Consider the following 112,925-nt stretch of genomic DNA (forward strand, 5'->3'; position numbering starts at 1 on the left):
TGGCCCATGGGATTTTTTTGAGCTGAACATTGTTGGAGACGCCAGGGCCCGGAGGCCGGCAAGGCCGCCTAGGGTCCTTTCGTATTTTCCGGAAATCATGGCTCCGACAAAGTAACCATTGGAAGGTGAAGGGCTTCATGCCGACGATCAACCAGCTGGTCCGCAAGGGCCGCGAACCGCAGAAGGCCAAGTCAAAGGTCCCTGCGATGGACCAGAACCCGCAGAAGCGCGGTGTCTGCACTCGCGTCTATACCACGACCCCGAAAAAGCCGAACTCGGCTCTGCGCAAGGTGGCCAAGGTTCGCCTGACCAACCAGCGCGAAGTCATCAGCTACATTCCGGGCGAAGGCCACAACCTGCAGGAGCACTCGGTGGTGCTCATCCGCGGCGGCCGTGTGCGCGACCTTCCGGGCGTGCGCTACCACGTGCTGCGCGGCGTGCTCGACACGCAGGGCGTGAAGGACCGCAAGCAGTCCCGTTCGAAGTACGGCGCCAAGCGTCCGAAGTAATTCAGCCAGAGTAGGCCCCGGACGGGTTCCGGATCGGCCGAAGTTCTAGAAGGAAATCTAAGATGGCTCGTCGTCGTCGTCCCGAAAAGCGGGAAATTCTGCCGGATCCCAAGTTCGGGGATGTGGTGCTGTCCAAGTTCATGAACAGCGTGATGCTGGACGGCAAGAAGTCCGTCGCTGAAAGCATCGTCTATGGTGCGCTGGAAACCGTCGAGACGCGTGCAAAGCGCGATCCGCTGGGCGTGTTCCACGATGCGCTGAACAACATCAAGCCGGGCATCGAAGTCCGCAGCCGCCGCGTCGGCGGTGCGACCTATCAGGTGCCGGTGGAAGTGCGTCCGGAGCGTGCCCAGGCGCTGGCGATCCGCTGGCTGATCACCTCGGCCCGCAACCGCAGTGAGAACACCATGGCCGCCCGCCTGTCGGGTGAGCTGATGGACGCCGCCAACAATCGCGGCAACGCGGTGAAGAAGCGGGAAGACACGCACCGGATGGCGGAAGCCAACCGCGCGTTCAGCCACTACCGCTGGTAACAGCGGGGCAGCGAAGCCTTTCGCTGGTAACAAACTGTCCTATATATTGGGGAGCCGGGCGGTCCGGCTCCCCACATCCTTAAGGAACCACGACCATGGCCCGCAGCCATCCGCTCGAGCGCTATCGCAACATCGGCATCATGGCGCACATCGATGCCGGCAAGACGACGACGACCGAGCGTATCCTTTATTACACCGGCAAGTCGTACAAGATCGGCGAAGTGCACGAAGGCACGGCCACCATGGACTGGATGGAGCAGGAGCAGGAGCGCGGGATCACGATCACGTCTGCTGCCACCACCTGTTTCTGGAAGGCGCAGGACGGTCAGGGCGAAGAGCACCGGATCAACATCATCGACACCCCCGGCCACGTCGACTTCACCATTGAAGTCGAGCGTTCGCTGCGCGTGCTCGACGGCGCGGTCGCCTGTTTCGACGGCGTTGCCGGCGTTGAGCCGCAGTCGGAAACCGTGTGGCGTCAGGCGGACAAGTACGGCGTGCCGCGCATGTGCTTCGTCAACAAGCTCGACCGGACCGGTGCCGACTTCTATTACTGCGTGAACTCGATCATCGAGCGACTGGGTGCGCGTCCGGCGGTCCTGTATCTGCCGATCGGCATCGAAGGCGGCTTCAAGGGCCTGGTCGATCTGGTTGAGAACCGCGCGATCATCTGGCTCGAAGAATCGCTGGGTGCGAAGTTCGAATATCAGGCGATCCCCGACGACATGGCCGAAAAGGCTGCGAAGTATCGCAGCGAGCTGATCGAAATGGCCGTCGAGCAGGACGACGAGCTGATGGAGGCCTATCTCGAAGGCAACGAGCCTTCGGTGGCCGACCTCAAGAAGCTGATCCGCAAGGGCACGCTCGAAATGGCGTTCGTGCCGATCGTCTGCGGCTCGGCATTCAAGAACAAGGGCGTTCAGCCCCTGCTCGACGCGGTCGTCGACTATCTGCCCAGCCCGCTGGACATTCCGCCGGTCGAAGGCGTCAAGATGGACGGCGAGACCAAGGATAGCCGCAAGGCCGATGACAGCGAGCCGTTCTCGGCGCTGGCGTTCAAGATCATGAACGACCCGTTCGTCGGTTCGCTGACCTTTGCCCGCATCTACTCCGGCAAGCTGGAGAAGGGCACCGTTCAGAACACGGTGAAGGACAAGAAGGAAAAGATCGGCCGCATGCTGCTGATGCATGCGAACAATCGTGAGGACATCGACGTCGCCTATGCCGGTGACATCGTCGCCATCGCGGGCCTGAAGGAAACGACGACGGGCGACACGCTGTGCGCGCCGACCGCGCCGATCATTCTGGAGCGGATGGAGTTCCCCGATCCCGTGATCGAACTGTCGGTGGAACCGAAGACCAAGGCCGACCAGGAAAAGATGGGCATCGCGCTCAACCGCCTGGCTGCCGAGGATCCCTCGTTCCGCGTGTCGACCGACCATGAGTCGGGTCAGACGATCATCAAGGGCATGGGTGAACTCCACCTGGAAATCCTGGTCGATCGCATGCGCCGCGAATTCAAGGTCGAGGCGAATGTCGGTGCGCCGCAGGTGGCCTATCGCGAATATCTGGCGAAGCCGGTCGAGCTGACCTACACCCATAAGAAGCAGTCGGGTGGTTCGGGCCAGTTCGGCGAAGTGAAGGTCAAGCTCGTCCCCGGCGAGCGCGGCTCGGGCTTCGTGTTCCATGACGAGATCAAGGGCGGCAACATCCCGCGCGAATATATCCCGTCTGTGGAAAAGGGCTTCCGCGAAACGGCCGAGACGGGCTCGCTGATCGGCTTCCCGATCATCGATTTCGCCGTCCACCTGATCGACGGCAAGTATCACGACGTCGACTCCTCGGCGCTGGCGTTCGAAATCTGCGCCCGCGGCGCGATGCGTGAAGCGGCTCAGAAGTCGGGCATCAAGCTCCTCGAACCGATCATGAAGGTCGAGGTGGTGACGCCGGAGGATTATCTGGGTGACGTCATCGGTGACATGAACTCGCGTCGTGGCCAGATCCAGGGCACCGACAGCCGGGGCAATGCCCAGGTGGTCGAGGCGATGGTGCCGCTGGCCAACATGTTCGGCTATGTGAACCAGCTGCGTTCGTTCACCCAGGGCCGGGCGCAATATTCGATGCAGTTCAGCCATTACGACGAAGTGCCGCAGAATGTGGCGGATGAAGTGAAGGCGAAGCTCGCCTAACCGTCAGGTTGGTGCTGGCATAAACGTTAATCAGCCGCTATGGGGCCGCGTTCCGGCGATTCCCCTTGGCGGCGCGGGATATGATCAGAAGGTAGGAAACAATGGCAAAGGCAAAGTTTGAGCGGAACAAACCGCACCTCAACATCGGCACCATCGGTCACGTCGACCATGGCAAGACGTCGCTGACGGCCGCGATCACCAAGGTTCTGGCTGAAAACGTCGCCGGCAACGCTGCCGTCGATTTCGCCAACATCGACAAGGCGCCGGAAGAGCGTGAGCGCGGCATCACCATCTCGACCGCGCACGTCGAGTATGAAACCAACACGCGTCACTATGCGCACGTCGACTGCCCCGGCCACGCCGACTATGTGAAGAACATGATCACTGGCGCGGCGCAGATGGACGGCGCCATCCTGGTGGTTGCCGCCACCGACGGCCCGATGCCGCAGACCAAGGAGCACATCCTGCTCGCCCGTCAGGTCGGCGTGCCCACCATGGTCGTGTTCCTGAACAAGGTTGACCTGGTCGACGACGAGGAAATCCTCGAGCTGGTCGAAATGGAAATCCGTGAAGAACTCTCCAAGCGCGAGTTCGACGGCGACAACATTCCGATCATCCGCGGTTCGGCCACTGCCGCCCTGTCGGGTTCCGACGACAAGCTGGGCAAGGACGCGATCCTGGCCCTGATGGCTGCCGTCGACGAATCGATCCCGCAGCCGGAGCGTCCGCTGGACAAGCCGTTCATGATGCCGATCGAAGACGTGTTCTCGATCTCGGGTCGCGGCACCGTGGTGACCGGCCGTGTCGAAACCGGCATCGTGAAGGTTGGCGACGAAGTCGAAATCATCGGCATCCAGGAAGCGGTCCGTAAGACCGTCGTGACCGGCGTCGAAATGTTCCGCAAGCTGCTCGATCAGGGCCAGGCCGGCGACAACATCGGTGCGCTGATCCGCGGCGTCGGCCGTGAAGAAGTCGAGCGTGGTCAGGTTCTGGCCAAGCCGGGTTCGATCAAGCCGCACACCGAATTCCAGTCGGAAGTGTACGTGCTGTCGAAGGACGAAGGTGGCCGTCACACGCCGTTCTTCGCCAACTATCGTCCGCAGTTCTACTTCCGCACCACGGACGTCACCGGCACGGTGGTTCTGCCCGAGGGTACGGAAATGGTCATGCCCGGCGACAACGTCGCGCTTGGCGTCAAGCTGATCGCCCCGATCGCCATGGACATCGGCCAGCGCTTCACGATCCGTGAAGGCGGCCGCACCGTCGGCGCCGGCGTGGTTGCGTCGATCGACAAGTGATCTGACGCCCTTTCGGGGGCTTCGGAACGGAATTGGCCCGGCTTCCCTTGGGGGAGGCCGGGCTTTTTCTATGCCGCAGCGGGGGACGGGCGGGCACCGGATTGGCGCCCGTCAGCGGCCAGGCACAACCGTCAGCGGCGGCTCATCCGCCCGGATCGACCGGTACATAGTGCGGGACAGGGCATCTTTCGATAAAGGCCGCAGAATCCTGGCCGCACCCCCTTGCCAATCCCGGCTCGCCCCTGTAATGGCCCGCCTCCAGTTTAACGCAACAGCATGAACCCCGATCACGGGGTCCGCTCTTTCGCATCGGTAGGGACATGGAAGCTCAGAATATCCGTATTCGCCTGAAGGCGTTCGACCATCGCGTGCTCGATCAGGCAGCTGGCGACATCGCCGATACTGCCCGTCGCACCGGCGCTCTGATCCGTGGTCCCATCCCGCTGCCCACGCACATCGACAAGTTCACCGTCAACCGCGGCCCTCACATCGACAAGAAGTCGCGCGAGCAGTTCGAGACGCGCACCTACAAGCGCCTGCTGGACATCGTTCAGCCGACGCCGCAGACGGTCGACGCGCTGATGAAGCTCGATCTGGCCGCTGGCGTTGACGTGGAGATCAAGCTGGCGTAATGCGCCGCTTCCATTAAGAGATTCGCGCTCCCGCTGGTCGGTGAGCGGTTCATCCTCGGATCGGTCCAGTACCGCGGCAAGGATGGCACGGAGGGTCCGCCCTCTCACGAATTAGGGATACCGCCGGGACGGCCTCGCAAGAGAATGGCCCGGGACTGCGTCCCCCGTCTTGTCCCGCATTCGTGCGGGGCAGCCCAGCCCGGACGGGGGCTCGCATCGCATTTTGGGTTGGACGTCACGCCCGTGATGGCATCTCGCCATTGCGGGCCTCTGTATAGGAGCATGGGTCATGCGCACTGGCGTGATCGCGAAGAAATTGGGGATGACCCGCCTGTTCCAGGATGACGGCCGTCACGTGCCCGTTACTGTCCTGGCGCTGGAGGGGGTTCAGGTGGTTGCACAGCGCACCGCCGATCGGGATGGCTACACCGCCATCCAGCTGGGCGCGGGCAGCGCCAAGGCCAAGAATGTCGCCAAGCCGCAGCGCGGCCATTTCGGCAAGGCCGAAGTGGAGCCGAAGGCGGTGCTGTGCGAATTCCGCGTGGACGAGGACGGTCTGGTCGATGTGGGCGCGGAAATCTCCGCCGACCACTTCGTCGCCGGTCAGTATGTCGACGTGTCGGGCCGCACCCAGGGTAAGGGTTTCGCCGGCGCCATGAAGCGTTGGGGCTTCGGCGGTCTGCGCGCCACGCACGGCGTGTCGGTCAGCCACCGTTCGCACGGTTCGACCGGTAACCGTCAGGATCCGGGCCGCGTCTTCAAGAACAAGAAGATGGCCGGTCACATGGGCGACCGCAATCGCACGCAGCAGAACCTGGAAATCGTTTCGACCGATGTCGAGCGTGGCCTGATCTTCGTGAAGGGCTCCGTGCCCGGTCACAAGGGTGCGTGGCTGGTCGTCAAGGATGCGGTGAAGCTGCCGCGCCATGCCGATGCGCCGTTCCCTGCCGCGATCAAGAGCGCCAGCAACAACAATGATGCCCCCGCTGACACGCCCGCCACGGACGTTGCTGCGGTCGAGGCGACCGAAGGCCAGGAGGGCTAAACCATGAAGGTCAAGGTTCAGACCCTCGACGCTGCTGCGGCAGGCGATATCGAGCTGAAGGACGAAGTGTTCGGCGTCGAACCGCGTGCCGATATCCTGCACCGCGTCGTCACCTGGCAGCTGGAAAAGCGTCGCGGCACCGCTCGCGGCACGCGGGAGCGCAGCGATGTGGCCCGTTCCGGCAAGAAGCTGGGCCGGCAAAAGGGCGGCGGCGTCGCCCGCCACGGCGATCGCCGGGCTCCGGTGTTCGTCGGCGGTGGTAAGGCGCACGGTGCCCGTGTTCGCGACTTCGATCCGTCGCTGAACAAGAAGATCCGCGCGCTGGGCCTCAAGATGGCGCTGTCGAGCCATGCCAAGGCGGGTTCGCTGGTCATCGTCGAAACGCTGGGCGGTGCGGAAAAGACCAAGGAGCTGAAGGGCAAGTTTGCCAAGCTCGGCTTTGGCAAGACCGCGCTGGTCATCGATGGCGAGCAGGTCGAATACGGCTTCGCTCTGGCCAGCCGCAACCTGCCGGGCGTCAACGTCCTGCCCGCCGTCGGCGCGAATGTGTACGACATCCTGAAGCATGACACGCTGGTGCTGACCCGCGCGGCTGTCGAAAAGCTGGAGGCCCGCTTCCATGGCTAAGAAGCCGACCAAGGCGGCGGTCGACACCCGCCATTACGATGTGATCGTGGCTCCCCACATCACGGAAAAGTCGACGCTCGTGTCCGAGCATAACGCAGTGGTCTTCAAGGTGGCGGGCGATGCGTCCAAGCCGGAGATCAAGGCTGCGGTCGAGGCGCTGTTCAACGTGACCGTCACGGGCGTGAACACGCTGGTGCAGAAGGGCAAGACCAAGCGGTGGAAGGGTGCTCCCTATCGCCGTTCGGACGTGAAGAAGGCGATCGTGACGCTGAAGGACGGCGATTCCATCGACGTCACGACGGGGATCTGAGGCACATGGCACTCAAGCATTACAATCCGACCTCGCCGGCCCGCCGCGGGCTGATCCTGGTCGACCGTTCGGGCCTGCACAAGGGCGCGCCGATCAAGGCGCTGACCGAGGGCAAGCGCAAGACCGGCGGTCGCAACAACAAGGGCCATGTGACGTCGCGCGGGATCGCCGGCGGTCACAAGCAGCGCTATCGCATCATCGATTTCAAGCGCCGCCTGTGGGACGTCGAAGGGACCGTGGAACGGATCGAATATGATCCCAACCGCACCGCCTTCATCGCGCTGGTCAATTATGGCGCGGACGAAGCTGGCAAGGATCGTCTGGCCTATATCATCGCGCCGCAGCGTCTTGGCGTTGGCGACAAGGTGGTTGCCGGCAAGAAGACCGACGTGAAGCCGGGCAATGCCATGGAGCTGGGCCAGATGCCGGTCGGCACCATCGTCCACAATGTGGAGATGAAGCCGGGCAAGGGCGGTCAGATCGCCCGTTCGGCCGGCACCTATGTGCAGGTCGTCGGCCGTGACAAGGGCATGGTGATTGTCCGCCTGAATTCGGGCGAACAGCGCTATATCCACGCGAACTGCATGGCGACGGTCGGTGCGGTGTCCAATCCGGACAACGCCAACACCAACCTTGCCAAGGCTGGCCGCAACCGCTGGCTGGGCAAGCGCCCGCTGACCCGCGGCGTTGCCAAGAACCCGGTCGATCACCCCCATGGCGGTGGTGAAGGCCGCACCTCGGGCGGCCGTCATCCGGTCACCCCGTGGGGCAAGCCGACCAAGGGTGCGCGCACCCGCCACAACAAGGCGACGGACAAGATGATCATCCGTTCGCGCCACGCGAAGAAGAAGGGCTAATCGACATGGCTCGTTCGGTTTGGAAGGGTCCGTTCGTCGACCTTCATCTGCTGAAAAAGGCGGAAACCGCCCAGGAACAGGGTAATCGCGCCGGTCCGATCAAGACCTGGTCGCGTCGCTCGACGATCCTGCCGCAGTTCGTCGGTCTGACGTTCAACGTTTATAACGGCCGCAAGTTCGTGCCTGTCTCGGTCAACGAGGACATGGTCGGCATGAAGCTGGGTGAATTCGCGCCGACCCGGTATTTCCCGGGTCACGCCGCCGACAAGAAGGGTAAGCGCTGATGAGCAAGCAAGCAGCCCCCCGCCGGGTCGCCGCCAATGAGGCGCTGGCCGTCGGCACCACCATCCGCGGTTCGGCGCAGAAGCTGAACCTGGTTGCTGGCCTGATCCGTGGCCGCAAGGTTGGCGATGCGATGAACATCCTTGCGTTCAGCAAGAAGGCGATGGCCGTCGATGCGCGCAAGGTGCTGGCTTCGGCGATCGCCAATGCGGAAAACAACCACAATCTCGACGTCGACGCGCTCGTCGTCGCCGAGGCGTCGGTTGGCAAGTCGATCACCATGAAGCGGTTCGCCACGCGCGGCCGCGGCAAGTCCACCCGCATCCTGAAGCCGTTTTCGCGGCTTCGCATTGTCGTGCGCGAGCAGGAAGAAGCATAATGGGTCAGAAATCGAACCCCATCGGTCTGCGCCTGCAGATCAACCGCACCTGGGACAGCCGCTGGTTCGCGGAAGGCCATGACTATGGCCGGCTGCTGCTGGAGGATCTGAAGATCCGCAAGTACATCATGGAAACGCTGCCCCAGGCCGCGATTTCCAAGGTGGTGATCGAGCGTCCGGCCAAGCTGTGCCGCGTGTCCATCTATGCTGCGCGCCCCGGCGTGATCATCGGCAAGAAGGGCGCGGACATCGAAAAGCTGCGCAAGAAGCTGGGCAGCTTCACGTCCAGCGACGTCAGCCTGAACATCGTCGAAATCCGCAAGCCGGAAATCGACGCCAAGCTGGTGGCGCAGGGTATCGCCGATCAGCTGGAGCGCCGCATCGCGTTCCGCCGCGCCATGAAGCGCGCCGTTCAGTCGGCGATGCGTCTGGGCGCAGAGGGCATCCGCATCAACTGCGGCGGCCGTCTGGGCGGCGCTGAAATCGCCCGCACCGAATGGTATCGCGAGGGCCGGGTGCCGCTGCACACGCTGCGCGCGAACGTCGATTATGCCGAAGCGCAGGCGCACACCGCTTATGGTGTCTGCGGCGTGAAGGTGTGGATCTTCAAGGGCGAGATCCTGGGCCATGATCCTATGGCGCAGGACCGTCTGATGCTGGAATCGCAGACCTCGGGCGTCCGCCCGGCGCGCGAAGACCGGCGCTAAGGGGCTTAGAGGACAATGCTGCAACCAAAGCGCACCAAGTTCCGCAAGGCGTTCAAGGGCCGCATCCATGGCGATGCCAAGGGTGGCACCACGCTGAACTTCGGTTCCTATGGCCTGAAGGCGATGGAGCCGGAGCGGATCACCGCCCGCCAGATCGAAGCGGCGCGCCGCGCGATCACGCGTCACATCAAGCGTCAGGGCCGTCTCTGGATCCGCATCTTCCCTGATGTGCCGGTGTCGTCCAAGCCCGCCGAAGTCCGCATGGGCTCGGGCAAGGGTTCGCCGGAATATTGGGTCGCCCGCGTCAAGCCGGGCCGTATCCTGTTCGAGCTGGACGGCGTTGCTGGCCCGCTGGCGGCAGAAGCGTTCGAGCGTGCGGCGATGAAGCTGCCGATCAAGGTCAAGGTCGTGGCGCGTCTCGGCGACACGTCGCACCTGGAGGGTTGAGGACAATGACCAAGCCTGCAGATATCCGCACGCAGAGCGACGACCAGCTGGTCGAGACGCTGGGCCAGCTGAAGCGGGAGGCCTTCAACCTTCGCTTCCAGGCAGCCACTGCGCAGCTTGAAAAGGCGAGCCGCGTGCGCGAAGTGCGCCGCGACATTGCCCGCATCAAGACCATTCAGAACGAGCGTTCGCGCTCGGCTGCGAAGTAAGAGGAAGAACCATGCCGAAGCGCGTGCTGACCGGGAACGTGGTTTCCGACAAGGGCGACAAGACCGTGGTCGTGCTGGTGGAGCGCAAGGTGAAGCACCCGCTCTACGGCAAGATCATCCGTCGTTCGAAGAAGTATCATGCCCATGACGAGGGCAATGAGTATCGCGAGGGCGAGACCGTGCGCATCGAAGAGACTGCGCCGATCTCGAAGCTCAAGACGTGGAAGGTCGTTGGGCGCGTCGGTGCCGATACGCCCGCCGCTTGATATCGAAGGCGGGGCAGGGTCGGAATCCTGCCCTATAGTGAGAAGGAACCGGATCAATGATCCAGATGCAGTCGAATCTCGACGTCGCTGACAACAGCGGCGCGAAGCGGGTGCAGTGCATCAAGGTGCTGGGCGGATCGAAGCGTCGCTTCGCGTCCGTGGGCGACATCATCGTGGTCAGCATCAAGGAAGCACAGCCCCGTGGCAAGGTTAAGAAGGGCGACGTTCACCGCGCGGTGATCGTCCGCACGGCCAAAGACGTGCGCCGCGCCGATGGCTCGGTGATCCGTTTCGACGGCAACGCCGCCGTGCTGATCAACAAGAACGAGGAGCCGATCGGCACCCGTATCTTTGGCCCGGTCGTCCGCGAACTGCGCTCGCGCGGGTTCATGAAGATCATCTCGCTCGCGCCGGAGGTGCTGTAATGGCTGCCGCTCGCATCAAGAAGGGTGACCAGGTCATCGTCCTGTCCGGCAAGGACAAGGGCAAGACCGGTGAGGTCGTCAAGTCGTTGCCGAAGGACGGCAAGGTTGTCGTGTCGGGCGTCAATGTCGCCACGCGCCACCGCAAGCCGACCCAGGCAAACCCGCAGGGTGGCCTTGAGCGCACCGAAGCCCCGCTGCACGTCTCGAAGGTGGCGCATGTGACCGCCGACGGCAAGCCGACCCGCGTCCGCTTCGAGGAGCGCGATGGCAAGAAGGTCCGCGTGGCGGTCAAGACCGGAGACGTGATCAATGGCTGACAAGTACACTCCCCGCCTGCGCAAGCTGTATGACGACAAGATCGTCAAGGCGATGACCGAGAAGTTCGGCTACAAGAACGCGCTTGAAGTTCCGCGGATCGAAAAGATCGTGCTGAACATGGGCGTTGGCGAGGCGACCCAGGACAAGAAGCGCGTCGAACAGGCCGCTCAGGAAATGGAACTGATCGCCGGCCAGAAGCCCGTTGTGACCATGGCCAAGAAGTCGATCGCGCAGTTCAAGCTGCGTGAGGGCATGGCGATCGGTTGCAAGGTGACGCTGCGTCGCGAGCGGATGTACGAGTTTCTCGACCGCTTCGTCACGATCGCGCTGCCCCGCGTGCGCGACTTCCGTGGCCTGAACCCGAAGTCGTTTGACGGCCGTGGCAACTATGCCTGCGGCATCAAGGAACAGCTGGTGTTCCCCGAAATCAACTATGACCGGATCGACAAGGTCCGCGGCATGGACGTGATCGTGACCACCACCGCAAAGACCGATGAGGAAGCGCGCGAGCTGCTTCGTCTGTTCGGCTTCCCTTTCATCGGCATGACCGGTGAAGAGAAGCAGGCTGCATAAGAGTTAGGAAAGAGAGCTTAAGTCCATGGCGAAACTGAGTTCGATCAACAAGAACGAGCGTCGCAAGCAGCTGGTGAAGAAGTATGCCGGCAAGTATGCGAAGCTGAAGGCGACGGCCAATGATCAGTCGCTCGATGAAACCGAGCGTCTGATCGCGCGGCTCAAGATGGCCGAGATCCCCCGCAACGGGAACCCGACCCGCATCCGCAACCGCTGCGAACTGACGGGTCGTCCGCGCGGCTATTATCGCAAGTTCCGTCTCGCCCGCGTCATGCTGCGTGAATTGGCCAATAAGGGCATGATTCCCGGCGTCACCAAGTCGAGCTGGTAAGGATCACTGGTATGGCATTGACCGATCCCCTGGGTGATATGCTCACCCGTATCCGCAACGGCCAGCGCGCGCGCAAGGACAGTGTCCTGACGCCGGCGTCGAAGCTCCGCGTCCGTGTGCTCGACGTGCTGCAGCGTGAAGGATACATCCGTGGCTACAGCGAAGAGCAGATGGGCCCCGCGGCCGGCATCCGCATCGAGCTGAAGTATTTCGAAGGCCAGCCGGCGATCAAGCATGTCGCCCGCGTGTCCAAGCCCGGCCGCCGGATCTATTCCGGTGCGCAGGAGCTGCCGCGCGTGCGCAACGGCCTTGGCATCACCATCGTCTCGACGCCCAAGGGCGTTCTGTCCGACGCCGAAGCGCGCGAACAGAATGTTGGCGGCGAAGTGCTGGCGGAGGTATTCTGATGAGCCGCATTGGCAAGAAGCCGGTTTCCGTACCGGCCAACGTCACCGCCAGCATCGACGGGCGCATCCTGTCGGTCAAGGGTCCGAAGGGCACCCTGACGCTGCCGCTGCGCGACGAAATCAGCTACTCGGTCGAGGATGGCGGCATTGTCGTCCAGCCCGCGAACGGGACCAAGCAGGCCCGCGCCTTCTGGGGCATGCAGCGCACGATGGTTCAGAACCTCGTCACCGGCGTGACGGAAGGCTTTACCAAGAAGCTGCTGATCACCGGCGTCGGTTATCGCGCCGCGTCGCAGGGCAAGGTGCTGAAGCTGCAGCTTGGCTATTCGCACGATGTGAATTTCGACATCCCGGAAGGGATCGAAATCAAGACCCCGGATCAGACCACGGTCGAAATCTCGGGCATCGACAAGCAGAAGGTCGGCCAGGTGGCCGCGGAGATCCGTCGTTGGCGCAAGCCGGAGCCCTATAAGGGCAAGGGCATCAAGTATGACGGCGAGTTCATCTTCCGCAAGGAAGGGAAGAAGAAGTAATGACCAAGGGTCTCTCTCTGTTCGAAAAGCGGCGCCGCCGGAACCGCACTGCGCTGCGCGCACGTGCCGGTGGCCGTCCGCGTCTGTCGGTGCATCGTTCCGGCAAGCACATCTATGCCCAGGTGATTGACGACGCCGCCGGCCGCACGCTGGCCGCCGCTTCGTCGCTGGACAAGGATCTGCGCGGTCAGACCGGCGCAACCACCTCTGCTGCGGCAGAAGTCGGCAAGCGCCTGGCCGAAGCGGCGAAGGCTGCTGGCGTCACCCAGGTGGTGTTCGATCGTGGCGGCTTCCTGTTCCACGGTCGGGTAAAGGCGCTGGCGGAAGCTGCGCGCGAAGGCGGATTGGAGTTCTAACATGGCTGACGAGATCATTCAGGGCGCGCCCGCCGAGGGCGAGAACGCCGGTGGCGCTCGTCGCGGCCGTGGTGGCCGGGGCGGCGGCGGCGGTGACCGCGGCGGTCGTGGCCGCGAGGGCGGCCGGGGTCGTCGCGACGAACGCGGTGGCCGTGGTGCGGAGGACGGTGGCGAAGAGCTGATCGAAAAGCTCGTTCACATCAACCGCGTGTCCAAGACGGTGAAGGGCGGCAAGCGCTTCGGCTTTGCGGCGCTGGTCGTCGTGGGCGACGGCAAGGGCCGGGTCGGCTTCGGTCATGGCAAGGCGCGCGAAGTGCCGGAAGCCATTTCGAAGGCGACGGCTTCTGCAAAGAAGAAGATGGTCCGCGTTCCGCTGAAGGAAGGCCGGACGCTGCACCATGACGGTGCGGGTCACTTCGGCGCGGGCCGCGTGTATGTCCGTTCGGCGCCTGCCGGTACCGGCATCATCGCCGGCGGTCCGATGCGCGCCGTGTTCGAATCGCTGGGTGTCGCCGACGTCGTCACCAAGTCGATCGGCACGTCCAACCCCTACAACATGATCCGTGCGACCTTTGAGGCGCTGGTCGAACAGACCAGCCCCAAGTCGGTGGCGCAGCGTCGCGGCAAGAAGGTCGCTGACCTGCTCGGCCGTGGCGGCGCGGACAAGGCCGAGGCGGAAGCCGACGCCGCTGCGATCGCGGAGTAATCATCATGGCGAAGATCAAAGTTCAGCAGATCGGTTCGCCGATCCGCCGCACCAAGGATCAGCGCGCGACGCTGATCGGCCTGGGCCTCAACAAGATGCACCGGGTCAGCGAGCTTGAAGATACCCCCGAAGTCCGGGGCATGATCGCCAAGCTGCCGCACATGGTGAAGGTGCTGGAGGGCTAAGGCCCTTCGCACGGCCCGATCCCGGATTTCCGGGGTGACAAATACCGGACGGGGGGCTAATGGCCCCCCTTCCATTTTTCCAACGCGCGACAAAAGCGAAAGCGAGTGCAGATCATGAAGCTGAACGAACTCACCGACAACCAGGGCGCCCGTCACCGCAAGATGCGGGTCGGCCGCGGCATCGGTTCCGGCAAGGGCAAGACCGCCGGACGTGGCCAGAAGGGTCAGAAGAGCCGCGAGGGCGTTTCCATCAACGGCTTCGAGGGCGGTCAGATGCCGCTCCACATGCGGTTGCCGAAGCGTGGCTTCAACAACATCTTCGCCAAGGATTATGCCGAGGTGAACCTGGGCGCGATCCAGAAGGCGGTTGATGCCGGCAAGCTGGAAGCGGGCGCATCGCTCGACCACGCCGCGCTGAAGGCCGCGAACCTGGCCCGTGGCGGCAAGGACGGCGTCCGTCTGCTCGGCAAGGGCGAACTGACCGCGAAGCTCAGCTTCGTCGTCGCCGGTGCCTCCAAGTCGGCGATCGAGGCGGTCGAAAAAGCGGGCGGTTCGGTTCAGGTGATCGAAGTCGTCCCGGCCAACGAAAAGGCTGCTGCCAAGAAGGGCAAGACCCGCGAGGCGCGCCTGGCTGCCAAGGCCGAGAAGAAGAAGGGCTGATTTGCGGGCGGCGGGGGATCCTTCGGGGTTCCCCGCGCTCCATTCGGGGGACCGGGCCTGCCAGCGCCCGTCGCATCCCCGTTAGACATCCCCGCATCACCACCTATATGGACGGCGGGAGGGCGGCAGGACATCCGCCGCACGTGTTTCCGGGACGAACATTCATATGGCATCCGCAGCCGATCAACTGGCCACCAATCTGAGCCTGTCAAAATTTTCGAAGGCGACCGACCTTAAGAAGCGCCTCTGGTTCACCATCGGCGCGCTGATCGTCTTCCGGCTGCTCAGCTATGTGCCGCTGCCCGGCATCGACCCGGTCGGGCTGCAGGGACTGGCCGATCGCGCGTCGGGCGGCGTGCTTGAGTTCTTCAACAATTTTTCCGGCGGTGCGCTTGAACGGGCCAGCCTGATCGCGCTGGGCGTCATGCCCTATATCACCGCCTCGATCGTCGTTCAGCTGGCCAGCTCGCTGGCGCCGCAGCTCGCCGCGCTCAAGAAAGAGGGCGAAAGCGGGCGCAAGAAGCTCAATCAGTATACCCGCTACGGCACCGTCGGCCTGACGATCGTGCAGGGCTGGTTCATCGCCACCGGGCTTGAGGCGGGCGGCGCGGTTGTCGATCCCGGCATGCTGTTCCGTGTCGGCGCGGTCATCAGCCTGGTTGGCGGCACGATGTTCCTGATGTGGCTGGGCGAACAGATTACCAGCCGCGGCATCGGCAACGGCATTTCGTTGATCATCATGGCGGGCATCGTCGCCAACCTGCCGGTCACGCTGGCGCAGCTGTTCGAAGGGGGCCGGACCGGCTCCACGACGCCGCTGGTCATTCTGTCGACCGTGGCTGCCGTCGTCCTGCTCGTCCTGTTCATCTGCTTCATGGAACGGGCGCAGCGCCGCATCCTCATTCAGTACCCCAAGCGCCAGACCGCGCGGGGGATGCAGGCGGAACGCAGCCATCTGCCGCTCAAGATCAATACCGCCGGCGTCATTCCGCCGATCTTCGCCTCGTCGCTGCTGCTGATGCCGCTGACGATCAGCCAGTTTGCCGGCGCCTCGGCGACCAGCGATACTTGGTGGGGCAACGCCATCGTCACGCTGAACCAGTATCTGACGCATGGCAGCCCGGTGTACATGGCGCTTTACGGCCTGGGCATCATCTTCTTCTGCTTCTTCTACACCGCGATCGTGTTCAATCCGGAGGAGACGGCGGAAAACCTCAAGCGGTATGGCGGGTTCATTCCCGGCATCCGTCCGGGCAAGAATACCGAGAACTATTTCGATTACGTGCTGACGCGCATCACGGTGATCGGTGCGGCCTATCTGACCGTGCTCTGCCTGGTGCCGGAATATCTGATCGCCAGCCTTGGCATCCCCTTCTATCTGGGCGGGACTAGCCTTCTGATCGTGGTCAACGTAACCATGGACACGGTAACGCAGATCCAGTCGCACCTGCTGGCGCACCAGTATGGCGACCTGATCAAGAAAGCGAAGCTGAAAGGGGGCCGTCTGCGCTGACCGGCGACAGCCGGGCGCAGAGGGCGGCAAGAGGGGATTGCAAGGCGTGAACATCATCCTGCTGGGGCCTCCTGGGGCGGGCAAGGGCACTCAGGCGGCACGCCTGGTCGCCGAACGCGGCATGGTTCAGCTGTCGACCGGCGACATGCTGCGCGCCGCGGTCAAGGCCGGCACCCCGACCGGGCTGAAGGCAAAGGCAGTGATGGAATCCGGCGCGCTGGTTTCCGACGAGATCGTGTCTGGCATCATCGGAGAGGCGTTGGACGCGCTGTCGGCGGGGCAGGGGGTCATCTTCGATGGCTATCCCCGCACTGCGGCCCAGGCCGAATCCCTCGAAACCCTGTTGTCCGACCGCGCCCGCAAGCTCGACCATGTGATCGAACTGGTGGTGGACGAGGATGCGCTGGTCGAGCGCATCGTCGGCCGCTTCACCTGCGCGACCTGCGGCGCGGGCTATCACGACACGTTCAACCGGCCCGCTGTGGACGGCGTGTGCGACAGCTGCGGTGGCACCGAATTCAAGCGCCGCGCCGACGACAATGAGGAAACCGTGCGCACCCGCATGGCCGAATATCGCGCCAAGACCGCACCGATCCTGCCCATCTATGACGCGCGCGGCATTGTTCAGCGCGTCGATGGCATGGCCCCGATCGCTGAGGTCACCGATGCGATCGAGGCAATTCTGGACGGCAAGTCCGCCTGATCCCGCCTGATCTGCACCGCCGGGCGGGTCCGGCAGTGTCCTGTCCTGCCTTCATTTGCTGCCCCATGGCCGATGCCATGGCGCCGGGAATGCCGTGGCGGGACAGGAGGATCGGCCGCCGGGGCGTGCCCCCTGCAAAGTGGCTTGACAGGCGATGCGTCGCTTGACAGCCGGGCGGTCGCGCTCTAGTTGAGCGCACTTCCGGTTCAGCGGCAGTGCCGACGGCGCGTAGTTTGCGTGTCCGTCCATGTCGTGCGTTCCGGAAAGCAATGCTGAGAGATAGGGCATCCGTCTAGCCATGCGATGCCCTGTGGAGCTGGGAGAAACAGATTCATGGCACGTATTGCGGGTGTTAACATCCCGACCAACAAGCGCGTGGTTATCGCGCTGCAGTATATTCACGGCATCGGCCCGGCAAAGGCCAAGCAGATCACGGACAAGCTGGGCATCGCTGCCGAGCGCCGCGTCCAGGATCTGACCGATCAGGAAGTACTGCAGATCCGCGAAACCATCGACGCCGATCACACGGTTGAAGGCGATCTGCGCCGTGAAACCGCGATGAACATCAAGCGCCTGATGGACCTGGCCTGCTATCGCGGCCTGCGTCATCGCAAGGGCCTGCCGGTCCGTGGCCAGCGCACGCACACCAATGCGCGCACCCGCAAGGGCAAGGCCAAGCCGATCGCCGGCAAGAAGAAGTAAATCGCGCAGGGGCGCGACCGTCGCCCCTTGATCGAACGGATTAGGGTCAGGACATACCATGGCACGTGAACCGCAGCGCATTCGCCGTCGCGAGCGCAAGAACATCACCTCTGGCGTCGCGCATGTGAACGCCAGCTTCAACAACACCATGATCACCATCACCGATGCTCAGGGCAATGCGATCAGCTGGTCGTCCGCCGGCATGATGGGGTTCAAGGGCTCGCGCAAGTCGACGCCCTATGCCGCGCAGGTCGCGGCCGAAGACGCTGGCAAAAAGGCGGCCGAACACGGCGTGCGCACGCTGGAAGTGGAAGTAAAGGGTCCGGGTTCGGGCCGCGAATCGGCGCTTCGCGCGCTGCAGGCGGTCGGTTTCCAGATCACGTCGATCCGCGACGTGACCCCGATCCCGCACAATGGCGTTCGCCCGTCCAAGCGCCGCCGCGTCTGATTGCATGATTGCCGTCGGATCGGTCGGCGCGGATTGGCCCGCGCGACCGGTCCGTTTCGGATTATTGGCGGGAGCCGCCCAATCCCGCCCAACCTAGGGGAAGCCCGTGTCTGTCAACGCTAAGAACTGGCAGGAACTGAAAAAGCCCAACGGCCTTGAAAAAAAGGCCGGTGGCGATCCCAAGCGCAAGTCCACTTTCGTCGCGGAGCCGCTTGAGCGCGGGTTCGGTCTGACGCTGGGCAATGCGCTGCGTCGCGTCCTTCTGTCGTCGCTGCAGGGCGCGGCCGTCACCTCGATCAAGATCGAGAACGTGCTGCACGAATTCTCGTCGCTGGCCGGCGTTCGTGAAGACGTGACCGACATCGTGCTGAACGTGAAGCAGATCGCGCTCAAGATGCAGGGCGAAGGGGCCAAGCGGCTCCAGCTGTCCGCCACCGGTCCTGCCGAAGTGAAGGCGGGCGACATTGCGGTGACCGGCGATATCGAGGTGATGAACCCCGATCTGGTCATCTGCAATCTCGACGATGGCGCCACGCTGAACATGGAACTGACCGCCGACACGGGCAAGGGCTATGTCCCCGCCGCGTCGAACCGTCCGGCCGATGCGCCGATCGGTCTGATCCCCGTCGATGCGCTGTATTCGCCGGTCCGTCAGGTCAGCTACAAGGTGGAAAACACCCGCGTTGGCCAGGAACTGGACTATGACAAGCTGACGCTGACCATCGAAACCGATGGCACCGTCACGCCGGAAGATGCGCTCGCCTATGCCGCGCGGATCCTTCAGGACCAGCTGGCGCTGTTCGTCCACTTCGACGATTCGGCGATGACCCGCGCTGCAGCCCCGGTAACGGGCATGGCGGCTGCCGCTCCGGAAGCCGCTGGCGATACCGCGACGATCAACCGCTATCTGCTCAAGAAGGTGGACGAGCTGGAACTGTCGGTTCGCAGCGCCAACTGCCTCAAGAACGACAACATCATCTATATCGGCGATCTGGTTCAGAAGACCGAGGCGGAGATGCTGCGTACGCCGAATTTCGGCCGCAAGTCGCTCAACGAGATCAAGGAAGTGCTGTCCAGCATGGGCCTGCGTCTCGGCATGGAAATCCCCGGCTGGCCGCCCGAGAATATCGAGGAAATGGCCAAGAAGCTGGAACAGGAGATTCTGGGTTAAGCTGACGCTTAACCCAGCCTTGTCACCCCGGGCTTGACCCGGGGTCCCGCTTTTCCAGGCGGGTCAAGGCATCTAGACCTCGGGTCAGTCCCGGGGTGACGGCAATCTGGGTGAGCCAACCGTCCTCACCAGGCTTGGGGTCCCGTAAGACGGCCCCCTGACGAACGAAAAGGAATTACCCATGCGTCATCGTGTCGGCGGCCGTAAGCTGCAGCGTACTTCGGCCCATCGCGCCGCCCTGTTCCGCAACATGGCGGCCGCGCTCATCAAGCATGAGCAGATCACCACCACGGTCGCCAAGGCCAAGGAACTGCGCCCCTATGTCGAGCGTCTGGTGACGCTGGCCAAGCGCGGTGGCCTGTCCAACCGTCGTCTGGCCCATGCGCGCCTGCTCGACGATGCGCAGCTGGTCAAGCTGTTCGACGTGCTGGCCCCGCGCTATGCGGACCGCGCCGGCGGCTATACCCGCATCATCAAGGCGGGCATCCGCGCCTCGGACGCCAGCCCGATCGCGATCATCGAATTCGTCGACCGCGACGTGTCGGCCAAGGGTCAGGATTCCGGCCCGGTGATGACCGACGAGGGTCTGGACGAAGCCGCCTGATCGGCGTCTGATCCGCGATAAAAAGGGGCGGTTGCAGCAATGCAGCCGCCCTTTTTCGTTTCAATGTTGGAATTGATCTGCTCCGCTGGCCGGATGCTGCCCGACGCCTGTTTCCCGTCCTGCCATCGCCATCCGCGCCGCTGGCCCCGTCGGACGGCTACCTGTCACCCGCCGCAAAACCCGTCCAATCTGTCAAAACTGTCAGCCGCTCCCGCGCTCCGCTTGACGCTCGTTTCGATGCCAATAGGGTGTCGCTATCCCGAAACCGGAGTTTCCCATGCGCCGTTCGTCGATCCTCGCCCTGCCGCTGCTGTTCGCTGCCCCGCTTGCGGCCGCCGCTGACCCGTCCAAGGAACCTGCCCCGACCATGACCGCCCCGATCGCCTATCCCGAAACCCGCACCACGGATGTTGTCGATGAGGCGTTCGGACAAAAGGTCGCCGATCCCTATCGCTGGCTGGAAAACGACGTTCGCACGGACAAGGACGTCGCCGCCTGGGTCGCGGCCCAGAACAAGGTGACGGACGCCTATCTCGCCACGCTGCCCGGCCGCGACATCTTCGCTGGCCGGCTCAAGGCGTTGTTCGACTATGAGCGCTTTGGCCTGCCGGAGAAAAAGGGCGGCCGCTATTTCTATTCCCGCAATTCCGGGCTGCAGAACCAGTCGGTGCTCTATGTCCGCGACAGCCTGGACGGGCAGGGCCGGGTGCTGATCGACCCCAATGGCTGGTCGTCCGATGGCGCAACCGCGCTGGCCGAATGGCTGCCGTCAGAGGATGGCAGGCTGCTCGCCTATTCCATCCAGGATGGCGGCAGCGACTGGCGCACGGTCAAGGTGCTGGATGTCGCCACCGGCAAGGCGCTGGACGACGAGGTGAAATGGGCCAAGTTCACCATGGGCGCCTCCTGGGCCAAGGATGGCAGCGGCTTTTTCTATTCCCGCTATCCCGAACCGCCCGCGGACGCCCAGTTCCAGGCGCTGAACGAAAACCACAAGGTCTATTTCCACAAGCTCGGCACGCCGCAAAGCGCCGACCGGCTGGTCTATTCGACCCCCGATGCGCCAAAGCTCAGCCATTATTCCGGCATCACCGATGATGGCCGCTATCTGGTGATCAGCACGACCGAGGGTACCGACAACAAGAACATGGTGCACATCGTCGATCTTCAGGCCAGCGACTGGACGGCCAGGCCGATCGTCGCCGAGCTGAAGAACGATTGGTCCGCCATCGGCAATGTCGGCACCACCTTCTATTTCTCCACCGATTTCGGTGCCCCGCGCAGCCGGATCATGGCGATCGACATCGCCTCTGCCGATCTGAAGCCGCGCGAAGTGGTGGGTCAGCAGGAAGCGACGCTGGGCGGTGCCAGCATCGTCGGCCAGCGGCTGATGCTCAGCTATCTGGTGGATGCCAAGACAGAGGTTCGGCGGTATCTGCTGGATGGAAAGCCGGATGGCACCGTCGCGCTGCCGGGCATTGGCACCGCCTCCGGCTTTGGCGGTGATCCAAAGGATGGGGAGACGTTCTTCGCCTTTACCAGCTTCAACTATCCGACCACCGTCTTCCGCTATGACGTGACGACGGGCAAGGCGACCCCCTGGGCCCAGCCAAAGGTCGAGTTCGATCCCGGGCAATATTCGGTCGAACAGCGTTTCTATGCGTCGAAGGACGGGACCAAGGTGCCCATGTTCGTCGTCCGGAAAAAGGATGTGGCCGGCCCCGCGCCGACGTTGCTCTATGCCTATGGCGGGTTCAACGTGCCGGTACTGCCCAGCTTCTCCTCGGCCCGCATCGCGTGGCTGGAACAGGGCGGGGTGCTGGCGGTCGCCAACATCCGCGGCGGCGGCGAATATGGCAAGGCGTGGCACGATGGCGGACGGCTCGCCAACAAGCAGAACGTCTTCGACGATTTCATCGCAGCGGGCGAATATCTGAAGGCGGAGGGGATCACCGGCAAGGATGGTCTGGTCATTCAGGGCGGATCGAATGGCGGCCTGCTGGTCGGTGCCGTCACCAATCAGCGGCCGGACCTGTTCGCCGCCGCGCTGCCTGCGGTGGGCGTGATGGACATGCTGCGCTTCGACCGGTTCACCGCTGGGCGCTACTGGGTCGATGACTATGGCTATCCGTCGAAGGAAGCGGACTGGAAGGTGCTGCGCGCCTATTCGCCCTATCACAACATTGTCGCGGGCAAGGACTATCCCGCGATCCTGGTGACCACCGCCGATACCGACGACCGCGTGGTGCCGGGTCACAGCTTCAAATATGCCGCAGCGTTGCAGGCGGCGGAGATCGGCGCAAAACCGCACCTCATCCGCATCGAAACCCGCGCCGGCCACGGTTCGGGCAAGCCGACGGACAAGGTGATCGAGGAATATGCCGACCTCTGGGCCTTTGCCGCGAAATGGACGGGGCTGGAAGTGAAGGCGCCATAACGCCGCCGTTCAGCCCTGCGACAGCACGCATCGTCCATTCCGCCATCGCAACAAGCCCGGTCGTTCATGGCGGGGCGGGACAAGGACGATGGCGATGGCGAACGGCATGATGCGGTTTGGCGGCGGGATGGCGGCGGCGCTGGCGGTGGCCAGCATGGCCGCCCCGGCCGAGGCGCGCGACTGGCGCGGGCGGGGCGGCTGGGGCCATGACCGCCACCGTGGCGACCGGATCGATGGTGGCGACGTCCTGCTGGGCGCGCTGCTGGCGGGCGGCGTCATCGCCATCGCATCGGCCGCTTCGCGCAACAATCGCGAGCGCGACGTCTATCGCGACGCTCCCCCGCCGCCGCCCCGGCCGCAGGCGGACTTTGACGATGTCGGCTACACTGACGACGGCTATGCCGATGTTCCGCACGGACCCTATGGCCGACCGGCATCCGGCGGGATCGCCAGCGGCGCGGCCGATGCCGCAACCGATGCCTGCGCCACTGCGGCAGAGGCAGAGGGCAGGGGCTTTGCCCGCGTGGCACAGGTCCAGTCGATCGACGCGGTCGACCCCGACGATCGCGGCGGCTGGTACGTTGCCGGGACGCTGGGCCTGCGCGACGGCTATCAGGGCGGATCGACGCGCAGCTATCGCTTCCGTTGCATGATGCCGGGCGATGGTCAGCCCAATGTGCGGATCGACGGGATTTGATATAGGTTCACTGGCTGGACAGGTTGGAACGGGGTGATTATCGCCCCGCCATGAGCCAGCCCAGCCAGACCATCCTAATCGTCGATTTCGGCAGCCAGGTAACCCAGCTGATCGCACGCCGCGTGCGGGAAGCCGGGGTCTATTCCGAAATCGCTCCGTTCAGCAGCGCCGCAGAGGCTTTTGAGCGGATGAAGCCGGCCGGCGTCATTCTCTCCGGCTCACCGGCTTCGGTGCTGGACACGGGCAGCCCGCGCGCGCCCGATGCGATCTTTGCCAGCGGCGTGCCGGTGCTCGGCATCTGCTATGGCCAGCAGACGATGATGCACCAGCTGGGCGGCCAGGTGGTGCTGGGCGACAGCGGCGAGTTTGGTCGGGCGTTCATCGAAATCCACGACGATTGCGCGCTGTTCGACGGCCTTTGGGCCCCCGGCGAAACGCATCAGGTGTGGATGAGCCATGGCGACAAGGTGACGGCGCTGGCCGATGGTTTCCGCGTGGTCGCCACCTCGCCCGGCGCGCCTTACGCCGTGATCGCCAATGACGATCGGCGCTATTACGCGATGCAGTTCCACCCGGAGGTGGTGCACACCCCGGATGGTGCAAAGCTGCTCGCCAATTTCGTTCGCCATGTCTGCGGCTGTTCGGGCGACTGGTCGATGGCGGAGTTTCGCGCGACCAAGATTGCCGAAATCCGCGCGCAAGTGGGCAACGGCCGGGTGATCTGCGGCCTGTCCGGCGGGGTCGATTCGGCCGTCGCGGCGGTGCTGATCCATGAGGCGATCGGCGAACAGCTGACGTGCGTGTTCGTCGATCATGGCCTGATGCGGGCGGGTGAGGCGGATCAGGTCGTCTCGCTGTTCCGCGGCGCGTACAATATCCCGCTGGTCCATGTGAACGCAGAAACGCTGTTCCTGTCGGGCCTTGCCGGGGTCACTGACCCGGAGGCCAAGCGCAAGTTCATCGGCAAGACGTTCATCGACGTGTTCGAGGACGAGGCGCGCAAGATCGGCGGTGCGGACTTTCTGGCTCAGGGCACGCTGTACCCCGACGTCATCGAAAGCGTCAGCTTCACCGGCGGGCCGAGCGTCACGATCAAAAGCCACCACAATGTCGGCGGCCTGCCCGAACGTATGAACATGCAGCTGGTCGAGCCCTTACGCGAACTGTTCAAGGACGAGGTCCGCGCGCTGGGCCGCGAGCTTCGCCTGCCGGACATCTTTGTCGGCCGCCATCCGTTCCCCGGACCGGGCCTGGCCATCCGCATCCCCGGTGAGGTGACCAAGGAACGCTGCGATATCCTGCGCAAGGCGGATGCGATCTATCTTGACGAAATCCGCAATGCGGGCCTGTACGACACCATCTGGCAGGCATTTGCCGTGTTGCTGCCGGTCCGCTCTGTCGGCGTGATGGGGGATGGCCGCACCTATGACAATGTGCTCGCGCTGCGGGCGGTTACCAGCACGGACGGCATGACCGCCGAAGCGTTCAGCTTCCCCGGCGATTTCCTGCCCCGCGTCGCCACCCGCATCATCAACGAAGTGCGCGGCATCAACCGCGTCACCTATGACTATACCAGCAAGCCGCCCGGCACGATCGAGTGGGAATGACCGGCTCCGACGGCCGGTGATCCGGCCGAACATCGGAATCCGGCCTTACGGCCCCTTCGCCTGCAGCGTCACGACCCCTGGCTTCAGCCCGTCGGCACGGACGCGGACGGTGAACCGGCCATTGCCTGCCCCGCGCACCAGCGCCGTCGCATAGCCGTTGCGCGGCTGGCGCTCCGGTGCGGCAAAGGGGCGATGCTCGGTCACCGATCCGTTGTCCGTAGCGATCAGCTTACCTGCTCCTTCGATGGAAAAGCGCATCAGCTGGTTGGCACCGGGCACCACCACGCCCTTTGCATCGACGATTTCGGCGCGGACATAGGTCATGCTGTCAAAATCCGATCCGACCGTCGGCGAATCCGCGGTCAGACGGATCGCGGCCGGGGCACCTGCGGTACGCAGCCGGTCGGATATCCCCTTGGCCTCCGGGTCCAGGCACACGGCCCGCACCTCGCCCGGTGCATAGGTGACTGCCCAGCGGCGCGGCGAGGCATCGGCATTGATCGACAGGCTGCCCAGCGACCGGCCGTTCAGGAACGCCTCAACCTGGCGGCAGTTGCTGTACACCTCGATCATTTCCGGGTGCGGGCTCGCATCGGCCGGGGTCCAGTCATCGAACAGGGCGACCGGCGTCGGCGGTGTCGCCACGGCGATCATCGTTGGCAGCACCGGCTGGTTCGGCCCGCCTGCGCCGTCGGTCGCCGGCCCGGCGGCGTTCGGAATGGCGTTGCGCACGACATGGATCACGGGCTTTTCGGACCACCAGCTCGCCCGTTCGAACGCGCGGACATGCGGTGCGCCCGTCCGGTCGAGCAGGCCGTTATGCCGGCTGATATAGGGCCAGCCGACGCGGTTGGATTCGCCCAGATAATCGACCCCGGTCCACAGGAACATGCCAGCATAGGCCGGGTTGTCGCGCACCGGCACCCAGTTCACCCGGTTATGGCCGTTTTCCGTGCCGACGATCCTGCGCGCCGGATTTTGCCGGTGCGCCGCCGCCAGTTCGTTCTCGCGGTAATTCTGGCCCACGACATCAAGCATGTCGGCAAAGCCGTTATCGTAATCGCCGGTCACATTCGGCCGGAACAGGCCCATCGTCACCGGGCGGTCGGGATCGTTGGCATGGGCAACATCCAGCACCGATCGCAGCGCCGCCTTCGCCTGAACCGGATAGGCGGTGTCGTGAATCTCGTTGCCCGCGCTCCACAGGATGATGCTGGGATGATTGCGGTCGCGCCGGATCATGTCCGCCGTGTCGCGCTTGTGCCAGTCGCTGAAGAACAGGTGATAATCGTTCGGCGTCTTGGCGACGTTCCACTGATCGAACAATTCGTCCATCACCAGAAGGCCAAGCTCATCGGTCAGGTCGAGCAATTCGGGGCTCGGTACGTTATGCGCGGTGCGGATGGCGTTGACCCCCAGCGCCTTCAGCGCGGTCAGCCGCTGCCGCCAGATGGCGGCGGGCACGGCCGCGCCCACGGCCCCGCCGTCATGATGCAGCGCCACGCCCTTCAGCTTAATCTTGCGACCGTTAAGCCAGAAGCCGGTATCCGCGCGGAACTCCGCCGTGCGCACGCCAAAGGACACGGTTTCGGTGTCCATCGTCTGGCCGCGGTCATCCAGGACGCGGATCGACGCGCGGTACAGCGCGGGATTGTCGATGTCCCACCGGCGCGGCGATGCGATGCGGATTTCGCTGGTCACCAATTGGGTCCGGTCGGCGCTAACCTGCGTCATCGGCGTGCGGGCGCGCCCGGCCTGCCGCCCGTCGGGGTCGGTGATGATCAGTTCCACCATCGCCCCGCGCGCTGCCTCGCCCGCATTGTGGATTTCGACCGATGCCGACAGGGTCGCGGCATCCGCGCTGATCGCCGTCGTGCGTACAAATGCCCCGCCCTGCGGCACGTGCAGGTCGCCGGTTTCGATCAACCGGACATGGCGATAAATGCCGGATCCATTGTACCAGCGCGAGGATGGCGCCGCCGACGTATCGGCCCGCACCGCGATGACATTCGGCCCATCGGTCCGCAGATGCCGGGTGATGTCATAGCGCAGCGAGACATAGCCCATCGGGCGGTAACCGACATGATGCCCGTTCACCCAGACGCCGCTGCGTTCCATGATGCCATCGAACTCGACGAAATAGCGGCGGCCCGGTGCGGGCCGGATATCGAGATTGCGGCGATACCAGCCGACGCCCGTGGGGAAGAACCCGTTTTCGCCGCCTGCCCGGGCGTCGGGCGTGACCGGGCCGGCGATTGCCCAGTCATCGGGTACGGAAACGGTGCGCCATTCCGTGGTGGGTGTATCTGCCCGCTCGGCGCCTTCCGGATCGCTCTCGATGAACCGCCAGTCCTCGGTCAGCGGCGTCACCTTGCGTTCCCCGGCCACTGCGGCACTGGACGATGCCAGGATGGCGAAGATCACCGCCGCATGACTGAACCCTTGGCTCATCCCACTCCCTTCCCTTGCCTTTCACCACACCCGGCTGTTCCGGAATGGACCATCTTATGAAACCAAGGCTCACATAGTGGATGGGGTCAATCAAGCCCTTTCAGCGTGCAGCGCGAAATGCTTCGGCGGTCGCGCGGCACGTGACTTGGCGATCGATTGTGATGCGGATAACCGTTTCGGGGTCGGCCTCGACATATTGCGGCGTCGATGACGGGGAACTGCAATGTCCGGTGCATCCGCCACGGTCCGCTATGCCGGGATCGCCATTCTGCTGCACTGGGCGCTCGCGATCCTGATGTTGGGGCAGCTCGGCTTTGGCTGGGCGCTGGACGGCCTTCCGCCCGCGTCGCGGTTCGCCGCCTATCAGTTGCACAAGTCCATCGGGATCCTGATTCTTGTGCTGACGCTTGCCCGGATCATTGCCCGGGTCACGCTGCCCCGGCCGGGTCCGGCCACCGAAAGCAAGCCCGCCCACGCCCTGGCCACGCTGGTCCATGCGGGACTGTATGGCGTGATGCTTGCCGGTCCGCTCACCGGCTGGGCGCTGGTTTCCACCGCGAAGATGAAGCTCCCTACGCTGCTGTTCGGCATCATCCCCCTGCCGCATTTGCCATTGGGTCCGGCATGGCATGAACCGGCCGAATGGCTGCACGGGATGCTTGCCTGGCTGCTCGCGGGCCTGGTTGCGCTGCACGTCGCCGGGGCGCTTCATCACCATCTGAGGCGGGATGACATCGTGGCGCGGATGCTGCCGGCGGCGCTTGCGCGGCACGCAGTGCTGACCCCGGCGCTGGTCGCGATGCTGCTTGCCGGTGGCCTTGCCTTTGCGGCCGGGCGTTGGGGACCGGCAGCCACCCCGGTGGAAAGCGCCGCCGCGCCCACTGCGGCAACGCCAATCCAGGCCACGAAACCAGCCCCCGCACCAGTCCCCGCACCCGCGCCGGAAACCGCCGCAAGGCCGACCCCGACTCCTGACGCTGACGCGCCCGACAGTGAACAGCCGGTGCGGCGCTGGCAGGTTCAGCCGGGCGGTACCATCGGCTTTGCCACCGAATATTCCGGAGAAGCGATCAAGGGCCGCTTTTCCCGATGGACCGCGGATATCCGGTTCAGCCCCGATGATCTGGCCGGATCGTCGATCAGCGTCACCATCGACCTGGCATCCGTTTCGACTGGCGACGATCAGCGCGACGGCACCCTGACCGGCGATGATTTCTTCGCGGTTGCCGCTCGCCCGACCGCGACGTGGCGCGCCACCCGCATCCGCCGGTCCGGCGATGGCTATGTCGCGGACGGCACGCTGACCCTGAACGGTGTGTCCCGTCCGGTGCCACTTCGCTTCAGTTTGATGATTGACGGCGACCGGGCAAAAACGTCCGGCAGCGCCAGCGTGCTGCGGCTGGCGCATGGCGTGGGGCAGGGGCAGTGGTCCGATCCTGCCACGATCCCGGATGCGGTGGCCGTCACCTTTCGGTTCGAAGCGCGCGCCGACGCCCGTTGAGCGGGTCACCCGATCTGGCAACCGCTTGTGCCGCAATTTCACATGGGATATCCGGCTTCACCAATGATAGCAGCCTTTTGGTGAAACCGGCCGATGATTGACGCGCATATGCATTTCTGGCGGCTGGACCGTGGCGATTATCCATGGCCGACGGCTGAACTGCCCGCGCTGTTTCGCGACTTTCTGCCGCCGGATGCTGCGGCGATGGTGTCGGGATCCGGCGTCACGGGGGTCATCGCCGTTCAGGCGGCAGAGACCGAGGCGGAGACGGAGTTCCTGTGCCAGCTGGCGCGTCAGCACAGCTGGGTGCGCGGTGTCGTCGGATGGACCGATCTGGCCGCGCCGGATGCTGCCGATCGGGTTGCCGCCCTTTCCGGACGGTGCGGCAATGCGTTGCTTGGCCTGCGCCCGATGCTGCAGGACATGGCGGACCGCGACTGGATCGCCGGGGCCGCAATCGACGCGGGCATCGACGCGATGATCGCCAGCGACCTTGCGCTCGACGCGCTGGTACGGGTCGATCAGTTCGCGCCGCTGGCCCGCCGGGCCGAACGCTCGCCGGATCTGCGCATCGTCATCGATCATGCCGGAAAGCCCGATATTGCAGGCGATGGCCATGCCGCCTGGGCCAGCGCCATCGCGCCGCTTGCCGCCATGCCGCACGTCCATTGCAAGCTGTCCGGCCTGCTGACCGAAGCGGGCGGACGGCCCGCCGAAATGCTGGAGCCCTATATCGCCACCCTGATCGACCTGTTCGGGCCGGACCGGCTGATCTGGGGCAGCGATTATCCCGTGCTGCTGCTGGCCGGGGATTATGGCAGCTGGCTGGATCAGGCGCGGCGGCTGGCCCCTTATCCCCAGATTTTCGGGGCCAATGCCGCGCGCTTCTATCGCCTGGACATGCGGGAGCGGCTGTTGCTGCTCAGCGCTGACGATAATGTCGCGGTTGCGCTGGCCGATCTGGCGGCGGGGGAGCCTGTGCCCGGCGGTGCGGCGCTGATCGAACCTGCGCCTTTCGGGTTCAAGGTTGCGGTTCGCGCCATCCCGGCGGGGGCAAAGGTGATGAAATACGGAACGCCGATCGGGTCGGCCACGCGCGATATCGCCGCCGGCGAAACCGTGCACCTGCACAATATGCAGAGCGACTATACCCGCTCGCACACCCGCGAAATGGAGCAAGAAGCGTGAGAGGCTGGCTGCGCGCCGATGGGCGCAAGGGGATCCGCAACGTCGTTGCCGTCGCCTATCTGGTGGAATGTGCCCATCATGTAGCGCGCGAAATCGTGTGGCCGATGCGCGAACAGGACGTGCATCTGATCGGCTTTCCGGGGTGTTTCCCGAACCCCTATGCCGCGACGGTGATGGAACGCATCGGCACGCATCCCAATGTCGGGGCAGTGCTGCTGATCTCGCTTGGTTGCGAGAGTTTCAACCGCGACCGGCTGGAGGCGGCGGTGCGCGCCAGCGGTCGGCCCTGCCAGACGCTGGTCATTCAGAAATCGGGCGGCACGCGCGCGACGATCGAACGCGGCTGGGCCATGGTCGCCGAAATGCGCGCCGAACTGGACCGGCAACAGCCGGTGCCGATGGCGCTGGACGAACTGGTGGTGGCGACCATCTGCGGCGGGTCCGATGCGACCAGCGGCCTGACTGCCAACCCGGCGATGGGCCGCGCGTTCGACCATCTGGTCGCGGCGGGTGCGACCTGCATCTTCGAGGAAACGGGCGAACTCATCGGCTGCGAAGTCGCCATGGCGGAGCGCGCAGCGACGCCCGAACTCGGCCGTGCGATCGAGGAAAGCGTGGCCAAGGCCGCGCGCTATTATGCGACCCTCGGCTATGGCAGCTTTGCGCCCGGCAACGCCGATGGCGGGCTGACAACGATCGAGGAAAAATCGATGGGCGCCTATGCCAAATCCGGCGCTTCACCCATTGTCGGCCTGATCAAGCCGGGCGACGTCCCGCCGACCGGCGGCCTCTATCTGCTCGATGTCGTGCCCGATGGCGACGTCCGGTTCGGCTTTCCCAATATCTCGGACAATGCAGAGATTGTCGAACTGATCTCCTGCGGCGCGCACGTGACCCTGTTTTCCACCGGCCGGGGTTCCGTGGTCGGATCGGCCATCGCGCCGGTGATCAAGGTGTGCGCCAATCCCGAAACCTATCGCCGCCTGCCCGACGACATGGACGTCGATGCCGGCCGCATCCTGGAAGGGCGCGGCACGCTGGACACCGTGGGGCAGGAGGTATTCGACCTCATCCAGCGCGTCGCCGCGGGGGAAAAGACCAAGTCCGAAGCCATGGGTCATCAGGAGTTTATCTTGACCTACAAACAGTTCGAACCGATCGGCCCGGCCTGTCTGCCGGCGAGGGCGGCATGACCGGTCGCCTGTCGGGTAAGCGTTGCCTGCTGACGGCGGCTGGCAACGGCATCGGCCGCGAAACCGCCCTCGCCTTTGCTCGCGAAGGGGCTGAGGTGGTTGCCACCGATGTCGCCGCCGATGCGCTGGCGCAGCTCAGGGCCGATGCACCGGGGATCGAAACGCGCACGCTGGACGTGACCGACCCGGCGGCGGTTGCTGCGCTGGCGGACGAAGCGCCCTATGACGTGCTGTTCAACTGCGCGGGCTATGTCGCGGCGGGGACCATCCTCGATTGCGAACCCGATGACTGGTCACGCTCGTTCCGCATCAATGTCGATGGCGCCTATCACCTGATCCGCGCGCTGCTGCCCGGGATGCTGGATCGGGGGCAGGGGTCAATCGTCAATGTCGCCTCGGTTTCGTCCAGCATCACCGGCGTGCCCAACCGCTTCGCCTATGGCGCCAGCAAGGCGGCGGTCATCGGCCTGACCAAGCATGTCGCCATCGATTTCGTGGCACGGGGCATCCGCTGCAACGCCATTTGTCCGGGTACGGTGATGACGCCGTCGCTGCGGCAGCGGATCGGCAGCCTGCCCGGCGGGTTCGATGCCAATATCGATGCCTTTGTCGCGCGTCAGCCGATGGGCCGGCTGGGCGATCCGGCGGAAATCGCCGCGCTGGCCGTCTATCTGGCATCCGACGAATCCCGCTTCACCACGGGGCAGGCCTTTGCCATCGACGGGGGCTGGACGATCTGAAGGCCGGGCTGCCCGGCCCCGGGTGCAGCGTTGCTGCGACGGTCAGCTGCTTGCGCCGAGCAACATGCTCAGCTGGCTGGCAGCCTGGCCCAGAATGATCCGCGCCGCATCCTCGTCCACGGCCTGGCTCCCGTCGATCAGGCGAAGATAGGGCACCGTCAGCGCACAGATGACCTCGTTGTTGAAATCGCGCACCGGGTAACTGATGTCGCGCACCCCCTGTGTCCGGATGCTCGCGCGATGCTCATATCCCTGCGCCGCGACATGGGCCATGCGTTCGCGCAGATGATCGGGAATGACCTGTCCCTGCAGCAACCGCTGACGGCGTTCCTCGCTGCTCAGCGCCAGCAGGACCAGGCCCGATGCGCTTTGCAGATAATCCAGAACCGACCCCAGCCGGACCGAAAAATTGGTCGGCGTCGGGCCATCCTGTTGCGCGATGACCAATGCCTTGCCGGGCGCCGCCAGCACCAGGTGACAGCTTTGCCGGATCGTCTGCGACAGCGTCAGCATGACCGGCCCCGCCGCATAAACGATGTTCTGGGCCGGCGTCGCCCGGAACCCGACTTCCAGCAGCCGGGACGTCGCCCGGTATTGGTCCGTCCAGGGGTTCTTGGACAGATAGCCGCGCCGCTCCAGCACCTGAAGAATGCGGAAAATCTCGCCCAGCGACCGGTCGATGGCGGCGGCCAGCTCGGTCGCGGTCAGGCCGTCCGGCCGGTCGGCCAGCGCCTCGATGATGTCCAGCCCCTTTTCCAGCGCCGGTGCGCGATACCGTTCGACCGGAACGTCATCGCCGGCATCGTCCTGTCCCAATCCCATGGACGTTCATTACCGGTCATGCCGTGATTGTACCAGTCCGATCGACTGCCCGGCCCAGCTGTCACCTGTGGAATTGACTTGCGCATATGATATTCGGCCTCCTATGCTCGGCGTACAGAACAGATCGGCGTTGCGGGGAGGACAGGGGTATGCGGCGTTTCGGTGCGGTTGCAGGGATCGCGGCCATCGCGGCTGCCGCAGGGCCGATTGCAGCACGGCAGACCCCGTCAGGTTCCGTTGCACCTGCTTTTGTGCAGTCCGCGCCAGTCACGCCGCCGCGCAAGACGATCGCCATTCCTGACGGCCGGGCCCCGGACGCGCCCGGCCCGGTCAAGCCGACCTGGGAATCGATCCGCGAGCACTACCGCCTGCCCGAATGGCTGGTGGACGCCAAGTTCGGCATCTTCATCCACTGGGGGGTCTATTCCGTTCCGGCGGCGCAGAGCGAGTGGTATCCGCGCCATATGTATCGCACCCAGTCGGTGATCGATCAGCACCGCAAGCGGTTCGGCCCGCAGGACCGGTTCGGGTACAAGGATTTCATTCCCATGTTCCGGGCCGAGCGTTTCGATCCCGATGCCTGGGCCGACCTGTTTGTTGCATCCGGTGCCCGCTATGTGATGCCGGTGGCAGAGCATCATGACGGCTTTGCCATGTATGACAGCAAGCTGACCCGCTGGGACGCCAAGGACATGGGGCCAAGGCGCGACATCGTCGGCGACCTGATGGTCGCGGTGCGCAAACGGGGCTTGAAGTTCGGCGTGTCCAACCACCGTATCGAACATTGGGGCTTCATGTTTCCCGCGGCGGGTCTGAAGACCGACCTGTTCGACCCGCGCTATGCCGATTTCTACGGCCCGCCCCAGGTGGAACGACACGAAGGCGCAGCCAATGCCAACAACGAGATGATGGAAGGCAGCGCCGCGCCGCAGAGTCAGGCGTTCCTTGAGGAATGGCTCCTGCGAACTCAGGAGCAAATCGACCGGTTCCGGCCGGACCTGCTGTGGTTCGACAACGGGATCAATGCGCGCGGGCTTGATCCGGTCAAGCTGCGGCTGGCTGCCTATTACTATAATCGCGCGCGCGAATGGGGCACGGAAGTGTCGCTCACGACCAAGCGCGATGCGTTCCTGGCCGGCAGCGTGCGCGATTACGAGCGTCAGTGGCAGGCGCCGACCACGATCCAGTCGACGCTATATCAAGTGGATGACGCGCTGGGCGACAAATGGGGCTATGTCGAGGGCATGGGTCATCTGTCGACGGCCGCTGTGCTGAACCGGCTGATCGACAATGTATCGCAGGGCGGCAATCTGCTGCTCAACATCTCCCCCAGATCCGACGGGACCATCCCCGAGGGGCAGGAACGGGTGCTGCGAGAGATTGGCGCATGGCTGAAGATCAATGGAGAGGCGATCTATAGCACCCGGCCATGGCGCTTTGCCCATGACGGCACCGTCCGTTATGCGCGAAAGGGCGATACGCTGTACGCCATCATGCTGGGCTGGCCCCAAGGGCCGCTGTCGATGGATCGCCTGCCACAGAATATCGGGCGGGTGCGGGCGGTGACGCTGATCGGCTCTACTGATCCGGTGACCTTCAAACAGAATGATGCCGGCCTGACGGTCACACTGCCCGCGACCCGCCCGGCGGGGGTACAGCACGCCTATGTCCTGCGGATCGACGGCCTCCGCTGGCAGGAGGGTACCAACCCGTGACCGCCCGGCGTTTCGTCAACATCCTGGACCTTGCCGACGATCCCGATCTGATCGCCGCCTATGTCGGCTGGCATCGGCCGGGCGGTCCGCCAGCGGCGGTGACGGCGGCGATCCGGCGATCCGGGATTCTTCAGATGGAGATATTCCTTTCCGGCAACCGGCTCGTCATGATCATCGATGCCGGGCCGGATTTCGATCCGGCCGCCCGCTCCGCTGCGGATGCCGGCAATCCCGATGTGCTGGCATGGGAACGGCTGATGGACGGTTTCCAGCGTCCGGTGCCATGGGCGGCGGATGGCGAAAAATGGGTGGCGGCGCACAGCATTTTCCGGCTGACCGATCAACCAGACGGTAAACAAGGGGTCGATTGAACCAATGGATTTGCAACTGCGCGACAAGGTGGTGATCGTCACCGGGGGCGGGGCCGGGATCGGCGGCGCGATATCGACCGTCCTTGCCGAGGAAGGGGCAATTCCGGTCATCTTTGCCCGCAGTCCGCTGGACCCGGAGTATGAATCCGGCCTGCGCGCGCTTCAGCCGTCTGTGATGGTCGTCCGCGCCGAACTGACCGATCATGAGGCGTGCCGGGCGGGCGTTCAGGACGTGATCGCCCGGTTCGGCCGCATCGACGGCCTGGTCAACAATGCCGGGGTCAATGACGGCGTGTCGCTGGAGGCGGGCCTTGCCGCGTTCGAGAAATCGCTGACCCTCAATCTCGGCCATTATTACGGCATGGCGCATCTGTGCCTGAATGCTCTGCGCCAGAGCAAGGGCGCGATCGTCAACATCTCGTCCAAGACCGCGCTGACTGGTCAGGGCGGCACCAGCGGCTATGTCGCGGCAAAGGCGGCACAGCTTGGCCTGACGCGGGAATGGGCGGCATCGCTGCTTGGCGATGGCATCCGCGTCAACGCCGTCCTTCCGGCAGAGGTGATGACGCCGCTCTACAGCAAGTGGCTCGACCGGACGGACGATCCGGAGGGTCAGCTTGCCGAAATCGTCCGCCGGATCCCGTTGGGTCAGCGGATGACGACCGACCGCGAAATTGCCGACAGCGTGGTGTTCCTGCTGTCGCCGCGCTCGTCGCACACCACGGGCCAATGGATCATCCCCGATGGCGGCTACACCCATCTCGACAGGGCACTGACATGAGCACGACCGCACCCGGCAAGGCATCGCGCGGCGCATCCGCGGCGCTGGTTCCCGTTATCCTGATCACCAGCCTGTTCTTTCTGTGGGGCATGGCGAACAACCTGAACGACGTGCTGATCCAGCAGTTCAAAAAGGCGTTCACGCTGACCGATCTGGAAACCGGGTTCGTTCAATCGGCCTTTTACATGGGCTATTTCGTGCTCGCCATTCCCGCTGGCCTGTTCATGCGGAAACAGGGGTACAAGACGGCGGTGGTCGTCGGCCTCTGCCTCTATGGCATCGGTGCGCTGCTTTTTTATCCTGCGGCACAGGTGCAGACCTATTCGCTGTTCCTGCTGGCCCTTTTCGTCATCGCGGCGGGCCTTGCCTTTCTGGAAACGTCCGCCAACCCACTGATCACCGTGCTGGGCGATCCGGCGGACAGCGAACGGCGGCTCAATCTGGCTCAGGCGTTCAATCCGGCCGGTTCGATCACCGGCCTGTTGATCGGCAAATATCTGATCCTGTCGGGCATCGAACATTCCGAAGCCACGCTGGCGGCAATGTCTGCGGCGGAACGCACCGCCTTTTACGCGCGGGAGACTCAGGCGGTGCAGGCGCCCTATATCGGCATCGGCATCTTTGTCCTTGTCTGGGCGGCGCTGGTCGCGCTCACCCGCTTCCCGGCCGTGGCTGAAAAGCCGGTGGAGGCCGCTAGCGACACCCCTGCAATCGGCTGGACGCAGGCGATTGCCGGCCTGTTCCGCAAACCCTTTTTCATGTCCGGCGTCGCTGCGCAGTTCTTCTATGTCGGCGCGCAGGTCGGGATCTGGAGCTACACGATCCGCTATGCCCAGGTGACGGCGGGCCTTGGCGAGCGGGCGGCAACCGACTGGGTGATCGCGGCAATCATCCTGTTCCTGATCGGCCGCTTTGCCGGCGTCGCGCTGATGGCGCGGATCAATCCCGGCCGGTTGATGGCGCTGTATGCCGCGGCCTCCATCGCCCTGCTGCTCGTCGCGATCTTTGTCGGCGGCACGGCCGGGCTGATCGCGCTGACGGCGGTCAGCTTCTTCATGTCGATCATGTTCCCGACCATCTTTGCCATGTCGGTCAAGGATCTGGGGGAATATACCCAGACGGGGTCGTCGCTGATCGTGATGGCGATCATCGGCGGCGCGATCCTGACCCCGGTGATGGGCGCCATTTCCACCGCCGCGAACATCCAGCTCGCCATGCTGGTCCCGCTGGTCTGCTTCATCGTCGTCGGCCTGTTCGGCCGCGCAGGGGCGGCACGCAATCCTGCGGGGGTTTCCGTCGGCGTTGGAGGGCATTGAGATGCAGATGGACGTCGTTGTCTGCGCCGAACCCGGCGTGCTGCTTCACGAACGGCGCGATCGGCCCGCCCGCGCGCCAGGAGAAGTGCTGATCCGCGTTCGACGGGTTGGCATCTGCGGCACGGACATGCACATTCTGGCCGGAAAGCAGCCCTTCCTCGCCTATCCGCGCGTCATGGGCCATGAAATGTCCGGTGTGGTCGAGGAAGCCGACGCCGATAGCGGGTTCAGCCCCGGCGATCCGGTCTGCGTCATGCCCTATCAGTCGTGCGGGCATTGCGTTGCCTGTCGCAAGGGACGGCCCAATTGCTGCGTGAACATCCGCGTGCTGGGCGTTCATTGCGATGGCGCGCTGGCCGAATATGTCAGCGTGAAGTCGCAGTTCGTCCTGCCGCTGGACGGGCTCGATCTGGATTCAGCCGCGATGGTGGAATTTCTGTCGATCGGCGCTCATGCGGTTCGCCGCGCGCGCATTCAGGCGGGCGACCGGGTGCTGGTCGTCGGTGCGGGGCCGATCGGCATTGCTGCCGCCATCTTTGCGCAGGACGCAGGCGGCAGCGTCACCGCGCTTGACGGGCGCGACGACCGGCTGGCCTTTTGCCGCGACCAGCTTGGCGTGCCGCATACGGTTTCGCTCGGTGAAGACGCCGACGCCCGGCTGGCAGAGATTACCGGCGGCGAGATGTTCGATGTCATCTTTGACGCGACCGGCAATCGCGCCGCCATGGAGGCGGGTTTCCTGCGGCTGGCCCATGCCGGCACCTATGTGCTGATCTCGGTCATCACCCAGGACATCACTTTTCCCGATCCCGAGTTTCACAAGCGCGAGACGACCCTGCTGGCCAGCCGCAATGCAACGATCGAGGATTTCCAGCAGGTGATTGCCGCGATGAAGGCGGGCCGCATCCCGCTAAAGGCGCTGGCAACCCACCGTGCGGCGCTGCTTGATCTGCCAGACCTGCTGGCACGATGGTCCCTGCCCGATGCGGGTGTAATCAAGGCCATCGTCGAAGTTTAAGCGGACGGCGGTCCCGTCAGAAGGCGGCGATGCCCGTGATCGCCCGGCCCAGGATCAGCGTGTGGTGCTGTAGGCGCGCTATTCCAGCCTGTCGGTCGCTGAAATCGGCTATCCCCTCGGCTTTGCGGACCCCGCGCATTTTTCTCGGTTTTTCAAACGGATGGCCGGTATGGCTCCGTTTCGCGCGCTGCAACCGGCCGGGCTGATCCGTCCCGTCCCGTCCAGCGTTCACGGCGGCCTTGACGAACCGTCGCCAAGCCATTGAGATGCGGTACGCCGTCTGGCGCAGCGCGGGCGGAAAGATGCGAACGGCGGTCCCGGCGCATATGGGGGGTGACATGGCCGAGAATTCGGTGAACCGGCTTTCCAGCCGCCGCCAGACCTTTGTTGACCTGTGCGAGGAAACCACCGGTTTCGGAGAGATCGAGTTCCGCACGTTCCGCGACCTGCTGATCCGGCCACGCGTCGCGCTGGAACACTATCTGATCCACGGTCCCACCGGCGGCCAGCGCTATGCGCGGCCCTTCGGCTTTTACATGGGGCTGTGCGGGATATTGATGTTCTACCTCTTTCTGGTCGGCGGCATGAAGGGCGTGATCGAGGTTCAGCCCGCCAGCATGATCGATCCATGGCTGGTCCAGTCCGGAAAGAGCCGAGAGGCGTTCATCGACGATGCCGAAAGCTGGATGTCGCTGGTCGTGACGCCGGTCATCGCCGTTCTCAATGCCTTGCTCGCCGCGCCGCTGCTCAAATGGTGGAGCGGGCTGGACTGGCGGCGCAGCTTTCGGTCGGCCAATGTGCTCATGTGTGCCTGGACCGTGCCGATCCTGTTCATCGGCCCCGCGCCGCAGATCGAGGGGCTGCAGGTGTACGCGCTGCTGGTGATGTGGGCCGCCCTGTTCGTCGCGTTCTTCCGCCTGGGCAAGGGGCTCTGGTTCACAGCGTGGTGGGAAGGGGCGCTGAAAAGCCTGCTGCTCGTCATCATCCTTATGATTGCATCCTGGATCGGCATGGTCCCCAGCCTGTATATCGGCCTGATCGGCGGGGCGTGGGGCGCCTGAAGCGGCGTCGACCTCCTGCACCCGCGTTCCTCCGCCGCCCGCTGGACAATCCCCCCGCGCCCTTGCTAAGGCATGCAATGTTATACCATTACCTAAATGTCCGGGTGCTGCATGACCATGAACGATCATCGCCTGTCCGGGATGGCAAGCGTCATCGACCGCGCAGACGCCGTTGCGGCCGCAACCCGCTCGCTCGAGGATCTGGCTGCGGTCCGGCATCCCGATATCGCGCTGGCCATTCATCCGCGTTCCTTGCCGCCCGGTCTGGCCGATGCGGTGGACGCGCTCGACCTTGAAGGGATCGACGATACCGATCTGATCGTCGATCTGCCGATCAGCGGAGAGGCCTTTGCAGTGGCCCTGGCGGTCAGCGGCTTTCCCGCTTCGGCCGCGCGCATGATCGGCGACGACATGGCGCGGCTGGCGCAGGTGCTGGCCGATGTTGCGGACTGCACCCGGCTGGCGATCCGGCTGCACGTCGTCGAAACCGATGCCTGCCGAAAATTTCATGCCGACTATGTCACGCTGCGCCTGCTGACCACCTATCGCGGCCGCGCGACCGAATGGCACCGCGCCGAAACGCCCGACCGGATCGATCGGCTTCGGCCCGGTGATGTCGCGATCTTCAAGGGCCGGGTGCTGATCGACCCGCCAGCCGTGCTGCATCGCTCGCCGCCCATCGCGGGAACCGGCGAGCTTCGGTTGCTGCTGGTCATCGATCCTGCGCCGTTGCCCGGCGGCTGAACCATCCGGCAACGCCGGCATCCGGTGATTGCCCTGTCCCTTCGGCATGGTAGAGAAACCCATGCTGACCGACATCGAAATCTCGCGCGCCGCCGCCATCCGCCCGGTTCTGGAAATCGCGGAGCGCGCCGGGATCCCCGCCGACGCCGTCGAACCCTATGGGCATCACAAGGCAAAGGTGGACGTCCATCGCCTGCCTGCGGAGGATGCGCCGGGCAAGCTGATCCTGGTCACCGCGATCAACCCGACCCCGGCGGGAGAGGGCAAGACGACGACGTCGGTCGGCCTGGCGGATGCGCTGAACCGGATCGGCAAACGGACGATGCTGTGCCTGCGCGAACCCTCGCTCGGCCCCTGTTTTGGGACAAAGGGCGGGGCGGCCGGGGGCGGCTATGCGCAGGTCATCCCGATGGAAGACATCAACCTGCATTTCACCGGCGATTTCCACGCGATCACCAGCGCGCACAACCTGCTCGCCGCGATGATCGATAATCACATCTATTGGGGCAATGCGCTGGGCATCGACACGCGCCGGGTGGTCTGGCGCCGCGTCGTCGACATGAACGACCGGGCGCTGCGCGACATCGTTCAGTCGCTTGGCGGCGCAGTGAACGGGTATCCTCGCGAATCCGGGTTCGACATCACGGTCGCGTCCGAAGTCATGGCGATCCTGTGCCTGGCCGACGGCCTTGCCGATCTGGAGGCGCGGGTCAGCCGGATCGTCATCGGTTATACCCGCGACCGGCGACCCGTCACCGCGCGTGACCTCAACGCCGATGGCGCCATGGCGGTGCTGCTGGCACAGGCGATCAAGCCCAATCTGGTCCAGACGCTGGAGGGCAATCCAGCGCTGGTCCATGGCGGCCCGTTCGCCAATATCGCCCATGGCTGCAATTCGGTCATTGCCACGCGGACCGGCCTTGGCCTTGCCGATTATGTCGTGACCGAAGCGGGGTTCGGGGCAGATCTGGGCGCGGAAAAATTCTTTGACATCAAATGCCGTCAATCGGGCCTGCGCCCCGATGCCGTGGTCATCGTCGCGACCGTCCGCGCGCTCAAGATGAATGGCGGCGTTGCCAAGGGCGATCTGGCCCGGCCGGATGTCGATGCGGTCCGGCGCGGCGCGGTCAACCTGGTGCGCCATATCGAAAATGTCCGGCAGTTCGGCGTGCCAGCCGTCGTCGCGATCAACCGGTTCCATACCGATGGCGATGACGAACTCGCCGCCATCGCATCGATCGTCGCGGCGCACGGGTCACAGGCAATCATCTGCACCCACTGGGCCGACGGCGGGGCGGGTGCAGAGGATCTGGCCCGGCGGGTGGTCGAGCTTGCCGACGCGCCGTCGCAATTCGCCCCGCTCTATGACGATGATCTGCCGCTGTTCGACAAGATCAACACCGTTGCTACCCGCATTTACCGGGCGGAGGGCGCCGTCGCCTCGCCCGAGGTGCGTGCTCAGCTCGCCCGGTGGCAGGATGCGGGCTATGGCCACCTGCCTGTCTGCATAGCCAAGACGCAGTACAGCTTTTCCACCGATCCCGACGCGCTTGGCGCGCCGACCGGGCATATCGTTTCGGTACGCGACGTGCGGCTGGCGGCGGGGGCGGGCTTTGTCGTCGCGATCTGCGGCGAAATCCGCACCATGCCCGGCCTGCCCCGCGTGCCTGCGGCGGAATCCATTCGCGTCGATGCCGACGGGCTGATCCAAGGCCTGTTCTAGGGCACCGGTTCCGCCGTTCGGGCGGGGTGCCCGCTTCGCTGTTGACACCGGTTACCCGATCCGCATCATGCCGCCGAACAGAATAATGTCGGGGGACGGATGACAGGGCGGCAAGGCATTTACGTGACCAGTCGTCGGCATATGCTTGGCATCGCCGCGACGCTGGCGATCGGCATCGCGCCGGTCGCCCTGGCCGCGCCCGACCCCGTCGCCCGCCTGCGGGTCAGCCTGTCGGTGCCGGGGGCGCATCGGACAGTAGCCGCCGCCATCGCCGCCTTGCCGCCACAGGGCGGGGTCATCCGGATCGATCGCGGTGTCTGGCGGGAAAAGCTCGCCATCACGGCCGCCAATGTCACGCTGGTCGGGCTGGGCGATCGCCCGGATGACACGGTCATCACCTGGGACGATTCCTCGCAAAAGGCGGGCGGTACGGTCAGGTCGGCGACGCTGACCGTTTCGGGCGACGGGTTCCGCATGGGCAATCTGACGGTCCGCAACGACTGGGCCTTGAGCCCCGATGCCTATCCGACCCAGGCGGTTGCGCTGGCGTTGACTGGCGACCGGGCAGTGCTGGATCATGTCCGGCTGGACGGGCATCAGGATACGCTGTTCGCGGGCAAGGGGCCGGGCGGGCGATTGTCGCGGCACTATTTCGGGAACAGCCGGATTTCCGGTCATGTCGATTTCATCTTCGGCAACGCCAATGCCTATTTCAGCCGCTGCGCCTTGCACGGCAATGCCGGATCGACGGTGATGATCACCGCGCACAGCCGGATTTCCGAAGAAGACCCCAGCGCCTATGTCTTCGATCGCTGCACGATCACTGCCGATGCGGATGCGGGGGCAATCTGGCTGGGCCGGTCGTGGCGCGACTATGCGCGCGTCATCTTTCTGGACACGCGGATGGATGCGCCCGTTGCGCATGGCGGCTGGCGGGAATGGACGCCGGGCACGACCGATCGGCTGAAAACCAGCTATTATGCCGAATATCGCTCCACGGGCCGGGGTGCACCGCCCCCGCCGCGCGTGGCGACCGCGCATCAGCTCAGCCGGGAACAAGCCGCGCAGTGGCGGCTGGACCGGTTTTTCGGCGGCGATACCGGCTGGATAGACGAGGGGCTGATGGCCCTGGCACAGGAGAGGAAGGTCCGATGAACCGCACGTCCATCATGCTTGCTGCGGCGCTGCTGACGCTGCCCGTCGCTGCCCGCGCCCAGACCGCAGCGGCACCGGTACCGCGGGAATTTCCGCGGGAGATCGCGCCATCGAAAATCATCCTGGTCGGCGATTCCACCACGGCGGTGGTCGGGGGCTGGGGGCCCAGCTTCTGCGCCTATCACGTCACCTCGTTCATGGCGTGCGTCAATCTGGCGCGGGGCGGCCGCAGTTCGCGCACCTATATGCAGGAACGGTCGTGGGAACTGGCGCTGAACGAGGCGCGCGTGCCGGGCTATCAACGCACCTGGGTGCTGATCCAGTTCGGTCATAACGATCAACCGGGAAAAACGCGTTCGACCGAACTGGCGCAGGAATTTCCCGGCTATATCCGGCGCTATGTCGACGATGCGCGCAGGGCAGGGGCGATCCCCGTGCTGCTGACCCCGCTGACCCGGCGGACGTTCCGGGACGGCCGGCTGGACAATGATCTGGAACCCTGGGCCGCCGCCATCCGCAAGGTAGCGCAGGAGGCGGACGTGCCGCTCATCGATCTCAACGCCGCCAGCGCCGCTGCGGTGCAGGCGATGGGCGAACGGGCGGCAGAACGGTTCGCCCAGCTGCCGCCCGGCGCGGTTCCGCCTGCCGCCCCGGCCCCGACCGCGACCCCATCCGCGCCCCCGGCCGCGACAGAGGTGAACGTCACCCCCACCGCGCTGCCAAAACTGGCCTTTGATCGCACGCATCTGGGCGTGGAGGGCGCGGATTACTTCGCGGAAATGGTCGCCGAACTGCTGGCCGATGCGGTGCCGGACATGCGCCCGCTGCTGTTCGTCGATCGCCTGGACAAACGGGCCGGCCCCGCCCCGTCAGGCCGCTGACCGGTCAGCCGCCATTGGCCTTTTTCCAGCGCGCATATTCGGCCTGTGCCGACAGGCCGTTCTTGTTGAACCAGGCATAGCCGCCGCGCCGCTCCGCGCTGATGTCCATCACATCGTCGTACAGGCTGCGGTCCCGGTCGCCAAAGATGGGCAGGTTGTCGCTCGCCCGGTAAAACCGGGACCACAGGACCGCGCCCTTTTGCTGAACGATCCGGGGATTGCCGCCTTCCTTGGTCCAGGCAACGTCGCGGATCACGCTGCGGTCCACCCACGCCATCCCGTCGGCGATGGCCCGCCGGACGGCCGGGGACGGGTTGGGCAGCGACATCAGCAGCGACAACAGCCGGACGCTTTCCGCACTGGTCAGCTCGGCCGGTTCATAGGCGCGCGCCGTCACGGGTTTCAGCGTGATCGGGTCATGCTGCTGCGCCCATCCGGTCCGCGCGCCGTTCACGACGATCTGGGTGCGCAGGATGCAATCGATCCCCGCCTGCACCGCCCGGTCGGCCCGCGCACGCTGATCCGCCGACAGGGTGGCATAACCACCCTTGCCCGCGCTGGCATCGATCAGCAGCCGGATGACCCGCGCCATGGCATCGTCATTATAGGTGATGGCATTGTGATAACCGCCCGCCAGCGGCCAGACCTGCGGCCATCCGCCCGTCGGATATTGCGCGGCCAGCAGGTAATCGACCCCCCGCCGCAATGCCGCGCCATACCGCGCCTCGCCCTCTTTGCCCGTCGCGGCGATGACGCGTTCCAGATACGCGATCTCGCTGGTCGTCGCACTGTTGTCGATAGTGCCGACGAACGCCCAGTCCCTTGCTCCGCCGCTGCCCGGGGTTTCCTCGTGGATATAATGCTGGCCGGGCCGACGCGGCGGGATGTTGCGCGGGGTGTTCTTGCCCCATCCGCCGGCCGGCGTCTGGAAACTGACGATGGTATCGGCAATCGCCCGCGCCCCGGCCGACCGGAAATAATCCGTGTCGCCGCCGGGCAACTCGCCGCCGCCGCCCGGCGGGGATGGCGGCGGCGTGGCACCGGGGGGCAGTTCCGCCGCCAGCGCCGCCTTGTCCGCCCGCATCTGCTCGGCGGACCGCGTGAAATAGGCCGTCCATGCCGCCCGCTCCGCCTGGGGCAGGCTGGCGATCCGTTCGGCGGACAGGGGCGGGGACGGCTCGATCGTCCCGATCTTTCTGGCAATGCCCGGCGTCGCGGTGGTCAGGGCGGACAGCGCCAGAAATGCCGTCAACAGCCGCGCCCGGCCAGGTCCATGACGTCCCATCTTCATTCCCCTTACAATGCCCGGAACCGGAAATCGGTGAACCGCGCGGTGCCGCTGCCCGCCGAATACAGGCCGGGGCGCAGCATCAGGAAACCGCCGCGCACATTGTGGTGATACCCCGACACCTCCATGCCGCGGTCGAACCGTTTCCACGTTGCCCCGTCATCGGTGCTGGTGTGAAAAGCGATGATATGGCGGTTGTTGGTCACCCGCATCCGCACCTTCTGCCCATGGCCATGGGCGGGCCGTCCCCGCTCGATGCCATATTGGTGCGTGACGAACCGCTGCCAGTCGAACCCCAGCCCGCAATACAGCTTGTCGTCGTAAAACAGGACCAGTCCGGCAACGCCGTCCGGCTCGATCTCGATTGTGCATTCGAACTGATAGGCGGTGTCGCCTGCAATCAGCAGCAGGGGCGAACTGTCCGACGGCGCCTTGCCCCGCGCGGCCAGATGCAGCGTGTTGTTCGCCACCTTGACCCGGCTGCGTTCGTCCGGTGCGGGGCGAAAGAAGTTCCATTTGGTGCCCAGCGCCAGCGTCGAAAAATCGTCCGACAGCGGCGCGCCATGCGGCTGCGCCTTGCCCCCCCGGGGCTTGGCAATCGGCCGGGACAGATCGCCGCCCGTCATCCGGAACCAGCCGTCGGCGGTCCATTCAACGGGGTCCAGCAGCGTCTGTCGCCCCAGCGTCCAGAACCCGTTTTCAAACCCGTGATAGACCGACCACCAGCTGCCGTCCGGCCCCTCGACCAGCGTGGCGTGCCCCCGCGACCACCATTGTTCGTCCAGCGATGTGGTGCGGACGATCGGGTTGCCGGGATGATGCTCCCATGGCCCGTGGATGGATTTTGACCGGGCGGCGATGACCATGTGGCCGGTCGGTGGACCCGCGGTGCCGCCCACGGCCGTGATCAGGTAGAAATAATCGCCGCGGCGCATCACCTTTGGCCCTTCCGGGCTGAACCCCTCGACCGCCCAGTCGTCGGGATAGCGCCAGGGGTCATAGACATGCTCGACCGGGCCGACTGTGGACAGCCCGTCCTCGGCTAGCCGGATGCGGTCGCCGCCCGACAGGAACAGCCACCGGCTGCCATCCTCGCCCACCGCATGGCCGGGATCGATATGGCTGCGCAGGCCAAGATCGATGGGGTCGCTCCACGGCCCCTCGATCCGGTCGGCATGAATGACCCAGTTGGTCGTCGGGTTCTTGGTCGGGATGTACAGGTAATATCGGCCCTTGTGCTTGGTCAGCTCGGGCGCCCACACCGCACCGATATTGCGCGTCAGCGCCGCAGTGATCGGCCGCCAGTTGATCAGGTCCTGCGAATGCCAGATCACCAGGCCCGGATAGGAATCGAACGTCGAAAACGTCATGTAATAATCCCGCCCGTCCTTCAGGATGGTGGGATCGGGATGATCGCCCGCGATCAGGGGGTTCAGGAACGTGCCGTCGCCCAGATCGGCGACCCGCTGATTGTCATGGCCCCGGCGATGGGGCGGCGCGGTGGTCTGCCCCCCGGCGGTCTGTGCCTGCGCGCCCGGCGCGCCCGACATTGCGGCCATTCCGGCCCATCCGGCCAGCAGACTGTCACGACGCGATAGCTTCATCGGATACTCTCACGGACACGGACAAAAAGCGGCCCCGCATTTCGTGCCGGAAATGCGGGGCAGGAGGGAGATCAGAAGCGCAGGCGGGCACCCACGCGATAGATCGGGCCGGGGCTGCCATATTGGGTGATGGCCTCCTGCCCCTGATAGGCATAACGCTCGTTCGGCTGGTTAGTGATGTTCAGCGCCTCGGCCGTCACCGACAGCCAATCCGTGAACTGGTAACTGGTGGATGCGTCCACATTGGTCGTCGACCGGCTATACTGGAAATCGTTGATCAGCGGCGCATCGCACGGCGTGCCGGCAACCGACGGATTGGCCGGATTGTTCTGCAACCCCGGCGCACAGGTGCCGCCGGCGATCGGATAGTTGGTCGAATATCCCTTGCGGTTCGCCACCGAAACGCGCGCCCGGAACCGGCTGGTTTCATAGGACAGCGTGGCGTTCAGTGCCTCCGGCGACACGCCCAGGAACGGGGCGGCGCCCGTGGTCTGCGCCACCGTCGCCGAACCGGGGTCCAGGATGTAATTCAGTTCCGACTGGATGTAGGTATAGTTCACCTGCACGCCCAGATTCTTGAAAATCCACGGCAGGAACTCAAGCTCCTGCTGGAAGCTCACCTCGATGCCGCGGATATAGCCGCCCGGCGCGTCGCGGAACTGGCGCGCGGTGAACACATTGTCGCCGTCGATATAGGCAAGCTGGTTGGCGTTGGTGAACCCCTGGCGGATGGCATCGACATTCTCCGCCCCGACCAGCTGGCTGAGCGGCGCGGAAAAGTTGATCGTCTGCGGAAAGCTCAGGATGTCCTTGTTGAACGCCGCGATGGACAACAGGCCGCCGCGCGAGAAATACCATTCCACGCTGGCATCCATGTTCGTCGACCGGAACGGCTTCAGTTGCGGGTTGCCGATGGTCAGCGTCGCGCCCACCGTCTCGCCGGTGTTCGGCACCGAAATCGCGGTGATCGACGGCGACAGATTGCCCAGCAGCGGACGTGCCATCACCTTCGAAATGCCGAACCGGACCAGCACATCGTCCAGCGGCTCATAAACGATGTTCAGCGAAGGCAGGAAATCGGTGTAATTGTTGGTTCCCTGGATCGCGCGGCCGCCCGGCGTGGTGCCGTCCGACGTCACGTCCGTCTTGGCCATGCGCATGCCCGCATTGCCGCGGAACGGCCGCCCGAACAGCAACGAATCCCAGTCCATCTGGAAATAGATGCCGGTCAGCTTTTCGCGCACCGAAAAATTCTCGCGCCCGCCATTGCGCAGGTTGGTGATGCGCCAGTCACCGAACTTGTTGATGCAGTTGCAGGTGAAATCGAACAGGGAATCGAACGCATCAATGCTCGGCACATAAAAGCTGCTGATCGTCCCTTCCGGCACGGTCAGGCCTTGGCCAAACTCGATCATGCGGCCGACGGTCGATGCGTTGGTCCCGGCTTCTGCCAGGGTCGGGTTCAGGATGTCGACATTGCGTTCGAACTGGACGGTGCGGAACGCATATTCGCGGTAATTGCCGCCAAAGCTCAGCTTCAGCTCGTCATTCAGATCCAGGTCGAAATCGATCTTGCCCTGGCGATAGGTGTTGACGGTCGAACGTTGGAAATGACGGATGCCGGAAAAGCCCTTGACCGTGTTCCAGTTGGCGGGGTTGGCCACGTCGAAGCCGAAATCCATGAACGGCATGGTGTCGGTATCGCGCTCGTCGAACACGTAGAGGCCGGGGGAATCCATCCGGTTGAATTCGACCAGCAGGCCCTGCTGGTTCAGCCGCGATTCCGATGCGCCGCCGACGAACGTCATGCGGAACGTGTCGGTGAACTCATGATCCAGCTGGGCCGATGCCTGCTTGAACGTGGTGGTGTATTCGGACTGGTCGGCGGCGGACCGGAAATCGACATTGGTCGCCGTCATGTAATTGACGATGCCGTTTTCGACATTCACGTCCTGCAACCGGACCGCAGGCCGCCCGATCAGCGCGCCGCGAAACGCCAGCCGGTTGGTCGACGGGATGTACCCGACCGAATTGGGGTTGTTGTAATAGTCATAGGGATCAAGGTTGAACGGGTTGACGCTGAAGATGTTGGACGCGGTCGGATTGGCCGTGGCCAGCGCCCCCGGCACGACCGCGCTCGGCGCCAGCACCGATGTCACCCGCTGGCCCTGCGCGTTCAGGGCCGTGCCGAACGCCGGCGTGGTGCCGTACAGCTGATTGCCGCAATCCTGGGGCGGGGTGAATGCGTTGCCTGCACTCGGCACGCACAGGCCGGGATACAGCGCGCGCGCAGCCTGCGGCGTCAACGTATTGCCGGCGGTGTTCAGCGTGGCATTGGTGTTGTTGCGGTTGAGGCCCACCGGCGAAAGCTGGTTGATCGTCGACTTGTTCTTGAACCGGGAATACAGGCCGTCGATCGACAGCCGCGTCCGGCCCGTGATCTGCCACTGATAGGAGGTGGTCAGGCCCAGCCGCTCATAGGTGACGTCCTGCTGCTCGATCGATGGCAGGGCGGGAAAGCGGACAGTGGAATTGTCGAACCGGCCCGGCGTGTTGAACGGCGAACCGGGATACAGCTTGGCATAGGCTTCGGGATTGGATCCCGACAACAGGTTGACGATCTCCGGATTGGTGATCGCCGTGCCGAACGCGGTTCCGGCCGGCGCGGCAAACCCCGCGCGCTGCGGGTTCTCGTTCCCGGCCCAGGTGCTGCCGCGATAGACATAGTCGGACTGCCCGGCCTGACGGCGATACTGGTCGATCTCGTTTTCCGATTTCGCCCAGGCGGCGGAAAACAGGATGCCGATATCGCCGAACCGCCGCGATACCAGGCCGGCGACGCGCGGCTGCCACTTGCCGCTGTTCGCCTGATAGCTGCCCTCGGACGACAGGCCGAACGCGCCCTTCTTGTAATCGAACGGCCGCGCGGTCTGCAGGTCGATGGTCGCGCCCAGCGACCCTTCGTCGGTTTCCGCAGACGGCGTCTTCTGCACCTTCAGCGAGTTGAACAGCTCGGACGCAAAGGTGTTGTAGTCAAAGGAACGGCTTCGGTTGGGGCTGGTGCCGGCATCGTTCGCACCGGCGGTCGACAGCGCCTCCAGTCCGTTCAGGCGGGTCCGGTTGAAATCGCCGCCCAGGCCGCGGACCGTGATCGACCGGCCTTCGCCATTGTCGCGGTCGACCGACACGCCGGGCAGGCGCTGCAGCGATTCGGCCAGGTTGTTGTCCGGGAAATCGGCAATATCCTCGGCCGTGATCGCGTCGATCTGAACGGTGGACGTGCGCTTCAGGTCAATCGCGTTGCGCAGCGACGCGCGATAGCCGGTAACGACGATGTCGCTGCCCGGCTGGCCATCCAGGGCGGCGCCCTGCGTTGCCTCGGCATCCGTATCGGCTGCAGCAACTCCGGCATCCTGGGCTGCGGCGCTGGCGGTGGCAGTCACTGCCTGCTGCATCGCGCTGGCCGGTTCGATCGCGCACAGGGCGATAAGGGAACCGCCCATGCACAGCAGAATCCTGTTGTTCATTATCCTCTCCCCACTTTTTCTTTCCGCTACGCTATTGTTACCGGTGTCATAAGGCAACCGTGTTTTTTGGGACCGTTCGATTTTCGCACCGCCAGCAGGACCGGACCGGCGGCCGCGCCGGTGAAATCCGGGCTTGAGATCCGACAAAATCGCCCGATTCATGCTTAACGGGGCATCGTTACCCGCACCGGCATTTCCCGATGCCCGATCTCCGCGCTGGCACCCCCTCAAAATGGCTTGCCCATTTACGGAACCAGAAACCGGTGTCATATCAATGCGCAAAGGTCCGCAGGATCGATAGAGAGGATGGGTGGTGATGAAGGGTTTCGGCATTGCATTCCTGTTGGCTGTTTCTCCGCTTGCCGGTGCCTTCGCGCTTGCGCCGGGCCAGGAAGCGGGACCGGCCGCGCAATCGGCCTTTCCCGGCGCTCAGGGGTGGGCGGCGCAGACGCCGGGCGGGCGCGGGGGGCGCATCATCCGGGTCACCACGCTGAACGCCGACGGGCCGGGCAGCTTCAAGGAAGCGGTGGAGGCAAAGGGGCCGCGCATCGTGGTGTTCGAGGTCGGCGGCGTGATCGACATGGGCCGCACCACGCTCACCATCCGCGAACCGTTCCTGACCATCGCCGGGCAGACCGCGCCGTCGCCCGGCATTACCTTCATCAAGGGCGGGATCGACATCCGCACCCATGACGTGATCGTCCGCCATATCCGCATCCGCCCCGGTGCCGACGGCGCAGCCAAGCGTTCCGGCTGGGAAGTGGATGCCATGTCCACCATCGCCGCGCGCAACGTCATGGTCGATCATTGCACCATGACCTGGGCGGCGGACGAGAATCTGTCCGCCTCCGGCCCGCGCTTCACCGGCGATACGGTCGAGGAATGGCGCCGCAACACCAGCCACAACATCACTTTCAGCTACAATCTGCTGGCCGAGGGGCTGGCCAATGCCAGCCATCCAAAGGGCGAGCACAGCAAGGGCTCGCTGATCCACGACAACGCCACCGGCATCCTCATCTGGCGCAACATCTATGCCCATAATGTCGAACGCTCGCCGCTGCTTAAGGGCGGGGTTCATGCCGCGGTGGTCAACAACCTGATCTACGATCCCGGCAAGCGCGCGGTGCATTACAATCTGATGGCGCTGGAATGGGCGGGCTATCCCTATCAGACGGGCGAATTGTCCGCTGTCGGCAATGTCCTGCGCGGTGGTCCGTCGACCGATGCCGGGCTGCCCTTCATGATGCTCGGCGGCGACGGCGACCTTCGCTATCACGCCCGCGACAATATGGCGGTGGACAAGTTCGGCAATCCGCTGCCCATGTTCGGCCGCTATGGCATCACCAGGGCGCGCCTGATCGAGGCAAAGCAGCCCCTTGTCTGGCCGACCGGCCTGCCGGTCATGCCCGCGGCCCAGCTTGAAACCCACATCCTTGCCAATGCCGGCGCCCGCCCGTGGGACCGGGATGCCGACGATATCCGCGTCCTGTTCTTCATTGCCGAGGGGCGCGGCGACATCATCGACGATGAAAAGGAAGTGGGCGGCTATCCCGTGCAAAAGCCGACCCGCGCGCCCTTTGTCGATGCGGAATGGAACCTCGATACGATGGAGCCGCGCTCCGGCCGCTATCCGGGGCAGCAGGGGCCGGTGCAGGAAACGCAAAGCGCGCGCGACCGGGCGATGCGGCAATGATCGCGCGCGCCTGATCCGCCGCGCCGCGGGTCAGGTGCCCGGCTGGATATAGGGAAAGCGCGCGAACAGCTCGCGTTCCCATCCGCGCGGATCGTTCTCGATCCGGCACGTGCGGTCAAACATCATCGTCGCCCGCCGGTCCAGCATATGGCGGGGCCAGCGCGGCATCCCGGCATGGGCCGGATCGCCGCGCCGTGCCAGGCTGGCAAAGGCGCGCATCATCGTGCCCGACAGCGCCCGCGCAGCCGCATCCGTCCCGCTCGTCGATCCCGGCGCGTCCAGCGTCCCGAACACCATCGGAATGTCGTCGGTATGCGCCGCCCGGCGCAGCGGCTGAACGGGGGATGGGTAATCGAACTGATAGACCCAGGCCGGCACGCCCGCCCGTGCCCGCTCTTCCGCTTCGATCACCTGTCCGCGCCAGCTTCGGCCCGCAGTGGTCGCGGCATAGAACAGGTCGGCGGGGCTCATGTTCGGAAACCGCGCGCGATACTGCGCTACCACCCATTCGGGATGCGCATCGATGCGCAGGTCCGGTGCGATCCGCTCGGCCAGATTGTCCCAGTTCAGCGTCGTCACCTTCTCGCTGGCGGGATCGGTAAAGGCCCGCGTCTCGTCCCGCGTATTGCCCAGGATCATCGGAATCCCGCGCCCCAGCGGATGCGCGTCGGGCCAGAAGGGGTGGCGGGTCATCGACCGCATATCCAGCACCGGCCCCATATAGACCCCGCCGCCCAGGATCGGGTCCTCCGCCGACAACCCCTCGATCAGCCGCTCGACCGGCATCGTCGTCAGCGCCTCGGGCGTGGCGTTCAGCCTGTCCAGCACCGCGCGCGCCCGCCGCGTGGCGTTCAGCGGGCCGGAAGCCGTCACCTGCTGCCCGCTCATCGTGGCGGCGGCGTGGAACAGGCCGCTTGCCGCCGGCATCGCCATCAGCGTGGCGATCTTCGCCCCGCCGCCGGACTGGCCGAACAGCATGACGCGCCCCGGATCGCCGCCAAAGCCCGCGATATTGTCCCGCACCCAGCGCAGGGCGAGGACCAGGTCGAGCTGCCCGCAATTGCCGCTGTCGGGAAAGCGCGGGTCGATGCGGGCCAGATAGAGATAGCCAAGCGCGTTCAGCCGGTGGTTCACCGTGACGACGACGACATCCTCGCTCGCCGCCAGCCGCGCGCCTTCGACCAGCGGATCGGCCACGGTGCCCCCCGAATAGGCACCGCCGTGGAAATAGACCATGACCGGACGCCTTGCGCCGCTGCGCGCCTCGGGGGTCCAGATGTTGAGGAACAGGCAATCCTCACGCTGCCCGCCGCTGCGCCCGCGTTGCGGACAGCTTGGGCTGATGACCGTCGCCGGCTGGATATCTGCACGGACGGCGGCGGCAACCGGCGGCTGGAACCGCCGGCGGCTCATATCCTCGCCATAGCGGATGCCCAGAAACGCCTGAACGCCCCGGTCGCGGATGCCGCGCCATCGGCCGCCGGGGCCAGCCGCGACCGGGTCGTCCGCTGCCCATGCAGGGGTAGCCATCGTCGATGCGGCCCCGGCGATCAGCAGCGTCCGGCGATCGATCATCGGCGTTGCATCACCTCGCCAGCCATCCGCCATCGACGGCGAGGATATGGCCCTGGATGTAGCGTGCGGCGGGGGAGGCGAGGAACACGGCGCCGCCGCCGAGGTCGGAGGGATCGCCCCACCGCCCGGCGGGGATGCGTTCCAGGATCTGGCGGTTGCGGGTTTCGTCGGCCTGCAGCGCGGCGGTGTTGTTGGTGGCGATGTACCCGGGCGCGATGGCGTTGACCGTGATGCCTTTCGATGCCCATTCGCAGGCGAGCAGCTTGGTGAGGCCGCCAATGCCGGATTTGGACGCGGTGTAGCTTGGCACGCGGATGCCGCCCTGAAACGTCAGCATCGAGGCGATGTTGATGATGCTGCCGCCGCCATTGGGGATCATGTGCCGGGCGGCTGCCTGGCACAGGAAGAACACGGATTTGAGGTTGGTGTCGATCACCGCATCCCAGTCCGCCTCGGTAAAATCGATGCTGTCGGCGCGGCGGATGATCCCGGCATTGTTGACCAGGATGTGAAGCCCGCCGAGCTTCTCCACGGTCTCGTCCACAACCCTGCCCACAGGCTCGATGCTGGACAGGTCGGCGCTGATGATCGCGGCATGGCGGCCAAGCGCGGTCACCTGTTCGGCGGTCTCGGTCGCGGGCGTGCGGCCGATCAGCGCGACATCGGCACCGGCACCGGCCAGCGCCAGCGCAATGCCCTGGCCGATGCCGGTATTGGCGCCCGTGATCGCCGCGACGCGGCCGGTAAGGTCGAAGGGATGGGTCATGACAGGGGCAAAGGCTCCGTTCCCGGCCGGGACGCGCGCCCGCGCCCCGCCGGGGGTAGGGATCAGGACGCGGGAATCAGGACAACCGGATCACGACAGGGCAGGCTCTGCGGCCAGCACCTGCTTGAGGTAATCGCTGATCGCGGCATCGGTGGCGTTGGCGAAGAAATACTCCTGGAACCGCTCGCCCGCGATGGTGGCGCGCAGCAGGTCCTGATCGACGTTCTTGAGCACGGTCAGCATGTCAGTGCAGGTCACCGCCTTCAGATCCTTCAGGATGCCGCGGTTCCGGCGCATGATCTCGGCCCGCTCGCGCGGATAGCCAAGGCCGCGCTCGCCGTCGAACAGCTTGGCATAGACATCGCGCAGGTTCAGCTCGGCCGCCCAGCCGAACCCCTTGGAATAGGGCATCGAGATCGCGTTGCCGTCATTGATCTGGCCGAACAGGAACGCATCGGTCGGGTCGATCACCAGGCCGCAGAACACCCCCGGCATCGCATTGGCCGCCAGCATCGATCCCATGCCCGTGCCGCATCCGGTCACCACGAAATCCGCCGCACCGCTGTTCAGCAGGATGCCCGCCAGCAACCCGTTCATCACATAGGTCAGCGACGCCTTATCCTCCGGCGCGTACATGCCATAGTGAAACACCTCATGCCCGAAACCGCCCGCAACCTCGCTCAGCGCCTCATATACCACACCGCTCTTCGCCGCCTGGCTGTTCTCAATGATCAATGCGATCTTCATGTCCGATGGTCCCTTATGTGATCCGCGCGATTGGGTTGCCCGCGGCGCGCCGTCCATTGGCTGCTATCAGCTTCCGGCCTTACCGCCCAGCTGGTAACCGGTGTCAGGTTTCAGCGCAAGATCATGGGCAATGCTGAGCGGCGGATCGGCCCGGATCCCGCCGATATGCCACGATCATTCCGCCGGCGCGGCCACCGATGCGCGCCGGATCAGCGTCGACACGAACAGCGAATCGCCCTTGTCCGCCGGCGCCTCTCCATCGCTGATCAGTTTCAGCGCCGCGGCCCGCGCCATGGTCGCGATCGGCCAGCGCACCGTCGTCAGCGGCGGCCACAGATAGGACGCGATGGTCGTATCGTCGAACCCGACGATGGACAGGTCGCGCGGCACCTCCAGCCCCCGTTGCCGCGCGGTGTGCAGCACGCCCGCCGCCATGGCGTCGTTGGAACAGAATACCGCGGTCGGGCGGGGCGACAGGTCAAGCAGCCGCTCGGCCGCGCGCATCCCGGATTCGAACGTGTAATCGCCCTGCGCCATATAGGTCCGCTGGACGCCGATGCCCGCGGCCTCCATCGCGCTCAGATACCCCTCGGCCCGTTCGGATGCCGACCGGAACCCGATCGGCCCATGGACGAACCCGATCCGGCGATGCCCCGCATCGATCAGGTAATCGACCGCCCCGCGCACCGCTTCGCGGTCGTTCGATGCCACCATGTGCTGGGCATCGTCGAACGCTGCCGACCCCATCCGTACATAGCGCGTGCCGATCCCCGCACACAGCGCGGCCAGCGAATCATGCTCCGAAATCGGCGGCAACAGCATGACGCCATAGGGGCGCTGCCGTTCCAGAAACCGGTGGATGTCATCCAGCATCGTCGGCGATCCGCGATCCACCGGATGGACGATCAGTTCGAATTCCGTATCGCGCAGCACCTCCAGCAGCCCCTGCTGCACGTTCAGCACCATGTGCGGATTGGGGTTGTCGTGGATCAGCCCGATCAGGAAATTGCGCCGCAGGGCCAGCGCCCGTGCCTGGGGATTGGGGATATAGCCCAGCCGCGCGATCACTGCCTCCACCCGCTCGCGCGTTTCGGCGTTCAGCAGGGGGGACTGGTTGATGACGCGGCTGACTGTCTTTTTCGACACCCCGGCTTCGCGGGCGACATCGTTGATCGTCGATTGACTGGTTTTCTTCATTTCACTGCCGACCATAACGCCGCCTGTCGCAAAGGCCAATGCGCCCTACTTGTCATTGACACCGGTGTCTGCATATACCCCTCTTGTAACGCCAGATGAAAATGAGGAGGGGGCGTCTGATGCACATGGGTGAAGCCATTGCGCGCGCATTTGTCGCTGCACGCCGTGAGCGCCGCGCGCTGGCCGAATATCCCGGCGCACTGCCGGCCAGCCTGGCCGACGCGCACGCGATTCAGGATTTTGCCCTGTCGCTGGTCGATACCCCGGTCGCCGGCTGGAAAGTGGGCAAGATTCCGCCGCCGATGGACCAGGTGCTGGGCCGCGACCGGCTGGAAGGGCCGATCTTCGCCGGCACGGTGGTCGAGGGGGACGGGTGCGCCATGCCCGTCTTTGAACACGGGTTTGCCGCAGCAGAGGCGGAATATCTGCTGCGCATCGCTGCCGCGCCCGAACCGGGCAAGACCGATTTCACGCATGAAGAGGCCGCCGCCTTGCTGGATGCGGTGCATATCGGCATCGAAATCGCCAGCTCGCCCTTTCCGGGCATCAATGCGCTCGGCCCGCTGGTCACCATCTCCGATTTTGGCAATAACCACGGCATGGTGATTGGCGCACCCGTACCCGACTGGCGCGATGGCGGCTTTTTTGACTGGCCGGTCGAACTGCGCATCGATGGCGAAGTGGCGGGCAGCGCAAGCGCGCGCACGATGCTGGACGGGCCGATCGGCGCGGCTGCATTCCTGTTCGGCACGCTCGCCCGGCGCGGGATCGCTGTCCACCCGGGACAATGGATTTCGTCGGGGGCCGTGACCGGCGTTCATCCCGTCCGCCCGGGCCAGCATGTGACGGCAGCCTTTGCCGACATGACGGTCGATTGCACGATCGTCGCGGCATGACCGCCGGCGTTGCCCCGATCGAAGCGGGCGCGCCGCCCGTCCGCCGCAGCGGCCGTGTCCGCTGGTCGATCATCGCGCTGCTGTTCTGCGCCACCACGGTCAATTACATTGACCGCACCATGCTGGGCCTGCTGGCCCCGATGCTGGGCGACGAGCTTGGCTGGAACGAAAATGACTATGGCAACATCGTCACCGCGTTTCAGGCGGCCTATGCCCTGGGCTTTCTGCTCATGGGCTGGCTGGTCGACCGGTTCGGGCCAAAGATCGGCTATGCCATCGCCATCGGTGTGTGGACCATCGGCCATGTCGCCCATGGCTTTGCCTCATCCGTCGGTGCGTTCATGGCCGCCCGCGTCGTGCTGGGCGTGGGGGAGGCGGGGCATTTCCCCTCGGTCGTCCGCGCCAGCAGCGAATGGTTCCCGCAAAAGGAACGCGCCTATGCCATTGGCTGGGTCAATTCCGCGACGACGATCGGCGTTATCCTGACCGCGCCGACGCTGTGGCTGTTCATGACCTTCCTGGGCTTTGGCTGGCGCGAGACGTTTTTCTATACCGGCATCTTCGGCGCGGTGCTGATGATGCTGTGGCTGTGGTGGTACAGCAATCCGCGCGAAAAGGCGGGACAGGTCAGCGAGGCGGAACTCGCCTGGATCGAACATGATCCGCCGGAATGCATCGAAAAGCTGGGCTGGGGTCAGGTCGTCCGCACGCGGGAGGCATGGGCCTTTGCCAGCGCAAAGTTCCTGACCGATCCGGTCTGGTTCCTGATGCTGTTCTGGCTGCCGAAATATTTCAGCAGCACCTACAACGTCGATCTCAAGGTCGTGCTGCTGCCGATGATCGTGATGTATCTGCTGTCCGATGTGGGCAGCATCGCGGGCGGCTGGCTGTCGTCCCGCCTGATCCAGTCGGGCCGCACCCCCAATGTCGCGCGAAAGACGACGATGATCCTGGCTGGCCTGTGCGTCCTGCCGCTGCTGTTCGTGTCGGGACTGGAAAACATGTGGCTGGCGGTCGGCCTGATCGGCCTGGCGCTGGCGGGGCATCAGGCGTTTTCGTCGAACCTGCTCGCCGTCCCGCCGGACATGTTTCCGAAACGGGCGGTGGGATCGGTGATCGGCCTTGGCGGTTTTGCCGGCGGCGTGGGCGGCATGATTATGGCCAAATCCACCGGCCTTGTCCTTGATGCCACGGGCGGCAATTACACGGTGATCTTTGCCTGCTGCACCGTCGTCTATTTCCTGGCCGTCGGGATGATCCACCTGCTTTCCCCGCGACTTGCGCCGGTACGGATCGGCTGACCGCTTCGCGCGCCCGCGCCATTCATGCTAGGGGATGGCGCGGGAGGCGCTGATGTTCCAACTGTCCGATTACGAAACCGGGGCCGAATTCGACGGGGAATATGCGGCGGCGCTGAAGGCGCTGCAGGACCGGCTGGAACGCATTCAGGTCGCGCACATCCTGCACAAGCGAAAGGCGATCGTCGCGATCGAGGGGTGGGACGCCGCCGGCAAGGGCGGGATCATCAAGGCGATGACCGCCAATCTCGACCCGCGCTGGTTCGAAGTGCACCCCATCGCCGCCCCCACCCCGTTGGAACAGGGCCGGCATTTCCTCTATCGCTTCTGGACGCGGGTGCCGGGCCCCGGTCACATCCATGTCTTCGACCGCACCTGGTACGGCCGCGTGCTGGTGGAACGCGTCGAACGCTATGCGACGGAGGCCGAATGGCAGCGCGGCTATGACGAAATCAACGAGTTCGAGGCGCAGCAGACCGATTGCGGCACCACGCTGGTCAAGCTGTTCGTCCACATCACCCAGGCAAAACAGGACAAGGAATTTGCCGAGCGGCTGGACGATCCGTGGAAACGCTGGAAAACCGGCCCGGATGATTATCGCAACCGCGCCCGCCGCCCCGAATATCTGGACGCGATCCACGACATGTTCGCCCGCACGCACAGCCGCTGGGCACCCTGGACGGTGATCGATGGCAACAACCGCAAGGCAGGCCGCATCGCCGCGCTGACCGCGATCGCGGACCGGCTGGAGGCAAATGTGCCGATGGACCCGCCGCCCGTCGATCCGGGGTTCGATGCGATGGCCCGTGCGGCGCTGACTGGAAAGGCTGCATGACGATGCAGGATATCGTGCGCGATTTCGTGATGGTCGATGTGTTCGCCAACGGGCCGTTCACCGGCAACCCGCTGCCCGTCCTGCGGCTGGAACGCGATGCCGACACCGCGACGCTTCAGGACATTACCCGCTGGTTCAACCTGTCCGAAACCGCGTTCCTGCTGCCGCCCGATGATCCGGCGGCGGATTACCGGGTGCGCATCTTCACGCTGGACCGCGAATTGCCCTTTGCCGGGCATCCGACGCTGGGGGCCTGTCATGCCTGGACAGCAATGGGCGGCGTGCCAAAGGGGGCCGGGCGCATCGTCCAGCAATGCGGCATCGGCCTGGTTGAGCTGGCGCAGTTCGGCGATACCATCGGCTTTGCCGCGCCGCCGCTAATCCGGTCCGGCCCGGTCGATGGCGACGTGCTGGCCCGCGCGCTGGCGATCCTGCGCCTTGATGCCGAACAGGTGGAGGCAGTGGCATGGGCTGACAATGGTCCCGGCTGGCTGGGCCTGATCCTGCGCGATGCCGATGCCGTGCTGGCGGTCGATCCGGTGCGGGCGCTGGGCACGCGGGCAGAATTCGGTCTGATCGGGCGGCACGCGCCCGGTGGCCCGGCGGATTGGGAAATCCGCACCCTGTTCACCGATGCGGCCGGTATGCTGATCGAGGATCCGGTCACGGGCAGCTTCAACGCCGCGGCCGCCTTGTGGCTGAAACAGGCGGGCTATGTGTCGGGCGATTATGTCGCGCGGCAGGGGACGGTCATTGGCCGCGATGGGCGGGTCTTCGTCCGCTATGCCGGGGATGTCACCTGGATCTGCGGCCGCGCCGTGACCTGTTTCGAGGGTCATCGGACGACCGCTATACAGGCTGGCCAGTGACACCCCGGCCCCGCTCGTGCTGAGCCTGTCGAAGCACGCTGCCTTTTACGACGGACAGGGCATCGTCTCGCAACCTGCTCGGCTTGTGCGAGGGTAGGGGGACGGGCAAGCCGCCCCCCCTTGTCATTATGCCAGCGCGGGCGAAGTCTTCAGCTGGGATACGAACTCGCCATCCTCGCCCATCGTCCACAATTCGCCGTCGGTGATCGCGAAATAGGCGCCGTGCAGCTTCAGCGTGCCGGCCTCGACCCGCGACTTGACGAAGGGAAAGGTCATCAGGTTGGCCAGCGACGTGCGAACCGTCTCCAGCTCCATCTCGCGGCCCAGGTTCGGGCTGTCGCCGAACTTCGCCTTCACCCTTTCGCGTGCGCCGTCCAGCAGGCTGACCCAGTCATGGACGAACCCGCCATCGCCGCGTTCGGCGTCATGGAACATCTCGGTCAGCGCGGCGTGCGCACCGCCGCACTTGCCATGGCCGACCACGACGATTTCCTCGACACCCAGCTTGGTGACGGCGAATTCCAGCGCGGCCGACACGCCGTGATGGCCCGGCGTCGTCTCGTACGGCGGGACCAGGTTGGCGACGTTGCGCACGACAAAGATTTCGCCGGGCAGGGTGTCGAAAATCTGCGACGGCTCGACGCGGCTATCGGCGCATCCGATCACCATCACCTTCGGCGCCTGGCCCTCCTTCAGCTGCGCCCAGCGTTCATGCTGGCGGCGGTAATCCGCCGTGCGAAACCGTTGATATCCGTCGAGCAGGTCGTTGAAATAGGTCATCCGGGCTCCCTTCATCGTTGCGATGTTTCAGCCCCCCACGTCGGACGATAGCTCATCGAATGAAAGGGCGGAATGTCATAGCGTGCATCTATGACTGCAATGGATGCAACCGATGCCCCTGTTGTGCTGGCGGGCGGCCATCGCTATTTCGCGCAGCATGAACGATCCGACGCCCGTGGCCCGCCCGATTCCGCCTGCTGTCGAGCCGCGTCAGCGCAAACCCGACTGGATCCGGGTCAAGGCGCCAACCTCGCCCGGTTATGCCGAAACGCGAAAGCTGATGCGCGACCTCAACCTCGCCACGGTGTGCGAGGAGGCGGCGTGCCCGAACATCGGCGAATGCTGGACCAAAAAGCACGCGACGGTGATGATCCTGGGTGATGTGTGCACCCGTGCCTGCGCGTTCTGCAACGTCAAGACCGGGATGCCGCGCAAGGTCGATCCGCTTGAGCCGGAACATGTCGCGGTTGCGGCGGCCAAGATGGGGCTTGAACATATCGTCATCACCTCGGTCGACCGCGACGACCTGCCCGATGGCGGCGCCAGCCAGTTCGTGAAGGTGATCGAGGCGCTGCGCCGGAACACGCCGAATACCACTATCGAAATCCTGACGCCCGATTTCCGCAACAAGGCAGAGGCCGCGATCGAGGCGATCGTGGCCGCGCGGCCGGACGTCTATAACCACAATCTGGAAACCGTCCCGCGGCTCTATCCCACGATCCGGCCGGGCGCGCGCTATTATGCCTCGCTGCGCCTCCTCGAAACGGTCAAGCGCCTTGATCCGTCGATCTTCACCAAATCGGGCATCATGCTCGGGCTGGGCGAGGAACGGATGGAGGTGCATCAGGTGATGGACGACATGCGGTCTGCCGACATCGATTTCCTGACCATGGGCCAGTATCTTCAGCCGACGCCGCGCCATGCCAAGGTGATGGATTTCGTGACGCCGCAGGCGTTCGACGCCTATGCCTCCATCGCGCGGGCCAAGAGGTTCCTGCTCGTCGCTTCCTCGCCGCTCACCCGCTCCAGCTATCATGCCGGCGACGATTTCGCCCGGCTGCGCGCCGCGCGGGAGGCTCGGCTGGCCCGCGGCTGACCGGATGCCCAAGCACACCGAAACCCGCGCCTTGCCCTATACCCCCGATCAGATGTTCACGCTGGTCGCGGATGTCGGCCGATATGCGGAATTCCTGCCCTGGGTCAGCGCGATCCGCGTGCGGTCGGACAGCGATACCGAAATGGTCGCTGACATGATCGTGGGGTTCAAGGGGCTGCGCGAAACCTTTACCTCGCGGGTGAAAAAGCTGCGGCCCGACAGCGTCCATGTCGATTATGTCGATGGCCCGCTGAAATATCTGCATAACGACTGGCGCTTCCGCCCCGATGGAAAGGGCGGCTGCCTTGTCGATTTCACCGTGGATTTTCAGTTCAAGAACCGCGTGTTCGAAATGCTGGCGGGCCAAGTGTTCGACCGGGCGCTGCGCAAGATGATCGGCGCGTTCGAGGAACGGGCAGCCGCGCTTTACGGCGCAGGATCAACGCCGGGCGGCATCAACAGCTCCAGCGCGCACAACGCCGCCTGAAGGCGGATGGCACCGCGCCCTTCGCCGTCGAACAGGCGCGAATCGGCCACCACCTGATTGGGATCGGCGCTGCGGTCCGCGCGGGCGAACACCACCGTGCCGACGGGCTTCTTCGCCGTCCCGCCGCCCGGCCCGGCAATGCCGGTAATCGCCACGGCGACCGATGCGCCGGTCTTCTTCAGCGCGCCCTGCGCCATGCTCCATGCCGTCGCCACCGACACCGCACCGAACGTTTCCAGCACGTCCAGGCTGACGCCCAGCAAGTCCATCTTGGCGTCGTTGGAATAGGTGACCAGGCTGCCCATCAGCACGTCCGAAGATCCCGGTATCTCGGTCAGCGCCGCCGCCACCAGCCCGCCGGTGCAGCTTTCGGCCAGCGCGATGGTCCGCCCGGCGGTCCGGTTCGCCACGATCACCGCGCGCGCGCGCTCGACCAGTTCGGGGGGCAACAGGGTGTCCATGCGTCAGCCTTGGGTCCGGGGCAGGGTAATGGTGGCACAGGCCATGGCGGCGATCCCCTCGCCGCGACCGGTAAAGCCCAGCCGCTCTGTCGTTGTTGCCTTCACGCTAACCGCGCCGGGCGCAAGCTGCAACAGCGCCGCGATCCGTTCGCGCATGCTGTCCCGATGCGGGCCGATCTTCGGCGCCTCGCAGATCAGGGTCAGGTCGACGAAATCGATGATCCCGCCCGCCGCACGGACCAGCGATGCGGCGTGCTCCAGGAACTGCGCCGAATTGGCCCCGCGCCATTGCGGGTCGCTGGGCGGGAAATGCATCCCGATATCGCCCGCGCCGATGGTGCCCAGCAGCGCATCGGTGATGGCGTGCAGCGCGACATCGGCATCGCTGTGCCCCGCCAGCCCCTTGTCATGCGGGATCAGCACGCCGCCCAGCCACAATTCCTCGCCAGCGGCCAGCCGGTGGACGTCATATCCTGTGGCGCTGCGGCTGACCCAGGCGGGCAGGGCGGGGGTCTGGCTCATCGCAAAATCCTCGGCATGAGTGAATTTTTCCAGCGCGCGTTCGCCCGGCACGATCCGCACCGTGCCGCCGATCGCACGCACCATCTGGGCATCGTCGGTCGCCTCGGCCGCCGCCGGCCAGCAGCGATGCGCCTCGACCAGCGCGTCCAGCCGGAACGCCTGCGGCGTCTGCACCCGCATCAATGCGTCGCGCGGCACGACCTCGCCCAGCAGCTCCGGCCCGCGCGCCAGCGTGTCCGCAACGGGCAGGGCGGGGATCGCCCCCTCCGCCTCCTCCAGCGCCGCCAACAGCCGGTCGATCACCGCATCCGAGAGGAACGGCCGCGCCGCATCATGCACCAGCACCCGCGCCGCCCCGCCATTGGCCGCGATCCACTCCAGCCCCGCCGCAACCGATTCCCGCCGCGTCGCCCCGCCGGTCGTCCATGCGGCATCCGCCCCGACCGCCTCGGCCAGCATCGCCTGCTGCTCCGCGCCGATCACGCAGACCACGCGGTCCACCCCCGGATGCGCCGCCAGCGCCGCATGACTGTGCGCTATCATCGCCCGCCCGGCCACCGGCGCGAACTGCTTGGGCAGGCTCAACCCGGACCGGCTTCCCGATCCGGCGGCAACGATGATGGCGATGACCGGCCCCTGCTTCATCGCGCCCGGTTAGCCCAGCCGCGCGTCCGCCGCCAGCCTTGCGCGACGCCGGTGGTTCGCGTATCTGCTGCCCGAAATTTAGGCACATTCCATGCAGAAACTCGCTCCTATCCATGTCGGCCCGGTGCGGATCGACCAGCCGGTGCTGCTGGCGCCGATGACCGGCGTCAGTGACCTGCCGTTCCGCACGCTTGTCCGTCGCTATGGCTCCGGCCTCAACGTGACCGAGATGATCGCCAGCCAGGCCGCGATCCGCGAAACGCGTCAATCGCTGCAAAAGGCCGCATGGGATCCGTCCGAGGAGCCGGTGTCGATGCAGCTGGTCGGCTGCACCCCCTATGAAATGGGCGAGGCGGCAAAGCTCAGCGAGGATCGCGGGGCGGCGATCGTCGACATCAACATGGGCTGTCCGGTGCGAAAGGTGACGAACGGCGATGCCGGTTCGGCACTGATGCGCGATCTGCCGCTCGCCGCCAGCCTGATCGAGGCGGTGGTCAAGGCGGTGAAGGTGCCCGTCACGGTCAAGATGCGCATGGGCTGGGATCATGCCAGCCTGAATGCTCCCGAACTGGCCCGCATCGCGCAGGATCTGGGTGCCAGGATGATCACCGTCCACGGCCGCACCCGGAATCAGATGTACAAGGGCCATGCCGACTGGGCCTTTGTCCGGCGGGTAAAGGATGCGATCGACCTGCCCGTCATCGTCAATGGCGATATCTGCACGATCGAGGATGCGGAAACCGCGCTGGAACAATCCGGCGCCGACGGCATCATGATCGGCCGGGGCAGCTATGGCAAACCCTGGCTGCTCAATCAGATGATGGCCTGGTTCGCCGATGGCCGCCGCCTGCCCGATCCCACGCTGGAGGAACAGCACGCGCTGATCGTCGAACATTACCACATGATGCTCGAGCATTACGGGAACGTCACCGGCGTCAACCTGATGCGCAAGCATATCGGCTGGTACACCCGCGGGCTGCACGGCTCGGCGGAATTCCGCAACCGCGTCAATCAGGAAGCCGATGGCAAGGTCGTGCTGGGCATGATCGACGAATTCTACGCCCCATGGCGCTCCCGCGCGGCGGCCTGAAACGGCTGGTCCGGGCGGAGCCTGTGCCGACACCGGCCGGCCCGGGCTTTGCCGAACTGTTCGCCGCCAATCCGGTGGCAACGCTGGTGATCGGGCCGGGCGGCGATGTCGTCCATGCCAACGCGGCGGCCGAACACATGCTCAACCGGTCCGAACGGTCGATGCGCGGCCATGGCCTGGACGGGGTCGTCATCCTGCCGGACGGGTATCAGGAACGGGGTGAGGGGCGGGGGTTCGCCGCGTTCGATATCGACCTGACGCTGCGGCGCGGCGGCCGCATCCGCGCGGATTTTCAGGAAGTGATGATCGCCGATCATCCCGGCTGGCGGATCGTCAGCATCACCCATGCCGCTGCCTCGCGCCGCCGCGGGCCGGCCGCGGATCGCAGCGCGGGGGCGCGCGCCGCCGTCGGTGCCGCTGCGATGCTGGCGCACGAGATCAAGAATCCGCTGTCCGGCATTCGCGGCGCGGCACAGCTGCTGGGCAGCGCGGGCGGCGATACGGAAAGCCAGGGCGAACTCACCCGCCTTATCACGACGGAGGTTGACCGGATCGCCGCGCTGATCGACCGGATGCAGGATTTCACCGACACTCGCCCGCCGGTCTTGAAACCCACCAACATCTATCCGCTGCTCGCCCATGCCCGCCACGTGGCAGAGGCCGGTTTTGCCCGGCATCTGGTGATCGAGGAACGCTTCGATCCGTCCCTGCCGCCCGTGCTGATCGATGGCGACGCCTTTGTTCAGGTGCTGATCAACCTGATGAAGAACGCGGCCGAAGCACTTGAAACGACGGCCAATCCCCGGCTGATCCTGGCCACCGCCTATCGCCATGGCATGTCGGTCAATCTGGGTGGCGGCCGCCCGCGCGTCCCGCTGCCCATCGAATTGCTGGTGATGGACAACGGCCCCGGCGCGCCTGCCGACATTGCCGAACATCTGTTCGAACCGTTCGTGTCCAGCAAGCGGGAGGGGAAGGGGCTGGGCCTGCCGCTCGTCGAAAAACTGATCGGCCAGATGGGCGGCTTCGTCCAGTATTCGCGTGAGGGAGAGCCAGAGATGACCGTATTCCGCCTGCTGCTGCCCAGGGCTTCGGCATGAGCGGTACGGTGCTGGTCGTCGATGACGACGCCGCGATCCGCATGGTCGTGTCGCAATCGCTGAAACGGGCGGGGCATGAGGTGCAGGCGGTGGCCTCGCTCGCCGAAATGCGTGCCGCCTTTGCCCGGCGTCGGCCCGATGTGCTGCTGACCGATGTTGTCCTGCCCGATGGCGACGGGATCGAAATGGCGGCGGCGATGCGGGCAGAGGTGCCGGACCTGCCGATCATCGTCTTTTCGGCACAGAACACGCTGTCCACTGCCGTCCGCGCGAACGAGGCGGGGGCATTCGATTATCTGCCCAAGCCGTTCGACCTCGATCAGCTGTCGGCGACCATCGCCAGTGCGCTGGCGCGGGGCGAACGGGCGGCAGCCGATCCGCTCGACGATGCCGACCGCGCCCTGCCGCTGATCGGCCGCTCTGCGGCGATGCAGGAGGTGTACCGCGTGATCGCCCGCGTCGTCGCCAACGACCTGACCGTGCTGGTCACCGGCGAAAGCGGGACGGGCAAGGAACTGGTGGCGCGCGCCATCCACGATCTTGGCCCGCGCCGTCGCTCGCCCTTTGTCGCGATCAACGTCGCCGCCATCCCGCGCGACCTGATTGAGGCGGAGCTGTTCGGCCATGAACGCGGCGCCTTTACCGGGGCACAGGCGCGTCAGGCTGGCCGGTTCGAACAGGCGGCGGGCGGCACGCTGTTCCTGGACGAAATCGGCGACATGCCAATGGAGGCGCAGACGCGGCTGCTGCGCGTCCTGCAACAGGGCGAATTTACCACGGTCGGCGGCTCCCGCCTGATCCGCGCCGATGTCCGCATCGTCGCGGCAACGAACAAGGACCTGGCGCAACAGGTCGCCGCCGGTCAGTTCCGCGAGGATCTGTTCTACCGGCTCAACGTCGTGCCGATCGCCATGCCCCCCTTGCGCGAACGGCGGCAGGATGTGCCGCTACTCGCCCGCCATTTCCTCGATCGCGCCGCCGATGCCGGCCTGCCGCACAAGCGGCTGGGGGAAGAGGCGCTTCGGCTGCTGGAGGCGCATGACTGGCCGGGCAATGTGCGCGAACTGGAAAACCTGATGCGCCGCCTGGCCGCACTTGGCCGGGACGATGTGATCGGCGTTTCGGATCTTCAGGCCGCATTCGGCGATGCCCCGGCCCAGATGCCGCCGGTCACCGATGCCGGAGTGGATCAGGCCGTGCTTGGCTGGCTCGACCGGCTGGCGATGGAAAACCCGGCCGCGCTTCAGGACGGCAGCCTCTATGACCGGCTCATCGCCGCCGTCGAACGCCCGCTGTTTCAGGCGATCCTGGCCCGTACCGGCCAGAATCAGGTTCGCGCCGCCCGCGTCCTCGGCATCAACCGCAACACGCTGCGCAAGCGGCTGGATCAGATCGGCCTCGATCCGGTTCAGGACCGAAAGGCCGGCCGGGACTGATCGCCCGCCCTATCCCGCTGGGGCGGGACGCCGCCCCTCGCGGCAAATACTGTGTTTTCTCTGCCACGATCCTGTTGTAGCAATGTCACGATGGCGGATTCCGGCGTGATCGCTGAACCTCAACAGACGCGTTTCGGGCGGGCCGTGACGCCGCTCATCGAATATGGCGTGCTTGCCGCCGCGCTGGCCATGGTTGGCGTCACCTATGCCGTCGTCCGCCGCGGTACGCCGGAGGCGCTGCTCTCCCCGTCGGTTGTTGCGCTGCTGCTGGTTGCCAACCTGATCCCGTGGATGGCGCTGCTGGTGCTGCTCGGGCGCCGCGTGGCGCGCAGCCGTGCCGCCCGTTCGCCGATCGGTGGCTCGGGTCGGCTGCATGTCCGCCTCGTCGCGCTGTTTTCCGTATTGGCCAGCGTGCCGATGCTGTTCGTGACGGTCTTTGCCTCGCTCCTGTTTCAGTATGGCGTCGAATTCTGGTATTCCGATCGGGCCCGCGACATGATCGAACGCGCCGCCAGCCTCGCGAACGACAGCTATGTCGAAATGACCCGCTGGGTGGACCGGGAAAACATTGCGCTGGCCAAGGATATCGCGAACGTCCTGTCCAGCGGCTACGGGTTCGACACGCCCGAATTCGTGACCATCTTCGGCCAGAGCGTTCTTCAGCGCAGCCTTGCCGAATCCATCGTGTTCAGCGTGTCGCCCCAGGGCGAAATCCTGACCTTTGCCCTGCTCGATCCGTACGAGCGCGGCCTTGCCGGCAACATCCGGCTAGAGGATGTCCGTGAGATTCAGGCGGGCAAGCCCAGCATCGTTCGGGTCAGCGGGGAACGGGTGGATTCGCTCGCGCCCGTACCCGGCACGCCCTATTTCGTTGCCTCTGGCCGCGTGGTCGGCGCGCGCGAGCTGATGGCCCGGAAACAGCGGGCCGAGGCGGCGGTCGCCGATTACCGCGCCTTACGAAAACGGTCGCGCGATCTTCAGCTCAATTTCAACCTTGCGCTGATCGGCGTGTCGTTGCTGATCGTCGGGCTTGCCGTGTTCGTGGCGCTTGCCGTTGCGGACCGGCTCGTCCGGCCGGTGGGGGCGCTGGTCGATGCGGCGGGCCGGATCGCGGGCGGCGATCTGGATGCCCGCGTCGCGGATGTCCGTTCCGACGACGAAATCGGCACGCTGGCCAATGCCTTCAACCAGATGACGGGCCGGCTTCAGGAACAGACCAACGCACTGGTCACTGCCAATGCCGAACTGGAATCGCGCCGCGCCCTGATCGAGGCGGTGATGTCCGGCGTCAGTGCGGGGATCGTGTCGATTGACGAGCACCGCCATGTCCGCCTGCTCAATGCCTCGGCCCAGAATCTGCTGCGCACCGATGCCGCGACCGCCATCGGCCAGCCGCTGGCCGGCATCGCCCCGGAACTCGACCGGCTGGTGGCAGAGGGCGCGCGCGACGGTGTGGCTCAAATCGTTGCGGCGGGCGAGGCGCGGACGCTGGCGGTCAAGATCACCCGGGATGAGGATGGCCGCGTCCTCACCTTTGACGATATCACGCAGCAGCTGCTGGATCAGCGCCGCGCCGCCTGGTCCGACGTCGCCCGGCGCATCGCGCATGAAATCAAGAACCCGCTGACCCCCATTCAGCTGGCTGCCGAACGCCTGCAACGCCGCTATGGCCGGCAACTGGCGGAGGATGACGGCGTGTTCGGCCGCCTGACCGAAACCATCGTGCGGCAGGTCGGCGACCTGCGCCGAATGGTGGACGAGTTTTCCTCCTTTGCCCGGATGCCGAAACCCGTGTTCCGGGACGAGGCGCTGGTCGATATCGCGCGCCAGGCGGTGTTCCTGCACGAGGTCGCGCATGGCGAGATCGCCTTTTCCATCGACGCGGCCGATCCTGCCGCCTCCCTCGTCTGCGACCGGCGTCAGCTGGGTCAGGCGCTGACCAACATCGTCAAGAACGCGGTCGAAGCGATCGAGGCGCGGCCCGACGATGCACCCCCCGGCCGCATCGCGGTGACCATCGCCCATCCCGACGATGCGGTCGAAATCACCGTCAGCGACAATGGCGTCGGCCTGCCGGTCGAGCGGGACCGGATCATCGAACCGTACATGACCACCCGCGCGCGCGGCACCGGCCTTGGCCTCGCCATCGTGAAAAAGATCGTGGAGGAGCATTTCGGCACCATGGCCTTTGCCGACAATCCCGGCGGGGGCACCATCGTCAATCTTCGGTTCGATCCTCAGTTGCTGGCCGGGCTGGCGGGCGAAGAACCGGGCAACGCGACCGAGGATCCCTCGCCGCGGCTCACTCGAACAGGCGCTTAGGACACAAGATGAAGCTTGATATTCTGGTTGTGGACGATGAGCGGGACATCCGCGAACTGGTCGCCGGCGTGCTGGAGGATGAGGGGTATGAAACGCGCGGCGCGGCCGACAGCGATGCCGCGCTGGACGCGATCGCCGCCCGCCGCCCCTCGCTCGTCCTGCTCGATGTCTGGCTTCAGGGGTCGCGCCTCGACGGGCTTGAGCTGCTCGACGAACTCAAGCGGCGCGATCCGTCCATCCCCGTCCTCGTCATTTCCGGCCATGGCAATCTCGACACCGCCGTCGCCGCCATCCGCCGGGGCGCATCCGACTTCATCGAAAAGCCGTTCGAGGCGGAACGCCTGCTCCTGCTCGTCCAGCGTGCCACCGAAACCGAACGGCTGCGGCGCGAGGTTGCGTCCCTGCGCGCCTCGATCGGCCGCGACGATGATCTGACCGGCACGTCCGCCGCCATCAACGGCGTGCGCGCGACGCTCAAGCGGGTCGCCTCGACCGGCAGCCGCGTGCTCATTTCCGGCGGCCCCGGCGTGGGCAAGGAAGTCGCCGCCCGCCTGCTGCACAGCTGGAGCCAGCGGGCAGAGGCGCCCTTCGTCGTCATTTCCGCCGCGCTGATGACGCCGGAACGGGTGGAAGAAGAACTGTTCGGGGTCGAGGAAAACGGCCAGCTCGTCCGCCCCGGCCTGCTGGAACAGGCGCATGGCGGCACGCTGTTCCTGGACGAGATCGCCGACATGCCCGTCGCAACCCAGGCCCGCATCCTGCGCGTCCTGACGGATCAAAGCTTCACGCGCGTCGGCGGCCAGCGGCTGGTCAAGGTCGATGTGCGCGTCGTGTCCGCCACCGCCCGCGACCTGACCGAGGAGATTGCGGCCGGCCGGTTCCGTGAGGATCTCTATTACCGGCTCAACGTCGTGCCGGTGACCATCCCGGCGCTGTCCGACCGGCGAGAGGATATTCCGCCGCTGGTCGAACATTACACCGCCCATTATGCCAGCGAACGGCGCGTCGCCACGCCGCAGATTTCGCCCGACGCGATGGTCGCGCTGCAAAGCTATGACTGGCCCGGCAATGTCCGCCAGCTGCGCAACGTGGTCGAACGCACCATCATCCTGGCCCCCGGCAGCCGCGTCGCCCGCATCGACATCGACCTGTTGCCGCCAGAGGTGCTGCGTGGCCCGGACGAAGGCGACATGGGCATGGGCGCCGCAATGATGATGGGCACGCCGCTGCGTGAGGCGCGCGAGACGTTCGAACGCGAATATCTCCGCGTCCAGATCCGCCGCTTCTCCGGCAACATCTCCCGCACCGCCAGCTTCATCGGCATGGAACGCTCCGCCCTCCACCGGAAACTGAAACTGCTCGGCATCGCCGAAACGCGAGAGGATTAGGGCCCCGATCTGGACAGGGCTTTCGCAATGACAGGGTCATGGCAGCCGCCAAATCGAGCCTGCAATATCCGGCGCGCCAACCATCAAGGGAACGTCGCCGCCCGGGTTCATCCGGTGACTGGGCGCCGCGCTGATGCAAGTTGCCGGACGCAGGTGTTGATCAGCGTCCGGCGTGGACCAAGCGCTGCCCAGCTATGATCCGCCCCGGCATAATGAGTGAGATGCGCGTTGGGAAACGTCTCGGCATAGCGCTGCGAATAGGCAGGGGCCACGACGGCATCGTCCAGGCCGTGGTGAAGAAACACTGGGCCGGCAAAGGCGTCCAGCCCTGCATAAGGGTCGTATCCGGCCATCCCCTCGACAAACGCCGCGCCCAGTGCCTGCCCGTCGATATCGATCGACTGACCGGATTTCAGCGGATCGACCGGACGGCCCAATACCCGTCCCTGCCGTACATCGTCCGCGCTGGCGGCCGCCGGGGCCATCAACGTCAGCGTTGCTACAGCATCGGGCATCCGGCCTGCCAGCGTGGCCAGTTCCATGCCGCCCAGCGAATGGCCGATCAGGTGCGGGTGACCGCCAACTAGTGCCAGCATCGCCGCCAGTTGCTCGATCTCGTCCGGCACCGAAACATCGGCCAGTGATCCGTCGCTTTCGCCGTGCCCGGCGCGGTCAAATGCCCATACGGCGAAACCGGATCCCGCCAATGTCCGCGCCAGATCGACGATCAGCCTGCCCGGCCCGATCCTGCTGTCGCTGAACCCATGGGCAATCACCACCGGCTCGGCGTCCGCCTTGCCATAATGCGTACCTCGCAGCGTCCTGCCCCGATGCATGACGGTGACCGGGTTCATGGCGATTGGCATGGAGGTTGTTCCCTCGCGGTTGACTTGCCCCTAATGCTCCATCTGCTGCCTTGTTCCTGATGGGGGTCGGAACCGACGCGATGAACCGATGGCATTGCCGGTATGGCGGTGCTGGCTCATCGCCAATTTACCCACCCCCTCGACGCATCCCGCATCACCCCCTACATTCGGATGATCCGAACGCCGTGGGGGCGTTCGCAACCGCGCCGGGCACCGGCGGAATGCGGGAACCACCGCCAAGAACAGAGGGCATGAACATGGCCGAAAAACAAAGCTCGCTTCAGGATCTGTTCCTGAACGCCCTTCGCAAATCGAAAACCCCTGTCACCATGTTCCTGGTCAAGGGCGTGAAGCTGCAGGGCATCGTCACCTGGTTCGACAATTTCTCGGTGCTGCTGCGCCGCGACGGTCAGTCGCAGCTGATCTACAAGCACGCGATTTCCACGATCATGCCGTCGGCTCAGGTCGACATGGCCCCGATCGTGGCTCAGGTGAACGAACAGCAGCAGCGCAACCAGCTGCTTCAGGAAATCTTTCTGAACGCGGTGCGCAAGCAACAGGAACACGTCACCATGTTCCTGGTCAACGGCGTGATGCTTCAGGGCAATATCGCCGCGTTCGACCTGTTCTGCATGTTGCTGCAGCGCGACGGCCTGTCACAGCTCGTCTACAAGCACGCCGTGTCGACCATCCAACCGGCCAATCCGCTGAACCTGGCGGAGGAACAGGCCAGCGGGGACGACGCATGAGGATGGCGGCTTGACCACCGGATTTGAGCGGGACGTCGCGGAATTTGCCCGCGGCGCCCGCGCGATCGTCGTCCTGCCCGATCAGGGCGGGTCGGCGCGCGACAATGACGCCCGGCTTGAGGAAACGGCCGGCCTTGCCATGGCAATCGGGATCGAGGTGGTTGATCGCGTCGGCTTTCGCGTGCGCGGTGCCCGCCCGGCCACACTGATCGGCACGGGTCAGGTGGAACAGCTTGCCGAACGGGTCGCGCTGCTTGAGGGGGAACTGGCGGTGTTCGACGCCGCGCTGACCCCGGTTCAGCAGCGCAATCTGGAAACCGCGCTGAAGTGCAAGGTGATCGACCGCACCGGCCTGATCCTCGAAATCTTCGGCGAACGCGCCCGCACGGCAGAGGGGCGGCTTCAGGTCGAACTGGCGCACCTTGATTATCAGGCCGGGCGGCTGGTGCGCAGCTGGACCCACCTTGAGCGGCAGCGCGGCGGCTTCGGCTTTCTCGGCGGTCCCGGCGAAACCCAGATCGAGGCGGACCGCCGCCTGATCCGTGACCGCATGGCACGCCTGCGCCGGGAGCTGGAGGGCGTAACGCGCACCCGCACGCTTCACCGCGAACGGCGGCAACGCGCGCCCTGGCCGGTGATCGCGCTGGTCGGCTATACCAATGCGGGCAAATCCACGCTGTTCAACCGGCTGACCGGGGCGGACGTGATGGCCGAAAACCTGCTGTTCGCCACGCTGGATCCGACGCTGCGCCAGATCGCGCTGCCCGGCATCGACAAGGCGATCCTGTCCGACACGGTCGGCTTTGTCAGCGATCTGCCGACTCAGCTTGTCGCCGCATTCCGCGCGACGCTGGAGGAGGTGATCGCCGCCGATCTCCTCATCCATGTCCGCGACATCGCGCACCCGGACAGCGATGCCCAGGCCGCGGATGTCGAGGGCGTGCTGCGCGACCTTGGCGTGGCAGAGGAAACCCCCCGGATCGAGGCGTGGAACAAGATCGACAGCTTTGCCGGGGACGAGCGGGAGGAACGGCTGGGCGAGGCCGCGCGGCGCGACGATGTGGTCCCGCTGTCCGCATTGACGGGGGAGGGGGTGGACGCGCTGATGGCGCGGGTCGCTTCGCTGCTCACCGCCAGCCATCGCCGCTACACCCTGTCGCTCGATCCCGCCGATGGTGCGGGCGCCGCCTGGCTGTTTCAGCATGGCGAGGTGCTGGACCACTGGATGGAGGAGGATCGCGCCATCTATTCCGTCCGCATGGCGCCGCGCGACCATGAACGGTTCGAGGCGCGCGATCGATGACCGCTTCCGCGCTTGAACAGGGCACGGCACTGACCCCGCGCTGGGACGCCAATGGCCTGATTACCGCCGTCTGCACCCATGCCGATACGGGCGAGGTGCTGATGCTGGCGCACATGAACGCCGATGCGCTGGCCGCCACGCTGGACACCCGCCGCGCCACCTTCTGGTCGCGCAGCCGCCAGAGCCTGTGGGTCAAGGGGGAGACATCGGGCCATGTCCTCACCGTCCGCGACATTCGCATCGATTGCGATCAGGATGCGGTGTGGCTGATCTGCGATCCCGCCGGGCCTGCCTGTCATACGGGCCAGCCGAGCTGCTTCTATCGCCGCGTCACCCCGAACGGGCTGGAACGCATCGGGTGACGCGCGCCGCGCTGGCCGCCCTGTTCCTGCTGACGCTTGCGGGGTGCGGCGCCGATCCCGCCGCCCCGCCGCCTGCCGAACCGGCGCATCCGCTGGAACAGGCGGCGATCGAGCGCGGGCTGGTGCCCGATCCCGCCAGCGCCAGCCCCATCGGCCTTTATGCTCGCGACAGCGACCGGCTGTGCCTCGCCGCGCTGCCCGGCGGTGAGCAGGCGGGTAAGCAAGCGGACCCCGCCCGGTTCCGCATCGGCGCGCTGGTCGATTATGGCGAGGGGCTGCGCTGTGCCGGGCGGGGTGAGGCCAGCCTGTCCGGCGATCGGCTGACCGTTCAGCTGGGGGAGGGGGCGTGCCGTTTCGATGCCGCGTTCGATGGCGACCGCATCGCCTTTCCCGCCGAACTGCCCGATGCCTGCCTCGCGCTGTGTCAGGATGAACGCGCGTCCTTCTCCGCCATGCAGGCCGAACGATTGAGCGACCGCGCGGCAGAGGCTGAGGCGTTCCGACTGCCCGACGGGGTGCGTCCCTGCGCTGATTGACGTTGACGTAAAGGTGAGTTAGAAAAGCGGGTATGGCAACGATTCCCGCGATAGCTAGCTTCGCCCCGATCGACCCGCGCCCCGACCGCGATCAGTTCAGCATTGCGGATCTGTGTGCGGAATTCGATGTCACCGCCCGCGCGCTGCGCTTTTACGAGGATGAGGGGCTGATCGCCCCCGAGCGGCGCGGCCTGACCCGCATCTATTCGCACCGCGACCGCGCGCGCCTCGCCTGGATCCTGCGCGGCAAGCGCGTCGGGTTCAGCCTTGGCGAGATCCGCGAGATGATCGACCTCTATGACGTGGGCGAGGGGCGGCAGGTTCAGCGCAAGGTGACCATCGCCCGCTGCCGCGACCGGATTGCGCTGCTTCAGGCGCAGAAACGCGACATTGACGCCGCCATTGCCGAGCTCGATCAGTTTGTCGATTATCTAGAACAGCACCCGATCCAGGAGTAGGATTTCCCATGCCCAGCTATGTTCCGCCCGTGCGCGACACGCGTTTCGTGCTCAATTCGGTGATCGGGCTCGACCGCTACACCAACCTGCCCGGCTTCACCGCCGCGACCGGCGATGTCGTCGACGCGGTGCTCGAAGAAGGCGGCAAGTTCGTCGCCGAAGTCCTGTTCCCCCTCAACCTGTCCGGCGATCAGCAGGGCTGCACCCGCCACCCGGACGGCAGCGTCACGACCCCCGACGGCTTCAGGGAAGCGTACCGCCAGTTCACCGAAAGCGGCTGGTCCACCCTCTCAGCGCCAGAGGAGTTTGGAGGACAGGGTATGCCCCATGTCGTCGCCACCGCGTTCGAGGAATATATGATCTCCGCCAACATGGCCTTTGCCATGTACCCCGGCCTGACCCACGGCGCGATCGCCGCCCTGCTGGCCAAGGGGTCGGAGGAGCAAAAGGCGAAATACGTCCCCAGGATGGTGTCCGGCGAATGGGGCGGCACCATGAACCTGACGGAGCCGCATTGCGGCACCGACCTCGGCCTCATCAAGACCCGCGCCACGCCCAATGCGGACGGCAGCTATTCGATCACCGGCACCAAGATCTTCATCTCGTCCGGCGAGCATGACCTGACCAGCAACATCATCCACCTCGTCCTGGCCAAGACGCCCGGCGCGCCGGACAGTTCAAAGGGGATCAGCCTGTTCGTCGTCCCCAAATTCCTGGTGAACGACGACGGCTCGCTCGGCGCGCGCAACGGCGTCAGCTGCGGCTCGATCGAGCACAAGATGGGCATCCACGCCAATTCCACCTGCGTCATGAACTATGACGGCGCGACCGGCTGGCTGGTGGGCGAGGAGATGAAGGGCCTGGCCGCCATGTTCATCATGATGAACGCCGCCCGCCTGGGCGTGGGGCTTCAGGGGCTGGGCGTCGCCGAAACCGCCTATCAGAACGCTGCCAACTATGCCCGCGACCGGCGTCAGGGCCGCGCGCTCACCGGCGCTGCTGACCCCAATGAAAAGGCCGACACCCTGTTCGTCCATCCCGATGTCCGCCGCATGCTGATGGAGGCAAAGGCCCTGACCGAGGGGCTTCGCGCCCTGTGCCTGTGGGGCGCGCTTCAGGTCGACCTCAGCCACAAGGCCGCGACGGAGGAGGAGCGGCAACAGGCCGACGACATCATCAGCCTGCTGACCCCGGTCATCAAGGGCTATGGCACCGACAAGGGCTATGACATCGCCACCAACGCGCAACAGGTCTATGGCGGCCATGGCTACATCGCCGAATGGGGCATGGAACAGTACGTCCGCGACGCCCGCATCGCCATGATCTATGAAGGGACCAACGGGGTTCAGGCGATGGACCTTGTCGGGCGCAAGCTCGCGCAGAATGGCGGCCGCGCCGTCCAGGCGTTCTTCAAGGTGGTGACGGAGGAGATCGCGGCGGCAAAGGGCGTGCCCGCCACCGCCGATTTCGCCGGCCATCTGGAGCGGGCGCTGGGCCAGCTACAGGCAGCGACCATGTGGTTCGTGGCAAACGGGATGAAGGACCCGAACCAGGTCGGCGCCGGCGCGCATCATTACATGCACATCATGGGCATCGTCGCGGTCGGCATGATGTGGCTGCGCATGGCAAAGGCAGCGGCCGAGCAGCTGGAGGCCGGGGAGGGGGGCGCCGACGTGGATCGGGCCTTCCTCGAAGCCAAGCTGGTCACCGCCCGCTTCTACGCCGAACGCATCATGCCGGATGCAGGCGCCCTGCGGCGCAAGATCGAGGGCGGCGCCGAAAGCCTGATGGCCCTGCCGCCGGAGATGTTTCTGGCGGCGTAGGGGGGCGTACTACTCAGTTGCATGAGTGTCTGTAAACCCCACTAATCCTTGAATGATATCGGCCGGGGTCAGTTTGAGTTGAGCTAATTGTAGAGCGGCAACATCTGGTCGTTGGGCATCTGCAGCCTCCCCCACCGCCTTTAGCATGGAGCGGGTTGACGATATTATCGAATTAACCATTGCAAAGGTCAACGCGAGAGTTCCGTGAGTCTCCGCGTTGTATTCAGCGTCATTGTTTGGATATACGATAATCCTTTTGCTGTCGACATCACCATAATGTGTTCTCAACCAGTTCTCATGGCTTAGTACCTGACCATGTAATGACTTGGTCAGTTTGTTTTTTGCTTTCTTTCTGGACTTTGCCTCTATGACAAAATAGGGACCTGTGTCCGCGCGAGCTAGTACGTCAGGACCCTCTTTGTACTCATTGTCAGGCCGGCTCGCAGCAAAGCCTATCCAGCTAAACAATTCGGCGAGGGCCCCTTCAAACTGTCCAGAAGTGCTATATGGGGTCAGTAGTTCAATGTCTTTTTCAAAGCGAGATAGAGCAACGCCGGGATGTAGAAAATCGCCAATACGGGATGCAACAGCATGTGCCTGCTGAGATGCTGATAACATCTGGTGAACGGCAATCTGCCCTACAGGAGCAGTTAGAGCAAAATTTAGCCCGTATGCCTTTGTCTGCCATTCTTCAGCCTGCGGTTCGTTACCTGCCATGTATGAAGCACGAGCCTTTAGCTGGTGAAACCATCCCTTAATGGTGGCATCGGATGCGTGATCGATCGCTTCATTGAAGTGACTTATTGCTTTGGCAAATTGCCTAATTCGAAGCTGTTCAATGCCGTCCCGTTCCGCTTCCCACGCTTGCAATCGCTCCAGCTCCGTCGAGATCCCGACTGCTGCACTTCCAAGCTCATCTGCATGGTACGCTCGCCAGTCAGGGTCGCGATTTAGGCATTTCCAAGCGGTTGCGATAAAGTCATCGGCGGATTCGACGGCACGACTTACTTCCAGGCCAATTTCCAGCTGCCGCTTGCTAGTACCCGACAAATGGCGCTGATTGGATATCTTCCCAATCCAAGTAATAAGATCGGCACCCGTGAGAACTACAACACAATAATCACTGGTTCCGCGCGACCCCCTTCCGATGGCTTGTTCAATCCGCTGTGCGAGCGTCGAGCCGGGCGACCCATAGGATAGGGCCGTAATGCGCCATGCATCATAGCTTGAACTCCCATACGGTAGTCCATCCATGATTAAAACACGGCAAGCGTCTCCAGGTAAATCGACTCCATCGTATCGTCTAGGCAGTACAGCACAAATACCCCTTTTGGTGCGGAGGTTATCGATGAGTTGGACTGTTTGGGTCCCATCGTCCGGAACCGACGCGATGTCTTTCCATTCCTTTCCGCTGGCGAACGATGGAGTAAGAATGGCTACATTCTTGTCATGCTGAACTGCACTACTTACTAGCTGCTTGACCAGTCGGCTGGGCATTTGGTGGGCGGGGAGCTGGATCAAGGCTGGCGCTAGGATCATGCGCTCACCAACCCCGGCGAGAGAAGCCGCAGTTAGCGGCGACGCGACGCGAGAAGCTCTAACCCCAAAAGTGCGTACAACTTCGCTATCGTCGGCAATGGTCGCCGACATATAAATGCGACGCTTGGCATTGCGATATGCTGATGCTCGATCAACCAAAGGAACAATTGGGAGTATTGAAATCGATTCTTTGCTAATCAATACCTGACATACGTGCAACTCGTCACGTAGATGAGCCCACGCCCACCGATCGATCTTCTCGGGGCCATACTCTTGAAGTGCAGCGGCGAACTCGTCGACCTTCTGCAACCATGCCCAATATGGCACATCTAAGACAAAATATTCTTTGCCGGAGACCACGTCATCGAATGTATGGCCTCTATTTAACTGACGAAAAGCACCCCGGAATCTTGCGGTAAGGTTCTGGTATAGTTCGCGGTGGTCCGACGATTTTATCTCGAACGTGAAAGACTTCCACACCGTCTCAAAAGCAGCATGAGCATCATCCAGAATGATAAGTCCCAACTGTTGCACTTCCGATTGACGGTCTTGAGTTCCGAATTTGCTCATTCCGTTGAACACTGCATCGTAGTTAGCAATGCCTATTGCCTTTCCGTCAACAAAGTCCGCTGGCAGACCTTCCTTGGCAGATCGATACACTGCGACTGGTATGCCGAAACGGTCTGCTTCGGCGCAAACCTGTTCGTTCAATTGGTTGGTAGGAGTGACATAAAGGACCGGCAAATTTAGTTCATTTAACGTGGCTTGGGCCATCAGTAGTCCTACTAGTGATTTGCCGCCACCGGTCGGTAGCTTAAGCACGGAATCGCGCTGGGCGCGGTCCTTGCTCCAAGCATCAAGCAATTCACTCTGACTCGCATAGAGTTCGTTTACCCCCTCCGGCTTGATAAGATGCTGGAAAACTTTGCGTGGGTCGATCTCTTTGGTGGATCCACTGGTTTTTTTTAAAGACCTAAAATCGACCACGTTGACCCCCAGAAGCGCTGCGCTAACACCGACACACGTTAGTAGAGGTAACCTGATTTGACGTAGAGCTACAAGTCTTTACGGTTACCTCGCGCTTTTTTGAGAAAGACACTCGCAATATGAAACGTATGACGAGCAGGCTTATCGCCAAGACTTTTTAGCTCTGTTCGGTTTAATTGCGTGTCGAGGATTGCAGCCTTATCGTGGTCGGGTCAGAAGCTGTTTGTCCCGGCGCGTGAAGCCCCCTGTCCTACACCCCCCAATCCAGCATATCTGTCCGATCCCCTGCATCCGGCATGAGGACCGAACGCCATGGATCACCGCACCCTCCACCCCGCCGATCCCGCGCCAACTCCGAACGATCCCCCCGCCGACGCCGCGCCGGCCTTTCATCCGCCCGCCACGCTGGATGACAGCCGCCACGCCGATGGCTGGACCGCCGATCGCCAGCGGCAATTCCTGGTCGCGATTGCGCAGGGGGCCTGTGTCACCCGCGCCACGGCGCTGGTCGGGATGTCACGGCAAAGCGCCTATGCCCTGCGGGACAGTGCGCGCGGCGCCGCCTTTGCGCTGGGGTGGCGGGCGGCGGTGCTCCGGTCGCGCGACGTGCTGGCCGATACGTTGATGGACCGCGCCTTTCACGGCGTGCGCGAAACCATCACTTATGGTGACGGCGCGATGACCACGCGCCACCGGCACGACAATGCCCTGGCCTATCGGATGCTCGTCCGGCTGGATCGCCGCGCCGATGCCGCGCTCGCCGCCGGGTCGCCCCGCGCCGCCCAGCGCCCGTCGGGGGCGGGGGCGGGGGAGGATGCCGCCGCCCGCCTGGCCGCCGCCGATTTCGAACAATATCTCGAACTGGTTCAGCATCATGCCGCGCCCGGTCGTGCCGCCCTGTTCGTCGCCGCGCGCATCGGGGCCGCCGGGGTCGATGCGCCGGACGGGCTGGACGGCGTGCGCGCGCTCGCCCGCGCCGATCGCTGGCTGCGCACCCGGACGGATGCCGCCGCGCCCGTGCCCGTCGACGATCTTGATCCCGCGGCCCGCGCCGGCTGGACGGCGGAACAATGGGGGCGGGCAGAGGCGGCGGGCCTGATCGCCCTTGCCCCCGAACCGCCGGCGCCGGAAACCGGGTCAATCTGTCCAAACTGTCAACCCGATGACCTGCTGGACGCCCTGACGCCCCGCGATCCGGTGTGGTGGTGCGAGGAAAGCGAGGATTGGCGCACCCGCTTTCCCCCGCCGCCCGATTTCTTCGGGGATCAGGACGGCTTGCCCGGCGAACCCGATTATGAGCGCGAACTGACCGATGCGGAACGCGAAGCGATCGAGGATAACGACGCCGCTCGCCTGGCCCCCGCAATCCGCACCGGCGCCGTGGACCGCGACGCCTGGTTCGCCGCGCTCGCCACCGAAACCGCCATCGCCCGCGCTGGGCCCGCCCCGATGATCGCAAACCCCGCCGATGCTGGCGCTGATGGCCGGTTGCCGGGGGACGACGCCGGGTAAGCCGCATCGCCCGGTCCGCTCCATCGTCCTTGCGCTCGCCCGTGTTGGCGCTACCATCCGGGGAGAGGACAGGATCAGGGAGAGGATGATGGCGATTGACCGGCGGACGCTGATTGCGGGCGGCCTTGGCGCCGCTGCGGTGCTGACCCCCGCCGGACAGGCGCTGGCACAGGATCGCCGCCGTCGCACCTCGGCCAATGACCGGCTTCAGGTCGGGTTGATCGGGTGCAAGGGGATGGGCTGGGCCAATCTCAATGCGATGGTCCGGGGCGGGGACGTGACGCCCGTTGCGCTGTGCGATGTCGATGCCGGCGTGCTGACCGGGCGCGGGGCGGAACTGGCGAAATCCGCGGGCCGCACCCCTGCGCTCTATGATGACTATCGCCGGATGCTGGATGACCGGAATGTCGATGCGGTGATCATCGCCACCCCCGATCACTGGCACGCCCTGCAACTGATCGACGCCATGTCCGCGGGAAAGGACGCCTATTGCGAAAAGCCGCTGGGTAATTCCATCGCCGAATGTCGCGCCATGGTCGCCGCGAAACAGCGCCACGGCCGCGTGGTTCAGGTGGGCCAGTGGCAACGCAGCAACCGCCACTGGGCCGATGCCATCGCCCATGTCCATGCCGGCGGCATTGGCCGCGTGCGAAAGGTAAAGGCTTGGGCCTATATGGGCTGGATGAAACGGGTCGCCCCGCAACCCGATCAGGCCGCACCCGCTGGCGTGAATTACGACCGCTGGCTCGGCCCCGCGCCGCAGCGGGCATTCAATCCCAACCGCTTTCATTTCAGCTGGCGCTGGTACTGGGATTATGCGGGTGGCCTGATGACCGACTGGGGTGTCCACCTGATGGACATCGCGCTTCTGGGGATGAAGGCACAGGCCCCGCAATCGGTCAGCGCGCTGGGCGGTGCCTATGGCTATCCCGATTCGGCCATGGAAACCCCGGATACTCAGACCGCGATCTTCGATTTCGGGGGCTTTTCGGTGGAATGGGAACACGCCGTCGGGATCAGCCGCGGGCCGTATGACGGGCACGACCATGGCGTCGCCTTTGTCGGGGAAACCGGAACGCTGGTCGTCGATCGCAGCAAATGGTGGGTCTCCCCCGAACGCCGCGATGGAAAGGATCTGACCCCCGCGGTCCCCGTCACCAACGCCTCCGACAATGGCCTTGATCGCCACACCGCGGATTTCGTCGCCTGCGTAAAGGATCGCAGCCGCACTCCCGCCTGTCCCATCGAAAGCGCGGCCAACACCGCCATCGTCTGTCAGATGGGCAATGTCGCCTGGCGCACCGGGCGAAAGGTGCATTGGGACGCCGCCGCCGGTTCGTTCAAGGACGATGCACAGGCGAACGCCCTGATCACCCCCGCCTATCGCGCGCCCTATCGACTGCCGGTATAGGGACGCGGCCGCCATTCGATCCTGCTTGAGCCGTCGCCCCGGCCCGTGCATGATTGCTGGGCATGAACCCGCTGCCGATCGTTCCGCTCGACCCGCTTGAACGCGGACAGATCACCGTGATGCGCGTCGATGCGCTGATGATGGTGATCCCCGCCCTGTTGGGGGCCTGTGCACTGGACTGGTTCGCCTTTGACCGGCTGCGCGATGCCATCGGATTTCCGCCCTTCGGCCTCCTGCCGGGGCTGATCCTGCTCTATGGCCTCTATTCGGTCACGCTGGGCGCCCCCCGCCGCTGGCGGCTATGGGGCCATGCGTTTACCGGGGGGGAACTGCACGTCGCCAGCGGCTGGCTGATCCGGTCTCACACCATCGTCCCCGTCTCCCGCGTCCAGCATATCGACGTCACCCAGGGGCCGATTGAACGGGCCTGCGGCGTCGCCACGCTGGTTCTGCACACCGCCGGCACGGACGACAGCGAAGTCGCGCTGCCCGGCATCACCCGCGACCGGGCAGAGGGGATCCGCGACGCCATCCGCCAGAGCATCGGGTCCGCTGCGTGACGGATGCCCACCGCCGGACGCATCCGGCGACGATCCTGATCCGGGCGCTGAAGGATCTGCCGCAAACACTGATCGGTATCCCGGCACTCTATGCCGCGCTGTCAAAGGCCGGCAGCGGCTTCGTCCTGCTCGTCCCGCTGGTGATGCTGACGATCATCGGCCTGATCGCCTGGGCCAAATGGCGTGCGTTCACATATCAGCTGGGCGATGGCGAACTGGTCATCGCCGATGGCCTGCTAAACAAAAGCCGCCGCTCGATCCCGCTGGAGCGTATTCAGGATGTGTCGATTGAGCGCCGACCGCTCGCCCGCTTGCTCGGACTGGCGCTGGTCCGCATCGAAACGGGCGGAGGCGACAAGAATGAGGGTGTCCTGGACAGCGTTTCGCTGGACGAGGCCGCCCGCCTGCGCGCCCTGTTGCGTCGCGGTCCGTCGGTCGCGGATCGGTCGATCGCGGATAGTGATGCCGACCCGGCCGATCTGCGGGACTCCGCCCCCGTCTTTGCCATGTCGCTGCGCCGCGTCCTTACCCTGGGGCTGTTTCGCTTCTCGCTGGTCTGGATCGCTGCGATTTTTGCGGGGCTTCAGTTTCTCGACAACTTCGTCGATTTCGGGGACGTCAATTACAAGGATGTGATCCGGCAGGGCGAGCAACAGGTCCGCCAGGCGGCGTCGGTCGGCCTGATCATCGGCTTTGTGCTGCTGGCACTGGTGGTGGGGATGCTCAGCGGCGTGATCCGCACCCTGCTGCGGCACTATGATTTCCGCCTGACCGCTGCCGATGGCCGCTTCCGGCGGGTCCGGGGTCTGACGACCCGGACAGAGGTCGTCATCGCCAATCGCCGGGTCCAGCTGGCGGTCATCCGCCAAGGCGCGATCACCGGTCGCCTCGGCTGGCAATCGCTGAGTTTTCAGATGCTGGGCGGCAGCGACGACCCAAGCGGGCTTCAGGACATGGCACCGCTCGCCCGTCCGGCAGAGATTGCCGCGATCCTGGCTGTGGCCGAGCTGCCGCAATGGGATGATGCCGGCCTGCAGTCCGTTGCGCCGACGCATGGCGTGCGCGCCGCGATCAGTCTGACCAGCCTGCCGCTGATCACCATGGCCGGGCTGATTGCCGTACAGCCACGGTGGTGGCTCGTGCTGTTCGTGCTCGCGGTCCCGCTGGTCATTGGATGGGTGCAGCGGCGCTTTCACCGTTACAGCTTTGATGATGGCGTGGTGCGGATCACGCGGGGTGCGATCGTTCGACGTCACTGCATTCTGCCCGTTGGCGGAATTCAGACAGCATCTGTGGTACGCGGGCCGATCCAGCGGATGCTCGGTCTGGCCAGCGTCCGATTTGATACTGCCGGGGCCGGCCGGACGGGCGGAGCGGCGATCCACGACCTGACTTCGGCGGATGCCCATGCGCTGGTGAGCCGGATCAGCGCGGCGCTGGCGACGGCGTAGCGGCTGGGTCCGGTCCGGGGCTGGCCGGAAGGGCAGGTTTGGGGCGCGGGGCCGGTCGCCGCATCATACAGTCGGAAGCATTGGGCCGCACAAACTCGGCACAGTTCCACAGCGCCTTTTCAAACCCCCGGCTGCGATCACGCAGATAGCTGAACGACATGGTCGCCAGCGCCGGGGAATCGACCAGCGATCCAGCCTTGCCCGGTAAGGGAACGGCTGCGGGATCCGTCCAGCCGAGGAACTTGCAATAGGGCCGGTCGTCACACGCCCGTGCCGCCAACTGCGGCAGCTCCTCGGCAGGCAGGCGGCGGTCGATGGCGGTGACAAAGCTGTTCGGCTCGGCCTCGACCGGGCGCGGCAGTAGCGCATCCGGGATCGCCGCGACCGCGCCCGAGGCCACTTCGGTCAGCGCCGCATCCGTGCCGCTGGCATGGACCGGGAAGCGTTCCGCCAGCTGAGGGATCATCGGTTCCGTGCCGCTGCGACGCTTGCGGAATGCGGGCGGCGTGCCCCACCAGCCGGTCCAGCGAAAAAACAGATGGGTTTTGACCTCCACGATCTTGTCCAGACTGGACGACCAGTAGGGGACGACCCAGTTGGTGTGATAATGCGTGGCATGGCCGACCGGCGCATAGACCGCACCGGCCAGCGCCGCCCCCGCAAGGCCGAGTGCGCGCTGCCATGCGTCATCGCCGAACCGGCGGGCGAATGCACCGTCGCAGGTAAAGGTGAACTGGCACCCGGTGGTGCGTTCGGATCCCTGAAACACGACGCCGCAGATGCTGTCGGGAAAGGCGGGGTGGCGGACCCGGTTCAGCACGACCTGACCCACCGACTGTTCCGCCTCCCGGTCATCCCCTGCTTCGTAAAGCATGGCGGCGGCCAGACAGGCCTGTGCGCGTTCAAGGTCCGCTGGCGATCCGGAAAAGCGGAAGGGTGCGGCGCGGGGGTTGGGTGCGGTGGAAAACGGAATCGCGGCGTTGATGCGCAGCGCCTCCGCCGCCTCCACCGTCCGAAAGACCACCGGATCGACCGATGGCAGCAGGGCTGGAGGCACGATCCGGGCGGCGCCCGTCGCTGGCCGGGCGCGCGCCGGAGCCGGCACGGGGGCGGGTACCAGCAGCACCAGGGCCAGCGGAGCCGCGATCAGCGACAGTCCCAATGCCAGTGCGGCCCCGGTCAGGCGGCTGGATACGCTGGAAACTGAGGTCATGACAAAGCCCCTGTACGGGGCAGCCCTGCTATTCGCGCCAGAGGCCGCTGGCCTCGCACAGGGCAAGGCGCTGATCGGCGCGGGCCAGGCAGGAGCGGTTGTCGCCGCACTGCTGGGTCGCCCGCTGCATGGCGGCCCGGCAGCTGGCAGGGGCGATCGGGGCGTCGCCCAAAGCCCAGACCATGCCCGACAGCTGCCGATTGACGCCCGGTTCCGGCCCGTCCGACGCAGCCGAAGCGACCGCCGACGGGGGCCAGCCATCGCCATCGCCCAGCGTCATGCTGGCGATGCTCAGGACAGTCAGCATCGCAGCGATGCCGATCCATCGTTTCGTCCTGATCCTGATTCGGCGGCTCCGACCCCTCATGGCCTTATGTCATAGCAAAGGCTGGTTAATGGTGCGAGTCGCCCCGGCTCATTCCGGCAAAAAATCAGGGACCGACAGATAGCGTTCGCCGGTGTCGTAATTGAAGCCGAGGATGCGTGATCCGGCGGGCAGTTCGGGCAGCTTTTGCGCGATCGCGGCCAGCGTTGCGCCGGAGCTGATCCCCACCAGCATCCCTTCGGTCCGGGCGGCCTTGCGGGCCATTTCCTTGGCGTCCGCCGCGTCCACCGCGACCACCCCGTCGATCGACTGGGTATGCAGGTTGCCGGGGATGAAGCCGGCGCCGATCCCCTGAATGGGATGGGGCGCGGGCTGGCCGCCCGAAATCACCGGAGAGGCGGCAGGTTCGACGGCATAGACCTTGAGGTTCGGCCAGTGCTGCTTCAGCGTTTCGGCAACGCCCGTGATGTGCCCGCCAGTGCCGACACCGGTGATGATCGCGTCCAGCGGCGCATCCGCGAAGTCGGCCAGAATTTCCTGAGACGTGGTGCGGACATGGACATCGATGTTCGCAGGGTTTTCGAACTGTTGCGGGATCCAGGCGCCGGGGGTTTCGGCGGCCAGTTCCTCCGCACGGGCGATCGCGCCCTTCATCCCCTTTTCCCGGGGCGTGAGGTCGAACGTCGCGCCATAAGCCAGCATCAGCCGGCGGCGCTCAAGGCTCATGCTTTCGGGCATGACGAGGATCAGCTTGTACCCCTTGACCGCCGCGACCATCGCCAAGCCGACGCCGGTGTTGCCGCTGGTCGGTTCGATGATCGTCCCGCCGAGCTGCAGCCTGCCGGAAGCCTCTGCGGCCTCGATCATCGCCAGTGCGATCCGGTCCTTGATCGAGCCGCCGGGGTTCGAGCGTTCGGACTTGATCCACACCTCTGCATCCGGGAACAGGCGCGATACGCGGACATGGGGCGTGTTGCCGATGGTTTCGAGGATCGACTGAGCCTTCATTGGGCCTTCTCCTTTGGCGGTTCGACGGGCGGAAATTCCAGCGTTTTGACCGTTTCGAAGTTCCGTGCCCGGCGCAATTCAGGAAAGATATAGGCCCATAAACCTGTGATCGCCACCGCCAGCACGCCGCCAACGGCGGTTGCGGCGACCGGGCCGATGACGGCGGCGAAGAATCCGGCCCGCGCCTCGCCCAGTTCGTTCGATCCGGAAATGAACAGGGTGGAGACAGCGCCCACCCGGCCTCGCATGGCATCGGGTGTCGACAGCTGGATCAGCGAGGAGCGGACATAGACCGAAATCATATCAGCCGCGCCCAGCACGACCAGCGCGACCAACGACAGCGCGACGCCGGGGGCATAATCATGCCCGATCGCGGCCGGCCCCATCGCCCAGTAGAAGATCGGCCCGGCCAGACCGAACAATGCGGTCATCGCGCCGAAAACGGCCACCGCCCAAAGCATCCGCTGCCCGACATTGTTGCGCAGGGGCCGGACCGAAAAGCCGATGGCGACGAGCACCGCACCCAGCGAGGGCGCACCGCGCAGATGGCCCAGCCCCTCTGACCCCACCATCAGGATATCGCGGGCATAGACGGGCAGCAGCGCAGTGACTCCGCCGAACAGCACCGCGAACAGATCGAGCGAGATCGCACCGAACACCAGCCGGTTGCGCCGGACATAGGTCAGCCCCTCGACCATCTGTTGCCAGGGGTTGCCGCCCGACGGCTTGCCCTGGGCGTTGATCGGACGAACGAGGCTGAGCATCGCAACCGAAAAGGCGAACAGGGCAGCGGAGACGGCATAGGGCAGCCAGGCATCGGCGGCATAGAGATAGCCGCCCAGCGCCGGGCCGAGGACGGCGCCGGTCTGCCAAGACACCGAACTCATCGCGATGGCGGTCGGCAGTACCGCGGCGGGCACCAGATTGGGCGCAAGCGCACTGAGCGACGGTCCGGCAAAGGCGCGGGCGACACCCAGCAGGGCGGCGATGGTGAACAGCGCGGGCAGCGCGATGATCCCCGACCAGGTCATCCAGGCAAGGGCAGCAGCGCATCCCGCCTCGAGGAGGAGGGCGGCGCGGGCGATCAGCCGCCGGTCCACCCGGTCCGCCACCCATCCGGCGACCAGCGACAGGACCAGCAGCGGCAGGAACTGTGCGACGCCGATCAGGCCGAGGTAAAAGGCGCTTTCCTTTACCCCCATCGTCTGACGGGCGATGTCATAGACCTGCCAGCCGATGACGATGACCATCGCCATCTGCGCCAGCGTGCCCGACAGGCGAGCCAGCCAATAGGCGCGGAAATTGTGGAGGGTGAAGGGATGCGGCGGCTGTGACATCGTGGCTGGCCCCTAGGGCGGCAGGGCGGTGAAGGGCAATGGGCGAATGCTTTGAGCGGATGAAGGGCGGGTATCGGCGTTGACGGTTCGGTTGACAGTTTGGACACTTTGTACGGGTTTTCAGGCGTGCGGTTGACAGTCGGCTGGCAGCCCGGCCCGATCCTGCCGGATCGGAACAGGCAAAGCGCAGCCGCCCCGAACCCTAGCCGAGGTGCGGGCGTGTAGGACAGGGCAGAGCGGTTTTGCGGCGGGCGGCAGGCGAGCGCGGTTCAGTCGCGCGGCGGACCGAACACCGACCAGCCGGTGCGGTGGCCGAGCATTTCCAGCGCCCGCACGCCGAGGATCGAGTTGCCATGCTGATCCAGATTGGGCGACCAGACGGCGATGGAGGCGATTTCCGGCGCGATGGCCAGGATGCCGCCGCCGACCCCGCTTTTGGCAGGCAGGCCGACCCGGACGGCGAAGTCGCCCGAACCGTCATAATGGCCACAGGTCATCATCAGGGCCAGCACGGTCCGGTTCTGCCGCGCGCGGGCCAGCACATCGTCGTCATCGCCGGGCAGGCGGGTATGCGTCAGGAATCGACCCGCAGCGGCAAGGCCGCGACAGTCCAGCGTCAGCGCACATTGCCGGGCATAAAGATCAAGGACGCGATCGATCGGCTGTTCGATATTGTCGTGATGCTTCATGAAACTGAGCATCGCCCGGTTGAGGTCGCCGTCGCTGGCCAGCACGTCCTGGTTCAGATCGACGGGCAGGTCGCCAGCGGCATCGCGGACCAGCATTTCCACCGGGTTCCCGTCGCCCGCATCCGCCGCCAGCATGTCGCACACGACAAGCGCGCCCGCGTTGATGAACGGGTTGCGCGGAATGCCGCCCGTCCGTTCAAGGTCGATCACCGAATTGAACGGATCGCCCGACGGTTCGCGGCCGACCCGCTGGAACACCGCATCGCCCCGGCTCAGCAGCGCAAGATCAAGCGCGAACACCTTTGAAATGGACTGGATGGGAAAGGGCCGGTCAAAGGCTCCCGCCGCATGGATGTGATCGGCGGTTGCAACGGCGATGCCGATGGGGCCGGGGGCTGTATCGGGGTTCTTGCGGTCCGCCCCTTCCTCGATCTCGGCGGCATTGGCTTCAATTTCGGCGATGATGTCGGAAAGGACAGGCGCGATCTGCATCGGGCCGGAACGATCCGGCGGGCGATCCGATCCCCGTCAGCGGGCCATGTCGGTCAGCCGCGCACGGCGCATCCGGGCGTGGCGGGGGACGCATCCGGCGCGGCGCGGATCATGGCATTGGCATCGACGTCGCCAGCGGGCAGGGCAGCGCTTTCCACCCGGATATGTTCCCGGCGGGGATTCCACTGATCGCGCCACCATATATGACCGGCGCGGTGGTCGATCATCGGCAGCCATTGTTCGGCCAGGGCATGTCGGGCATCGGGCGGGATCACGGGTGCACCCATGGTCGCGGCGGCACCGAACTGGCGCGCGATGTCGATATTGGTAACCGCAAACATGGCATCGCGATCCCGGCGCAGCGTTTCCAGCACCGCAGCGCGAGCGGCCTGCCATTCCGCGGCGGTGAAGCCCGACCGTGAAAGACTGCATGTCAGTTGCTTGATGGCGCCGATCACGGGCCGCCAATTGCCGTCCGTCACGCCGTTCCACAGCATGATGAGGCGCTGGCCCAGTTCGCCCTGTTCGATGTGCATCCCGGCGGCGCCCGGCGATGCGCCCGGAAAGGCGGCGGCAAGGCGGGTATTGACCGCCTGAATCACCACGGCGTCCATCAGCCTTTGCCTTGCATAAGCCATCGGATCGCGGGGCGTGGGGGGCGTCGGCGTCGCCATGGTCATCATGGCGATTGCGCGCTTGCCGCTGGCCGAATGGCTGACCGGTTGCACGCGATCGGCCTGTATCGTCGGTGGCGGGGGCAGCGGGGCGGCCGCGCCCATGCCGGTCCAGCGTGCGAAATGCCGCTCGACAAGCTGTTCTATCCGATCCGCATCCACATCGCCCACCAGCACGATCATGGTGTGTTCAGGGCGGTAGAGCCGGTGATAGAGCGCGCGGATCGTATCGATGCTGGCGGTGGGCACGTCATCGGAATTCTGGGCATCCATCACGTCGTTGGGCGATCCGGGCGCGACCGCTGCGATATAATCCGCGTGAATGTCGTTGCCCGGCCGTTTGTCCGCCATTTCGCGCACCACTTCGGCCCGTTCGAGATCCACGGCATCGGCGCGCAGGGTAAGGTCGCTGACTGCCTCGCGAAATAGGCCCAGCAGGGTATCGATGTCCTGCGGATCGCGCGTCCGCGTGGACATGAAATAGTCGGAATGGTCCCAAGTCGTCGTTCCCGCGGTCGGCGCGGGATAGCTCATCGGAACGCCAATGTGCCGGAAATGATAGAGATCGTCCGGCGAACCGGTGGTCGGACTGGTGAACACCAGATGCTCGATCAGATGGGCCAGCCCGCGCTCACCGGGGCGTTGTTCGGCGATGAAGCCGCCCTCGATCCTCATGTAAAGCCCGATGCCGCTGTCCTCGCTGCGCCGGGGCACGATCACGTAGCGAACACCATTGGGCAGACGCCCCTGCCGCACGGTTCCCCAGCGGGCATCGGCCGGGTCGGGCGCAGGGGCCGCAGCATCGGTCGGTGGCGGCGGTGCTGACTGTCCGACTGCCGGCAAGGCGATGCAGGCAGACAGCAATGCGCCAAGGGTCACCAGCCACGCGGTTCGCATCTCCGCCCCCTTTCGTTTCCGACGCAGACATGCTGTGCGCGGATTGGGGCGCGAATGCGGCGTGCCTATCCCGCCGCCTTGGCCAGGCCCCGGCTGAGTTGCAGGGCGCCGTTGAGGCGTTGTTCCGGGGTGGCCCAGGCGCGGGTGATGACGAGTTTCATGTCCGGGCGCAGTTTGGCCGTCCCCTCCAGCTTGGCGACATAGGCGAGCAGCCCTTCGACATTCGGGAACTTGTCGTCGTGGAAGCTGACCAGCGCGCCCTTTGGCCCGACATCCAGTTTGGCGATGCTGGCGCGCTTGGCGTTCAGCTTGGCCTCGATCAGCTTGAGCAGGTTGTCGGTCGCGGGCGGCAGCTTGCCGAAGCGGTCGATCAGTTCGGCGGCAAAGCCCTCGATCCCGGCCTTGTCCTCCACCTCGTTCAGACGGCGATAGAGGCCCATGCGCAGGTCGAGATCGGGCACGAATTCGTCCGGAATCATGATCGGTGCATCGACGGTGATCTGCGGCGAGAATTCCTTTGGCCGATCCTCGCGCAAGCCGCCCGCGCGGGCGTCGAGGATCGCTTCCTCCAGCATCGACTGATAGAGTTCGTAGCCGACCTCGCGGATATGGCCCGACTGTTCGTCGCCCAGCAGATTGCCGGCGCCGCGAATGTCGAGATCGTGGCTGGCAAGCTGGAATCCCGCGCCCAGCCCTTCGAGATCGGAGAGCACCTTCAGCCGCTTTTCGGCGGTTTCGGTCATCATCCGCTCGGGCGGGGTGGTGAAATAGGCATAGGCGCGGGTTTTCGACCGGCCGACGCGGCCGCGCAGCTGATAGAGCTGAGCCAGGCCGAACTTGTCGGCGCGGTTGATGATGAGCGTGTTGGCCGACGGAATGTCGAGCCCGGATTCGACGATGGTGGTGGAGACGAGCAGATCCGCCTTTCGGTCGTAGAAGTCGCTCATCCGCTCCTCGACCTCGCTTGGCGCCATCTGGCCGTGCGCGACGATGTAGCGGATTTCGGGGACTTCGGTGCGCAGATACTCCTCGATTTCGGGCAAGTCGGCGATGCGGGGCGTGACGAAATAGGCCTGTCCGCCGCGATAATGTTCGCGCAGCAACGCCTCGCGCACCACGACCGGGTCCCACGGCATGACATAGGTGCGCACCGCCAGGCGATCGACCGGCGGCGTCTGGATAACCGAAAGCTCGCGCAGGCCCGACATCGCCATCTGAAGCGTGCGGGGGATGGGCGTGGCGGTGAGGGTGAGGACATGGACGTCGGTCTTCAGCGCCTTTAGCCGTTCCTTGTGCGTGACGCCGAACCGCTGTTCCTCGTCCACGATGACGAGGCCGAGGCGCTTGAACTCGATCCCCTTGGCCAGCAGGGCGTGGGTGCCGACAACGAGGTCGATCTGGCCCGCGGCCAGCCCCTCCTTCGTCGCCTTGGCCTCGCCTGTGCCAACCAGGCGGGACAGGCGGCCGATTTCGATGGGGAACCCCTCGAACCGCGCCTTGAAATTCTGGTAATGCTGGCGGGCGAGCAGGGTGGTGGGACAGATGACCGCGACCTGCATTCCGGCCATCGCCGCGACGAAGGCGGCGCGGAGCGCAACCTCCGTCTTGCCGAAACCCACATCGCCGACGACCAGCCGGTCCATCGGGCGGCCGGCGGCCAGATCGTCGATCACCTCGGCAATGGCGCGATCCTGATCGTCGGTTTCCTCATAGGGGAAGCGATCGACAAAGGCGGGATAGCCGCCGGGGTCGGGCTGCATCACCTCCGCCGGGCGCAGCGCGCGCTTGGCAGCGGTGGCGATGAGTTCGCCCGCGATTTCGCGGATACGCTCCTTCATCCGCGCCTTGCGCCGCTGCCACGCCTCACCGCCCAGCCGGTCGAGCGCCGCGCCCTCTTCGCTGGCGCCGAAGCGGGAGAGGACTTCGAGATTTTCTACGGGGACGTAGAGCTTGTCGCCGCCGGCATAGGTCAATGCCACGCAGTCGTGCGGCGCGCGCTGCACCGGGATCTGGGTCAGCCCCTCATATCGGCCGATCCCGTGATCGACATGGACGACGAGGTCGCCGGGGGTGAGCGTCGCCAGTTCGTTGAGGAAGGCGTCGGTCGATTTCTTGCGCTTGCGGCGACGGACGAGGCGGTCGCCCAGCATGTCCTGTTCGGTCAGGACCGCCACGTCCGGCGTGGTATAGCCATGGTCGAGCGGCAGGACGATCAGCGACACCGCCTTGTTGGCCGCGCCCATCGCCTGTTGCCAGCTGTCGACCATCGCGATCTGAACCAGGCCGTGATCGGCGAGCAGCCCCTTCAGCCGTTCCCGCGCGCCTTCGGAATAGCTGGCGAGGATGGGCCGCTTACCCGATGCGCGCAGGGCGTCGAGATGGGCGACCACCGCCTCATAGACATTCTGGCCGCCCGCGCGTTCGGGGGCGAAGTCGCGCGCGCCATCGACGCCGAAATCAATGACGGCATCACTTTCCGGTTCATGGAAGGGCGTCGCCAGATGCGCCCGTGCCGCAGCGGTGTGTTCCGCCCATTCATCGGCCAGCAGGTAGAGCATCGTTGGCGCAAGCGGACGGTAGCTGCCCGGATCCTTGGTCTGTGCCCGGATGCGGTTGGCGTGATAGTCGATCACCGCTTCGATCCGCTGTTCCGCGGCGGCGGGGACGCCGGGATCGCGCACGACCACGGCATCGGCGGGCAGATGGTCGAACAGCGTTTCCAGCTTTTCCTCGAACAGCGGGAGCCAGTGTTCCATGCCCGCCAGGCGGCGGCCGTCGCTGATCGCCTGATACAAGGGATCGCCGGTGGCGGTCGCGCCGAACCGGTCGCGATAGCCGGCGCGGAAGCGTTTCACGCTGTCCTCGTCCAGCAGCGCCTCTGACGCCGGCAGCAGGGTGAAGCCGTCGAGGCGGCCGGTCGTCCGCTGATCCTCGGTCGAGAAGGTGCGGACCGTCTCGATCTCGTCCCCGAAGAAATCGAGGCGCAGCGGCTGTTCCGCGCCGGAGGGGTAGAGATCGACAAGGCCGCCGCGCACCGCAAACTCGCCCGCGTCATGCACGGTATCGACGCGGTTATAGCCATTGGCGGCCAGCAGCTTGACCAGCCGGTCGGTCGAGATCCGCTCACCCGAGGCGAGGCGGGCGACAAGCTGGCGGATGCGGAAGCGGGTCAGCGTGCGCTGGGCAGCGGCATTGGCGGTGGTGACGATGAGGCGAGGTCCGCGCGGTTTCTGCTGCAGCTGGTGCAGCGCGGCCAGCCGTTCGGACATGATGCGCAGCGTGGGGCTGGCGCGGTCATAGGGCAGGCAGTCCCAGGCGGGGAAGGCGATGACCTCAAGCTCCGGCGCAAAGACCGGCGCAGTGGCGGCGACCGCGCGCATCATCGCTTCGTCCGGCGCGATATAGACCGCACCGCCATTCGCCGCCCGCGCAAGGTCGGCCAGCAGCGAGGGCAGGAAGCCGGCGGGCACCCCGGCAAGCGTCAGCGGCCGGGATGCGCGGAGGATCGTCGACAGGTCGGGCATGAATTCTCGATCAGGCGGCGCCGGGGCCGGCACCTGGGAATGGGTCAGTCGGGCAGCTTCACGAAATCGAGCCGGCGGATCGCATCGAACATCCCGCCCGCATACCGGGGCGGAACGGGCGCCACGCCAAGCGCCCAGGCCATGATGTCGACATCCTGTTCCTCCATCAGTTCTTCGAACAGGGCGATTTCCTCCTCGCTCCAGGTTGCATGGGCGGCATCGAAAAAGCCGCCGATCATCAGGTCGGCCTCTTTGGTGCCGCGATGCCAGGCACGGAACTTCAGTCGCTTCAGGCGGGTCTCGCGGTCCATGGGCGTCATGTTCTCCATAGGCGATTGACCGGCGACGCTGGAATGCGCCGTCGGCTGGGGCTAGGGAGGCAGATAGTCATGCGACCCGACCTGCTCAATCCATTGTTCGCGGAAATCACCGCGCTGAAAGGCGTGGGGCCCGGGCTGGCCAAGCCGCTGGAGCGGCTGGGGCTGGCGCGGGTGGTCGATATGGCGTTCCACCTGCCCACCGGATGGATCGACCGGTTGCCGCGTGAGGAACTGGACGCGGCCGATGCCGGGCGGGTGATCGCCATCACGCTGGTGCCGGTGGATTACCGGGTTTCCGCCGGGCGCGGGCCGACGCGGGTCCATGCGCAGGACGCGCGCGGCAACATCGTCTCCCTCGTCTATTTCGGCGGATCGAGCGGGTGGGTGAAAAAGATGCTGCCGATCGGCGAGGCGCGGCGCGTTTCGGGCAAGCTGGAAACCTATGGCCAGGAATTGCAGATCATTCACCCGGACCATGTCCTGCCGTTGGAAGAGGCGGACGGGCTGGCCGAGCGGGAGGCGGTATATCCCCTGTCCGAAGGGGTGACGTCGAAACGGCTGGCAGGTTTTGCCGAACAGGCGGTGGCGCGCGCCCCCGTGCTGCCCGAATGGGTCGAGCCGGGGTTGAAGGCCGCGCGCGGCTGGCCCGACTGGCGCCATGCGCTGACCCGCATCCATGCCGATCCGGCCGATGCGAAGGCGCGCGAGCGGCTGGCCTATGACGAGGTGTTCGCCAACCAGCTGGCGCTTGCGCTGGTGCGGGGCGAGGCGCGGTCGAAGCGGGGCAAGCCGCTGATGGGCGACGGGTCGCTGCGGGCGCGGCTGAACCTGCCCTATGCGCCGACGGGCGCGCAGGCGCGGACGATCCGCGAGATCGAGGGCGACATGGCGCAGGATCGTCCGATGCTGCGCCTGCTGCAGGGCGATGTGGGATCGGGCAAGACGCTGGTCGCGGCCATGGCGTTGCTGATTGCGGCGGAGGCGGGGGCGCAAGGCGCGCTGCTGGCGCCGACCGAAATCCTGGCGCGGCAGCATTATGAAACGTTGTCCCGGTTGCTGGCGCCCACCGGCGTCACGGTTGCGGTGCTGACCGGGCGCGACAAGGGGCGGGCGCGCGAATCGACGCTGATGGGCCTGTCCGACGGATCCATCCAGATCCTGATCGGGACCCATGCGATTTTCCAGGAGGCGGTCAGCTATCGCGACCTGGGGCTGGTGGTGGTGGACGAACAGCACCGGTTCGGGGTGGCACAGCGCATGATGTTGCAGGCCAAGGCGCAGCGGCCGCCGCACCTGCTGGTGATGACCGCGACGCCGATCCCGCGTACGCTGACCCTGGCCAATTATGGCGAGATGGATGTGAGCCGGCTGGACGAGATGCCGCCGGGGCGCGAACCCATTGAAACGCGCGTGGTGTCCGAGGATCGGCTGGCCGAGGTGGTCGAGGGGCTGGCGCGGCATCTGGCCGGCGGGGGGCAAGCCTATTGGGTCTGTCCGCTGGTCGAGGAATCCGAAAAATCCGATCTGGCGGCGGCGGAGGCGCGGGCGGAATCCCTGCGCGCGCGGCTGGGCGATGCCGCGGTCGCGCTGGTCCATGGCCGGATGAAGCCGCCGGAAAAGGACGCGCAGATGGCGCGGTTCCAGACGGCACAGGCGGGCGTGCTGGTGGCGACGACGGTGATCGAGGTGGGCGTCGATGTGCCCAATGCGACCCTCATCATCATCGAGCATGCCGACCGGTTCGGGCTGGCGCAGCTGCATCAGTTGCGCGGGCGCGTGGGGCGGGGCGGGGGCAAGTCGATCTGTCTGTTGCTGCGCGGTTCGATGCTGAGCGAGACGGCGCGGGCGCGGCTGGCGCTGATGCGCGAGACGAATGACGGGTTCCGCATTGCGGAAGAGGATCTGCGCCTGAGAGGGGCCGGCGAGCTGCTTGGCACGCGCCAGTCGGGCGATATGGCGTTCCGGCTGGCCAGTCCGGACCAGATGGCGGAACTGTTGCCCGCCGCCAATCAGGACGCGCGTTTGCTGATCGACCGGGATGGCGGACTGTCCGGCGAGCGGGGGCAGGCAGCGCGGCTGGCGCTGTACCTGTTCGAGCGGGATGCGGCGGTGGCGCTGCTTCGATCCGGCTGATTGCCGGGATCATTTCGGCACTGTCAGCTTCTGTTCATTTTGTCCGATAATTGGGCATTTCCGTTCTTGCGTCCCCGAAAAACTCTGCTAGTTTTACATCATAGACCACTGTTCCACATAACGGGAAGAATAGTGGCGCGGCAGGGGGATGCGGCGAACCGGGCTCTCCTGCTGGTGAAAACGAGCGATAGGGGGAGGAGTCTGATGAGTCGGGCCAAGCTGTACAATCGAGGATTTTCTGCAAGCGCGTCGCATGGCGTGATCGCCGCGGCGATGCTGATGGCACTTGCTGGCCCGGCCTATGCCCATGCCGATCCCGAACCCAGCGATGCTGCGCTGACCGATGCCGAACTGGCCGCCGCTGTCGGCATGGTGATGACCGCCCAGGAAACGACCGACACGGATCAGGGCGAAATCCTCGTCGTCGGTTCGCGCGCCAGCCAGCAGTCGGCGAACGAGCGCAAGCGCAATGCGCGGACCGCGACCGATTCCATCGTGGCCGACGATATCGGCTCCTTCCCCGACCGCAACGTGGCAGAAGCCGTTTCCCGCCTTCCCGGTGTGGCGCTGGCCCGCAACGATTTCGGCGAAGGCGAAAGCGTCGCGGTGCGCGGCAACGGCCCCGACCTGACCCGCGTGGAACTGGATGGCGTCGGTGTGAGCAGCGCGTCAGGTGCCGCCATCAATGCCGACGCCGGCCGCAGTGCCGATCTGCGCGAACTGCCGGCGGAACTGGTCAAGAGCATCGACGTGGTCAAGGGCTCGACCGCTGACCAGACCGAGGGGTCGCTGGGCGGCGGTATCCAGATCAAGACGCGCAATGCGCTGGATTTCAGAAAGCCGTTTTACCAGTTTTCCGGTGGCTTTCAGCAGAACTCGCTGACTGGCGATTGGACGCCCAATTTCAACAGCATCCTTACGCGCAAGTTCTTTGACGGCCGCGTTGGTGTTCTTGTCAGTGCGAACTATAACAAGATTCAGAACATCAATCACGGTTATCAGAATACCACGAGCGGTGCGGCCGGCTATCATCGCCGGATCGACTTCGACAATTCGCCCGAAAAGACGTTTGTCTACAATCTTGATACCCTGACCGGCGATGCCGCCGATCAGGTGTTTGCCAATTCCACCGAAACGCCCCGCTCGCTGCTGACCAAGTCAATTGCTGCACAATCGAAGGCGGACTGTTTCGCTGCGTTCCCCAACCTGCCGACCGGGTCATCGAACCAGCGGGGGCAGCGTGTGCTCGAATTGCAGAGCTGCCTCAATCAGTGGAATGATTACACGCCGTCGCTGATCCGCAATTTCATGAACGAGCAGAATGACGAACGGGTCGCGATCGATGCGCGTATCGATTTTCGTGCAACGGACAACCTGCTGTTCTATGCCAAGACCACGATCAGCCAGCGGGATGTGGAAGATCAGAACCGCAGCCGCAATCCGGTCCAGACCGTTGTCCTGAATCCGGCCGGCACGTTCCTGCTGAGCAATGACGGAACCAACAGCACGGCCCCCGCGCAGCGAACCGTAAACCCCAATGGCCCCGCTGGTTATTACCTGTATGACGGGGTCAATACGGTTACGCAGAACCGGCGGAACCCGAACAGCACGGCAAACCCGCAGCCGCTACTGGGCAACCAGAATTACATGGCGCTGGGTAACGTGGTTGGCATTGTGCCGAACAGCGTCGTCGTGGATGCGTTGCACAACGTGACGCAGATGACCACGACCAACAATGTGGTGAATATCGACCAGATCCAAGGTCGCAACAAAACCGATACCTATTTCTACCAAGGCGGTCTGGAATGGCGTTCCGAAAGGGTCGACATTGACGCATTCGCAGGCATGTCGAGCTCAACCGGCTCCCGCGCCGACCAGCGGACAAACCGTTCCTACGCTTATGGCGATGCCACCATCACGCTTCAGCCCAATGGCCTGTGGGATATCGATTTCCCGGATGCCTATGACGAGAGCAATATCGCCAATTTTGTCCAGCTGCGTGCGCCCGTCTGCATCGGAAGCGGGACCGCACCGAACTGTGTAGGCCAGAATGCGGTTGCCGCTGCCTTCGGCACTCCGGCTTCGCCGGCCTACACCGTCGGGCAAATGCCGCTGGTGACGCCGAATTTCCAGGTCCAGTTTTCGCCATTCCTGGCCGAGATCGAGGAGCGGTTGGCAAAGGCGGACGTGACGTATCGGACGGATGGGCTGTTGCCGTTCATCACGCGGGTGAAGGTCGGTGCGCAGTATCGCAAAAACTCTACCGACCGATGGGGAGCCGGCGGCTATAATGTCAGCGATGCCGTCGGTACCTTTGGTACTCCGGGATATGTTGCGCCGGTGGTTGTGCCGACGGCCAACGTCCGTGGCCAGTTGCGGGCATGCCAGCCAACTGCCACCTCCACCCTGTCGTGCAATTACGGTTTCGTTCCCTTCACTCAGCCGCTTAACAGCCGGTCGGGTGTGGATACCGTAACCCCGGAGGAGCTGACGCGGCTGTTTACCTCGTCGTTGGAAGACCTGGGTGCGGAGTATTTTGGCGACCTGCCCAACCGTGGCAATCTGCCGCCGGCATGGACGGGCATCCTGACCGATCAGCTGTTCTCTCAGCTGGGCGCTGCACAGTTCATCAATTTTGACTGCGTCAAGGTTTGTACGGGCAGCGACGGCAACGAATATGCCCAGCCGCTGACGCGTACCCGGGAAGAAATCCGCAATGTGTATGCCATGTTCGATTTCGAGCAGAAGCTGCCATGGGGGCTGGAATTCGACGGCAATATCGGCCTGCGTGGCGTGTTCACAAAGGTTGAGGGTACCGGCGTCTTCGTTCTGCGCAACATTCGCACGACGGCGGCATTTGATCCCAACAATCCCACTGCCGCAGCAGGGATCGTCACCACGATTGCTCGCGAGAATACGACGATTTCCAACAACACGACGGATTGGCTGCCGTCGGTCAACCTGAACCTGTGGGCATTTGATCGGTCCCTTGTCCTGCGGGCTTACGGCGGCAAGACGGTCGCTCGGCCGCCGGTCAGCCGGCTGCTGGCAAGCGGCGAGTGCACGATCGACGAACGGACCATATTGTCCAGCCCCGGAGACGGCGAAGATCTGTTCGCCTGTCCCGGACGCGTGGGCAATCCCGGTCTCAGCCCGTTTACCGCGTGGAACTATAACTACTCGCTGGAATGGTATCCCAACCGCGACACGGTGTTGTCCGCGACTTACGGCAAGCTTGACGTACAGATCGGATCGCCGATCGGTGTCACGGTTACCGGCAGCCCGTTCAGCGGCTCAGACCTTGTCGACCAGTTGACTGGCCGACCGATTTCCGAGCTCCAGTTCACCTATCCGACCTTTGCCGATGGTCCGGGTTACAAGCGGGATATCTGGGAATTCCAGGCGAAAACTGCGTTCACGTTCCTGCCGTGGTTCCTGAAATATACCGGTGCTGATGTGAACGTTTCGGTGCTCAGTTCAGTGGCCACCACCGGTCAGCAGGATCCGCTGTCGGGCGACGTGCTGCCTCCGCCTGATCAGTCGCGCCTGTTTACGAACGCGTCGCTGTGGTACGACGATGGCAAGCTGAATATCCGCGTTGCCTATCAGAAGCGGACCGAGCGGTTCACGTTCGTCACGCCGGGCGGCGGCACCGGGGATCAGCCAGATATCAATTATCCGGGCCAGCAATGGGGCAATGTCCGCCTGGTCGCGCCCGGATACAATCCTGGCGTTGCCCGGTACATCGATGCGACGACGTTCATCGACGCGAAGATTGCGTACAACATCAACAATGCCATCCAGGTGTTTGTCGAAGGACGCAACCTGACCCGGGAAGCGCAGACGGCATCAACGGGCGACTATCTGCCCTTTGAAGATGGTACGCCGCGTATCCTTCAACTCGCTTATGGCGGTCGCCGCATTCTGGCGGGCTTCCGTCTGCGGTACGGCCAGTAATCCCCCCCGACTGCCCCGCTTCAGGTGACTGAAGCGGGGTTTTTCCTGTATGCAGGGGGCCATGAGCGGGGCGGCAATGAAGGAGAGTGTCATGCGCAGTGCAGCCGTCTTTCCCCTGGTCGCCGGGCTGGTCATGCTGGGCGGATGCGCGCCGCAGGCCGAGCCGCAGAGCGCGGGCAAGGGCACGGGGGCGGATGCGGGCAAGCAGTGTTTCTTCATTAGCCAGATTACCAGTTTCAATCCCGTGTCGCCCGACCGGGTGATCGTTAATTTCGCGCAATATGAAAGCTGGGAACTGGAACTGGCGCCCGGATGCCCGGACGTCGACTGGACGTTGCAGATCGGCGTGGATGCGCGCGGGCGGACGCGGGTGTGCAACGGCAACGAGATTGCGCTGACCGTCCCCTTTCCCGGAACGGGCGCACGGCGGTGTCCGGTGCGGTCGTTCCGCAAGCTGTCGGACGAAGAGGCGGCAGCGGCCCGGGGCCAGACGCTGCGCAACTGATGGACAGCCGAACATCGGCGGCGATATGCCCGATGCCGTGCTGAACGATGCCAGTTCCCTGTCCGCCGGTCAGTGCCGCGACCTGTTGTTCGGCGGCGGGGCGGAGGCGTGCATCATCGACCGGCCGGTGCTGGCTGAGGCGCCCTATCGCCCGCTGATCGAGGCGCTGGCCCGCGGTCCCGGTTTCCGGATGAGCCTGAACAGCGAAGCCCCGGCGAAGGCGCTGGAGAGGCTGGTCGGGCAATTGTTTCCGGCAGCGGCGCTGGGCGATGCCGTCGCGGCGCTGTCCGGGGAGATCGACCGGCTGGCCGACCGCGTCGGTGAGATTGCGGGCGGGCGGCCGATGGTCGTCCTGCGTACCTATTTCGCGCCGGGCGACCTGGTCTGGCATGTCGACCGGATGCCGGGGCAGCGATCCGTGCGGCTGGTCTGGCCGATCGGGCGGCCGGGCGGGATGCAGGTGACGCCGCACGCCAATGTCGATCAGCCGCTCTATGCCGCGTTCATGCGGCGCGAATTTCCGCTGCTGTGCCGGCTGGACGATCATGTCGAGAAGCGCGGGGGATCGCTGGAGCGGCTGTGGGCGTATCGCCCGGAACGGGTGCGCATGATGCAGACGGGGGCGTTTCCCTTTATCCGCAATCCTGCGGCCGTGGCGACGGTGCCGGTTGGCGCGGCGAGCCTGCACCGGGTGGAAACGATTGGCTGGCCGGGCTGTCTGCATCGGTCGGACTGGTGCAATCGGGATCAGCCGGGCGTGCAGATCGTCATCACCGCCAGCGACAGCGACGCATGATGGAGGCGCGGCCGCTGGGCAGGACGGGCGTCGCCGTATCGCCCATCGCGTTCGGGACAGCGCGCTGGCATCGCAGCGGTGCCGGCGATCTGTCGCCCGTGCTGGCCCATGCGGTCGATCGCGGGATTTCGGCCATCGAGATGGAGCTGGGCGACGATGCGCTGAACGCCGCGATTGGCGGCGTGCTGGCCGGGGCGGGCAGGCGGGGCAGGGCGCAGCTGGTCTGTCGATTGCGCCCGGCATTGCCGATCGCGCTGCCATCGCACCACCTGTCCGCCGACCAGCTATGGCCAGCGGCCGGGATCGTGGATCAGGTCGATGCCGCGCTGCGCGCAACCGGGGTCGAGCGGCTGGCGGCGGTGCATGTCCCCGAATGGTGTGCGGAATGGCTGGACGAGGGGGAATGGGCCGGGGCGCTGACCGCACTGGTCGATGCGGGAAAGATCGCGGGGTTCGGCGTGGCGGCGTTCGATCATGATCCCGACGCAATGGCATCGGCCATCGCGTCCGGGCGGATCGAGGGTGTCCAGTCGATGCTGAACCTGTTCGATCAGCGGGTGGCGGCGATGCTGCCCGCACTGGTCCAGCGCGGCCTGTGGATGGTCGCGCGGATGCCGTTTTATGCGGGCGGACTGTTGCCCGAACATCCAGCAATGCGGGGGAAGCGCGATTTCGGCGATGCCCGCGACATCAGCCTTTATCCGCAGCATCGGGATGAATGCCGCCAGCGGGCAGAGCGCATCGCGGCGGCATGGCCCGCCTTTACGGCCGATCCGGCGGGCGCAATGATCCGGCACCAGCTGGCGATGCCGGGGATCAGCACCATCGCCATCGGCCTGTCCACGCGCGCGCAGGTGGACGCCGCCATTGCCAGCGCGGCAGCAGGCCCGGTTGCGATGCCGCCCGCATCCGTGCTGGCCGAGGCGAACTGGCTGGGTTGAGCTGCGGTCGTGGCAGCGGGGCGGGCATTACGGCAAACGGTTTCGCCCACCAGAACCCGGCAATCCGGCCATCCGGTTGCCTTACGGTCCGGATACCTTCTTTCGCACGGACAAAGCGCTTGCAAGGGCCACACTATGAAATAGCATCCCACATTAAGGGTATCGATTCGAGCGATATCCGGTGTTGGGAGAGGTAGAATGCTGAAATCTTTACGCCCGTCGGGGCGAACGATGCTGCGCGCGTTCATCATGGCTTCGGCATTGCCGGCCGCATTCGCCGCCATCCCCGCCGCACACGCACAACGCCAGATCGAGACGCTGAACCGCGGCCTTGTCGTCGTGCCCGCGCAGGGCGGCGGCAATCTGGTCAACTGGCGGCTGTTGTCCACGGACAACAGCGCCATCGGCTTCAATGTCTATCGCGGGTCGACCCTGCTCAATGCCACACCGATCACCGACCGGACCAATTTCGTGGATGCCGGCGGCACGGCCAGTTCGACCTATACCGTCCGAACCGTGCTGAACGGCACGCTGGGCAGCCCGACGCCGGCAGCGTCCGTGTGGGCGGGCGGGTTCCTGTCCGTGCCGTTGCAGGTGCCGGCGGGGGGCACGGTGAACGGTTCCGCCTATACCTATACCGCCAATGACGCGAGCGTCGGCGATCTGGACGGCGATGGTCAGTACGAGATCGTGCTGAAGTGGGAGCCGACCAATGCCAAGGACAACAGCCAGTCCGGCTATACCGGCCCGGTGCTGATCGATGCCTATCGCCTGAACGGCACGCGGTTGTGGCGCATCGACCTGGGCCGGAACATCCGGGCGGGCGCGCATTACACGCAGTTCATGGTCTATGACTTTGACGGCGACGGCCGGGCGGAGGTCATGATGAAGACCGCCGACGGCACGCGCGCCGGGAACAATGTGGTGATCGGCAATGCCAGTGCCGATCATCGCAACACGAGCGGCTATGTGCTGGCCGGGCCGGAGTTCCTGACCGTGTTCAATGGTCAGACAGGCGCGGCGATGGCGACGATCAACTATAACCCGCCGCGCCATCCGACGACGCAGAACCCGACATCGGCACAGCTGAACACGGTGTGGGGCGATGGCTATGGCAACCGGGTCGACCGGTTCCTGGCCGGTGTCGCCTATCTGGACGGCACGCGGCCGACGGCGATCTTTTCGCGCGGCTATTATACCCGCACGGCGATCTGGGCAGTCGATTGGCGCAACGGCCAGCTGACCCAGCGCTGGTATTTCGACAGCGACAGCGCGGGCAGCCAGTATCGCGGGCAAGGGAACCACAACCTGTCCATCGCCGATGTCGACAATGACGGGCGGGACGAGATCGTGTTCGGCGCGATGGCGATCAACGACAATGGCCAGCCGCTGTGGAATTCCAACCTGAAACATGGCGATGCCATGCACGTATCCGACCTGATCCCGTCACGGGCGGGCCTGGAAAAGTTCGGCGCGCACGAGGACATCAATTCCAACGGCAATATCGGGTCGGCGATGCTGGATGCGCGGACGGGCGCCGTCATCTGGAGCACGTCGGCGACGTCGGATACCGGGCGCGGGGTCACCATGGATATCGACCCGCGTTATCCCGGCGCAGAGGCATGGGCATCGAACAACACCAACCTGTACAGTTCAACCGGGACGGTGATCGGCGCACGGCCATCGGCGATCAATCACGCCATCTGGTGGGACGGCGATCTGCTGCGCGAAATCCATGATCGCGGGGTGATCGACAAATGGAACTGGACGACGGCCACGACCACCCGGCTGCTGACCCCCAGCGGCACCACGTCGATCAACGGGACCAAGGCCAATCCGTCGCTGACCGCCGATATCCTGGGCGATTGGCGGGAGGAGCTGATCCTGCCGACCAGCGACAGCACGGCGCTGCGCATTTATGCCACGCCCTATTCGACGACGGTGCGGCTGAAGACGCTGATGCACGATCCGGTCTATCGCCTGGGCGTTGCGTGGCAGAATGTCGCCTATAACCAGCCGCCGCATACCAGTTACTTCCTGGGCGACGGCGCGAACCTGAGCGGGCGATAAGGCATGATGCAGCACCGATCGGTCCGCCGGTTGGGGGCAGCGGGGGCGATTGCCGGGCTGGGTCTGGCGATCGTCCTGGCCATGCCGATGCTGACCGACGATCCGCCGCCGGGGGAGATGACCGCGCCTGTCGCACCGCCAGCGGTTCGTCCCATTGTTGAGGGATCAGAGCCGGTCGATGCCCCAACTGCGCTGCTGTTGCCCCCACAGGCGCCGGCGATCCGGGATGCCATGCCCGCATCGCCCGCGCGGCTTTATGGGCGGTGGGTGGGCGATGGGCAGGTGCTGACCATCGCGCCGCTATCGGGCGCGGCCTTTGCCGTGACGGTCAAGCGCGACGGGGCGGAGCAGACCTATGACGCGACGATGCGCGACGGGCGGTTGCAGGTGACGATGGGCATCGACAGCGAATGGCTGCAACTGGCGGGCGGCGATGGCGACCGGCCCTGTCTGATGCTGGGCACCCGCCAGCGGTTCTGCCGCGCGGAATAGAGGGCCTGCGCAGCGGCCGCCGGGCGGATCAGTCGGCGGGGGTCGTCACGACGGGACGCCAGCCCAGGGCCATGCTGATTTCCGCTGCAGTGATGCGGACCTTTTCGGCAAGGTCGCGCATCACGTCGTCGGTCAGGTAATGGGCCGCGCTGGCGATGCTGAGCGCGATCACGATCTGGCCATTGGCGTCCCGCACCGGTGCCGCGATGGAACGGACGCCGTCCCCGGCCTCGCTTTCGTGCAGGACGATGCCCCGGCGGCGATGCTCTCCCATCGAGGCGAGCCAGGCGCTCATCTGTGCCTTGTCCGCCTTGGGCTGGCTCTGGCGGAAGAGCTTTTCAAGGACGGCCGCGTCCTCATCGAGCAGCAGCGCCTTGCCAAGGCCGGTTTCCGAGATGAAGCGCTTGTCCCCCGGAGAGGTGGCGACGCGCAGCCGCTGACGCCCGGTCACGCGTTCCAGATGGCGGCTATGGTCGTCCTCCCGCTTGCCGACAAAGACGCAGAAGCCGGTTTGCTGGGACAGCTGCTCCATGAACGGGCGGGCGACGGCGACATAGTCGATCTGCATCGACACCAGCGTGCCGAGATGCAGCAGCTTTGGCCCCAGCGCATAGCCGTCGCGGGTGAGGCTGAGATAATCGCGGGACTTCAGCGCCTGAACCAGGCGGTGCGTGGTCGTCTTGCTGAGCGCCAGTTTCTTGGACAGGTCGACCGCCTTGACCGGGCCCATGATCACCTGATCCAGGATATCCAGCGCGCGCATCAGCGTTTGCGCGCCCTTTGCCTCATTGCCCTTTGTCGTATCCGCTGCGGCAGTCGCCACCAGTTCCTGTTCCATCGCCCGTCTTTCGCGTCTCAGCCAGTCCCGGAATATGGGACGAGGTTCTACCGCTCATTGGCACGTTCCAAATCGTGAGACAACTACCTCGCCAGCCATCCGCCGTCGACGGCGAGGATATGGCCCTGGATGTAGCGTGCGGCGGGGGAGGCGAGGAACACGGCTGCGCCGCCGAGGTCGGAGGGATCGCCCCACCGCCCGGCGGGGATGCGTTCCAGGATCTGGCGGTTGCGGGTTTCGTCGGCCTGCAGCGCGGCGGTGTTGTTGGTGGCGATGTACCCGGGCGCGATGGCGTTGACCGTGATGCCTTTCGATGCCCATTCGCAGGCGAGCAGCTTGGTGAGGCCGCCAATGCCGGATTTGGACGCGGTGTAGCTTGGCACGCGGATGCCGCCCTGAAACGTCAGCATCGAGGCGATGTTGATGATGCTGCCGCCGCCATTGGGGATCATGTGCCGGGCGGCTGCCTGGCACAGGAAGAACACGGATTTGAGGTTGGTGTCGATCACCGCATCCCAGTCCGCCTCGGTAAAATCGATGCTGTCGGCGCGGCGGATGATCCCGGCATTGTTGACCAGGATGTGAAGCCCGCCGAGCTTCTCCACGGTCTCGTCCACAACCCTGCCCACAGGCTCGATGCTGGACAGGTCGGCGCTGATGATCGCGGCATGGCGGCCAAGCGCGGTCACCTGTTCGGCGGTCTCGGTCGCGGGCGTGCGGCCGATCAGCGCGACATCGGCACCGGCACCGGCCAGCGCCAGCGCAATGCCCTGGCCGATGCCGGTATTGGCGCCCGTGATCGCCGCGACGCGGCCGGTAAGGTCGAAGGGATGGGTCATGACAGGGGCAAAGGCTCCGTTCCCGGCCGGGACGCGCGCCCGCGCCCCGCCGGGGGTAGGGATCAGGACGCGGGAATCAGGACAACCGGATCACGACAGGGCAGGCTCTGCGGCCAGCACCTGCTTGAGGTAATCGCTGATCGCGGCATCGGTGGCGTTGGCGAAGAAATACTCCTGGAACCGCTCGCCCGCGATGGTGGCGCGCAGCAGGTCCTGATCGACGTTCTTGAGCACGGTCAGCATGTCAGTGCAGGTCACCGCCTTCAGATCCTTCAGGATGCCGCGGTTCCGGCGCATGATCTCGGCCCGCTCGCGCGGATAGCCAAGGCCGCGCTCGCCGTCGAACAGCTTGGCATAGACATCGCGCAGGTTCAGCTCGGCCGCCCAGCCGAACCCCTTGGAATAGGGCATCGAGATCGCGTTGCCGTCATTGATCTGGCCGAACAGGAACGCATCGGTCGGGTCGATCACCAGGCCGCAGAACACCCCCGGCATCGCATTGGCCGCCAGCATCGATCCCATGCCCGTGCCGCATCCGGTCACCACGAAATCCGCCGCACCGCTGTTCAGCAGGATGCCCGCCAGCAACCCGTTCATCACATAGGTCAGCGACGCCTTATCCTCCGGCGCGTACATGCCATAGTGAAACACCTCATGCCCGAAACCGCCCGCAACCTCGCTCAGCGCCTCATATACCACACCGCTCTTCGCCGCCTGGCTGTTCTCAATGATCAATGCGATCTTCATGTCCGATGGTCCTTTTCGGGTTAAGTTTGTTCGGGGGGTCAGCGTGCGGGCGTGCAGTCGCGGTTGCCCGCCGCCGTGTCGATGGTCAGGCCGGACCGGTCGGCGCGCACTGCCTTGCCCACCGGCAGGTTCAGGCGGACCAGTTCGCCCGCGACCAGATCGGCGACATGACGGGCGCCCAGTTCGCTGAAATGCGTGTCGTCCGAAATGCCCTTGGGATAGGCGGGCTGTCCGTCCTGTGGCGTGTAATGCAGGAAAAACGGCTTGGCCTTTTCCGCGCCGGTGCGGGTCAGCCAGTCGCGCGACAGCTTGCCCAGGTCGAGCAGCACGGTCCCGGTTTCCTGAGCGACGATTTTGGCGACCGAGGCATAGTCGGCATAGTCCGCCTTTGCCGTACCGTCCGGGTTGAACGAGCGGCGGGCGACGGGGGTGAGGAGAACCGGCGTGCCGCCCCTGGCCCGGACGTCCGCGACGAAGCGGGTCAGGTTGACGCGATAGTCGGTGGCGGCGGCGGCATAGCGTTCAGGCCGGTTGCGGCTGGCATCGTTATGGCCGAACTGGATCAGCACGGTATCGCCCGGCTGAATATCCGCGATCAGTTTTTCCCAGCGCCCTTCGCTGATGAAGGTCCGCGTGCTCCGCCCGCCAATGGCGCGGTTTTCGACCTTCACCCCGTCCAGCGCACAGGGCAGCATCTGGCCCCAGCCGGTCTGCGGATAGGAACGGTCGGGATAGTTGGAGGCGGTTGAATCGCTGGCGATGAACACCGTCTGCCCCAGGGCAGCGGCCGCGATCAGCACTGACAGCATCGACTTCTCCGCAAACGGCAATTCACACGCAATTCGGAATTGCCCTTATTGTGGAATATCGTATCACATAATGGAAAGTCGAAACAAGGTGGACCAGGACAGGAAGATGCAAAAGGCGCTGGCATGGACAACTTCTGTGGCTGTGGCTGCGGCGGCACTGGTCGGTGCCGGTGCGATACCGCTCGGCCCGTTACAGGCGCAATCCACGGTTCCGACACTGCCCCCGTCGATCCCGCCTGCGCCCGCCGATGCGCCGTTGATGCTGCCGCAGATGCACCTGCACGACCCGTTCATCGTCGCGGACGAAGCAAGCAAGACCTATTATCTGTTCACCCGCAACGAACAGGCGATGACCGGCGATCCCCGGCTGGGCACGATGGTCTATACCAGCCGCGACCTGCGCCACTGGACGTTGCCGCGGGTCGTGTTCGCGCTGCCCGCGACGGGCACCTGGGCGAAGCAGGGCAGCTGGGCGCCCGAGGTTCATGCGTGGCGCGGCAAATATTACCTGTTCACGACGTTTCACGACGACACGGCGAAACTGGGCAAGGCCGGAGCGCGCGACACCTATCGCCGGGGCACCGTGCTGGCCGTCGCCGACAAGCTGGACGGTCCCTATACCCTGCTCGACAAGGGCGAGCCGATCGCGCCCGCCGATCTGATGACGCTGGACGGGACGCTGCACGTCGAGCCGGATGGCAGGCCCTGGTATGTCTATGCCCATGAATGGTGGCAGACGACGGTGGGTACGATCGCTGCCCTGCCGCTGGACGAGAATCTGCGCCGGGCGGGCGAGCCGACGACGCTGTTCCGCGCCGATGAAGCAGGCTGGGCGCGCGGGCAGCGGCAGGCGGACGGCAGCTCGGTGTGGGTGACGGACGGGCCGGAGCTGTTCCGCACCAAGGCCGGAACGCTGCTGATGCTGTGGTCCAGCTATGGCGAGCGCGGCTATGTGCAGGCGTTGGCGCGGTCGAAATCGGGCACGATCCAGGGGCCGTGGGAACAGCTGGGGCCGCTGGTCAAGCGGGACAGCGGGCACGGGATGCTGTTCCGCGCGTTCGACGGTCGGCTGATGATGGTGCTGCATCGCCCGTTCACCTATGCGCTGGGCAAGCTGTACGAGATGCGCGACGCGGGCGACCGGGTCGAGGTGATCCGGGAGGCGACCGAACTGGACCTGGAGGGGTATCCGACGCATCCATGCGTCCCGCGCCGGTCGCCCACTGGCTATTCCCAGATCGATTGTTGAGCGATGGTCAGCGCAGCAGGTTAAGGTCCACTGCGCCTGCCATTGCGGCAAAGCCCGCATCATTGGGGTGGAGCGCGTCGCCGCCATCGAATGCCTTTGCCATGCGCAGCGGGTCGGCGGGATCGCGGATCGCCCGGTCGAAATCGGCGATGCCGTCCGATTCCCGCTGGGTGCGGATCCAGTCGTTGACGCGGGCGCGCACGGCCTCTCCTTCCTCGCTCCAATAGCCTGCGCCCTTATAGGGCAGGATGGTCGCCAGGATCACCTTGACCCCATGCTGGCGGGCGCGGGCGATCATCTGACGATAGGCGCCGATCAATGCCTCTGGCGTCGGCAGCGGTCTTTTATCGCGAGTGGCGCTGCCGATATCGTTGACGCCTTCCAGCACGATGACATGGCTGACGCCCGGCACGGCGAGCACATCGCGGTCGAACCGGCCAAGCGCGCTGATCCCCGTGCCATCGGCAAGCAGGCGGTTGCCGCCGATGCCCATATTGGCGACGGCGACACCGGTCATGCCGCCCTTGCGCAGCCGATCGGCAAGCTGATCCGGATAGCGGGTATCGGCGTCTACTGTCGCGCGCGCGCCATCGGTGATCGAATCGCCAAAAGCGACGACGGTGCGCGCCGGGCGGCGGGTTTCGACATCAACGCCGGTGATCATGATGCGCTGACCAAAGCGGGTCGTGTCGCGCATCTCGACGGCATCGGTCTGATCCCCGCGCGCGATCCAGGCGATGGCGGCGGCGTGGCCGTGCACGGTGGCGCGCTGGCCCCCCTCGGGCAGGTGGATGCTGATCGTCAGCCGCTGGCCCGGCTTGACCGCCATGGTCACGGGATCGCTGATGGCGGGCGCGTGCCCTGCCATCACGACGCCGCCCTGACCGGCAAAGGTCACGGTGCGGCTGCTGCCCGGCACGATGCGGCCATCGGGTTCGGCCAGGGCGATGCGGACCGCGCCCACGCGGATCGCGTCCTCGCTCTCCTCATTGCTGAGGCGGATGCGCAGCCGGTCGCCGCCGCTGCTGATCCGGACGACCTGCCGCACTGTGCGGTCGGTCAGGTCGGGCAGGGCGCGTTCCGTCCCCGGACGCTGAGCCGCGAGCGGGGCGGCGGCCCAGGTGCGGACCCAGTTCTGCGCGCTGGCCGGCATGGCGAGCGACAGGGCGAGTGCCGTGAAGAGAAAGCGGTTCACCATCGGAAGGTCCCTTGATCGCGCAGGGGTCAGCGGGCGGCATCGCCCACGGGAACGGTCATCAGTGCCAGCCGCTTGCCGTCCGCCAGCATCCCCGAATTGATCAGGATGCGGCTGTTATCCGGGCTGAAGCTGGGGTGGATATGGTCGGGCCGCATCCGGTGGCCGGTGGACAGCAAGGTCCGCTTGCCGGTGGCGCGGTCGATCAGGTGCAGGTTGCCGTCGAAATCGTCACCCGCCGCCAGTCGCCCTTCATAGGTGACGGCATTGTGCCAGTAGCCGCCGACATTGTCGGGATCGGGGCGCTGATCCGGCTGATTGAAATAGGGGACGCCGGTGCGGGCGGAGGTGCCGCCGTCGATTTGGCCGATATTGGTCACGCTGCCGTCGCGCAGCGAGACGATGACAATGCCCGTCTGATGCTGACGCAACGCCGGGCGGTGACCCATCAGGTTGAAGATGACATGATCGGCGTCGGCGAACTGTTCGTGCGTCACCCATTCCCAGGGCTGTTCCGGGTAGACGGGGCGGTTGCCGGTGCCGTCCGCCTTGACGATGAACATCCGCTGCGGCGCGTCGCCGCCGGTTTCGTGGCAATAGAGGATTTCGCCGGGCACGAACGGGTTCGCCTGAACATGCCCCATGCGGAACGGGGTGGTCATCACGGTGCGGACCGCGCCGGTGGCAAGATCGATGGCGCGGAGGCCGCCGGGCACCTGCGGCACAGGCTCTCCGGGCTTTCGGGGCGGGGCGGGGCGGGAATCGAATCCGGTATAGGCCGTCCGCTCATCCGCATCGAGGGTGAAGCCGCCCACTTCGATATGCCCGTCCGGCAGGGTGGAGACGACCCGTTCATAGCCGCCGGGACGCAGCGTCCCCGCCTTTGCATCGGCGAGCAGCGGGGTCAGGTCGACCTCGATCAGGCGATAGCGGTCGCCGCCGCCCTCGACCGGGCGGCGCATGTAATAGAGCTTGTTCGACAGGCGGGCGACATTGGGGCTGCCGGTGCCGGTGCCCGGCCCGTCGGTCAGCTGGACGATCACGCCGCTGATTTCATCGACTGCAAAGATCTGCGGGTTGCCCGCGCCCGCCCGGTCCATCGAGCGGAAGATGATGTGCGTGCCGTCCGCCGCCCATTGCGGATGCGTCTGATAGATTTTGAGGTCGGCATAGGCGCCGCTGGTCAGCGCGGTGATGGTGCGGCCGGTAGTCCGGTCGACGATGGTGTGGGTTTCGGAGGGGAAGACGCGGCCGACCTGTGCCGCGGCGGGTGTGGCGGCGGTCAGGGTCAGGCAGGCGAGCATCAGGCGGGCGATCATGGGGCAGGCTCCTGTCAGGATGCCGGGGGCTGCATTGCGCCGGCGACGGGT

The 112,925-nt window shown here is 65.2% G+C and carries 108 protein-coding genes (1 of these 108 cut by a window edge); 79 read left to right on the forward strand and 29 right to left on the reverse strand.

The genetic code is table 11. The features are described from left to right. The first annotated feature begins 137 nt into the window (after window positions 1–137). The 34 genes from rpsL to guaA all read left to right on the forward strand — a co-directional run bounded on the left by rpsL (window position 138) and on the right by guaA (window position 24,666). Window positions 138–509, forward strand: a complete 372-nt coding sequence (gene rpsL, locus ACNI3Q_RS09835; RefSeq protein ID WP_133496204.1) for a 30S ribosomal protein S12 — start codon at window positions 138–140, stop codon at window positions 507–509. 62 nt (window positions 510–571) lie between these two features. Next, the gene (gene rpsG / locus ACNI3Q_RS09840; protein WP_426276217.1) at window positions 572–1,042 is read left to right on the forward strand and encodes a 30S ribosomal protein S7; all 471 of its coding nucleotides are present in this window, start codon (window positions 572–574) and stop codon (window positions 1,040–1,042) included. 95 nt (window positions 1,043–1,137) lie between these two features. Continuing rightward, window positions 1,138–3,231, forward strand: coding sequence for an elongation factor G (gene fusA, locus ACNI3Q_RS09845; RefSeq protein WP_426276219.1), 2,094 nt, complete (start codon window positions 1,138–1,140; stop codon window positions 3,229–3,231). A gap of 101 nt (window positions 3,232–3,332) precedes the next feature. Further along, window positions 3,333–4,529, forward strand: coding sequence for an elongation factor Tu (gene tuf, locus ACNI3Q_RS09850; protein WP_260022043.1), 1,197 nt, complete (start codon window positions 3,333–3,335; stop codon window positions 4,527–4,529). Window positions 4,530–4,849: 320 nt separating this feature from the next. Then, window positions 4,850–5,161 (forward strand): 30S ribosomal protein S10, encoded by a 312-nt coding sequence (rpsJ, locus tag ACNI3Q_RS09855; RefSeq protein ID WP_260022044.1) that lies wholly within the window; start codon window positions 4,850–4,852, stop codon window positions 5,159–5,161. Between the two features lie 289 nt (window positions 5,162–5,450). Continuing rightward, a complete protein-coding gene (gene rplC / locus ACNI3Q_RS09860) occupies window positions 5,451–6,206 on the forward strand; it encodes a 50S ribosomal protein L3 (protein WP_426276222.1) in 756 nt (251 codons plus the stop codon). 3 nt (window positions 6,207–6,209) lie between these two features. Then, window positions 6,210–6,833, forward strand: coding sequence for a 50S ribosomal protein L4 (gene rplD / locus ACNI3Q_RS09865; RefSeq protein ID WP_260022046.1), 624 nt, complete (start codon window positions 6,210–6,212; stop codon window positions 6,831–6,833). Next, window positions 6,826–7,143 (forward strand): 50S ribosomal protein L23, encoded by a 318-nt coding sequence (locus ACNI3Q_RS09870; RefSeq protein ID WP_260022047.1) that lies wholly within the window; start codon window positions 6,826–6,828, stop codon window positions 7,141–7,143. The genes rplD and ACNI3Q_RS09870 overlap by 8 nt, the downstream gene beginning before the upstream one ends. 5 nt (window positions 7,144–7,148) lie before the next feature. Beyond that, the gene (gene rplB, locus ACNI3Q_RS09875) at window positions 7,149–8,000 is read left to right on the forward strand and encodes a 50S ribosomal protein L2 (RefSeq protein WP_260022048.1); all 852 of its coding nucleotides are present in this window, start codon (window positions 7,149–7,151) and stop codon (window positions 7,998–8,000) included. A 5-nt stretch (window positions 8,001–8,005) separates the two neighbouring features. Then, the gene (gene rpsS / locus ACNI3Q_RS09880; RefSeq protein WP_260022049.1) at window positions 8,006–8,284 is read left to right on the forward strand and encodes a 30S ribosomal protein S19; all 279 of its coding nucleotides are present in this window, start codon (window positions 8,006–8,008) and stop codon (window positions 8,282–8,284) included. After that, window positions 8,284–8,661: a 50S ribosomal protein L22 gene (gene rplV / locus ACNI3Q_RS09885; protein ID WP_260022050.1), complete on the forward strand. Its 378-nt coding sequence runs from the start codon at window positions 8,284–8,286 to the stop codon at window positions 8,659–8,661. The genes rpsS and rplV overlap by 1 nt, the downstream gene beginning before the upstream one ends. Further along, the gene (gene rpsC, locus ACNI3Q_RS09890) at window positions 8,661–9,368 is read left to right on the forward strand and encodes a 30S ribosomal protein S3 (protein ID WP_260022051.1); all 708 of its coding nucleotides are present in this window, start codon (window positions 8,661–8,663) and stop codon (window positions 9,366–9,368) included. Before rplV ends, rpsC begins: the two co-directional genes overlap by 1 nt. Window positions 9,369–9,383: 15 nt before the next feature. Then, window positions 9,384–9,815, forward strand: coding sequence for a 50S ribosomal protein L16 (gene rplP / locus ACNI3Q_RS09895; RefSeq protein WP_260022053.1), 432 nt, complete (start codon window positions 9,384–9,386; stop codon window positions 9,813–9,815). Between the two features lie 5 nt (window positions 9,816–9,820). Continuing rightward, a complete protein-coding gene (rpmC, locus tag ACNI3Q_RS09900) occupies window positions 9,821–10,024 on the forward strand; it encodes a 50S ribosomal protein L29 (RefSeq protein WP_426276226.1) in 204 nt (67 codons plus the stop codon). An 11-nt stretch (window positions 10,025–10,035) separates the two neighbouring features. Beyond that, window positions 10,036–10,290 (forward strand): 30S ribosomal protein S17, encoded by a 255-nt coding sequence (gene rpsQ, locus ACNI3Q_RS09905; RefSeq protein WP_426276228.1) that lies wholly within the window; start codon window positions 10,036–10,038, stop codon window positions 10,288–10,290. A 56-nt stretch (window positions 10,291–10,346) separates the two neighbouring features. After that, entirely contained in the window at window positions 10,347–10,715 is a 369-nt protein-coding gene (gene rplN, locus ACNI3Q_RS09910; protein WP_260022056.1) for a 50S ribosomal protein L14, read from the forward strand. Then, window positions 10,715–11,032, forward strand: a complete 318-nt coding sequence (gene rplX / locus ACNI3Q_RS09915) for a 50S ribosomal protein L24 (protein WP_260022057.1) — start codon at window positions 10,715–10,717, stop codon at window positions 11,030–11,032. Before rplN ends, rplX begins: the two co-directional genes overlap by 1 nt. Continuing rightward, window positions 11,025–11,606 (forward strand): 50S ribosomal protein L5, encoded by a 582-nt coding sequence (rplE, locus tag ACNI3Q_RS09920; RefSeq protein WP_426276231.1) that lies wholly within the window; start codon window positions 11,025–11,027, stop codon window positions 11,604–11,606. Before rplX ends, rplE begins: the two co-directional genes overlap by 8 nt. Window positions 11,607–11,631: 25 nt before the next feature. After that, window positions 11,632–11,937, forward strand: coding sequence for a 30S ribosomal protein S14 (gene rpsN, locus ACNI3Q_RS09925; RefSeq protein WP_260022059.1), 306 nt, complete (start codon window positions 11,632–11,634; stop codon window positions 11,935–11,937). Window positions 11,938–11,948: 11 nt separating this feature from the next. After that, window positions 11,949–12,344 carry a 30S ribosomal protein S8 gene (gene rpsH, locus ACNI3Q_RS09930; RefSeq protein WP_260022060.1) on the forward strand — a complete coding sequence of 132 codons (396 nt, stop codon included), beginning with the start codon at window positions 11,949–11,951 and terminating at the stop codon, window positions 12,342–12,344. After that, on the forward strand, window positions 12,344–12,877 hold the full coding sequence (gene rplF / locus ACNI3Q_RS09935) for a 50S ribosomal protein L6 (protein WP_426276233.1): 534 nt from the start codon (window positions 12,344–12,346) through the stop codon (window positions 12,875–12,877). The genes rpsH and rplF overlap by 1 nt, the downstream gene beginning before the upstream one ends. Beyond that, window positions 12,877–13,233, forward strand: coding sequence for a 50S ribosomal protein L18 (gene rplR / locus ACNI3Q_RS09940; RefSeq protein WP_260022064.1), 357 nt, complete (start codon window positions 12,877–12,879; stop codon window positions 13,231–13,233). Before rplF ends, rplR begins: the two co-directional genes overlap by 1 nt. A gap of 1 nt (window position 13,234) precedes the next feature. After that, a complete protein-coding gene (gene rpsE, locus ACNI3Q_RS09945) occupies window positions 13,235–13,939 on the forward strand; it encodes a 30S ribosomal protein S5 (protein ID WP_260022066.1) in 705 nt (234 codons plus the stop codon). A gap of 5 nt (window positions 13,940–13,944) precedes the next feature. Then, complete coding sequence (rpmD, locus tag ACNI3Q_RS09950; protein ID WP_260022067.1) at window positions 13,945–14,124, forward strand: 50S ribosomal protein L30; 180 nt, start codon at window positions 13,945–13,947, stop codon at window positions 14,122–14,124. Between the two features lie 114 nt (window positions 14,125–14,238). Continuing rightward, window positions 14,239–14,784, forward strand: coding sequence for a 50S ribosomal protein L15 (rplO, locus tag ACNI3Q_RS09955; protein WP_260022390.1), 546 nt, complete (start codon window positions 14,239–14,241; stop codon window positions 14,782–14,784). 166 nt (window positions 14,785–14,950) lie between these two features. After that, window positions 14,951–16,297 carry a preprotein translocase subunit SecY gene (gene secY, locus ACNI3Q_RS09960; RefSeq protein WP_260022069.1) on the forward strand — a complete coding sequence of 449 codons (1,347 nt, stop codon included), beginning with the start codon at window positions 14,951–14,953 and terminating at the stop codon, window positions 16,295–16,297. A gap of 46 nt (window positions 16,298–16,343) precedes the next feature. Then, window positions 16,344–17,000: an adenylate kinase gene (locus ACNI3Q_RS09965; RefSeq protein WP_426276237.1), complete on the forward strand. Its 657-nt coding sequence runs from the start codon at window positions 16,344–16,346 to the stop codon at window positions 16,998–17,000. A gap of 333 nt (window positions 17,001–17,333) precedes the next feature. Then, window positions 17,334–17,702, forward strand: coding sequence for a 30S ribosomal protein S13 (gene rpsM, locus ACNI3Q_RS09970; RefSeq protein ID WP_260022074.1), 369 nt, complete (start codon window positions 17,334–17,336; stop codon window positions 17,700–17,702). Between the two features lie 58 nt (window positions 17,703–17,760). Beyond that, a complete protein-coding gene (gene rpsK, locus ACNI3Q_RS09975) occupies window positions 17,761–18,150 on the forward strand; it encodes a 30S ribosomal protein S11 (RefSeq protein WP_260022076.1) in 390 nt (129 codons plus the stop codon). A 106-nt stretch (window positions 18,151–18,256) separates the two neighbouring features. Continuing rightward, a complete protein-coding gene (locus ACNI3Q_RS09980; RefSeq protein WP_426276239.1) occupies window positions 18,257–19,321 on the forward strand; it encodes a DNA-directed RNA polymerase subunit alpha in 1,065 nt (354 codons plus the stop codon). Window positions 19,322–19,502: 181 nt separating this feature from the next. Continuing rightward, a complete protein-coding gene (rplQ, locus tag ACNI3Q_RS09985; protein ID WP_426276241.1) occupies window positions 19,503–19,925 on the forward strand; it encodes a 50S ribosomal protein L17 in 423 nt (140 codons plus the stop codon). 277 nt (window positions 19,926–20,202) lie between these two features. Then, a complete protein-coding gene (locus ACNI3Q_RS09990) occupies window positions 20,203–22,362 on the forward strand; it encodes a prolyl oligopeptidase family serine peptidase (protein WP_426276243.1) in 2,160 nt (719 codons plus the stop codon). Window positions 22,363–22,468: 106 nt separating this feature from the next. Next, complete coding sequence (locus tag ACNI3Q_RS09995) at window positions 22,469–23,059, forward strand: hypothetical protein (RefSeq protein ID WP_426276245.1); 591 nt, start codon at window positions 22,469–22,471, stop codon at window positions 23,057–23,059. A gap of 50 nt (window positions 23,060–23,109) precedes the next feature. Next, a complete protein-coding gene (guaA, locus tag ACNI3Q_RS10000; RefSeq protein WP_426276247.1) occupies window positions 23,110–24,666 on the forward strand; it encodes a glutamine-hydrolyzing GMP synthase in 1,557 nt (518 codons plus the stop codon). 45 nt (window positions 24,667–24,711) lie between these two features. Here guaA and ACNI3Q_RS10005 read toward each other — a convergent pair whose 3' ends face one another. Beyond that, window positions 24,712–27,117: a glycoside hydrolase family 2 TIM barrel-domain containing protein gene (locus ACNI3Q_RS10005; RefSeq protein ID WP_426276249.1), complete on the reverse strand. Its 2,406-nt coding sequence runs from the start codon at window positions 27,115–27,117 to the stop codon at window positions 24,712–24,714. 223 nt (window positions 27,118–27,340) lie between these two features. On the opposite strand from ACNI3Q_RS10005, the gene ACNI3Q_RS10010 reads away from it, so the two are divergent. The 4 genes from ACNI3Q_RS10010 to ACNI3Q_RS10025 all read left to right on the forward strand — a co-directional run bounded on the left by ACNI3Q_RS10010 (window position 27,341) and on the right by ACNI3Q_RS10025 (window position 31,739). Further along, a complete protein-coding gene (locus tag ACNI3Q_RS10010) occupies window positions 27,341–28,618 on the forward strand; it encodes a cytochrome b/b6 domain-containing protein (protein WP_426276251.1) in 1,278 nt (425 codons plus the stop codon). A 93-nt stretch (window positions 28,619–28,711) separates the two neighbouring features. Continuing rightward, complete coding sequence (locus tag ACNI3Q_RS10015; protein ID WP_426276253.1) at window positions 28,712–29,806, forward strand: amidohydrolase family protein; 1,095 nt, start codon at window positions 28,712–28,714, stop codon at window positions 29,804–29,806. Then, on the forward strand, window positions 29,803–30,999 hold the full coding sequence (locus tag ACNI3Q_RS10020) for a UxaA family hydrolase (RefSeq protein WP_426276255.1): 1,197 nt from the start codon (window positions 29,803–29,805) through the stop codon (window positions 30,997–30,999). The genes ACNI3Q_RS10015 and ACNI3Q_RS10020 overlap by 4 nt, the downstream gene beginning before the upstream one ends. Beyond that, window positions 30,996–31,739: an SDR family oxidoreductase gene (locus ACNI3Q_RS10025; protein WP_426276257.1), complete on the forward strand. Its 744-nt coding sequence runs from the start codon at window positions 30,996–30,998 to the stop codon at window positions 31,737–31,739. Before ACNI3Q_RS10020 ends, ACNI3Q_RS10025 begins: the two co-directional genes overlap by 4 nt. 42 nt (window positions 31,740–31,781) lie before the next feature. Here ACNI3Q_RS10025 and ACNI3Q_RS10030 read toward each other — a convergent pair whose 3' ends face one another. Further along, on the reverse strand, window positions 31,782–32,561 hold the full coding sequence (locus tag ACNI3Q_RS10030) for an IclR family transcriptional regulator (protein ID WP_426276259.1): 780 nt from the start codon (window positions 32,559–32,561) through the stop codon (window positions 31,782–31,784). Window positions 32,562–32,812: 251 nt separating this feature from the next. On the opposite strand from ACNI3Q_RS10030, the gene ACNI3Q_RS10035 reads away from it, so the two are divergent. The 11 genes from ACNI3Q_RS10035 (at window position 32,813) to ACNI3Q_RS10085 (ending at window position 43,326) form a co-directional block, all read left to right on the forward strand. Continuing rightward, entirely contained in the window at window positions 32,813–34,276 is a 1,464-nt protein-coding gene (locus ACNI3Q_RS10035; RefSeq protein WP_426276261.1) for an alpha-L-fucosidase, read from the forward strand. Next, a complete protein-coding gene (locus ACNI3Q_RS10040; RefSeq protein WP_426276263.1) occupies window positions 34,273–34,647 on the forward strand; it encodes an L-rhamnose mutarotase in 375 nt (124 codons plus the stop codon). The genes ACNI3Q_RS10035 and ACNI3Q_RS10040 overlap by 4 nt, the downstream gene beginning before the upstream one ends. Window positions 34,648–34,651: 4 nt before the next feature. After that, window positions 34,652–35,428 (forward strand): L-fucose dehydrogenase, encoded by a 777-nt coding sequence (locus ACNI3Q_RS10045; protein WP_426276265.1) that lies wholly within the window; start codon window positions 34,652–34,654, stop codon window positions 35,426–35,428. After that, entirely contained in the window at window positions 35,425–36,744 is a 1,320-nt protein-coding gene (fucP, locus tag ACNI3Q_RS10050; protein WP_426276267.1) for an L-fucose:H+ symporter permease, read from the forward strand. The genes ACNI3Q_RS10045 and fucP overlap by 4 nt, the downstream gene beginning before the upstream one ends. 7 nt (window positions 36,745–36,751) lie before the next feature. Continuing rightward, window positions 36,752–37,762, forward strand: a complete 1,011-nt coding sequence (locus ACNI3Q_RS10055; RefSeq protein WP_426276269.1) for a zinc-binding alcohol dehydrogenase family protein — start codon at window positions 36,752–36,754, stop codon at window positions 37,760–37,762. A gap of 88 nt (window positions 37,763–37,850) precedes the next feature. Continuing rightward, complete coding sequence (locus ACNI3Q_RS10060) at window positions 37,851–38,027, forward strand: helix-turn-helix domain-containing protein (RefSeq protein WP_426276683.1); 177 nt, start codon at window positions 37,851–37,853, stop codon at window positions 38,025–38,027. A 73-nt stretch (window positions 38,028–38,100) separates the two neighbouring features. Beyond that, window positions 38,101–38,823, forward strand: coding sequence for a hypothetical protein (locus ACNI3Q_RS10065; protein WP_426276271.1), 723 nt, complete (start codon window positions 38,101–38,103; stop codon window positions 38,821–38,823). Window positions 38,824–38,934: 111 nt separating this feature from the next. Then, window positions 38,935–39,567, forward strand: coding sequence for a DUF1826 domain-containing protein (locus ACNI3Q_RS10070; RefSeq protein ID WP_426276273.1), 633 nt, complete (start codon window positions 38,935–38,937; stop codon window positions 39,565–39,567). Window positions 39,568–39,628: 61 nt separating this feature from the next. Further along, window positions 39,629–41,290 carry a formate--tetrahydrofolate ligase gene (locus ACNI3Q_RS10075; protein ID WP_426276275.1) on the forward strand — a complete coding sequence of 554 codons (1,662 nt, stop codon included), beginning with the start codon at window positions 39,629–39,631 and terminating at the stop codon, window positions 41,288–41,290. 123 nt (window positions 41,291–41,413) lie between these two features. Then, window positions 41,414–42,445 (forward strand): pectinesterase family protein, encoded by a 1,032-nt coding sequence (locus ACNI3Q_RS10080; RefSeq protein WP_426276277.1) that lies wholly within the window; start codon window positions 41,414–41,416, stop codon window positions 42,443–42,445. After that, on the forward strand, window positions 42,442–43,326 hold the full coding sequence (locus tag ACNI3Q_RS10085; RefSeq protein WP_426276279.1) for a rhamnogalacturonan acetylesterase: 885 nt from the start codon (window positions 42,442–42,444) through the stop codon (window positions 43,324–43,326). Before ACNI3Q_RS10080 ends, ACNI3Q_RS10085 begins: the two co-directional genes overlap by 4 nt. Before the next feature lie 4 nt (window positions 43,327–43,330). On the opposite strand, the gene pelA is transcribed toward ACNI3Q_RS10085, so the two are convergent. The 3 genes from pelA to ACNI3Q_RS10100 form a co-directional block, all read right to left on the reverse strand. Beyond that, window positions 43,331–44,611: a pectate lyase gene (pelA, locus tag ACNI3Q_RS10090; RefSeq protein ID WP_426276281.1), complete on the reverse strand. Its 1,281-nt coding sequence runs from the start codon at window positions 44,609–44,611 to the stop codon at window positions 43,331–43,333. An 11-nt stretch (window positions 44,612–44,622) separates the two neighbouring features. Beyond that, entirely contained in the window at window positions 44,623–46,218 is a 1,596-nt protein-coding gene (locus ACNI3Q_RS10095) for a family 43 glycosylhydrolase (protein WP_426276283.1), read from the reverse strand. A 71-nt stretch (window positions 46,219–46,289) separates the two neighbouring features. Beyond that, the gene (locus ACNI3Q_RS10100; RefSeq protein WP_426276285.1) at window positions 46,290–49,745 is read right to left on the reverse strand and encodes a TonB-dependent receptor; all 3,456 of its coding nucleotides are present in this window, start codon (window positions 49,743–49,745) and stop codon (window positions 46,290–46,292) included. A 316-nt stretch (window positions 49,746–50,061) separates the two neighbouring features. Between ACNI3Q_RS10100 and ACNI3Q_RS10105 the strand changes: the two genes are divergently transcribed. Then, complete coding sequence (locus ACNI3Q_RS10105) at window positions 50,062–51,438, forward strand: pectate lyase family protein (protein ID WP_426276685.1); 1,377 nt, start codon at window positions 50,062–50,064, stop codon at window positions 51,436–51,438. Between the two features lie 30 nt (window positions 51,439–51,468). On the opposite strand, the gene ACNI3Q_RS10110 is transcribed toward ACNI3Q_RS10105, so the two are convergent. From ACNI3Q_RS10110 to ACNI3Q_RS10125, 4 genes are all read right to left on the reverse strand, one after another. After that, window positions 51,469–53,013 carry a carboxylesterase/lipase family protein gene (locus ACNI3Q_RS10110; RefSeq protein WP_426276287.1) on the reverse strand — a complete coding sequence of 515 codons (1,545 nt, stop codon included), beginning with the start codon at window positions 53,011–53,013 and terminating at the stop codon, window positions 51,469–51,471. Window positions 53,014–53,023: 10 nt separating this feature from the next. After that, the gene (kduD, locus tag ACNI3Q_RS10115; RefSeq protein WP_426276289.1) at window positions 53,024–53,779 is read right to left on the reverse strand and encodes a 2-dehydro-3-deoxy-D-gluconate 5-dehydrogenase KduD; all 756 of its coding nucleotides are present in this window, start codon (window positions 53,777–53,779) and stop codon (window positions 53,024–53,026) included. Window positions 53,780–53,869: 90 nt separating this feature from the next. Beyond that, the gene (locus ACNI3Q_RS10120) at window positions 53,870–54,526 is read right to left on the reverse strand and encodes an RpiB/LacA/LacB family sugar-phosphate isomerase (protein ID WP_426276291.1); all 657 of its coding nucleotides are present in this window, start codon (window positions 54,524–54,526) and stop codon (window positions 53,870–53,872) included. A gap of 174 nt (window positions 54,527–54,700) precedes the next feature. Further along, window positions 54,701–55,723 carry a LacI family DNA-binding transcriptional regulator gene (locus ACNI3Q_RS10125; RefSeq protein ID WP_426276293.1) on the reverse strand — a complete coding sequence of 341 codons (1,023 nt, stop codon included), beginning with the start codon at window positions 55,721–55,723 and terminating at the stop codon, window positions 54,701–54,703. Between the two features lie 119 nt (window positions 55,724–55,842). Here ACNI3Q_RS10125 and ACNI3Q_RS10130 point away from each other — a divergent pair, with 119 nt between their 5' ends. The 4 genes from ACNI3Q_RS10130 to ACNI3Q_RS10145 are packed head-to-tail and all read left to right on the forward strand — an operon-like array spanning window position 55,843 to window position 59,621. Next, on the forward strand, window positions 55,843–56,619 hold the full coding sequence (locus ACNI3Q_RS10130) for a 2-keto-4-pentenoate hydratase (RefSeq protein WP_426276295.1): 777 nt from the start codon (window positions 55,843–55,845) through the stop codon (window positions 56,617–56,619). After that, window positions 56,598–57,920, forward strand: coding sequence for an MFS transporter (locus tag ACNI3Q_RS10135; protein ID WP_426276297.1), 1,323 nt, complete (start codon window positions 56,598–56,600; stop codon window positions 57,918–57,920). The genes ACNI3Q_RS10130 and ACNI3Q_RS10135 overlap by 22 nt, the downstream gene beginning before the upstream one ends. A gap of 49 nt (window positions 57,921–57,969) precedes the next feature. Then, the gene (locus ACNI3Q_RS10140; protein WP_426276687.1) at window positions 57,970–58,752 is read left to right on the forward strand and encodes a polyphosphate kinase 2 family protein; all 783 of its coding nucleotides are present in this window, start codon (window positions 57,970–57,972) and stop codon (window positions 58,750–58,752) included. Beyond that, the gene (locus ACNI3Q_RS10145; protein WP_426276299.1) at window positions 58,749–59,621 is read left to right on the forward strand and encodes a PhzF family phenazine biosynthesis protein; all 873 of its coding nucleotides are present in this window, start codon (window positions 58,749–58,751) and stop codon (window positions 59,619–59,621) included. Before ACNI3Q_RS10140 ends, ACNI3Q_RS10145 begins: the two co-directional genes overlap by 4 nt. Before the next feature lie 126 nt (window positions 59,622–59,747). Here the strand turns inward: ACNI3Q_RS10145 and ACNI3Q_RS10150 are convergent, their stop codons facing one another. Beyond that, entirely contained in the window at window positions 59,748–60,401 is a 654-nt protein-coding gene (locus tag ACNI3Q_RS10150) for a carbonic anhydrase (protein ID WP_426276301.1), read from the reverse strand. A 157-nt stretch (window positions 60,402–60,558) separates the two neighbouring features. Between ACNI3Q_RS10150 and lipA the strand changes: the two genes are divergently transcribed. Next, entirely contained in the window at window positions 60,559–61,497 is a 939-nt protein-coding gene (lipA, locus tag ACNI3Q_RS10155; protein WP_426276689.1) for a lipoyl synthase, read from the forward strand. A gap of 4 nt (window positions 61,498–61,501) precedes the next feature. Then, on the forward strand, window positions 61,502–61,984 hold the full coding sequence (locus ACNI3Q_RS10160; protein WP_426276303.1) for a type II toxin-antitoxin system RatA family toxin: 483 nt from the start codon (window positions 61,502–61,504) through the stop codon (window positions 61,982–61,984). Here ACNI3Q_RS10160 and ACNI3Q_RS10165 read toward each other — a convergent pair. After that, a complete protein-coding gene (locus ACNI3Q_RS10165; protein ID WP_260022144.1) occupies window positions 61,924–62,445 on the reverse strand; it encodes a CinA family protein in 522 nt (173 codons plus the stop codon). The two genes, ACNI3Q_RS10160 and ACNI3Q_RS10165, sit on opposite strands and share 61 nt — an antisense overlap. Window positions 62,446–62,448: 3 nt before the next feature. Next, window positions 62,449–63,612, reverse strand: coding sequence for a bifunctional 2-C-methyl-D-erythritol 4-phosphate cytidylyltransferase/2-C-methyl-D-erythritol 2,4-cyclodiphosphate synthase (locus ACNI3Q_RS10170; protein ID WP_426276305.1), 1,164 nt, complete (start codon window positions 63,610–63,612; stop codon window positions 62,449–62,451). A gap of 91 nt (window positions 63,613–63,703) precedes the next feature. On the opposite strand from ACNI3Q_RS10170, the gene dusB reads away from it, so the two are divergent. From dusB to ntrX, 5 genes are all read left to right on the forward strand, one after another. Beyond that, window positions 63,704–64,702, forward strand: coding sequence for a tRNA dihydrouridine synthase DusB (dusB, locus tag ACNI3Q_RS10175; protein ID WP_426276307.1), 999 nt, complete (start codon window positions 63,704–63,706; stop codon window positions 64,700–64,702). Further along, window positions 64,678–65,802, forward strand: coding sequence for a two-component system sensor histidine kinase NtrB (locus ACNI3Q_RS10180; protein ID WP_426276309.1), 1,125 nt, complete (start codon window positions 64,678–64,680; stop codon window positions 65,800–65,802). The genes dusB and ACNI3Q_RS10180 overlap by 25 nt, the downstream gene beginning before the upstream one ends. Beyond that, window positions 65,799–67,238: a nitrogen regulation protein NR(I) gene (ntrC, locus tag ACNI3Q_RS10185; protein ID WP_426276311.1), complete on the forward strand. Its 1,440-nt coding sequence runs from the start codon at window positions 65,799–65,801 to the stop codon at window positions 67,236–67,238. The genes ACNI3Q_RS10180 and ntrC overlap by 4 nt, the downstream gene beginning before the upstream one ends. Before the next feature lie 90 nt (window positions 67,239–67,328). Beyond that, window positions 67,329–69,560, forward strand: coding sequence for a sensor histidine kinase NtrY-like (locus tag ACNI3Q_RS10190; protein WP_426276313.1), 2,232 nt, complete (start codon window positions 67,329–67,331; stop codon window positions 69,558–69,560). 8 nt (window positions 69,561–69,568) lie between these two features. Next, window positions 69,569–70,948 carry a nitrogen assimilation response regulator NtrX gene (gene ntrX, locus ACNI3Q_RS10195; RefSeq protein WP_426276315.1) on the forward strand — a complete coding sequence of 460 codons (1,380 nt, stop codon included), beginning with the start codon at window positions 69,569–69,571 and terminating at the stop codon, window positions 70,946–70,948. Between the two features lie 107 nt (window positions 70,949–71,055). On the opposite strand, the gene ACNI3Q_RS10200 is transcribed toward ntrX, so the two are convergent. After that, on the reverse strand, window positions 71,056–71,814 hold the full coding sequence (locus ACNI3Q_RS10200) for an alpha/beta fold hydrolase (RefSeq protein WP_426276317.1): 759 nt from the start codon (window positions 71,812–71,814) through the stop codon (window positions 71,056–71,058). 251 nt (window positions 71,815–72,065) lie between these two features. Between ACNI3Q_RS10200 and hfq the strand changes: the two genes are divergently transcribed. From hfq to ACNI3Q_RS10230, 6 genes are read left to right on the forward strand one after another with little or no spacing between them, the layout of a single operon-like run. After that, a complete protein-coding gene (gene hfq, locus ACNI3Q_RS10205) occupies window positions 72,066–72,563 on the forward strand; it encodes an RNA chaperone Hfq (RefSeq protein WP_426276319.1) in 498 nt (165 codons plus the stop codon). A 10-nt stretch (window positions 72,564–72,573) separates the two neighbouring features. Further along, a complete protein-coding gene (hflX, locus tag ACNI3Q_RS10210; protein WP_260022156.1) occupies window positions 72,574–73,866 on the forward strand; it encodes a GTPase HflX in 1,293 nt (430 codons plus the stop codon). Then, window positions 73,863–74,228, forward strand: coding sequence for a phosphoribosyl-AMP cyclohydrolase (gene hisI, locus ACNI3Q_RS10215; RefSeq protein ID WP_426276321.1), 366 nt, complete (start codon window positions 73,863–73,865; stop codon window positions 74,226–74,228). The genes hflX and hisI overlap by 4 nt, the downstream gene beginning before the upstream one ends. Further along, complete coding sequence (locus tag ACNI3Q_RS10220) at window positions 74,225–74,764, forward strand: hypothetical protein (protein WP_426276323.1); 540 nt, start codon at window positions 74,225–74,227, stop codon at window positions 74,762–74,764. The genes hisI and ACNI3Q_RS10220 overlap by 4 nt, the downstream gene beginning before the upstream one ends. Before the next feature lie 32 nt (window positions 74,765–74,796). Further along, window positions 74,797–75,222, forward strand: coding sequence for a MerR family transcriptional regulator (locus tag ACNI3Q_RS10225; protein WP_426276325.1), 426 nt, complete (start codon window positions 74,797–74,799; stop codon window positions 75,220–75,222). An 8-nt stretch (window positions 75,223–75,230) separates the two neighbouring features. Next, window positions 75,231–77,045, forward strand: a complete 1,815-nt coding sequence (locus ACNI3Q_RS10230) for an acyl-CoA dehydrogenase C-terminal domain-containing protein (protein WP_426276327.1) — start codon at window positions 75,231–75,233, stop codon at window positions 77,043–77,045. A gap of 9 nt (window positions 77,046–77,054) precedes the next feature. On the opposite strand, the gene ACNI3Q_RS10235 is transcribed toward ACNI3Q_RS10230, so the two are convergent. Beyond that, entirely contained in the window at window positions 77,055–79,571 is a 2,517-nt protein-coding gene (locus tag ACNI3Q_RS10235; protein WP_426276329.1) for a DEAD/DEAH box helicase, read from the reverse strand. Between the two features lie 312 nt (window positions 79,572–79,883). Between ACNI3Q_RS10235 and ACNI3Q_RS10240 the strand changes: the two genes are divergently transcribed. The 4 genes from ACNI3Q_RS10240 to ACNI3Q_RS10255 all read left to right on the forward strand — a co-directional run bounded on the left by ACNI3Q_RS10240 (window position 79,884) and on the right by ACNI3Q_RS10255 (window position 84,505). Further along, window positions 79,884–81,083: a hypothetical protein gene (locus ACNI3Q_RS10240; protein ID WP_426276331.1), complete on the forward strand. Its 1,200-nt coding sequence runs from the start codon at window positions 79,884–79,886 to the stop codon at window positions 81,081–81,083. Window positions 81,084–81,171: 88 nt separating this feature from the next. After that, entirely contained in the window at window positions 81,172–82,494 is a 1,323-nt protein-coding gene (locus tag ACNI3Q_RS10245; protein ID WP_426276333.1) for a Gfo/Idh/MocA family protein, read from the forward strand. Between the two features lie 62 nt (window positions 82,495–82,556). Beyond that, the gene (locus tag ACNI3Q_RS10250) at window positions 82,557–83,054 is read left to right on the forward strand and encodes a PH domain-containing protein (RefSeq protein ID WP_426276334.1); all 498 of its coding nucleotides are present in this window, start codon (window positions 82,557–82,559) and stop codon (window positions 83,052–83,054) included. Then, window positions 83,051–84,505, forward strand: coding sequence for a PH domain-containing protein (locus ACNI3Q_RS10255; RefSeq protein ID WP_426276336.1), 1,455 nt, complete (start codon window positions 83,051–83,053; stop codon window positions 84,503–84,505). Before ACNI3Q_RS10250 ends, ACNI3Q_RS10255 begins: the two co-directional genes overlap by 4 nt. On the opposite strand, the gene ACNI3Q_RS10260 is transcribed toward ACNI3Q_RS10255, so the two are convergent. The 8 genes from ACNI3Q_RS10260 to ACNI3Q_RS10295 all read right to left on the reverse strand — a co-directional run bounded on the left by ACNI3Q_RS10260 (window position 84,480) and on the right by ACNI3Q_RS10295 (window position 94,975). Further along, window positions 84,480–85,718, reverse strand: a complete 1,239-nt coding sequence (locus ACNI3Q_RS10260; RefSeq protein ID WP_426276338.1) for a cell wall hydrolase — start codon at window positions 85,716–85,718, stop codon at window positions 84,480–84,482. The two genes, ACNI3Q_RS10255 and ACNI3Q_RS10260, sit on opposite strands and share 26 nt — an antisense overlap. Before the next feature lie 28 nt (window positions 85,719–85,746). Continuing rightward, window positions 85,747–86,025 carry a hypothetical protein gene (locus tag ACNI3Q_RS10265; protein ID WP_426276340.1) on the reverse strand — a complete coding sequence of 93 codons (279 nt, stop codon included), beginning with the start codon at window positions 86,023–86,025 and terminating at the stop codon, window positions 85,747–85,749. Between the two features lie 108 nt (window positions 86,026–86,133). After that, complete coding sequence (gene cysK / locus ACNI3Q_RS10270; protein WP_426276342.1) at window positions 86,134–87,051, reverse strand: cysteine synthase A; 918 nt, start codon at window positions 87,049–87,051, stop codon at window positions 86,134–86,136. Then, entirely contained in the window at window positions 87,048–88,388 is a 1,341-nt protein-coding gene (locus ACNI3Q_RS10275; protein ID WP_426276344.1) for an MFS transporter, read from the reverse strand. The genes cysK and ACNI3Q_RS10275 overlap by 4 nt, the downstream gene beginning before the upstream one ends. A gap of 269 nt (window positions 88,389–88,657) precedes the next feature. Then, window positions 88,658–89,569: a glutaminase A gene (gene glsA, locus ACNI3Q_RS10280; protein WP_426276346.1), complete on the reverse strand. Its 912-nt coding sequence runs from the start codon at window positions 89,567–89,569 to the stop codon at window positions 88,658–88,660. 53 nt (window positions 89,570–89,622) lie between these two features. Continuing rightward, complete coding sequence (locus ACNI3Q_RS10285; protein ID WP_426276348.1) at window positions 89,623–91,140, reverse strand: M16 family metallopeptidase; 1,518 nt, start codon at window positions 91,138–91,140, stop codon at window positions 89,623–89,625. Window positions 91,141–91,205: 65 nt separating this feature from the next. Continuing rightward, window positions 91,206–94,664, reverse strand: coding sequence for a transcription-repair coupling factor (gene mfd, locus ACNI3Q_RS10290; RefSeq protein WP_426276350.1), 3,459 nt, complete (start codon window positions 94,662–94,664; stop codon window positions 91,206–91,208). Between the two features lie 44 nt (window positions 94,665–94,708). Next, window positions 94,709–94,975: an FAD assembly factor SdhE gene (locus tag ACNI3Q_RS10295; RefSeq protein WP_426276352.1), complete on the reverse strand. Its 267-nt coding sequence runs from the start codon at window positions 94,973–94,975 to the stop codon at window positions 94,709–94,711. Window positions 94,976–95,053: 78 nt separating this feature from the next. Here ACNI3Q_RS10295 and recG point away from each other — a divergent pair, with 78 nt between their 5' ends. The 7 genes from recG to ACNI3Q_RS10330 all read left to right on the forward strand — a co-directional run bounded on the left by recG (window position 95,054) and on the right by ACNI3Q_RS10330 (window position 105,878). Further along, window positions 95,054–97,117 carry an ATP-dependent DNA helicase RecG gene (gene recG, locus ACNI3Q_RS10300; RefSeq protein WP_426276354.1) on the forward strand — a complete coding sequence of 688 codons (2,064 nt, stop codon included), beginning with the start codon at window positions 95,054–95,056 and terminating at the stop codon, window positions 97,115–97,117. 204 nt (window positions 97,118–97,321) lie between these two features. Next, complete coding sequence (locus ACNI3Q_RS10305; protein ID WP_426276356.1) at window positions 97,322–101,074, forward strand: TonB-dependent receptor; 3,753 nt, start codon at window positions 97,322–97,324, stop codon at window positions 101,072–101,074. A gap of 91 nt (window positions 101,075–101,165) precedes the next feature. After that, entirely contained in the window at window positions 101,166–101,579 is a 414-nt protein-coding gene (locus ACNI3Q_RS10310) for a DUF6491 family protein (RefSeq protein ID WP_426276358.1), read from the forward strand. Between the two features lie 25 nt (window positions 101,580–101,604). After that, complete coding sequence (locus ACNI3Q_RS10315; protein ID WP_426276360.1) at window positions 101,605–102,375, forward strand: hypothetical protein; 771 nt, start codon at window positions 101,605–101,607, stop codon at window positions 102,373–102,375. Beyond that, window positions 102,372–103,316: an aldo/keto reductase gene (locus tag ACNI3Q_RS10320; RefSeq protein ID WP_426276362.1), complete on the forward strand. Its 945-nt coding sequence runs from the start codon at window positions 102,372–102,374 to the stop codon at window positions 103,314–103,316. The genes ACNI3Q_RS10315 and ACNI3Q_RS10320 overlap by 4 nt, the downstream gene beginning before the upstream one ends. Window positions 103,317–103,514: 198 nt before the next feature. Then, window positions 103,515–105,386, forward strand: coding sequence for a rhamnogalacturonan lyase (locus ACNI3Q_RS10325; RefSeq protein ID WP_426276364.1), 1,872 nt, complete (start codon window positions 103,515–103,517; stop codon window positions 105,384–105,386). 3 nt (window positions 105,387–105,389) lie between these two features. Next, window positions 105,390–105,878 carry a hypothetical protein gene (locus ACNI3Q_RS10330; protein ID WP_426276366.1) on the forward strand — a complete coding sequence of 163 codons (489 nt, stop codon included), beginning with the start codon at window positions 105,390–105,392 and terminating at the stop codon, window positions 105,876–105,878. Window positions 105,879–105,906: 28 nt separating this feature from the next. On the opposite strand, the gene ACNI3Q_RS10335 is transcribed toward ACNI3Q_RS10330, so the two are convergent. From ACNI3Q_RS10335 to ACNI3Q_RS10350, 4 genes are all read right to left on the reverse strand, one after another. Beyond that, the gene (locus ACNI3Q_RS10335) at window positions 105,907–106,716 is read right to left on the reverse strand and encodes an IclR family transcriptional regulator (protein WP_426276368.1); all 810 of its coding nucleotides are present in this window, start codon (window positions 106,714–106,716) and stop codon (window positions 105,907–105,909) included. A gap of 83 nt (window positions 106,717–106,799) precedes the next feature. After that, the gene (gene kduD / locus ACNI3Q_RS10340; protein WP_426276370.1) at window positions 106,800–107,555 is read right to left on the reverse strand and encodes a 2-dehydro-3-deoxy-D-gluconate 5-dehydrogenase KduD; all 756 of its coding nucleotides are present in this window, start codon (window positions 107,553–107,555) and stop codon (window positions 106,800–106,802) included. A 90-nt stretch (window positions 107,556–107,645) separates the two neighbouring features. Continuing rightward, window positions 107,646–108,302: an RpiB/LacA/LacB family sugar-phosphate isomerase gene (locus tag ACNI3Q_RS10345; protein WP_426276291.1), complete on the reverse strand. Its 657-nt coding sequence runs from the start codon at window positions 108,300–108,302 to the stop codon at window positions 107,646–107,648. Window positions 108,303–108,340: 38 nt separating this feature from the next. Then, the gene (locus ACNI3Q_RS10350; protein WP_426276372.1) at window positions 108,341–109,111 is read right to left on the reverse strand and encodes a rhamnogalacturonan acetylesterase; all 771 of its coding nucleotides are present in this window, start codon (window positions 109,109–109,111) and stop codon (window positions 108,341–108,343) included. A gap of 70 nt (window positions 109,112–109,181) precedes the next feature. On the opposite strand from ACNI3Q_RS10350, the gene ACNI3Q_RS10355 reads away from it, so the two are divergent. After that, window positions 109,182–110,360 carry a glycoside hydrolase family 43 protein gene (locus tag ACNI3Q_RS10355; protein WP_426276374.1) on the forward strand — a complete coding sequence of 393 codons (1,179 nt, stop codon included), beginning with the start codon at window positions 109,182–109,184 and terminating at the stop codon, window positions 110,358–110,360. A gap of 7 nt (window positions 110,361–110,367) precedes the next feature. On the opposite strand, the gene ACNI3Q_RS10360 is transcribed toward ACNI3Q_RS10355, so the two are convergent. The 3 genes in view from ACNI3Q_RS10360 to ACNI3Q_RS10370 are tightly spaced (at most 26 nt apart) and all read right to left on the reverse strand, a layout consistent with a single transcriptional unit that may run on beyond the window. Next, window positions 110,368–111,558 carry an SGNH/GDSL hydrolase family protein gene (locus ACNI3Q_RS10360; RefSeq protein WP_426276376.1) on the reverse strand — a complete coding sequence of 397 codons (1,191 nt, stop codon included), beginning with the start codon at window positions 111,556–111,558 and terminating at the stop codon, window positions 110,368–110,370. A 26-nt stretch (window positions 111,559–111,584) separates the two neighbouring features. Then, complete coding sequence (locus ACNI3Q_RS10365) at window positions 111,585–112,874, reverse strand: hypothetical protein (protein ID WP_426276378.1); 1,290 nt, start codon at window positions 112,872–112,874, stop codon at window positions 111,585–111,587. Window positions 112,875–112,888: 14 nt separating this feature from the next. Continuing rightward, window positions 112,889–112,925, reverse strand: the final stretch of a protein-coding gene (locus ACNI3Q_RS10370) for a glycoside hydrolase family protein (RefSeq protein ID WP_426276380.1). It continues 947 nt past the right edge of the window; the window shows 37 of its 984 coding nt (coding positions 948–984); its start codon lies beyond the right edge, outside the window — the gene reads right to left on this strand; the stop codon is at window positions 112,889–112,891.

Origin of the sequence: Sphingomonas eleionomae (assembly GCF_049889035.1) — a bacterium.
Classification (GTDB): domain Bacteria; phylum Pseudomonadota; class Alphaproteobacteria; order Sphingomonadales; family Sphingomonadaceae; genus Sphingomonas.

Excerpts from the sequence above, each read along its gene's own strand:
- ntrX (WP_426276315.1), top strand. The coding sequence starts at position 69,569 with ATGAAGCTTGATATTCTGGTTGTGGACGATGAGCGGGACATCCGCGAA.
- ACNI3Q_RS10075 (WP_426276275.1), top strand. The coding sequence starts at position 39,629 with ATGCTGACCGACATCGAAATCTCGCGCGCCGCCGCCATCCGCCCGGTT.
- ACNI3Q_RS10265 (WP_426276340.1), bottom strand. The coding sequence starts at position 86,025 with ATGCTGACTGTCCTGAGCATCGCCAGCATGACGCTGGGCGATGGCGAT.
- kduD (WP_426276289.1), bottom strand. The coding sequence starts at position 53,779 with ATGACCCATCCCTTCGACCTTACCGGCCGCGTCGCGGCGATCACGGGC.
- rpsG (WP_426276217.1), top strand. The coding sequence starts at position 572 with ATGGCTCGTCGTCGTCGTCCCGAAAAGCGGGAAATTCTGCCGGATCCC.
- ACNI3Q_RS10110 (WP_426276287.1), bottom strand. The coding sequence starts at position 53,013 with ATGATCGATCGCCGGACGCTGCTGATCGCCGGGGCCGCATCGACGATG.
- ACNI3Q_RS09990 (WP_426276243.1), top strand. The coding sequence starts at position 20,203 with ATGCGCCGTTCGTCGATCCTCGCCCTGCCGCTGCTGTTCGCTGCCCCG.
- ACNI3Q_RS10165 (WP_260022144.1), bottom strand. The coding sequence starts at position 62,445 with ATGGACACCCTGTTGCCCCCCGAACTGGTCGAGCGCGCGCGCGCGGTG.
- ACNI3Q_RS10305 (WP_426276356.1), top strand. The coding sequence starts at position 97,322 with ATGAGTCGGGCCAAGCTGTACAATCGAGGATTTTCTGCAAGCGCGTCG.
- fucP (WP_426276267.1), top strand. The coding sequence starts at position 35,425 with ATGAGCACGACCGCACCCGGCAAGGCATCGCGCGGCGCATCCGCGGCG.
- ACNI3Q_RS10150 (WP_426276301.1), bottom strand. The coding sequence starts at position 60,401 with ATGACCTATTTCAACGACCTGCTCGACGGATATCAACGGTTTCGCACG.
- ACNI3Q_RS10350 (WP_426276372.1), bottom strand. The coding sequence starts at position 109,111 with ATGCTGTCAGTGCTGATCGCGGCCGCTGCCCTGGGGCAGACGGTGTTC.
- ACNI3Q_RS10145 (WP_426276299.1), top strand. The coding sequence starts at position 58,749 with ATGACGATGCAGGATATCGTGCGCGATTTCGTGATGGTCGATGTGTTC.
- ACNI3Q_RS10125 (WP_426276293.1), bottom strand. The coding sequence starts at position 55,723 with ATGAAGAAAACCAGTCAATCGACGATCAACGATGTCGCCCGCGAAGCC.
- ACNI3Q_RS10345 (WP_426276291.1), bottom strand. The coding sequence starts at position 108,302 with ATGAAGATCGCATTGATCATTGAGAACAGCCAGGCGGCGAAGAGCGGT.
- dusB (WP_426276307.1), top strand. The coding sequence starts at position 63,704 with ATGCAGAAACTCGCTCCTATCCATGTCGGCCCGGTGCGGATCGACCAG.
- hisI (WP_426276321.1), top strand. The coding sequence starts at position 73,863 with ATGACCGCTTCCGCGCTTGAACAGGGCACGGCACTGACCCCGCGCTGG.
- ACNI3Q_RS09995 (WP_426276245.1), top strand. The coding sequence starts at position 22,469 with ATGATGCGGTTTGGCGGCGGGATGGCGGCGGCGCTGGCGGTGGCCAGC.
- ACNI3Q_RS10360 (WP_426276376.1), bottom strand. The coding sequence starts at position 111,558 with ATGGTGAACCGCTTTCTCTTCACGGCACTCGCCCTGTCGCTCGCCATG.
- ACNI3Q_RS10245 (WP_426276333.1), top strand. The coding sequence starts at position 81,172 with ATGGCGATTGACCGGCGGACGCTGATTGCGGGCGGCCTTGGCGCCGCT.
- ACNI3Q_RS10230 (WP_426276327.1), top strand. The coding sequence starts at position 75,231 with ATGCCCAGCTATGTTCCGCCCGTGCGCGACACGCGTTTCGTGCTCAAT.
- ACNI3Q_RS10330 (WP_426276366.1), top strand. The coding sequence starts at position 105,390 with ATGATGCAGCACCGATCGGTCCGCCGGTTGGGGGCAGCGGGGGCGATT.
- rplN (WP_260022056.1), top strand. The coding sequence starts at position 10,347 with ATGATCCAGATGCAGTCGAATCTCGACGTCGCTGACAACAGCGGCGCG.
- tuf (WP_260022043.1), top strand. The coding sequence starts at position 3,333 with ATGGCAAAGGCAAAGTTTGAGCGGAACAAACCGCACCTCAACATCGGC.
- ACNI3Q_RS10260 (WP_426276338.1), bottom strand. The coding sequence starts at position 85,718 with ATGACCTCAGTTTCCAGCGTATCCAGCCGCCTGACCGGGGCCGCACTG.
- ACNI3Q_RS10295 (WP_426276352.1), bottom strand. The coding sequence starts at position 94,975 with ATGGACCGCGAGACCCGCCTGAAGCGACTGAAGTTCCGTGCCTGGCAT.
- rplP (WP_260022053.1), top strand. The coding sequence starts at position 9,384 with ATGCTGCAACCAAAGCGCACCAAGTTCCGCAAGGCGTTCAAGGGCCGC.
- recG (WP_426276354.1), top strand. The coding sequence starts at position 95,054 with ATGCGACCCGACCTGCTCAATCCATTGTTCGCGGAAATCACCGCGCTG.
- ACNI3Q_RS10275 (WP_426276344.1), bottom strand. The coding sequence starts at position 88,388 with ATGTCACAGCCGCCGCATCCCTTCACCCTCCACAATTTCCGCGCCTAT.
- ACNI3Q_RS10315 (WP_426276360.1), top strand. The coding sequence starts at position 101,605 with ATGCCCGATGCCGTGCTGAACGATGCCAGTTCCCTGTCCGCCGGTCAG.
- rpsK (WP_260022076.1), top strand. The coding sequence starts at position 17,761 with ATGGCACGTGAACCGCAGCGCATTCGCCGTCGCGAGCGCAAGAACATC.
- mfd (WP_426276350.1), bottom strand. The coding sequence starts at position 94,664 with ATGCCCGACCTGTCGACGATCCTCCGCGCATCCCGGCCGCTGACGCTT.
- rpsS (WP_260022049.1), top strand. The coding sequence starts at position 8,006 with ATGGCTCGTTCGGTTTGGAAGGGTCCGTTCGTCGACCTTCATCTGCTG.
- ACNI3Q_RS10010 (WP_426276251.1), top strand. The coding sequence starts at position 27,341 with ATGTCCGGTGCATCCGCCACGGTCCGCTATGCCGGGATCGCCATTCTG.
- ACNI3Q_RS10225 (WP_426276325.1), top strand. The coding sequence starts at position 74,797 with ATGGCAACGATTCCCGCGATAGCTAGCTTCGCCCCGATCGACCCGCGC.
- guaA (WP_426276247.1), top strand. The coding sequence starts at position 23,110 with ATGAGCCAGCCCAGCCAGACCATCCTAATCGTCGATTTCGGCAGCCAG.
- fusA (WP_426276219.1), top strand. The coding sequence starts at position 1,138 with ATGGCCCGCAGCCATCCGCTCGAGCGCTATCGCAACATCGGCATCATG.
- ACNI3Q_RS10335 (WP_426276368.1), bottom strand. The coding sequence starts at position 106,716 with ATGGAACAGGAACTGGTGGCGACTGCCGCAGCGGATACGACAAAGGGC.
- ACNI3Q_RS10045 (WP_426276265.1), top strand. The coding sequence starts at position 34,652 with ATGGATTTGCAACTGCGCGACAAGGTGGTGATCGTCACCGGGGGCGGG.
- ACNI3Q_RS10005 (WP_426276249.1), bottom strand. The coding sequence starts at position 27,117 with ATGAGCCAAGGGTTCAGTCATGCGGCGGTGATCTTCGCCATCCTGGCA.
- rplO (WP_260022390.1), top strand. The coding sequence starts at position 14,239 with ATGAAGCTGAACGAACTCACCGACAACCAGGGCGCCCGTCACCGCAAG.
- ACNI3Q_RS10095 (WP_426276283.1), bottom strand. The coding sequence starts at position 46,218 with ATGAAGCTATCGCGTCGTGACAGTCTGCTGGCCGGATGGGCCGGAATG.
- ACNI3Q_RS10180 (WP_426276309.1), top strand. The coding sequence starts at position 64,678 with ATGGCGCTCCCGCGCGGCGGCCTGAAACGGCTGGTCCGGGCGGAGCCT.
- ACNI3Q_RS10240 (WP_426276331.1), top strand. The coding sequence starts at position 79,884 with ATGGATCACCGCACCCTCCACCCCGCCGATCCCGCGCCAACTCCGAAC.
- ACNI3Q_RS10100 (WP_426276285.1), bottom strand. The coding sequence starts at position 49,745 with ATGAACAACAGGATTCTGCTGTGCATGGGCGGTTCCCTTATCGCCCTG.
- rpsL (WP_133496204.1), top strand. The coding sequence starts at position 138 with ATGCCGACGATCAACCAGCTGGTCCGCAAGGGCCGCGAACCGCAGAAG.
- rpsC (WP_260022051.1), top strand. The coding sequence starts at position 8,661 with ATGGGTCAGAAATCGAACCCCATCGGTCTGCGCCTGCAGATCAACCGC.
- ACNI3Q_RS10285 (WP_426276348.1), bottom strand. The coding sequence starts at position 91,140 with ATGCGAACCGCGTGGCTGGTGACCCTTGGCGCATTGCTGTCTGCCTGC.
- cysK (WP_426276342.1), bottom strand. The coding sequence starts at position 87,051 with ATGAAGGCTCAGTCGATCCTCGAAACCATCGGCAACACGCCCCATGTC.
- rpsN (WP_260022059.1), top strand. The coding sequence starts at position 11,632 with ATGGCGAAACTGAGTTCGATCAACAAGAACGAGCGTCGCAAGCAGCTG.
- hfq (WP_426276319.1), top strand. The coding sequence starts at position 72,066 with ATGAACATGGCCGAAAAACAAAGCTCGCTTCAGGATCTGTTCCTGAAC.
- rplC (WP_426276222.1), top strand. The coding sequence starts at position 5,451 with ATGCGCACTGGCGTGATCGCGAAGAAATTGGGGATGACCCGCCTGTTC.
- ACNI3Q_RS10015 (WP_426276253.1), top strand. The coding sequence starts at position 28,712 with ATGATTGACGCGCATATGCATTTCTGGCGGCTGGACCGTGGCGATTAT.
- ACNI3Q_RS10170 (WP_426276305.1), bottom strand. The coding sequence starts at position 63,612 with ATGAAGCAGGGGCCGGTCATCGCCATCATCGTTGCCGCCGGATCGGGA.
- rplQ (WP_426276241.1), top strand. The coding sequence starts at position 19,503 with ATGCGTCATCGTGTCGGCGGCCGTAAGCTGCAGCGTACTTCGGCCCAT.
- rplX (WP_260022057.1), top strand. The coding sequence starts at position 10,715 with ATGGCTGCCGCTCGCATCAAGAAGGGTGACCAGGTCATCGTCCTGTCC.
- ACNI3Q_RS10055 (WP_426276269.1), top strand. The coding sequence starts at position 36,752 with ATGGACGTCGTTGTCTGCGCCGAACCCGGCGTGCTGCTTCACGAACGG.
- ACNI3Q_RS10070 (WP_426276273.1), top strand. The coding sequence starts at position 38,935 with ATGACCATGAACGATCATCGCCTGTCCGGGATGGCAAGCGTCATCGAC.
- ACNI3Q_RS10130 (WP_426276295.1), top strand. The coding sequence starts at position 55,843 with ATGCACATGGGTGAAGCCATTGCGCGCGCATTTGTCGCTGCACGCCGT.
- ACNI3Q_RS10030 (WP_426276259.1), bottom strand. The coding sequence starts at position 32,561 with ATGGGATTGGGACAGGACGATGCCGGCGATGACGTTCCGGTCGAACGG.
- rpsH (WP_260022060.1), top strand. The coding sequence starts at position 11,949 with ATGGCATTGACCGATCCCCTGGGTGATATGCTCACCCGTATCCGCAAC.
- rplV (WP_260022050.1), top strand. The coding sequence starts at position 8,284 with ATGAGCAAGCAAGCAGCCCCCCGCCGGGTCGCCGCCAATGAGGCGCTG.
- rpsJ (WP_260022044.1), top strand. The coding sequence starts at position 4,850 with ATGGAAGCTCAGAATATCCGTATTCGCCTGAAGGCGTTCGACCATCGC.
- rplB (WP_260022048.1), top strand. The coding sequence starts at position 7,149 with ATGGCACTCAAGCATTACAATCCGACCTCGCCGGCCCGCCGCGGGCTG.
- ntrC (WP_426276311.1), top strand. The coding sequence starts at position 65,799 with ATGAGCGGTACGGTGCTGGTCGTCGATGACGACGCCGCGATCCGCATG.
- ACNI3Q_RS10190 (WP_426276313.1), top strand. The coding sequence starts at position 67,329 with ATGGCGGATTCCGGCGTGATCGCTGAACCTCAACAGACGCGTTTCGGG.
- pelA (WP_426276281.1), bottom strand. The coding sequence starts at position 44,611 with ATGGGACGTCATGGACCTGGCCGGGCGCGGCTGTTGACGGCATTTCTG.
- ACNI3Q_RS10325 (WP_426276364.1), top strand. The coding sequence starts at position 103,515 with ATGCTGAAATCTTTACGCCCGTCGGGGCGAACGATGCTGCGCGCGTTC.
- rplD (WP_260022046.1), top strand. The coding sequence starts at position 6,210 with ATGAAGGTCAAGGTTCAGACCCTCGACGCTGCTGCGGCAGGCGATATC.
- ACNI3Q_RS10310 (WP_426276358.1), top strand. The coding sequence starts at position 101,166 with ATGCGCAGTGCAGCCGTCTTTCCCCTGGTCGCCGGGCTGGTCATGCTG.
- ACNI3Q_RS09870 (WP_260022047.1), top strand. The coding sequence starts at position 6,826 with ATGGCTAAGAAGCCGACCAAGGCGGCGGTCGACACCCGCCATTACGAT.
- ACNI3Q_RS10025 (WP_426276257.1), top strand. The coding sequence starts at position 30,996 with ATGACCGGTCGCCTGTCGGGTAAGCGTTGCCTGCTGACGGCGGCTGGC.
- rpsQ (WP_426276228.1), top strand. The coding sequence starts at position 10,036 with ATGCCGAAGCGCGTGCTGACCGGGAACGTGGTTTCCGACAAGGGCGAC.
- ACNI3Q_RS10160 (WP_426276303.1), top strand. The coding sequence starts at position 61,502 with ATGCCCAAGCACACCGAAACCCGCGCCTTGCCCTATACCCCCGATCAG.
- ACNI3Q_RS10085 (WP_426276279.1), top strand. The coding sequence starts at position 42,442 with ATGAACCGCACGTCCATCATGCTTGCTGCGGCGCTGCTGACGCTGCCC.
- rplF (WP_426276233.1), top strand. The coding sequence starts at position 12,344 with ATGAGCCGCATTGGCAAGAAGCCGGTTTCCGTACCGGCCAACGTCACC.
- glsA (WP_426276346.1), bottom strand. The coding sequence starts at position 89,569 with ATGCAGATCGCGCCTGTCCTTTCCGACATCATCGCCGAAATTGAAGCC.
- ACNI3Q_RS10250 (WP_426276334.1), top strand. The coding sequence starts at position 82,557 with ATGAACCCGCTGCCGATCGTTCCGCTCGACCCGCTTGAACGCGGACAG.
- rplE (WP_426276231.1), top strand. The coding sequence starts at position 11,025 with ATGGCTGACAAGTACACTCCCCGCCTGCGCAAGCTGTATGACGACAAG.
- ACNI3Q_RS10120 (WP_426276291.1), bottom strand. The coding sequence starts at position 54,526 with ATGAAGATCGCATTGATCATTGAGAACAGCCAGGCGGCGAAGAGCGGT.
- ACNI3Q_RS10365 (WP_426276378.1), bottom strand. The coding sequence starts at position 112,874 with ATGATCGCCCGCCTGATGCTCGCCTGCCTGACCCTGACCGCCGCCACA.
- ACNI3Q_RS10320 (WP_426276362.1), top strand. The coding sequence starts at position 102,372 with ATGATGGAGGCGCGGCCGCTGGGCAGGACGGGCGTCGCCGTATCGCCC.
- ACNI3Q_RS10200 (WP_426276317.1), bottom strand. The coding sequence starts at position 71,814 with ATGCCAATCGCCATGAACCCGGTCACCGTCATGCATCGGGGCAGGACG.
- rpmD (WP_260022067.1), top strand. The coding sequence starts at position 13,945 with ATGGCGAAGATCAAAGTTCAGCAGATCGGTTCGCCGATCCGCCGCACC.
- ACNI3Q_RS10065 (WP_426276271.1), top strand. The coding sequence starts at position 38,101 with ATGGCCGAGAATTCGGTGAACCGGCTTTCCAGCCGCCGCCAGACCTTT.
- rplR (WP_260022064.1), top strand. The coding sequence starts at position 12,877 with ATGACCAAGGGTCTCTCTCTGTTCGAAAAGCGGCGCCGCCGGAACCGC.
- kduD (WP_426276370.1), bottom strand. The coding sequence starts at position 107,555 with ATGACCCATCCCTTCGACCTTACCGGCCGCGTCGCGGCGATCACGGGC.
- lipA (WP_426276689.1), top strand. The coding sequence starts at position 60,559 with ATGAACGATCCGACGCCCGTGGCCCGCCCGATTCCGCCTGCTGTCGAG.
- ACNI3Q_RS10355 (WP_426276374.1), top strand. The coding sequence starts at position 109,182 with ATGGAAAGTCGAAACAAGGTGGACCAGGACAGGAAGATGCAAAAGGCG.
- ACNI3Q_RS10105 (WP_426276685.1), top strand. The coding sequence starts at position 50,062 with ATGAAGGGTTTCGGCATTGCATTCCTGTTGGCTGTTTCTCCGCTTGCC.
- rpsE (WP_260022066.1), top strand. The coding sequence starts at position 13,235 with ATGGCTGACGAGATCATTCAGGGCGCGCCCGCCGAGGGCGAGAACGCC.
- rpmC (WP_426276226.1), top strand. The coding sequence starts at position 9,821 with ATGACCAAGCCTGCAGATATCCGCACGCAGAGCGACGACCAGCTGGTC.
- rpsM (WP_260022074.1), top strand. The coding sequence starts at position 17,334 with ATGGCACGTATTGCGGGTGTTAACATCCCGACCAACAAGCGCGTGGTT.
- secY (WP_260022069.1), top strand. The coding sequence starts at position 14,951 with ATGGCATCCGCAGCCGATCAACTGGCCACCAATCTGAGCCTGTCAAAA.